The sequence below is a fragment of the Sphingomonas arenae genome (assembly GCF_016924655.1).
Classification (GTDB): domain Bacteria; phylum Pseudomonadota; class Alphaproteobacteria; order Sphingomonadales; family Sphingomonadaceae; genus Sphingomicrobium; species Sphingomicrobium arenae.
This window is the reverse complement of sequence record NZ_JAFFJU010000001.1, coordinates 613,124-723,451: the sequence shown is the minus strand read 5'-3', so window position 1 is coordinate 723,451 and position 110,328 is coordinate 613,124. Positions and strand designations below refer to the sequence as shown.

Below are 110,328 nucleotides of genomic sequence, written 5' to 3'. Positions count from 1 at the left end.
GCATTGCGCGGTTCGCAAGGCGCCGTGGAGATTGCTGTTCCTGCCCTTGGTGGTCGGGTCCATGCTGGCCTACCTCGCCAGGCTGATCGATCGCGCGCGGCTCAAGGAGATCAACCACCGCCTGCTGCTGGGCCGCGCCATCCACGCCACCGACCTGAAGCCCCTGGTGGAAAGTTTCGCGGACCGCCAGGTCGCCACCAACATCCGTCCCGGCGCCCGTGCCGCCATCGCCCGCGACAAGTTGGAAGGCCGGCGCGTGGTCATGGCGACGGCCTCCTACCGCTTCTACGCGGAGGCGATCGCGCGCCGGCTGGGGTTCGACGACGTGATCGGGACGGGCTCCATCATCGGGCTCGACGAGCGGCTGCACTGCTTCATCGACGGCGAGAACTGCTACGGCGAGGCCAAGATGCGGATGGTCGCGGATTGGGTCGAAAGGTCCGGCCTCCTCGGCCGCCACGGTCACGTCCGCTTCTACTCCGACCACGCCAGCGACGCGCCCGTATTCGAGTGGTCGAACGAGCCCGTCGCCGTGAACCCCCACGTCCGGCTGGCGAGGCTCGCAGCCGAGCGGGGGTGGCGTGTGGAGGACTGGGGCTAGACTGCCCTCAACGCATTCTCGAAGTCGGCGATCAGATCGTCCGGATTCTCGACGCCGATCGAAATCCGCACCAGATTGTCCGTGATCCCCAAGGCCTGCTTCCGCTCGTCCGGTACCGACAGGTGGGTCATCGCCGCCGGCGCGCTGGCCAGGGTCTCGGTTCCGCCCAGGCTGACCGCAAGATGGGCGATCTTCAGGCTGTCGAGGAAGGCAAACGCCTCCCGCTCCCCACCCTTCAGGTAGAGCGAAAAGGTCGATCCCGCGCCGGTGCAATGGCGGCGGTAGATGTCCGCCTGGCGCGATCCTTCCTCCAGGAAGCCGAGGTAGCCGACCTGCTCGACCTTCTCGTGCCCGCGCAGGAACTCGCACACCTTGGCCGCATTCTCGCCCGCCCGGCTCATCCGCAATTCCAGCGTCTCGAGCGAACGCAGCAGCATCCAGGCCGTGTTCGGGTCGCAGATGGTGCCGATGGTGTTGCGCATCATGCGAATGGGATCGAGGTACTTCTTCGAGCCGACGAGCCCGCCGGCGACCAGGTCGCTGTGACCACCCGCGTACTTAGTCAGCGAGTAGACGGTGATGTCCGCGCCCTGGTCGAGCGGCTTGGCCCACAGCGGGCCGAGAAACGTATTGTCGATCGCGATTGGCGGGCGCTGGTCCCCCGGGAAGGCGGCGTCGCGGGCGGCGGCTACCGCTTCGACGTCGACCAGCTGGTTGGTCGGGTTCGCCGGGCTCTCCAGGTAGATCAGCGCAACGCGGCCTTGCTCTTTTCCGCGCGCAATCGCCGCATCGATCTCATTTCGAGTGGCTCCGCTGGGAAAATCGAGCCACTTCACGCCAAATTTGCCGAGGATTTTGGCAATCAATGTCTCAGTCGCGGCGTAGAGCGGGCCCGAATGGACGACCACGTCGCCCGGCTGGACGTAGGTCATCAGCAGTGTCGCAATCGCCGACATACCGCTTGAGAAGGCCAGCGCCTCCTCCGCATCTTCCCAGAGGGTTAGCCGGTCTTCCAGGATCTCCTGGTTGGGTCCGTTGAAGCGCGAATAGACGAGTCCCTCGGCACCACCCGGCCGCTTGCCGGTAATTCCCTCGAAGAAGCGCTTCCCGTCCGCTGCCGTCTGGAACACGAAGGTGGAGGTCAGGAAGATCGGCGGCTTCAGCGAGCCTTCGGACAGGGACGGATCGAACCCGTAGCCCATCATCAGCGTCTCAGGCGCGAGCTTGTGATTGCCGATGGTGGTCGGCGACGGCTTCGGCGCGCGCTTGGAAGGCGCGCCGCTCATTTCGGACTCGTCTGTCATGGGCGGCGCTCTAGCCCAGAAGCGGGCGCAATAGCCACACCATGCCGACCAGCAGCGGCACGCCGATCAGGTCCAGCAAGAGGCCGGCCTTCAGCATTCGCGAAAGCGCGATGTGCCCCGTCGCCCAGGCGATCGCATTGGGTCCGGTTCCCGACGGAAGCATGAAGCCCCAGCTGGCCGCCCAAGCCGCAGGCAGCGCCAAGAGGATTGGATCCACTCCGGTAGCAGCGATGATCCCGGCGACTACAGGGATGATCCCGCTTGCCGCGGCAACATTGCTTGCGAATTCGGTGATCAGCACCACCAGCGCGACGAGCACCAGCGCGACCACCAGCGGAGGCACGGCACGAAGCGGCTGAAGCGCCACGCCCAGCCACTCGTCGAGGCCCGACGCTCCGATTCCGGCGGCGAGCGCGAGCCCGCCTCCGAACAGCATGATTACGTCCCACGGAGCCCGGTTGGCCTCTTCCCACCGGAGGATCGGACGGCCCGTGCCATCGGGGATCACGAACAAGGCCAGAGCGCCGAGGATTGCGACCGTGCCGTCCACCAGCACGTCCTTGGGCAGGAGGTGCGCGACCAGCGGCAATGCAATCCACCCCGCGACTACGGCAGCGATGACAGGGACGAGCCGCTTCTCCGCGACGGTCCACGCTCCGGCCTCGCCAATGCCGGCAAGGGCGGCCGCGGAATCGAAGTCGGTTGATTGGACCCTCTGGACTTTCATTAGCACGAGCCAGCAGGCCGGGATGGCGACCAGCACCAGGGGAACGCCGTAGGACGCCCAGGTGAGGAAATCGATGCGAAGCCCGGTCGTTCGGTCGATGATGCCCGCCGCGATGGCGTTAGTCGGTGACCCCACCAAGGTGCCGAGACCACCGATGCTGGCCGCAAATGCGATCCCCATCGGCAATGCACCCGCGAACCCGTTCGTGTGGCGCGACGGAATCTGAGCCGCCGCGAGCACGGCCATGCCGATCGGGATCATGATCAGCGTGGTCGCCGTGTTCGAAACGATGAAACTCAGCAGTCCCGTCGCGATCATGAAGGCAAACAGCATCGCACCCGGGGTGCTGCCGCCTCGCCGAACGATGCCGAGAGCCAGTCGCCGATGCAGTCCCGTCCGCTCGATGGCGAGTGCGATGATCGCGCCTCCGAGTACCAGGAACAGGATGGGCGAATAGTAGGCCGCGGCAGCGTCGCTTGAGGTCATCACGCCGAACAGCGGCAGGAGAAGAAAGGGCAGCAGAGCGGTGGCCGTAAGGGGCAGGGCCTGCGTCATCCACCAGATCGCCATGAGCGCGACCAGAGCCGTCACTCTCCAGGCCGTTTCCGGCATTCCCGCCGGCGCTGGCAGGACAAGCAACAGAAGGAAGACGGCGAGCCCGCCCCAGAAACCCAGCCTCGCGGTCATCGACACCCCTCCCCCCGTGGAGCGTCATGGCAGAGGGCGGCGGGCGCTGTCACGTGCCGCCGCGACAATCAGAATCGGGCGAGTTCCTCCGCCTTCTCCAGGATGTCCAGCTCTCGGATCAGCCCGTCGACGCTCTTCGTCAGCTCAGGCAGGAAGGTGATCTGGTGCCGCGCGCCGCGATAGGACTCGACCAGCAAGATCGCGTCGACGAGGATGCGATAGACCTCCTCTTCGGGATCCTCGAGTTCCCCCAGGCGCTTCAGCTTTGCCATCACCTTGAGCCGCGCCGCCAGCGGGTCCGCCAGGGCTTCGGAGCGCGCAATGTTCCAGACCAATGAACCCTCCGTCGTAGATCGCCAGAATAGCTCAAGGGTTAACGCGGGATAGCTCAGGTCATCGCGCGGATGAGTCGCCGTGGCGCAGGGGAGCGGTCAAGCGCTCGCCTCCAGCTGGGTGAAGCGGACTGCCATGAGCGCTCGGGTAGTGAGTATTCCATCATCCGCTTTTGCTACGACCGACAATTGCTGCACATCCTTGCCGCCCAGTGGGATGACCATCTGCCCGCCTGGCGCAAGCTGCTCCACGAGGGCGGCCGGAGGTGCTGGCGATGCGGCGGTGACCAGGATCCGGTCGAACGGCGCATGATCGGGCCACCCGCGGGAGCCGTCTCCGACCCGCACCTGAACGTCATGGCCGAGTGCGGTGAAGCGGAGGCTTGCAGCTTCGGCGAACTCCTCCACGATTTCCACGCTGAACACGCGCGCGCCCATCTCGGCGAGGACCGATGCCTGATAGCCGAGCCCCGTGCCGACTTCGAGCACCCTGGATTCGGGCTGGACGTCGAGCAGGTCGATCATCAGAGCGCCGATGAATGGTTGCGACAGCGTCTTGTCGAAGCCGATCGGCAGGGGCGTGTCCTGGTAAGCAGCGGCTGCGATCTGCTCCGGGACGAACAAGTGTCGTGGGACGTCCATCAGCGCGCGCCTGACCGCCGGGTCGAGCGCGTCCTTGCCGATCTCGTCGGACGCGAGATCGAAATGCATGTCGATAATCTCGACCATGTGCCGGCGGAGCACGGCGAGATGCTGCTCGGTCATCGGCTTCATGGTTCGGCACTCCTTGTCCGGCGAACGGGTGGCCGAGGGAGGCGTTCCGTCAGGGAAGTCCGATCAGGCTGATCTGGCGACCGTAGCCGGGCTCATGGCGGTGGGTGGCGCGACGATAGCTGTAGAAGCGGTCCGGCTGAGAATAAGTATCCTCATGCAGCGCGCCAACCGTCGCGATCCCAGCGGCAGCCAGGCGAGCGAGGAGATATCCTTCCAGATCGAAGTGAGGCTTGCCCGCGGGCCCTTCGGCGAAGAAGCGCTCGTTCTCCGGTGATTGCTCGCAGACTTCCTGCAGAAAGCCGTGATCGACCTCATAGCTGCGCTGAGCGATGCAGGGCCCGATGGCGGCAGCGATCCGGGAGCGGTCTGCACCCAGCCGCTCCATCGCCTCAATCGTGCGGTCCGTCACGCCTGCCAATGCACCTTTCCAGCCGGCGTGGGCCGCCCCGACCACCCCGGCGTTGCCGTCCGCGAAGAGCACCGGCGCGCAGTCTGCCGTGAGGATACCGAGCAGGATGCCGGACCGGTTCGTCACCACCGCGTCGGCGGGCGGACGACTGTCGTCGGGCCAGTCGCCCGCCTCGACCACGTTTGCGCTATGGATCTGGTGCGGTGACACGATGCGCGCGCCAGGAGCAACCGCTTCCGCAGCGCGTCGCCGATTCTCGACGATAATGGCCAGGTCCTCGCCGCTTCCCCATCCGCAGTTCAGGCCCGCGAAGTCTCCTTGGCTCACGCCGCCGCGGCGGCCCAGAAAGCCGTGGGGGACCGAGGCCAGTGCACCGGCACGCAGAGCCTCCACGCTCATAACGCTACCTCCCAGACGCGGTCATGGTCCGCCTGTGTGCCGACCATGAAGTCGTAGGGTCCCCTGTCCTCGAACCCATAACGGCGATAGAAGGCCTGCGCACGGTGGTTGTTCTCCCAGACCGAAAGTGCCAGCCGCTGGGCCCCGCGCCGCCGCGCCTCGTTCAGCACCCACTCCATCAAGTGCCGCGCGAGGCCGGTGCCGTGCGCTCGCCTGAGAAGATACAGCTGCTTGAGTTCCGCCACTCCCTGCGCCGACACGTGCGGGAGCTTGTTGGGACCTACCTTGGCGTAGCCGAGGATCTCGCCATCCTGCTCACCCACCGCAAAGGCGTAGGCGGGATCGGCCATTTCCCGCTGCCAGGCGTCGCAAGTGAACTGCCCGAGGAAGGCGTCCAGGTCTTCGCTCGCATAGAGATTGGCAAAGGTGTCGCAGAAGCTGGTCCGGAACACATGGTCAATCGCATTCAGGTCGGCAGTGGTGGCGGGACGGATGATCATAGTCCGGCCGGGCTTGGCCATTTCGGCGCGTGGATGGCAAGCACCTTGAACAGCGATCCCATCTGGTCAGGCCGACACAGTCGCGCCCGCGCCGCCTCGATCTCGCCCGCGCGCTCCGGCGTCGCATTGGCGAGAACCCGCGAGCGCGCGGTGATCCCCAGCCGCTCGAGCCACGGCCCCTGCTCGCTTGGTCCGGCGACTTCCGCGCCTGCTTGGGCGGCAATCTCCGCCACGCGCTGGAAGTCCACGTGACTGGTCAGGTCCTGCTCGCCCGGGCTTTCGAGCACAGACACGAAGCGATGCGCTCGCACCGCCTGGAGCGTGTCACCCGGCGCGCTCCGCCCGTGTCCATAGTCGATCAGGAGCGCGACGCCGCCCTGCTCGGCGATCCGCCGGCAGAGGGCCGTCACGGCCGCATCGCGGGCGGGGGAGGTCTCGACGATCTCCCCGTCTCGGTCGAAGGCCAGGTGTCCGCCGATCAGCTCCACCCGCCGCTCGACTCCTCCGACATGCTGGCGAATGGGCAAGGCGTCGAGGAACTCGTTGGCGACGACCAGCAGGGGTCCGCTTGCTGGCAGGTCGCAGATGCTCTCGTGCCAGTGCGCCTGCGGCACCGCCAGCTCCTGGGCCTGGCGGAGAACGGGACTGGACTCAACGAAGTGGACCGGCGGTCGAAGGCCGGCGCGCGTGATTACCCGGAGCGCGTCCCGGGCCAACGTGCCGCGACCAGGACCCAGCTCGACGTACATTGCATCTTCGGGTTTGCCGGCACGTTGCCAGCAGTCGGCCAGCGCTGCCCCGACAATCTCGCCGAACATCTGACTGATCTCAGGGGCCGTGGTGAAGTCGCCGGCGGCCCCCAGTGGGTCGCGGGTCGCGTAATAGTAGCTGTTGCAGGTCTCCATGTAGGCCTCGACCGTGATCGGACCTTCGGCACGGATGCGGTCGTGCAGGGCGCGCTCAAGCGGTGTCATCTGTCCGACGCTCACCTTTAGCCTTTCGAAAGGTGGATCCACGTTTCGACAAGCTCAACGTGAGCGCCACGATCAGGCCACGCTCTCACTGCCCGCGATCGGCTCCACCCGCTGGCGGCGGCGCTTGGCGGTGGCCATGAGGTAAGCGCCGCCAAGGATCATCGGTACGCAGAGCCACTGCCCCATGTGCAAGCCGGTGCGCTGGGCGAACTCGACGAGGTGCGCATCGGGCTCGCGGACGAACTCTACCGCGAACCGGAAGAGGCCGTAGAAGAGCAGGAATGCCCCGACCAGCTTGCCGGGTTCGTAGCGCGCGCGAGTCTTCCAGAACATCCAGGCAAGGACCGCGAACAGGACGAGCCCCTCGAGTAGCGCTTCGTAAAGCTGACTCGGGTGGCGCGGCGGGCCGACCACGGCGAGACCGTCCACCACTTCAGGGAAGCGCACCGCCCAAGGCACGGTCGTCGGTGCGCCCCAGAGTTCTGCGTTCACGAAGTTCGCCAGTCGCCCGGTGAACAGGCCGATAGGCACCACGCACGCGACATAGTCGTGGAGGCGAAGCCACTGCAGCTTCTCCTTCCAGGCGAGATAAATGATTCCGAGGCTGGTCCCGATGACGCCGCCATGGAAGCTCATGCCTCCATCCCACATCTTGACGATCTCGAGCGGGTTCTGCGCGTAGAATTCGGGTCGGTAGAAGAGAACATAGCCGAGCCGACCACCGAGGATCACGCCTAAAGCAGCATAGAATACGAGGTCGTCCGCATGCCGGCGCGCCATGGGAGCGCCAGGCTGCTTGATGAGCTTCAGAAGGTAGACATAGCCAAGGAAAATGCCCGCCAGATAAGCGAGGCTGTACCACCGAAGGTCCAGCGGTCCGATCGACAACGCGACCGGGTCCAGCCCGAGGTCCGACCACAAAATTCCGGTCGATGGTGTTGGAGTCATGGAAACATCTTCCCCCTTTGGGCTGGCCGTCTCATAAGGACGCCCGCGTAAAAGGCCAAGGAGACGTGCATGCCGAGTGAGCTCGACCAACGCTTTGATGCGGTGTTGGCCGCGGTCACTGGACCGGGAGGGCGCGTGGTGGTTGACCAGGATGCGGAGGGTCGCGCGATCGTCGCGAACTTCCCCGCCACCCTGCCGATGTTCTTCAAGACCTTCTGTCATCTGAACGGCCAGGTCGAGGCGGTCATCGCCGGTGACGAGCGGCTGACCTTCGCCGATCTCGACGCCATCTCCGACGAGCTGGCCCGCGCACTGGTGGCGCACCATGGCGTTCAGAAAGGCGACCGCATCGGCATTGCGATGCGCAACTGCCCGACCTGGATCGTGACCTACATGGCGATCCTCAAGGCGGGTGGCATCGCGACCCTGCTCAATGGCTGGTGGCAGGCGCACGAGATGACCCATGCGCTCGAGCTGACGGAGCCCAAGCTGACCCTGGCCGACCCGCCGCGTGCCCAGCGCATCGCCGCCGCCTGCGGTCCCTGGCCGATCGTCACCTTGCCGATTGAACATCCGATCCGAACCGCGCTGCAGCCGCTGATGGAGGAAGGCGCCCCGCTTGAGACGCACCTCCCCGACATCGTGCCGGAAGACGACGCGACCATCTTGTTCACGTCCGGCTCCACTGGCGAAGCCAAGGGCGCGTTGTCGACCCATCGTGCGGTGACCACGGGCGTCTACGCTTATGCGACCTCGCTGATGGTGCTGCTCGGAATCATGCAGAGCCAAGGCGAGGAGCCGAAGAACCCGCCCCGCACCCTGCTCAACGTTCCGCTGTTCCATGTCACCGGCGAGGTCCCCGTCCTGTTGAACAGCTTCGTCATCGGCCGTGGCATGGTGCTGATGCCCAAATGGGATGCCGGCGAGGCGCTGCGCCTGATCGAAAAGGAGAAGGTCACCTACTTCGTTGGCGTGCCGACGATGAGCCTGGAGCTCATGAATCATCCCGACCGGGAGCGCTACGACATTTCCTCGCTGACCGACATCGCCGCTGGCGGTGCGCCGCGCCCGATCAGTCATGTCGAACGGCTTCAGGACAGCTTCAAGACAGCGCAGCCTGCCTTGGGCTATGGTCTGACCGAGACCAATGCCGTGGGCTGCGGCAACTTCTGGGGCAACTATGCTGCCAAGCCGGCGTCCACCGGCCGGGCGCAGCCGTTCGTCCAGCTCGCCATCCTCGGGGCGCATGACACCCACCTGGGGCGGAACGAACGCGGAGAAATCGCCATCCGGTCGGCCGCCAATATCAAGGGCTACTGGCGCAATCCGGACGCGACCGCCGCCGCCTTTACGCCCGACGGCTACATCAAGACCGGCGACATCGGGTACATCGACGACGATGGCTATCTGTTCATCGTGGATCGCAAGAAGGACATCATCATCCGCGGTGGCGAGAACATCTCCTCCGCGGAAGTCGAGGCCGCCTGCTATGCGTGCGAGAGCGTCGCGGAAGCCGCCGTCTTCGGTGCCCCCGACGAGCGCCTGGGCGAAGTGCCCGTTGCAGTGATCCTGCCCGCATCCGGAACCGATCTGACGGAAGAGGACCTGCGAACCTTCCTCCAGGCGCGGCTGGCCGCCTTCAAGATCCCGGCCCGCTTCATTTTTGCGTCTGACGCTTTGCCGCGCCTGGGAACTGGCAAGATCGATCGGGTGGCGCTGAAAACGCGCTACGCCGCTTGAAGCTCAAGACCCCGGACATTGATCGTCGCACCCTGCTGATCGGCGGCGGAGCGGGCGTCGGTCTGCTGGTCGCCTGGGCCGTGTGGCCGCGGGACTATGGCAGTGCTCTGGCGGTTCGACCCGGCGAGGGCGCCTTCGGTCATTACGTCAAGATCGGAACGGACGGTCGGGTTACGGTCGCGGTTTCGCAGGTCGAGACCGGCCAGGGCATCTGGACGGCGCTACCGCAGATCGTAGCGGACGAGCTTGGCGCGGCCTGGGAGTCGGTGGCGGTGGAGCCTGCGCCATCCTCCCCCGTCTACAGCAATCCGCTGGCTCAGGCGGCAGGCTGGCTTGAGGTTGTCGGTCCAGCACGGGCAAAGCAGCTGATCGACAGCGGCGAACTGCGCATCACGGCGGGCTCCACCTCGGTGCGCGCCTTCGAGCGACCGCTCCGAGAAGCCGCCGCGACCGCCCGCGCCATGCTCTGCGAAGCCGCCGCGGCCCAATGGCGGGTCGCCGCAGCCGAGTGCGATACGGAAGGGGGCTTCGTCGTCCATGAAGGCAAGCGCCTTCCATTCGGCCAGGTTGCTGCCGCGGCCGCCGACGTGAGCCCGCCGGAGACGCCCATCCTCCGGGCTGGTCCCGGCAGGCTGATTGGCCAGCCACTGGCTCGGCTCGATCTTCCGGCCAAGAGCGATGGCTCCTTTCGCCTGGGCGCCGATGTCCGCGTCCCCGGCCTGATGTATGCGTCTTTGCGCCGCGCTCCCCCGGGTGGAAGACTGACTGGGCATGATGCCGGTGCCGCTCGGCGCTTTACGGGAGCTCGGCTGGTTTCCGGTGACGACTGGCTGGCGGCAATCGCGCCCAGCTGGTGGCTCGCCGAGCAGGCGGTGGAGGCGGCCAATGCCCGCTTCGAGGGACCGGAAGGTGCCGATGGAAATGGGGCCGTGCAGGGAATTCTGACCCGCGCGCTCGACACCGGCGACGCTCAGGTCTTGTTTGAGCAGGGAGACTACCAAACGGCGGCCGGCAGGGTGAACCCGCTGTCGGCGGACTACGGAGCGGCGCCGGGTCTCCATCAAGGCTTGGAAACTCTGACGGCGACCGCACGCTTCACCGGTGACCGGTTGGAGGTCTGGGCTCCGACCCAGGCACCCGAGCTGTCGCGGCGGGTGGCGGCGGCGGCGGGTGGGGTGCAATTATCTGAGACGACGCTTTACCCCTTGCCGGTCGGTGATCAGAGCGGGCGGGCGCTGGAGCCCGACGCCGTGCCGATCGCGGTGGCGTTAGCGCGTGAGGCGCAACGGCCCGTCCAGCTGATCTTTTCCCGGGCACAGAATGTGCGCCAGGACCGGCCGCGCGCTCCCATGCTGGCCCGGCTCTCTGCGCTGCCAAGCCCTACGGGCGGGATCGCGGCTTGGAAGATGCGGCTGGTCGGCAGCGACGGGACACGGGCGACGATGGGCCGGTTGCTCGGTGGGAGTCCGGACGGATACGGGCCCACCAGTCTTCAGGGTGCGCTGCCGCCCTATGCCGTTCCCCACGTGCTGGTGGAGGGAGTTCCGGTCGATCTTCCCGTCCCGACCGCATATCTGCGGGGGGAGGAGCATGCGGCGACCTGCTTCTTCACCGAGAGCTTCGTCGACGAGATGGCGCGGGCGGCAGGTGCTGAACCGCTGGCCTTCCGCATGGGGATGCTCGGCGGAAACACCCGCCTCGCCCGCGCCATCTCAACGGCCGCGGCGATCGGCGGGTGGGATGGCGGAGGCCAGGGCAGCAGCATGGGCCTCGCCTGCTTGTCCGCCTACGGATCGCACATCGGCCTGCTCGCGGTGGCTACCGCATCCCCGACCCAGCAGGTCGAGGTCAGCCGGCTTGTCGCCGCAGTGGATTGCGGTCGGGTGGTGAATGCCGGCCTGGTTCGCCAGCAGATCGAGGGCGGCCTGATCGCGGGCTTGGCGCAGGCCACCGGCCGGGCTCCTGAGTTTCACTTCGGCATGGCGGTGCCAAGCAACCTGCAATTGCCGCGCCTTGACCGCACGCCAGCCATCGAGATCGAATTGTTGCCGAGCCGAGAGCCCGCTGGTGGGGTTAGCGGACTGGGTTTTGCCGTCGTCGCGGCAGCCGTGGGCAATGCTTTGGCCGCAGCGCTTGGGAAGCGCTTGCGTAGATTGCCGTTCAACCCGATGTCCGCAGCATGAATCCGCCCGATGACCATCCAACGATCCCGCCGCGCAAGGTCGGCGTGCTGCTCATCAATCTCGGCACGCCTGACGCACCGGAAACCGCGTCCGTTCGCAAGTACCTCGCCGAATTCCTGTCAGACCGGCGCGTGGTCGAACTTTCGCCTTTCCTGTGGAAGCCGATTTTGCACGGCATCGTCCTGCGCACCCGTCCAAGCAAGTCCGCGCATGCTTATGGACAGGTATGGACGGACGAGGGATCTCCGCTGGCCGTGATCACCCGAAACCAGGCGCGCGCGTTGCAGCAGCGCTGGGGGGATCGGGTGATGGTGGACTGGGCCATGCGTTATGGCTCGCCGGGGATTGGACCCGCGGTTCACAAGCTCAAGGATGCGGGTTGCGAGCGGATTCTCGTGGCTCCTCTCTACCCGCAATATTGCGCCGCGACGACGGCGACAGCGAATGATCTGGTCTTCGCCACGCTGGCCGGCATGCGTTGGCAGCCCGCATTGCGCACGCTCCCGCCCTACCACGACGCGCCGGAGTATATCGACGCGCTGCAGGCTACGATCGAAGCCCAGCTTGCGTCGCTCGATTTCGTGCCCGAACGGCTATTGCTGAGCTTCCATGGCATGCCGGTGCGGACGCTGCGCAAGGGTGACCCCTACCATTGCCATTGCCGCAAGACGTCCCGCCTGCTGGCGGAGCGGCTGAGCATTCCAACGGATACCGCCTTTCAGTCGAGGTTCGGGCGAGACAAGTGGCTGGAGCCCGCGACGGAGGACGTCCTTGCAGCCTATCCGAAACAGGGCGTGACGAAGATCGCCATCGCAGCACCCGGCTTTTCCGCGGACTGCATCGAGACCATCGAGGAGCTCGGCATCCGTGGCAAGGAGACCTTCGTGGAGGCCGGCGGAACCCATTTTGCGCGCCTCGACTGCCTGAACGAAAGCGAGGCTGGGATCACCATGCTCGACGGGCTGCTCAGCCGCGAACTTGCGGGCTGGGTGGAGGCCGCATAGGCTCCCGTCCGAGGACAGGGAGAGAGCCATGGCACGAGTTGCGATCGTTACGGGAGGAACGCGTGGGATCGGTGAGGCCATCAGCCTCGCCCTGCGCGACCTTGGGATGACTGTTGCGGCCAACTACGCGGGTAATGACGAGCGCGCGCGCGCTTTCTCCGACCGCACGGGCATCCGGGCCTTCAAGTGGGACGTGTCCGATTACAACGCCTGCATGGAGGGCGTGCGGCAGGTGGAAGCCGAAGTGGGACCCGTCGATGTCCTGGTCAACAATGCTGGCATCACGCGCGACACGACCATGAAGCGAATGGATCACCAGAAGTGGCAGGAGGTGATCGACACCAACCTCGGCGGCTGCTTCAACATGGCGAAAGCCCTCTGGGAAGGCATGACGAGCCGCGGCTACGGGCGCATCGTGAACATCGGGTCGATCAACGGCCAGGCCGGGCAATATGGCCAGGTCAACTATGCCGCAGCGAAGTCGGGTATCCACGGCTTCACCAAGGCCCTGGCGCAGGAAGGCGCGCGCAGCGGCATCACCGTCAACGCGATCGCGCCTGGCTACATCGACACGGACATGGTCGCGGCGGTTCCGGAGGATGTGCTCGGCAAGATCGTCGCACGCATCCCCGTGGGCCGGCTCGGACGCGCTGACGAGATCGCCCGCGGGGTGGCGTTCCTGGTCGACGAGAATGCCGGCTTCGTTACGGGATCGACCTTGTCCATCAACGGCGGCCAGCACATGTACTGAGGCGTGGAGACAGTTGGATACTCACCACCGGTGAAGCGTAGCGTGCTGATCGCGGGTCATCCCACATCGATCAGCCTCGAGCCGATCTTCTGGCAGGCGCTGGAAATCGCCGCCCGCGATGCGGCCATGCCGATCAACGCGCTGGTGGCGCAGATCGACGAGGCGCGGATGACTGTGCCGGAGCCGCCGAACCTGACCTCAGCGATCCGCCAGTGGCTGTTCGGACGCGCGCTTGGCGGTTGATAGCACCGCTTCCGCAAACCTGGGTTTCGCGTGCGGAGCACAGTGAAGGAATAGCGCAGGCTCGATCAGTTCGAGCTCGATGATCTGCAAATCCCCGTCGTTCCCGACCAGCAGGTCCACCCGCGCGTACGTCGCCTTACCCGGTGCTTCGGCCAGCGCTGCGTTCGCGATCTCCAGCGCTCCGGCCGGAGCCTCGACGGCGCCATTCGTGCCGCCCCATTCCGGCTGGACTCGAAAGTCTCCATTCTTGGGCAGCTTGGCCACCGTATGGCTGAGCTCGCCGCCGAACAGGATCAGCGAATACTCGCCGCTGGTCGTCACGGACTCGACGTAGGGCTGGATCAGCATACGGCGGCCATGCACCTCCATCGGTACGCTGTCCTGCCCGTGAAGGCGAAACGTGCCCCAGGCGCTGGCAGAGACGGGTGGCTTCACCACCAGCTCATCGGCGCCGAGCACCCCGGCGGCTGCCGCAAGAGCTGCCTCGTTCAGGTGGTCGACTTCGAGCGTTGGGACGACGGGCACGCCCTTTCGCCCAAGCTCCGCCAGATAAGCTTTGTCGCTGTTCCAGCGCAGCATGGCTGGTGGGTTGGCGACCGGTAGCCGCTCCGTCTCAAGGCGATCGAGGAAGGCGAGCCATTGCTCATGCTTCAGGTGGTAGCCCCAGGTGACCAGTGGAAGGATGAGGTCGAAGCTGTCGAGGTTCTCCGCGTTCGTCCAAGGCACGGCAGTTACGTCCGCACCCGCGTCCCGCAAGGCATCGGCCTGAACATCGAAAGCCCAATCATGTGGCACACCATAATCGGGCGCCGGGGTCAGCATTGCGAGACGCATCAGCGGGACAGCAGGATGCGGGCCTGATTGGCGATCTGTGCCAGCATCGGCACAGTGGCATTGCCGCTCACACGCGCCCGGGCGATCAGCTTGCGGAACTGGTCGATTCGGTCGTGGTGCCGTTCGGTCCAGCGTTCCACCGCATGTTCGGGATCGTCCGCCCGGATCCGTGACATCCAGTCGATGCGCAGCTGTTCGAAGTCGCGGTTCAATCCGGCCACGAGCAGTCGCTCCCACTGATCCGTCGGGCGGAACCGGGCAACTTGCCCCTGCGCCCAGTCGAGTCCAAGGACTTCGCCCAGCCGCACGTAGGCGCGCGTGACCGCAAGCTCGTCCAGCTGCTTCCGGTTCGCCAGCGAGGTGATGCCGAAGACCCCGTCCAGCTCGTAGAGCTTCACCAGGCCGCGAACGATCTCCTCGCTTGCACCCAGCGCTTCGAGGCGGCCCCGGCGAGCCGCTGCCTCGATCTTCACTTCTTCGCGGATGATGGTCTTGGCCGCGACATTCACCTTGCTCAGTCCCGGCTCCAGCAGCGCGATCAGCTTGGAAAGGTTGGTCTCTCCACCGCCTGCGCGGAGGATGTCGCCGATGTGCGATCGGACACTCCGTCCAGCAGCCGCGTAGAGCTCGAGGCGCGCGGCCTCGCTCCCTTCGAAGCGATCGATTCGCTGCCACAGCACGTCGAGCTGCAGAAGGCGCTCGGCAGCCAGGAAGGCGACCACAACCTGCCCGAGCGACGAGCCTTCCTCCTCCGTCATGTCCATGGCCAGGCTTGGACCAAGGCGATTCACGAAGCGGTTGGCGATCTTGGTCGCGAGGATCTCGTCACGCAGGCGGTGCGCCAAGATCGCCTCGCGGTGGGCCTCCTGCATAGGCTTGGGGAAGGCGTTCAGCAGCTGCTCGTGGAGCAGCGGCTCGTCCGCGAGGTGCAGCTTCTCCGCCGCGTCCTGCAGCGCCAACTTGGACATGCTGAGTAGCACCGAAAGCTCAGGGCGGGTCAGGCCCCGGTTGTCTGATACCCGCCGCAGCAGGATATCACTGGTCTCTAATCCCTCGACCTTCCGATCCAGCCGGCCGGTCGCCTCTAGCAGCTCCAGCGTCCGAACTTGTGCGGGAACGGCCGCGGCGCCACCATGCTCGGCAATGGACAACGCGAGGGTCTGGAGTCGGTTGTCGTCCAGCACCAGTTCGCTGACCTCGTCCGTCATCCGCACGAGCAGGTCGTTACGATCCTCCAGCGTCAGCCGACCTTCGCGCATCTCCCGGTTGAGCGGGATCTTGATGTTGACCTCGTTATCGGAGCAATCCACGCCCGCGCTGTTGTCGATGAAATCGGTGTTGCAGCGCCCGCCGAGGGTGCTGAATTCAATTCTGGCCGCCTGGGTGATGGCGAGGTTCGCACCTTCGCCGAGGACCTTGGCGCGCAGGTCCTTGGCGTCAACGCGCAGCATGTCGTTGGTCGGGTCACCGACCGCGCTGTTGGCCTGCGTCGAGGCCTTCACATAGGTCCCGATGCCGCCGAACCAGATGAGATCCACCGGCGCCTTCAGAATGGCGCTGATGAGGCTCGTCGGATCGATCGCGGCCTCGCTAAGGCCGAGCGCCGCCTGCGCCTCCGGAGTGAGCTCGATCTCCTTCTGGGTGCGGGGAACGATCATCCCGCCGCGGCTCAACAGCTTACGGTCGTAGTCGTCCCACGACGAGCGCGGCAGGTCGAACAACCGCTTGCGCTCGGACCAGCTGGCCGACGGTTCTGGGTCTGGATCGATGAAGATGTGGCGGTGATCGAAAGCGGCAACCAGCTTGATCGCCTGGCTGAGCAGCATGCCGTTTCCAAACACGTCGCCCGACATGTCGCCGCAACCCACCACCCGAATGGGCTGGGTCTGGACGTCGGTACCCATTTCCTTGAAGTGACGCTGGACCGAGATCCAGGCGCCCTTGGCGGTGATGCCCATCGCCTTGTGGTCGTAGCCATTGGACCCGCCGCTCGCGAATGCGTCGCCCAGCCAGAACCCGCGTTCCAGCGCAATCGCGTTGGCCACGTCGGAGAAGGTCGCGGTGCCCTTGTCGGCCGCGACCACGAAATAGGGGTCCTGCCCGTCATGGATGACCACGCGCTCAGGATGGACGACCTGGTCCTCGACAATGTTGTCGGTCACGGACAGGAGCGAGCGGATGAACACCCGATAGCTTTCGGTGCCCTCCGCCAACCAGGCCTCACGATCGGAAGGGGGCGGCAGCTGCTTGGGATAGAAGCCGCCCTTGGCGCCGGTTGGGACGATGACCGCGTTCTTGACCAGCTGCGCCTTCATCAGTCCGAGGATTTCGGTCCGGAAGTCGTCTCGCCGGTCGGACCAGCGGAGCCCACCACGCGCAACCGGCCCGCCGCGCAGATGGATGCCTTCCACCTGCGGCGAATAGACCCAGATCTCGCGGTAAGGGATGGGGGCAGGTAGGCCCGGGATCTTCGATGGGTCGAGCTTGAAGGCGAGCGCCTCGTCATCCTTGCGGGCGAAAGCGTTCGTTCGCAGCGTTGCCTCGACGACCGACCGGAACAGCCGCAGGATACGGTCGTCATCGATCGCCTTCACGCTGGACAGGGCTTCGTCGAAAGAGCGGCGAATCTGACCGACCGCTTGCTGGCGGTCGCCGGTGATCGACGGATCATGCGCGGCCTGGAACAGGGTGACCAACGCGCGCGTGGCGTCGGGCGAACGGCGAAGCGCTTCCACGATCGTTAGGAGGCCGTAGGCAACGCCGGTCTGGCGCAGGTAGCGGAACCAGGCGCGGAGCCAAACCACCGGCTGCGGATCGAGCCCGGCCAGCAGCACCAGCATGTTGAACTCGTCGTTTTCGGCCACGCCATCGAGGACGTCGCTGATCGCTCGCTCGACGGTCTCGGCGCGGTCAAGGATTGCGCCCACGTCCGTGCCCGTCGGGAGCTCCAGCCGGAAGTCGTGGATATAGCCCAACTCCCCGTGACCAAGCTCCGTGGGAATTTCCTCGAGCACGCGGAAACCGAAGTTCTCCAGCACGGGCACCGCTTCGGAGAGGGGGATGAGGCTACCGCTCGCATAGACGCGCAAGTGCAGTTCGCAGCTCGTTCCGGTCACACGCTGGCAGAGACGCACGTCACGATCGCTGTCGGGAGCTAGGCGGCTCAGACGAAGGATGTCTTCAGCCGCATCGGCGGGCGGCGTGCTGGCCTGGAAGCCCTGGGGGAACGCTTCCTCCGGATAGGTGAAGCCAAGCCGGGTCGCGCGAGGAACGCCGATCTTCTCGGCGAGCGCCTCGACTACACTGGGCTGCCAACCCCGCACCATCAGGTGCAGGCGCTCGTTCAGTTCGGCGATGTTGGGCAAAGGCGCTTCGGGATCGCTGTAGAGCGTGTACCGGATCAGGGCGAGGTCCCCTTCACCCAGTTCGATGGCGTAGCTTGTGATGTCCCGCCCGATCGCTCCCTGGAGCATCGCGCCGATCTGGAGCCTCCGGCGGGTCGACAGGTCGTCGCGCGGAAGCCAGACAAAGGCGAACAGGTGACCCTTGAGGATGCTCCGGACGAGCGCGATCGCCGGTCGTGGACGATCCGCGAGGGACATGGCCGTGACCACCAGTTCTCGCACCGACTCCGACGACAGGTTGATCAGCAGGTCGCGGGGAAGAGACGAAACCGCGTGGCGCAAAGCCTTGCCGGAATGACCGCGCGGATCGAAATCGAATTCGGCGTCGAGTTCCGCGAGCCTACGACGGAGTACGGGAACCTGCTCGGCAGGGTGGACCATGGCCTCACTGGTCCACAGGCCGGCATAGACTCCAATTCCGACGACGGCGTCGCCCTCGCGCTCCGGCACCACGATCAGGTCCATGGGAACGCGGCGATGGACGGTGCTCTTGCGCTCCGCCTTGGCGAGCAGCGGGACCGAGCCCCCCTGCTCGAAGTAGCGCATGGCACCCCGGCAACCGCCGGAATCGGTAGGCGGCCCGGGAATGCGGAAGATGCCCAATCCATCGGACGCGACTTCGCCCGGCCGCTCCACATGGTAGCCGAGCAACGTCAGTGCACCGTCCGCGAACCAATGGAGAAGGGCGCGCCCTTCCTCGTCGGTGACGGCCCCCGCGTCCTTCCGCAGGCGCGCCTGCAGGTCGCGCCAGTCCGCCACGGCAAAGCGAACGTCCTGCAGCACCGCGTGCAGCTCCTGCACCAATTCCTGCCGGGTGCGGGCGTCGGCGCGGTCCAGCTCGATGTACATCATGGACTCACGCCGGTTCGCGTCCTCGCACAGCTCCTCAACGTTCTGGAGTCGGCCCTGCTGGTCGCGGGTCACGCATACGACCGGGTGGAGAAGGCGATGAATGGCAAGGTGACGCCCGGCGATGGCATTTGCCACGCTGTCGACCAGAAACGGCATGTCGTCGTTGACGATCGCCAGCCGCATGCGCCGGTTCATCGCGTCGGCTCCGCCCCGCGATTCTAGCCGGATGACCTCGTTCCCGGGCCGACGCTCCAAAGCAGCTTCGGCGAGGAACGCCGCAGCGGATTGCTGCTCTTCGGCGGTAAAGCCTTCCGTTTCGCCTGGCAGTGCGCCGCGGGTCAGTTCCTGCCGCAAATTCTGCACCAGGGTTCCGGTTACCCGTTCACCATCCGCCATCACTGAACTCGCCTCACCGCATCTGAAAGGATGGGCGGGCGTCTAGACCTCTGGGCGGAGGGGGACAACCCGTCAGGCGGCGAGCTTGCGGATCGCTTTCTCTAGCATCGTGAGATCACTCACGGCGGAAACCGGCTCGACCTTGCCGTCGGAGCCCCGACGCACCAGCACGAGGCTGAACTCGTCATTACCGGCCAGCGCGGAGAGTGGCTTGGGAGCGGCATTGCGCAGGCGCAGGCGGCCCTGCTCGAGCCGAGTATCGGGCCGGGGCTCCGGCCGCCGCGCCAGGCGCTCGGCGGCGACCAAGCCTTTCAGGCCGCCGGGCTGCGCGTTCACGAACTCCTCAAACTCGCCAATGTCTACGCCCTGCCGCTCTGCATGGGACAGAGCCGAGGCGAATTCCGTCAGGCGAGTCTTGTCGTAATCGATCCCGAACACGAGCTTGACGATCGCCGTCATCGGCGCGCGGGCCTGCGCCTTCACGCCGGCATCGTCGAGGATCTCGGCGAACTCATCCGGCACCCGCCGCGACGCGACGGCGAAGTCGTAGGCGAGCGCCAGGGCGCGGTAGAGGGCGGCCCGGCTCCGGCCATCCGCTGCCTTACAGAGCTCCGCGCTTTCCCGGGCAGCCCACAAGCGGTCAGCGAGGCCCGCGTCCTCGTCGACCTCGATGAGCAACAATTCATCTCCTTCGACTGCCTCCTCGAGCAGAAGCGGCTCTTCGGCTTCGTTGCGGGGCGCAGCCGGCATCGGGGCCAGTTCGCGCGGGACGACGCTGGTGTCCTTCCAGTTGATCACCCCGTAGATGAAGTCGATCGTCTCCCCATCCGACGAGAAGGGCATCAGGATGCCGCGATAGCAGATCTCGTGACCCCGCTGGTTCTGGAACTCGGCTTCGAAGCCGATGGGAGCGCGGTTGGCGATGATCTGCAGGTAATGATCGGTCAGTCGCGACAGGAGCGAGCGGCTGGGTACTTGCGCGATCGTCTGGACCTCGGGTCCGATGTCGCATTCGGCCCGGATCGCGACACCGATGTAGGCGGTCGTAGGGTTTTCCGAGTTCTCCGTGAAGTCGAGCAGCACGCTGTTGCTGGCGAAGTCTTCGATGTTGACGGGGTCCAGGTCCTCAATGGACGGGTAGTCACGACCCTTCAGCAGCGATGCCCAGTAATTGTAGGCGCGCACGTGCATTCGGCGCTCATCGGTGCCGATCTCGATGGGCGGTGCAGGCGGGGCTTCCTCCACCGGATCTTCGTAGCGGGCCTGGTAACCGTCCATCAGGGTGTTCCAAAATGCTCCATTTCCGCGCGAAACTGCGGGAAAGTGCTTACGATAACGTTAAGCATGTCGCGGTGAACGGACTGTCTTCACGATGTCACGGGCCCGTCGCGGTTAGAGGGGTACGCAGCGCTGGCGTTACGTTTAGGAGCCTTGCCAGTGCTGACGACCATGTTGCTGATCCTCGTACCAGCCGCGGCTGGGCTGCTCGTTGCGCGGAGAGCGAAGACCATCCCGCTCGTGCGATGCTTAGGCGTCACCTTCGACATGTGGGCCGACAGCGCTCGCAACGGACCGAAACTGACCGGGAGGTAAACACTTCGACTCGCGGGGGAATCGCTCTGTCGCATCCGGCGACGCGAGACGAATCCATCTTCCGCCAGGATCGGTTTGATGAGGACCATGATTTCGTCCTTGATCCGCGGAGCCCGATACTGGCCAGAGACTCAGGCGCTCGAACTCTGCCTCGTGGGTGGCCGCCGCTACCTTTATCTGGGAGTGCCGCAGCGCCTCGCCGACGAGTTCCAGCGGGCACGTTCGAAAGGCAACTTCTTCAACCTCAGGATCAAGGGTCGGTTCGACTGCCACCCGCTCCGCGACGAGGGAAACCGTCGTTGCCAGCTGCAAGCCGCCAACGAATGAATGGGAACTGCTACAAGCCGACCGCGTTCGTTACGCCTGCATAACAGGAGTGACGCTCATGGTGGACAACAACGAACCTCGGGAAACGGTGGAGCGTACCACCATTGTCGAAACCGACCGGGGCGGCGGCAGCGGGCTGATCGCCGTCGTGCTGCTGATCATCGCCGTTCTCGCGCTGCTCTTCCTCTTCCGCAACGAGCTCGGCTTCGGTGGCGACAAGACGGAGATCAGCGTTCCCGACAAGATCGACGTCAACATCAACTAGGCTTGAGTGGGAGACCCGCACCGCGGCCGTTTGCCCCGGCCGGGTGCGGGTTTTCTCTTGAGCGCGGGAGCGGTAGAGCGGGGCCATGCTTAGCACCTCCTCCCCCGCTTACCTGAGTGGCTTCGGCGGGCATTTCGCCACAGAGGCCGTGCCCGGCGCGCTGCCGCACGGTCGAAACAGTCCGCAGCGGCCGGCATTCGGCCTGTACACGGAACAGCTCAGCGGCACGGCTTTCACCATGCCCCGCCACGAGAACCGGAGAAGCTGGCTGTACCGCATGAGGCCGAGCGCGGATCATCGGCCGTTCACCCGCTATGAAGGCGCAGAACGCTTTCGCTGCGACGCTGGCGATCAGCCGCTCGCTCCGAACCGCTTGCGCTGGGATCCGGCCGCCGAGCCGGCGCCGGGAACAGACTTCGTGGATGGTCTCACCACCATGGTCTTCAACCGCTCGCCCGCCGACCTGGAGGGTGTGGCGGTGTCGGTATATGCCGCGAGTGCAAGCATGGACGGACGCGTGTTCGTCTCGGCCGACGGCGAGCTGCTGATCTTGCCGCAGCAGGGCCGGCTGGAGCTGCTGACGGAGCTTGGCCGGCTGGAGGTCGAACCGGGGCAGATTGCCCTCCTCCCGCGCGGCATCCGCTTCCGGGTCATGCTGCCCGACGGAACGGCTCGCGGCTACGTTTGCGAAAACTACGGTGCGCCGTTTCGCCTGCCCGATCTCGGGCCGATCGGCGCCAACGGCCTCGCCAACCCGCGCGACTTCGAGACGCCGGTCGCGTGGTTCGAGGACCGCGACGAGCCGACGGAGGTTGTGCAGAAATACGGCGGGCAGCTGTGGACCACGACCCTCGATCACTCGCCGCTGGACGTGGTCGCCTGGCACGGCAACCTCGCGCCGTGGCGCTACGACCTGTCGACATTCAATGCCATCGGCACGGTCAGCTTCGACCACCCCGATCCCAGCATCTTTACCGTGCTCACCTCACCGTCGAGCGTCGTGGGCCGTGCCAATGCCGACTTCGTCATCTTCCCGCCGCGCTGGATGGTGGGCGAGGACACGTTCCGCCCGCCCTGGTTCCACCGCAACGTGATGAGCGAGTGCATGGGCCTGCTGACCGGCGAGTATGACGCCAAGGCGGAGGGCTTCAGCCCCGGGGGCATGAGCCTGCACAATATCATGACCGGCCATGGTCCCGATGTGGACACCTGGCGCCGTGCATCCGAAGCGGAACTCAAGCCCGTCAAGATCGGCGGCACCATGGCATTCATGGTTGAAAGCTGCTGGCCCTACCAGGTGTGCGCCGAGGCGCTCGGCCGGGCGCAGCCGGACTACGACCTCGCCTGGGCCGACTTCCCCAAGGCGCGCCTGCCGTGAGCGGTCTGGACGAGACCCACGATCCCTCCCGGACCAGTTGGGTTGGGAGCGCCAACGGCCACCCGCATTTCCCGGTGCAGAACCTTCCGCTCGGCATCTTCTCGGCGCAAGGGACCGGCCGGCGTGTCGGGGCGGCCATCGGCGACTTCATCCTCGACCTGCTCACGGTCGGCAGCCTGCTGGACGAGGACTGGCTAGACGACCTGTCGCACCCGGTGCTGAATGCCTGGCTGGCGCGCGGGCCCCAGGACCAGCGGGCGCTCCGCCGCCGCCTGTCCGACCTGCTCAGCGACGAGCAGCACCGCGATGATGTCGAGGCCGCGCTGCTGGGCCAGAGCGAGGCCACCATGCATCTGCCGTGCATCGTGGGCGACTACACCGACTTCTATGTCGGCATCCATCACGCGACCAACGTGGGCCGGCAGTTCCGCCCCGACCAGCCGCTGCTGCCCAACTACAAGCACGTCCCCATCGGCTATCATGGCCGCGCCAGCAGTGTCCGCGCGTCGGGCGAGCCGGTCATTCGCCCCAACGGCCAGCGCAAGCCCCCCGAGGCCGAGGAGCCGGTATTCGGTGCGTCCCGCCGCCTGGACTATGAGCTGGAGCTCGGCCTGTGGATCGGACGCGGCAACCGGCTCGGCGAACCGATCCCGATCGACCAGGCTGACGAGGCGATCGCCGGCTACTGCCTGCTCAACGACTGGTCCGCGCGCGACCTGCAGGCGTGGGAATACCAGCCGCTCGGACCCTTCCTCGCCAAAAACTTCCTGACCAGCGTGTCCCCCTGGGTGGTCACCGCAGAGGCGCTGCGCCCGTTCCGGAAAGCTCAGCCGCCGCGTCCCGCGGGCGACCCGCAGCCACTGCCGTATCTGCAGGGCGGTAGCGCGGAGCCGGCGCTGGACCTCACCATAGAGGCGCTGATCTCGACGGAGCAGATGAGAGCCAGGGGCTTACCCCCTCACCGCCTCAGCCACGGCAACGCCAGCGCCGCCATGTACTGGACCGCCGCCCAGATCGTCGCACACCACACGGTGAACGGCTGCAACCTCCAGCCGGGCGACCTGATCGGAACTGGCACGCTGTCCACGGACAGCAACGACGGCCTCGGCTCCCTCCTGGAGATCAGCCGGGGCGGCAAGCAACCGGTGACGCTTCCCACCGGCGAGACCCGCAGCTTCCTCGAAGACGGCGACGAACTGACGCTCACCGCGCGCGCCGAACGTAAGGGGTTCGTCACCATCGGCTTTGGAGAGTGCACCGGTGAGGTGGTCGGCTTAGCCTGAGACCCGTCCCACGCTGCACGATCAGAAGGCGTACCGTCTCAGTCCACGAGCGACCGCGCGAATGTTCACAATGTTCACGGTCGTGCGGGTTTGCGCCGGAGCAATCTCGTGATGTGAAAGAGCCGGCGGGCGAGCCGCTTGCCAGCTTGGAGCAGGCGCAATCCTACTGTTCAAGGGTCGTGTGGATGTCTGCTCGGCGTAGGAAGCGAACATAAGATTGAGGGTCGTACGTCGAAGCTGACTAGGATAGGTACGGCCCGCGGCTATCCTGCCGCACTGTCTTGCAAGACGCCGGAGCACGGTACGTGCTCCAACTAGCCTATCTCCTCGTCGAGAAATCTTCGATGCGAAAGCTCTCGGGTACTGCTGAGGTTCATTTCTCTCACTGAAAACCTGATGATAATCGCCAGCACCGTTTTCGGCGGCGTCGGCCGCCATGCCCCGGCATGTAAGGAAGTGACTGTGTTTGTTCGTTATCTCGGTTTCGCTTTGGCTTCCGTCGCTGCGCCCGCGCTCGCGCAGTCCGTGGATCATGGCAACATGGATCATGGAGCAATGGAACACGGCGCCCCGCAGCCTGCCGAGCCGCAGCAGCGGCAAGCTGCGCCCGCAACTGCCACGTCCGCGCATCAAGGGCATGAAATGCACCAGCAAGCACCAGCGAAGAGCAAGAGCCCTCGGTCCGTTGACCATGGCGCGCACAACGCCAAGCCCCTGCCGGAACACACCGCTACGCAACGCAATCATGCAACCCATGGTGAAGGTCATAGCGCGATGAGCGGGGCGCTCGGCCCCTATGGAATGCAGCGCGAGGCGTCGGGCACGGCCTGGCAGCCGGACAATTCCGAGCACATGGGCGTGATGGTTCATAGAGGCGACTGGATGCTGATGGGCCACGCCGTCCTCAACCTCGTTTACGATCATCAAGGTGGCGACCGGGGGGATGATAAGGCGTTTGCGTCCGGCATGTTGATGGGCATGGCTCAGCGGTCGCTCGGGGAGGGCAAACTCCAGTTCAAGGCGACGGTTAGCCCAGACCCGTTGATGGGCAAGCGTGGCTACCCGCTCCTGCTCGCAACCGGCGAGACCGCGGACGGGGTCGAGCATCTGGTTGACCGCCAGCATCCGCACGACTTCTTCATGGAGTTGTCGGCGTCAGTGTCTCAGAACATCAGTCCAGAAAGCAGCATCTTCATTTACGGTGGCCTGCCAGGCGAACCGGCGTTCGGCCCACCCGCGTTCATGCACCGCGAAGCAATCATGGACTCGCCTGAAGCACCGATCAGTCACCATTGGCTCGACTCGACGCACATCAGCTTTGGTGTGCTCACGGCGGGCGTGATTGCCGACCGGTTGAAGCTGGAAGTCAGCCGCTTCAATGCTCGTGAACCAGATCAGTATCGTTGGAACATCGAAAGCGGGCCACTCGACTCCACTGCCGCTCGTCTCTCGTGGAACCCAACGGCCAAGCTCTCGCTCCAGGGCAGCTGGGGCAAGTTCAAGGAGCCGGAACAGCTTGAGCCCGACGTCGACCAGCGCCGCTGGTCCGCTAGTGCGCTTTATGCCACCGACATCGGTCGCGACTGGAAACTCGCGGCCACCCTTGCCTGGGGCCGGAAAACCACGTCAGAGCATGGCCACACCTATCGCGACGATGCGTTCGTTGCCGAGGCTTCGCTCAAGAAAGACGGATGGACCGTCTTCAGCCGCGGCGAAGTGACGGAGAACCGCGAGCTAGTCGAGGGTGAAGACGATCACGGCCCGGCCTACCGCGTCGGCAAAGTGTCGGTCGGCGCAGTCCGGGATTTTCAGATTGCCAATAATCTGTCCATCGGTGCTGGTGGATTGGTCGCGTTGAACCTCGTGCCGGACGCACTCGAGCAGCTGTATGGCAGCCGTAATCCGGTCGGCGCCATGGCGTTCGTTCGGTTGCGGGTAAACTAGATCTCATAACCTAAGCGTTCCGCCGTGAGGCTCCGCAGCGGGTCCTAAGCGGACATAAGTTTACCCCAGCCCACGACTCTCGGCCATCAGCTTGGTCATGGCGTAGAGCGCATCCATCGCCGGCGTCTGCGAACCGATCCTCCCCGCAATCTCGCGGGGAGCGCCGACCAGGGCTTCGAGTTCCAGCGGGCGGCCCGCCTCTGCGTCTTGCAGCATGCTGGTCTTGAACGCGCCCAGACGCGCCGTGACCGCCATGCGCTCTTCGCCGCTCTGCTCGATGGGGCAGCCGATGGCGGCTCCGACGGCGGCGGCTTCGGCCATGGCCTGGAGGATGAAGGGTTTCAGCTCCGCGCTGCCGATCAGCCGGTCCGCAGTCGCGCCGGTGAGGGCGGACAGGGGATTGATCGTCATGTTGCCCCACAGCTTGTACCAGATGGCTCGGCGGACGTCCGGGCTGCGCTCGGCGCGGATTCCTGCCTGTTCGAACAGGGTGGCGAGGCGCTCGACGCGGTCGCTCGGCCCGCCTGCGGGCTCGCCGAGGATCAGCTTGTCGGCGTGCACCACCTGCACCTCGGCGGGGGCGACGCGGCGGCAGGCGGCGTGGACGACCGCGCCGATCACCTGAACGGCCGGCAAGGCGGCGGCGACGCGCCCGTCCGGGTCGACCGAGCGCAGCGGCTCCCCGGGCAGGAACCACCAGGGCACACCGTTCTGCAGCGGCAGGATCACTGTGTCCGGCCCGATCAGCGGTCCGGCCGCGCCGGCGGCATCGGCCAGCGCGGTTGCCTTGGTGGCCACGACGACAAGGTCCTGCTCTCCGGCTTCCGCCGCATCACTCACCGCCCGCACAGGCGCGCGCTCCTCGCGGCCCTGCTCCCGCAGCAAGATCCCGTCCCGCAGCGCCGCCAGCGTCTCGCCCCGCGCCACGCACGTCACCTGGTGCCCCGCCAGCGCCAGCCGTCCCGCCAGCCACCCGCCGATCGCGCCCACTCCCACCACGCCGATGTTCATCTTCCCGCTATGCGCGCCAAGCGATAGGGAGGGAAGCGGGAGAGCCCTCATGATTCACCTGACCAAGCGCCAGTTCCTCGCCGGTGGCATCACCGTCGCCGGCACCGCAGCCCCCGTTCCGGCGCTCGCGAGGATGCCGGCTCGGCCGAAGATCGTCACCTACCGCGACCCGAACTGCGGCTGCTGCCACAAGTGGGTCGAGCGGGCACAGTCCGCCGGCTTCGCGGTGGAGGTCCGCCAGGTGCCGGACATCATGGCGGTCAAGGCGAAGCTTGGCGTGCCGGAATCTGTCGCCAGCTGCCATACCAGCGTGGTCGGCGGCTATCTGGTCGAGGGTCACGTTCCGCTCACCGCCGTGAAGAAGCTGCTTGCGACCAAGCCCAAGGGGATCAGCGGCATCGCTGTCCCTGGCATGCCGCGCGGCTCGCCCGGCATGGAGATGCCGGACGGCTCCAGGGATACGTTCGAAGTGATCGCGTTCACTCGCCAGGGTTCCAAGGGCCGCTTCTCGGCCTGACCCGGCCCGCCTCACGCCGCTGCCGACTGCCCGTGGTGCATTCGGGTAGGCCAGTGGTCCCGTAGCCGGCCCTCGTGCTAGGCAAGCCAGCACTATTCGCCGCGGAACGGGGGCGAGTCGCATGGCCACGGAGATCCTGTACCGTGCGTTCCTGAGCTACAGCCACCGCGACAAGCGGGCGGCGGAGCGGCTTCACCACGCGCTCGAGACCTATCGGGTCCCGAGGAGCCTGGTCGGTACGGACTCGCCGAACGGCCCCGTGCCGGAACGGTTGACGCCCATCTTCAAGGACAGGGAAGAGCTGTCCGCCGCTGGTTGCCTGGGCGACGCGATCAATGCGGCGCTTGAGCGGTCGGCGGCGCTGATCGTCGTCTGCTCGCCCGCGGCGGCCGCGTCGCGATGGGTCAACGAGGAGATCCGCGCCTTCAAGCGATTGCACGGGGACAGTCGGGTGTTCGCGGCGATCGTCGAGGGACAGCCGTTCGCGTCCGACCCGGCCGAGGAATGCTTTCCGCCCGCGCTACGCTTCTCGGTCGATGCGGCCGGGCAGCTGACCGATCGTCCTGCCGAGCCGATCGCCGCCGACCTGCGCAAGGAGGGCGATGGCGAGCGGCTCGGCCGGCTGAAGCTCATCGCCGGGCTGCTCGGCGTACGGCTGGATGCGCTGGTCCAGCGCGAGACCCAGCGCCGCAACAAGCGCCTGCGCTATGCCACTGCTGCTTCGGTCGCCGGCATGGCGTTGACCAGCGGTCTTGCCGTCGCGGCCATCGATGCCCGCGACGAAGCCCGCGACCAGCGCAACGAGGCTCAGCGCCAGCGCGCCGAAGCCGACGGCCTGGTCGAATTCATGCTGACCGACCTGCGCGGCAAGCTGGAGCCGGTCGGCCGGCTGGACGTGCTGAAAAGCGTCGGCGACCGTGCGCTGGTCTACTACTCCCGCCAGAACCTCGCCCAGCTTGACGGCGACTCCCTCGGTCGCCGGGCGCGCGCCATGCTGCTGGTGGCGGAGGTGGGCGACCTCCAGGGCGACGAGGAAGCGGCGCGGCGCGGCTTCCGCGAGGCTGCGCGCTCCACGGGCGAGCTGCTGCAGCGGGAGCCGAACAACTGGCAGCGGCTCTACGATCATGCCCAAAGCGAGTTCTGGCTTGCCTACGCCGCTCACAGTCGCGGCGACAACCGCTCCGCCCTGCCGCGCTTCCTGGCCTACCGGAACCTCGGCCGCCGCATGATGGCGATCGCTCCGCAGAGACCAGAATCGCGTGTCGAACTCGCGTCGGCTGAGGTGAACCTCGGGATCGCGCTGGTGGCCGAGGACCGGTTCCAGGAAGCGCTCGCCTCCTTCGAAGTGGCAGCCAGAACCCTGAACGCCATCCGCCCCCGCACCCGCGACATTGCGCTGACTCTTAATCAGGCTTTGGGGCACAAGGCCACGACTCTGTACACTCTCGGCAACAACCAAGGCGCGCTGACGACACGGCGCGAGCAGCTGGCTGTGCTGGGCGAACCCCCGCTCTCAGCGAACGACCGTGAGGTCCAAGAGGCTCGCGCGACCGCGTTGGCGCAGATGGGAACAGCCCTGCTTGCCGAGGGGGAGGTGCGGAACGCGGAGCGTGTGCTGGACGACGCCGTGCGGCGATTCGACGAGCTGGTTGCACTCGACTCAGCCAACAGCGTGTGGGCAGGAGATCGGAATGCATCCCGGATGTGGAGGGCAGTAGCGCGGTCTGCTTACGCCCGCGACAAGGCGAGGGAGGAGATTGCGTCATTGATCCTGACGCAACGAAAGCTCATCGCCCAAACACCCGAATGGGGCCACAAAATGAACCTGCTCCGGATGATCGCCATCGAGCGGGCGCTGACGGGTACGTCGGCGAAGGCTTCCGACCCGGTGATCCTCGAAGCATGGGCACGGCGGCAGTTGCTGAAGCCGGATGAGCGCGCCGTTCTGGCGGCGGTGCTTATCAGTGAAGGTGACGGGATCGCCGAGCGCCAGTCTGCAGAGGCCGAGCGACTTTGGCGCGAGGCCCTGGTGCTGGTCCCGACCCAGCAAAGGGCCACTTGGGCGACGATCCAGCGTTTGCGCGCCGTTCAACGTCTTGGGCAGCCCTATCGAGATGCGAACGACGTCCCTGCGAGTGCTTTCGCAAGCATATTTGCGCGGTCGCCGCGCGGGTGAAGGCGTGAACTCAAGCCAGGAGAGCGGACATGCCGCAGGACACGATGGAAGACGTGGGAATCGGTAGCGTCACCGTATCGATCAACGATCAGCGGAATATCAGCTACAGTGCGGATCCGGTCGAGCCTGATGTGAACGGCAATATTTCCTTCAACCTCGTCTCGACTGGGTCGAAGGTGTGGACGTTCAACTCCAACGACCCGATCAACATCGCCAATCCGCACGACTTTTCGTACACTCTAGTGAGTCCGACCCAGCTGAACGTGACCGACACCTCTGCCGACGAGGCGACGATCCCGCAGCATAACTACACCTTGAAGATCCAGAGCCAGAACGGTGAGAACTTCGAGTTCGATCCTGTCATACGGGACCGTGTCTGACAGCGTGCACCCGGCGGAGCACTGGCGGCGACGGCTCAATCCCTCGCAGCCAGTGCTTCCACATACACACGCGGGCGCTGCGTCGACCCAGTCCTGTTGCCGTCGGTGCCGCCCACGCTCACCCCCATCCGTTCCAGCATGGATTGAAGGGACGCCTGCGTGAAGGGCGAGTTGCGCAGCCGGTCACCGGTGCCCGGGAGCCCGACCACCAGCCCATAGCCAACCAGTTGGTTCGCCCGCACGTTCTCGACCTAGACAATGTCCTTGATTCGCGGGGCGGCGAGTGCCGGCATCGCTCCAAGCCCGGCCGGGGCGATCAGAAACAATCTCGATCTCACCCAAACCCTCCAAACCCGTTTTATCCCTTCATTATAGAGGCAGAACCGCTCAGCGGCGCTCAGTCGGGCCTGTCATCTGGTCAGACACACCAATGTGGATCCCCGTGCGCACGCGACTGAACATGACCTTCGGCAAGCAGCAGGCTGGCGAGGTCGCGGCCGTCCACGGCCACTTGGTGCACGGGCGGGCTCTCTGCTTCTGTGGGCCGGGGCAGCGCGGTCAGGCTGACGGCACTGCTGCTCAGCAATGTGCGCAGGCGTTCGGCGGCAAGTCTGCCTAGCTGGCGCTCAGCTGCGCAACCGGCTTGGGTTGCACGTGGAGCCGTGATACCGGCCAAGTGGTACTCGCGATGATCGTAGCGGAAGCTCGCCGCATCATGGACGCAGTTCCGGTCGCCGGCTGCCTGACAGATCCCGAAGGCAGCTCGAATATCGGTCATTGCGGGCGCGGGCCGCGAATGGTTGCGGACGGCCTGCGCGGGCAATACGCCAGCTTTCCCCATCGAGATCCACATGAGAGCCATCAGGAACAGGGCTAGCATGGGCGGAACGAGCTTTGTCGGGCGCCACACTGTGGGCAGGCCGGCCTGCTCTACCGGAGGCGAAGCGAGCGCGACCGGGGGGTCGAAACGAGGACGCGGAGCTTGGCGCAGCGGCTCGTCCACGCCCGAGGGACCGAAGAATAGAGCCTTTCGCTCAAGGTAGCTCTCGGGCCGTATCCAGTAATGACCCGAGCGCCGGTTAGGCGGGGTCGGAGCGGGCATGCGACCGCCGGTCATGACTGCCCACCTCCGCGTACTTCGGCCAAGGCTCGATAGGCTTTGGGCATTGCGAGCATGGCCGTTGTTGCGCTGATTGCGGTCGCCAACTGACACCAGCTGCACAAGGCACGGTTCTCCGCCCATTCCTCGCGCGCAAGGACCAGGCAGGTGACGAGGTCCGACCAGGCCTTGGCAGCGGCGGCAATTGGCAAGATGGGCTGGCGCTTGGCGCGATACTGCCCGCCGGCAGCAGCGAGTGCGGCCGTTGCCGCATAGGTCAGAACCATGAGGAAACCGTCGGGAGTCTGCAGCCGTTTGTACGCGTAATCGGACGCGTCAACTTGCTCCGCGTCGAAGATCTTGCCTGGGAGGATGTCGGGGAGCTTCTTCAGCAGCCCGGATTGATAGGCGCTGACAACCATTCCGATCACCGCTCCGCCGAAGCTCAAGCCGACTGTCCAGCGGCGCCGCTGGAGGTCGGGCAAATGGCCGAGGCGCAACTCGCGGCTCAGCTGGTGCGGCGGCAGGATCTCATGGCGCATGTGGCTCCACTCCGAGGAGGCCATCACACAACGGTCGAAGCCGCTGCTCGCTCCCGCCATTTGACGGGCGGCGCAAACCATTCGCGGCGCAGGCTTGTTTGGCGTGGGCGAGGCTGTTAGGGGGCGAGCCGCCCACCGGGTACGCCGCTTTAGCTCAGCTGGTAGAGCACATCATTCGTAATGATGGGGTCACGTGTTCGAGTCACGTAAGCGGCACCACGATCTCGGTTAACCTGCAAGAAGCCTGGTCAGGCGTTCGCGCCTGCAAGTCCGTCCCGGACCGATCTGTTCACATCCAGCAGCGGTTCGATTGGTTCGCGGCCGGCGATCACCTCCCTCGTGAAGCGGTCCACCCAAAGCCCGCCGTGGTCGGCGAAACGAGCAAAGCCAACAGAACCGCGCCTGACACAAGCGCTCCCAGCAGCGGCAGCCTGTCCCGCTTTTTCCACCCGGATCGAGAGCTCATCGCCAGAGCAACGCCTACGACCACAATGCCCGCGAGTAGTGAGTCACTTCAGCATGGTGTTCCAGGGATCTCTGGAATAGGAGCCGAGCCGCTTGGCAGGCCCAACCATCCCATATCCAGCGCAAGTTGGACCCTGCGCTGAACCTTGCCAGTTGTGGCGAGTATGCCGGCACTTGGTGACTCCCTTCAGGAACTCACCATAGACAAATGTGGAACATACGCCGAACTTCAACAATCTCCGGAATGGAGGAAGGGCTCGGCACCGGAGGAGCGCAAGCGTCATGATCGAAGCGGAATGGTGGGAATATGACGACATGTCGGAGCTAGCTTCGGCGGTCGCGGGGGATGTCGCCTTCATTGTGGAGAGTGCACTTGAAGCGCGGAATGCCGCTCTCCTCGCGCTGCCGGGCGGTAGCACGCCAGGTCCAATCCTGTCCGAACTGGCGAAGGCGAAGCTCGGCTGGAAGCGCGTCACCATCATTCCGACGGACGAACGGTTGGTTCCGCTCCAGAGCGAACTCAGCAACGTGCGTGCGCTCGCCAAGACGTTCCTTCCCGGCGGAGCACGGGTCCTGCCAATCACAACCGAGAATGCCGACTACCGCCTCGCCGGCAACTCCGCGGATGCGGTGCTGCAGGACCTGCCCTGGCCGCCGGACCTTGTATGGCTGGGGATGGGAGAGGATGGTCACACTGCGTCCATTTTTCCCGGTCCCGATCTGCAGACCGCTCTGGATGCGCCGAAGGCGCGGCGGGCAGTTGGGGTCATGCCGGACCCGCTTCCGGAGAATGCGCCGGTCGCGCGCGTGACCCTCACGCGGGCGTCGATCCTATCCGCGCGAACACTGCTGATCACGGTAACCGGCGATCGCAAGCGGCAACTACTCGAGCAGGCTATTGCGGACGGGCACAGCAGCAAGCTGCCGATCGGTCGCGTACTCGCGGAAGCGGAGCAGCCGATCGACATCCACTGGTGCCCCTGAGTGCTAGCGGAGCCGCTCAGCGTGCCAGTGGAGGTGGGCACTGATGAAGGTGGATATGAAGTAGTAGCTGTGGTCATATCCGGGCTGCCGGCGCAGAGTCAGTGCGATCTGCGCATCCGCGCAGGCGCGTTCCAGGAGTTCGGGTCGCAGTTCGCGATCCAGGAACGGGTCGGAGTCTCCGACGTCAACCAACAACTCGGGTACGCGAGCACCATCCTCGATCAAGGCGACTGCGTCGTGCACCCGCCAGTGCAGACGGTCATTGCCAAGGTAGCGACCTAGCGCTTTCTGACCCCAGGGCACCTGACTGGGCGCAACAATGGGAGCGAAGGCCGAAACGCTGCGGAAGCGATCCGGATGGCGCAAGCCCATCGTCAGTGCACCATGCCCGCCCATCGAATGACCGGTCAGACCTTGCCGGGACAGGTCGACCGGGAACTCCGCGGCCACTAACGCGGGCAGTTCCTCGGTAATGTAGCTCCACATCCGGTAGTGCCGTGCCCATGGCTCCTGACTGGCATCGACGTAGAAGCCTGCCCCGAGCCCGAAGTCCCACGCACCCTCCGGGTCGTCCGGCACCTCCTCACCACGGGGACTCGTATCGGGCGCGACGAACACCAGGCCCAGCTCCGCGCAAACCGCGCGATACTCGCCTTTTTCAGTCACGTTGGCATGGGTGCAGGTCAGGCCCGACAGGTACCAGACCACAGGCAGCCTGCCCCCGCCTTCCGCTTGTGGGGGCAGGAAGATGGAGAAGGTCATGTCCGTTCCCGTCGCCGTCGACGGGTGCCTGACGACAAGCTGACGGCCGCCATGCGACCTGGCTTCGCTCAAGGTTTCCATGGCCCCTTCTTAGCGCTCACGCGGAGCTTGTGGAACGTCACGGACCCTTTGACAGGCCCAGGGCGAGCGGCTGAGGGAAGCTAGGCCGGTACCCTGTGCAGCGCGCACAGCTTGTTTCCGTCCGGGTCTCGCAGGTAGGCAAGGTAGAGCTTGCCGAAGCCGCCCTGTCGCACACCCGGCGGATCTTCGATGGCGGTTCCACCCGCTTCCAGGCCGGCCTGGTGCCAGGCCTTCGCCTGCTCAGGGCCATCGACTGCGAAGCCTATTGTGCATCCATTCCCGTGCGTCGCCGGCTGCCCGTCGATAGGCTTGGTCACGATGAAAATTCCACCATTGTTGAGGTAGACGATCCGACCCTTCTCATCCATTCGTCCGGGCTTGCCGCCCATTGCGGTGAAGAGGGCGTCGTAGAAGCGCTTTGAACGATCAAGATCGTTCGACCCCACCATCATGTGGCTGAACATTCACCCTCCTGTTGTCTGAGCGACGAGCGAGTAGCGCCGTTTCCGCAAAGCTCAAGCAGGCTGGGTCGCCGTTAGCGCCGAGTACAGAGCACGTCCGAGAGGTACCACTCACGGCCGAGGCGCACTCGATCGAAAGCAATGGCCCGGTTGTATCCCGTGTAGTTGCACAGCCGGTTCGCCGTTTGCTGTTCGCATCCGCCCCAGTTTGCACCCTGACATGCGCTTACTCGCTGTCCGCGGATGGACGGACTTGCGAAGAAGATGGTGTTCTCCCCCCTCAGCTGCGGGCCGCCGACCGGGCCGGACCAGTTGCCCCAGTTCCCGCCCGGATAGCCACCTCCCGGTGGGTACCAGCCGCCGCCCAACGGCTGAACGGAGCGGACCGTGGGGAGGCCGAGTGGGCGCGCGTCACGATAGTCGCGATCAACCATGATGCAGCGACCGCTGAAGTTCACGCCTGAACAGACCCGCCAACGTCCCTCAACCCGGATAGAGCCCGCGTTCGTGAACGGGAGGCGGACGCTGTTTTCGTTGCTGCGAAAAGTCGCCGCCGAGCCGCGGTAGTCTCGGGCGTCAAAGAAGGTGATGGTCCCCTGGCCCTGCCCCGGGATCACGACGCGCGCCGCCTCTTGGGCCCCGGCGTGCCCAGAGGCACCGAGCACTCCCGCGACGATGATCAGAGACTTCTTCATGGCTGATCTCCTCGGTTAAGTACCGGCGGCGCCTAGATCCAACACGCAGCCACTTCCGCGCCAAGCCGATCGTTACGGTGCCAGCCTAAACCCGAGGTGATACCGGTGCCAATCCCGTCAATAGATCACCACGCTCCGGATGCTTTCGCCAGCGTGCATCAGGTCAAAGCCCCGGTTGATCTCCTCAAGGCTCAGGACGTGGGTGATCATGGGGTCGATCGCGATTTTTCCATCCATGTACCAATCGACAATCTTCGGAACGTCCGTGCGACCCTTGGCTCCACCGAACGCCGTCCCCCGCCAATTGCGCCCGGTCACGAGCTGGAACGGCCGGGTTGCGATCTCCTTGCCTGCCTCCGCGACGCCGATGATGATCGAGGTTCCCCAGCCGCGGTGGCAGCATTCGAGCGCGGTGCGCATCACTTCCGTGTTGCCCGTTGCATCGAAGCTGTAGTCGGCCCCACCATCGGTGAGTTCGACAACCTTCGCGACGATGTCTTCGCGGCTCATGCCCTTGGTGTTGAGGAAGTCCGTCATGCCGAACCTGCGGCCCCATTCCTCACGATCAGGGTTGATGTCGATCCCGACGATCTTGGTCGCTCCGGCGAGCCGCGCACCCTGGATCACGTTAAGGCCGATGCCGCCCAGCCCGAATACGACGACAGTGTCGCCGACCTGAACCTTCGCCGTGTTGACCACCGCGCCGACGCCGGTGGTGACGCCGCAGCCGATGTAGCAGCTGGTCTTGAATGGTGCGTCCTCGCGGATCTTGGCGACCGCAATCTCCGGCAGGACCGTGAAGTTCGAGAAGGTAGAACAGCCCATGTAGTGGAAGATCGGCTGCCCCCTGTGACTGAAGCGGGTGGTGCCGTCCGGCATCAATCCCTTGCCCTGCGTGGCGCGAATAGCCGTGCACAGGTTCGTCTTGCCGCTCAGGCACGACTTACACTGACGGCATTCGGGCGTGTAGAGCGGGATCACGTGGTCGCCGGGCTTCACGGACGTGACGCCCGCCCCGACCTCACGGATGATGCCTGCACCTTCGTGGCCTAGCACCGAAGGAAAGATGCCTTCGCTGTCGAACCCGTCCAGCGTGTAGGCATCGGTATGGCAGATGCCCGTCGCCATGATCTCAAGGAGCACCTCGCCCGCCTTTGGTCCTTCGAGATCCAGTTCGACGATTTCGAGCGGCTTCTTGGCTTCGAATGCGACGGCTGCGCGGGTCTTCATGGGCGTGTCGTCCTCCTTGTTGGTCCCCGATGCCACGCCGGAGCGCCGGGGCCAAGGGTCCTGACAACTCCCTGTGTTCACGCGACAAATCGAGCCGTGAGGCCGACGAAACGCAATTGCATTCGCGCACCTTGGTCCTAAGCTGGGCTCTGTTTCCAGTGGCCCCCCGGGCCGTGTGGGGGTTCGAAACACTGTTCCGTTGCGTTCGCGCCTCCGCGCGCCTGTTCCTTCTTGCGGTTCCCGCGCTGGTCATTCTGCCGCTGTCCACGCTGGCCGATGCTCAGGTTCCGTCGGTCGTGGAAGAGGTCAAGGTGGTCACTCAAGATGAGGACCGCGCGGCATTCCTGATCCGGTTTTCACCCGCTGTTCCGCAATTTGCACCTGTGAACGCCAACCCGACGCGCCCTGAGCTGCTGCTGCGATCAACCGTGCGCGCGCCGCAGGTCCCCCAGCGCAGTAGCCATCGTAGTATCGTTCGGTCGAGCAGCCTGGAGGCATCCGAAAGCGGGCTCGCCTGGCGCTTCGATACCGTGGCGCCAGCCCAGGTCACCGCGGAGCCGGCCGGCGATAATCGGCTCCAGGTGGTCGTGACCCGGCTGAGCGAGGGCGAGGCCACCGGCATCCGGCCGATCGGCACCACCCCGGATCAGGTCGTTCCCGCATCCGAGCTGCCCGCCTACAATCCAGCCTTCGCCGAAGGTGTGGCCGGAGACTCCTACGAACTCGTGCCGCTCAAGTATGCCGACGTCAGCGAGGTCATCGGCCTGCTGCTCGAAGGCGAGACGGTGCAGCCAAACAACGTGTTCATCCGCCGCGAGCCCGGCTTTGGCTCGATCGCCTCGTCCAGCACGCAGCCGAGCTATGTCAGCGCTCAGAACCAGGCGCAGGGTAACAGTGTGCCGCTCGGTCAATCGTTCGCCGGCCGGGGCCTCGCCATTGACCGACGCCTGAACGCCATTTGGATCACTGGCACGCTCGAGCGGATCGAGCGCATCAAGCAGCAGATCGCATTGATCGACATCCCTGTGGATTCCGTTATCCTGGAAACGCAGTTTGTCGAGTTGACCGAAACTGGCGCGCGAAACCTCGGCATCGACCTTGCAAACTCATCGGGCCAGATCGCCACGGGCACGGTCACGACCGGTGCCAACCTTCCCTTCGGCCTCGATCCGACGACCATCCTCAAGTCGGGCGGGCTTCAGGCCGCGATCTACGCGCAGGTCCAGAAAGGGGAGGGCCGGATCGTTTCGCGTCCGCGGATTGCGGCACAGAGCGGTTCAACTGCCAAGATCATCACGGGTGATGCGCTGCCGATCCTGACCTCCATCACCCTGTCGGGCGTGAACGGCGTCAGTCAGCAGGTGCAATACGTCAATGTGGGAGTGACCCTGCAGATTGCGCCGCGCGTGAGCTCCGATGGCTTCGTTACGTCGCAGATCTACGGCGTCGTCTCGTCCGTGACGGGCTACAGCCAGGGCTATCCCACGATCAGCCAGCGCGAGGCGGAGACCTCCGCATCGGTACGCGACGGAGAGACGTTCGTAATCGGGGGCCTGACCCAGGAGAATAACCTTACAACCAAGGGACGGCTGCCGATCCTGGGAGACATTCCGCTGGTCGGGACCTTGTTCCGGAACGAGCGGTCCACCCGAGCCAAGACCGAACTCTACATCGTGATCACGCCGCATATCGTCCGTCACCGGCGGTTCGAGAGCCCGGACGCCGCCACTGGGGCCGCACCGGAGCAGGCTTCCGTACCGGGAGTGCCGCGCTAGCCGAATAGCTTCCTGCGACCGCCAGTTCCGATCCCTCCCAAGCGAATCCCCTGCGATCCGCCGGCCTGGCGAAGCTCAAGTATGTCTATTCTAAGCGCCTGAGTTAAAAGCATTTTTTCCTCGACAGTGCCGCGAATCGCGTTAGCTTCAACTCTGCTTCCAGTGCCCCTGGTTGCGTCAAACGAGTTGTTCGAGAGGAAAACATGGGGATGAAGAAAGCACTTCTGGCGACCGCGATTGTCCTGCCCATCGCGGCCTTGGCTACCCCTGCGCAAGCGCAGCGTGCGGGTGACAAGATCGACGGCAGCTACATCTGCGTGTTCAACAAGAATGCCGTATCGCGAGGTGCTGCACAGGCCGAAGCCAACCGCGCGGCGGCCTCGGTGGGGGCTCGAGTAAACCACGTGTACAGCGTCGCCATCCGTGGCTTTGCGGCAAACATGGCTCCGCAGGCGGTCGAGCGGATCAAGGCCGCCAACCGCAACATCGAGTATTGCGAGCAGGATCAGGTGGTCACCGTGGTTCCGGTGCAGGCTCAAGGAGGCGGCGTACAGGCGTCCGCGGTCCAGCCCGCGCAGGAGACCCCATGGGGCATTGCCCGAGTGAACGGCGGTGCTTCAGGCACCTTCGCCACGGCGTGGGTCATCGACACCGGGATCGACTTCACGCATCCGGATCTCAACGTCGACACTGCGCGCAGCAAGAGCTTCATTCGGGACATCTCTCCGGTCGACCAGAACGGCCACGGCACGCACGTCGCGGGAACCATTGCGGCCATCAACAACACCATTGGGGTGATCGGCGTCGCGCCAGGAGCCAAGGTGGTTGCGGTCCGAGTGCTCGACCGTCGTGGTAGCGGATCCAACTCCGGCGTGATTGCGGGCGTCGACTATGTCGCCCAGAACGGGCGCGCCGGTGACGTCGCCAACATGAGCCTTGGCGGTGGCGTCAGCACCGCGCTCGACACAGCGGTCGTGAACGCTTCTGCTGGCGGCGTTCGTTTCGCCCTGGCAGCAGGCAACGAGAGCGATAATGCCAACAACCACTCCCCGGCCCGCGCGAATGGCCAGAACATCTACACGGTCTCGGCCTTCTCCGTTGGCGACAAGTGGGCGAGCTTTTCCAACTACGGGAACCCGCCGGTGGACTTCTCCGAACCCGGCGTATCGATCAAGTCGACCTGGCTGAGCGGCGGATACAACACCATCAGCGGGACCTCCATGGCCACTCCGCACCTTGCCGGATTGCTCTTGACTGGAGCCATTCGCGCAGGCGGCAACGTCGCGGGCGATCCGGACGGCAAGCCGGACGTAATCGGCGTCAAGTAAGGGTCAGACGTTACGGAAGGGGCGGCTTGCCATGTGCAGGCCGCCCCTTTTCTTGTCTGCGCCCGATGCCTAGGCTCCCGTGCCGAAAAGGGGAGCATCGATGGGCTGGGCCGACGGGAGACACGCACTCATCACCGGTGGGGGCACCGGCATTGGCGCCGCCGCGGCACGCGCCTTGGCAGCAGAGGGCGCTCGCCTTTCGCTTCTCGGCCGCCGACGCGAGCCATTGGAAGCCGTGGCTGCGGAGGTGAAAGGGACCGCGATACCGTGCGACGTTTCAGATCGGGCTTCGCAGGAAGAAGCTTTCGCCGAGGCGCGGGAGGTGAACGGCCCGCTTGATCTCGTCATCCTCAATGCAGGGGTTGGCGACAGCGCCCCCTTTCAGCGTACGCCGCGTGAGACCTGGGATCGGATCATCGCGACGAACCTGACGGGGCTGTTCGACGGGGCACAGCTGGCGCTCCCGGACCTGCTCCAAGGCGAGGACAAGCGGCTGGTGATCGTGGCGTCCGTGGCGGGCCTCCGGGGAGCAGCATACGCAGCACCTTATGTCGCATCCAAGCACGGGGCGGTCGGCCTGACAAAGAGCCTCGCGCTGGAGTTTGCGAAGACGAACCTCACTGTCAACGCGGTTTGCCCCGCCTTCGTGGACACGCCAATGGTGGACGAAAGCGCCGCCCGGATCGCGCGGGTGACGCGCCGGAGCCAGGACGAGGCCCGGGCGAGTCTCGCCGCGCTGAACGCGAATGGCCGGCTGGTCACGGCCGAGCAAGTGGCGCACGCCATCCTCTATCTGTGCCACCCTGACGCACGATCCGTCACGGGAGCCTGCGTAACAGTAGATGGGGGGACCACCGCATGACCCTCGATCCGCGTTCGCTGGAGCCGTCGCACTTCCTCTGGTCGTTCGCGGACGAGGTCGGCACCATCACTTTGAACCGGCCAGAGCGGAAGAACCCTCTGACATTCGATAGCTACGCCGAGCTGCGCGACCTCTTCCGCCAGCTGGAGTTTACCAGGACGGTGAAGGCGCTGGTCCTCACGGGCGCGGGAGGCAACTTTTGCTCAGGCGGTGACGTCCATGAGATCATCGGCCCCCTGACCCATATGGACCGAAGCGGCCTGCTCGAGTTCACCCGTATGACCGGCGACGTGGTCAAGGCGGTCCGAGCCTGTCCGCAGCCTGTCGTGGCCGCCGTCGAAGGTGTGTGTGCCGGAGCCGGTGCAATTCTGGCCATGGCCAGCGACCTGCGAATCGCCGCACCGAACGCAAAGGCCGCTTTCCTGTTCACTCGCGTCGGCCTGTCCGGCGCCGACATGGGCGCTTGTGCGATCCTGCCCCGGATCATTGGTCACGGCCGAGCGGCGGAGTTGCTGTTCACCGGGCGGTCGATGAGCGCGGAGGAAGGGGAGCGCTGGGGATTCTGGAACCGTGTCACTGACGATCCGCTGGCGCACGCGCAGACGCTCGCTCGCAGCCTCGCTGCCGGCCCGAGCCTGGCGCACGAGATCACCAAGCGGCAGCTCGATGCGGAGTGGCACCTGTCGATCGACGAAGCCATCGATGCGGAGGCGGAGGTCCAGGCCGAGTGCATGGAAACCAACGACTTCCGCCGGGCGTACGAGGCTTTCTCCGCCAAACGCCCCCCGGAGTTCCAAGGTGACTGACTGGCTGTCCTGGCCGTTCTTCGAACCTCGCCATCGTGCGCTGGCGGAGCGGCTGGGAGGCTGGTGCGGGCAGCAGGACTTCGCTCATCGTGAGGACGTCGACAGCGCCTGTCGGGGTCTGGTCCGCTCACTAGGCGCGGCAGGACATCTGCAGCCTTGCGTCGAACCCGACGTGCGGAGTCTGGCAGTCGCCCGTGCGACGCTTGCATGGCACTCAGGCCTCGCGGATTTCGCCTTTGCGATGCAGGGTCTCGGGTCGGGCGCGATCGCGATTGCAGGTTCACCCGAGCAGAGGGCCTTGTGGCTGCCCAAGGTGGCAGCAGGTGACGCGATAGCGGCCTTCGCATTGACGGAACCGGACACGGGCTCCGACGCGGCCAACATCGCCATGCGCGCGGAGGAAGATGCTGACGGTTGGCTGCTGAGCGGAGAGAAGAGCTACATCTCAAACGGAACCATCGCCGACCTCCTCACCGTTTTCGCCCGTAGCGGCGGCGAGGGTCATGGCGGCATTTCGGCCTTCATCGTCCGCGGAGACGACCCCGGCCTTTCCGTATCGGAGCGCATCGAGGTCATTGCGCCGCACCCGCTTGCCCGAATGCGGTTTGAACGCGTGCGCGCGCAACTCATCGGAGCGCCGGGTCAAGGCTTTCGCGTCGCAATGCAGACGCTGACGCGCTTCCGAGTCAGCGTCGCTGCGGCTGCACTGGGGCTGGGACGGCGGGCACTGGACGAAGCTTTGCGCTTCAGTGCGACGCGAAAGCTGGGTGCGGGTGTGCTCGCGGACAATGCCGTTACGCAGGCCAACCTAGCAGAGATGGCGACCTTGAACGATGCGGCCGCGTTGCTGATCGCCCGCGCGGCATGGGCTCAGGACAGCGGCGCTTCCGACCGCCGGACCGCCGCGATGGCCAAGCTCAATGCCACGGAATCCGCTCAGAAAGTCATCGATATGGCGGTTCAATTGCACGGCGGTTTGGGCGTGACGGTGGGTGCGAAAGTGGAAGAACTCTACCGGGAGATCCGAGCGCTACGGATATACGAAGGCGCGAGCGAAGTTCAGCGGCAGATCATCGCCTGCGATCTGCTGAAGTGCGCACACGCATGAAGACGCTGCTCCCGTCCGGGTGGCCGCGGCCGAAGGGCTACAGCAATGGCATGGCTGCGCGCGGACGCGTGATCTTCACGTCCGGAGTGGTTGGCTGGGACGAGCAGGAGCGCTTCACGAGCGAAACCCTTGCAGGTCAGTTCGCCCAAACGCTGCGTAATGTTCTGGCGATCCTGGCTTGCGATGGTGCAGGTCCACAGAACATCGCGCGGCTGACCTGCTACGTCACCAGTATCGCGGAATACCAAGAGAGCCTGGCGGAAATCGGGGCTGCATGGAAAGCGGTCATGGGGCCGCATTATCCCGCAATGGCCCTGGTCGAAGTGGTGCGGCTGGTGGAGGCCCATGCCAAGGTCGAGATCGAAGCGACCGCGGTGGTGCCGGAATGAGGGACCGCTTCGTCGAACAGCGCCTGCCTCCTCCGGAGCTTCTACCCGAGTTCCGCTTCGACTTGCCGGAATTGCACTATCCTGATTGCCTGAACGCGGCGGCGGAGCTGCTGAAGGGCGGTGCGCCCGAAGCGCTGGCCGTCGTGAATGATTTGGGGCGTTGGACCTATGCGGACCTCGACGAGTTCTCGGGTCGGATTGCTCGGCTACTGGTCGTGGAACACGGTCTGATACCCGGTAATCGGGTGCTACTGCGCGGGCCCAACACGTACACGCTTTTCGCGGCCTGGCTGGCCGTGCTCAAGGCCGGTGGAGTGGTGGTCGCAACCATGCCGCTCCTTCGGCCGGGAGAGATCGCGACTGTCATCGACAAGGCCGAGGTCAGCCACGTTCTATGCGATAGCCGCTTCATCGGAGATCTCCGCGAGGCCGTGGAGCAGACGCGCTTCGTCAAGCACGTCATCAAGTATGACGGCGACCATGGCCGAGGCGAGCTTGAGACGCGTACGGGGCCGCTTGCGCCCCTTCCGCCTATGGAGACCGGCCGTGACGATCCTGCGCTGATCGCGTTCACCAGCGGCACGACAGGCGCGCCGAAGGGCTGCGTGCATTTCCACCGCGATGTCCTTGCGCCCTGCGACACCTTTGCGAAGCACGTCGTGGGCATGGCGCCGGGGGACGTAATCCTCACGTCGGCGCCGATCGCGTTCACGTTCGGTCTTGGGGCGACCCTGCTGTTCCCTCTCCGGGCCGGCGCGGCCGCCGCGACGCTCGAACAAGCCAATCCACCCGCTATGCTTGAAGCCATCGCTCGGCACGGTGTCACGCACCTCGCGACTGCACCGACGGCCTACAAGGCGATGCTCTCGAGCCCGGCGCTCGGCGAGGCACTGAAGACCCTCAACACCTGCATCTCGGCCGGTGAGCACCTGCCCAAAGCCACGTTTGGCGCATGGGAGCAACGTACCGGCATCCGCATCATAGACGGCATCGGCTCGACCGAGATGATGCACATCTTCATCTCGGCGAGCGGCGAGGACATCCGCCCAGGCGCGACCGGCCGCGCCGTTCCGGGCTACATCGCGGCGCTGCTCGACACGACAGGCTGCGAGATCGCCGGCGAAGGTCCGGGATGCCTTGCGATCAAGGGTCCGACCGGCTGCCGCTACCTCGCCGACGATCGCCAGCGGGATTACGTCAAGAACGGCTGGAACGTCACGGGCGACACCTACTGCCGGGATGGCAATGGCTACTTCTGGTACATGGCTCGAAGCGACGACATGATCGTCAGCTCAGGTTACAACATCGGTGCACCCGAGGTTGAGAATGCCCTGCTCGGACATCCCGCGGTCGCCGAGTGTGCGGTGGTCGGAGTTCTCTGCGAGGAACGCGGACAGAAAGTGAAGGCGTTCGTGGTGCTGGGCGCCGGCGCGGAGCCCTCCGACGCGCTGATCGAGGAGCTGCAGGCCTTCGTAAAACAGGCCATCGCGCCCTACAAATACCCCCGCCTCATCGAATTCGTTGCCGAACTGCCGAAGACTGCAACGGGAAAGCTCAGGCGAAGCGAGCTTCGGCGAGGCTGATCACTCGAACTCCACGATGACCTGATCGACGCTCAGGCTCTCGCCGGCGCTGACGGGTGTCGACTTCACGGTCGCGCTTTTTTCCGCGCGGAGAATGTTTTCCATCTTCATGGCCTCCACGACAGCTACGGGTTGGCCCGCTTCGACCTTGTCACCGACATTCACGTCCAGCCGAGTGAGCAGGCCCGGCATCGGCGCGATCAGGAACTTCGAAAGATCGGGCGGCACCTTCTCAATCATGTGCCGCGCGAGTTCGGCGACCAGCGGGGTCATGACCGTCACCCGGTGCGTCGCGCCGCGCGTGGTCATCTTCCACGACCGGCCGTCCTTCGCCACCAGCACCGTGCGCTGACGATTGCCGATGCGGGCGCGGACGAGGCGCTGGCCCGGCTCGTAGTCGGCGTCCAGCACCTGCGGCTCCGCGCCGTCCACCACGACCTTGTCGAGTTCGAAGTGCACGCGATGCTCGGCACCGCCGTCGAGCCGAACGATATGGTCCTCGTTGACGGAAACCGGGCCGTTCAGCAGTCCGTCGATCAGGGACGCACGGCGCTCATGCACCGATGCAATTAGCGCGGCGATGGCGCTGAGGTCTGCGGTGAGGGCCTCGTCCGTTGGGGCGCCGGTGAAGCCTTCCGGATACTCCTCCGCGATGAAGCCGGTCGTGATGTTGCCCGAGCGGAAGCGGGGGTGTTGCATCAGCGCCGAGAGGAAATCGACGTTGTGGCCAATACCTTGAATGTCGAACCCGTCCAGCGCCTCGACCTGCGCGTCGATCGCTGCCTCGCGCGTCAGCCCCCAGGTGATCAGCTTGGCAATCATGGGGTCGTAGAACATGGAGACTTCGCCGCCTTCGAAGACGCCGTCGTCGACGCGGGTGCGGACCTCGTCATTCTCTCTCGCACTTGCGTCATTCCCGCGAAGGCGGGGATCCAACTCCTTGCCTCCGTGCGCGAATGATGCTTCAGAAGATGGACCCCCGCCTTCGCGGGGGTGACGACAGGTGGGCGGCGGCTGGTAGCGAACAAGTCGTCCGGTCGAAGGCAAAAACCCCCGATAGGGGTCCTCCGCATAGACCCGCGTCTCCACGCTCCACCCGTCGAGCCGCACTTCGTCCTGAGTGAAGCCAAGCTTCTCACCCGCCGCAACCCGGATCATCTGCTCGACGAGGTCCAAGCCCGTGACCTCCTCGGTCACGGGATGCTCCACCTGCAGCCGGGTGTTCATCTCCAGGAAGTAGAAGCTCTTGCCGGTCGGGTCCGCGCCCGACACGATCAGCTCCACCGTGCCGGCGGAGAAGTAGCCGACGGCACGAGCGAGCGCGACCGCCTGCTCGCCCATGGCCTTGCGCATTTCGGGCGTGACGAAGGGCGACGGCGCTTCCTCGACCACCTTCTGGTGCCGGCGCTGGATCGAGCATTCGCGCTCGCCAAGGTAGACGATGTTGCCATGCTGGTCGCCCAGCACCTGGATCTCGATGTGGCGCGGGCTCTCGATGAACTTTTCGATGAACACGCGGTCGTCGCCGAAGCTGGCGAGCCCTTCGCGCTTGGTCGCCTCGAAGCCCTCGCGCACGTCCTGCTCGCTGTACGCCAGCCGCATGCCCTTGCCGCCACCGCCGGCCGAGGCCTTCATCATCACCGGAAAGCCGATGTCGGCCGCGATCCTGACCGGCTCGTCGGTCGTGGCGATGTCGCCAAGGTAGCCGGGCACGACGTTCACCCCCGCGTCGCGCGCCAGCTTCTTGGACTCGATCTTGTCGCCCATCGCGGCGATGGCGTTCGGCGGCGGGCCGATGAAGGCGATGCCGGCCGCCTTGAGCGCCTCGGCGAAGCTGGTCCGCTCCGACAGGAAGCCGTAGCCCGGATGCACCGCCTCCGCACCCGTCGCCTTGCAAGCGTCGATGATCAGCTCGGCCTTGAGATAGCTCTCGCTTGCCGGCGCCGGCCCCAGCCGAACGCTCTCGTCCGCCATCCGCACATGCGGCGCGCGGGCGTCGGCGTCGGAATAGACGGCGACGGTCTTGATGCCCATGCGCTTCGCCGTGCCGATCACGCGGCAGGCGATTTCCCCGCGATTGGCGATGAGGATTTTGGAGAACATCAGAAGGCTTCCATGAGCGACTTTAGCTCTCGCGTTCTGCTCACACTAAGCTGCTCCAAGCATCCACTCACGTTCATTGGCTCTGCGGTACCTCCACGCGTCCGATAACCTTCCAGGCGACATTGTTCGTCCCGGTACCTCAACCAAGCGCGCTGAGACGCCAGAAGTGCAGCGAAGTACCCGGGCTGCTCGCGATCCATTTGCTTCAGTCTGCCTGCAAGTTGACCGTAGTGCTGAGACATCGCTGCATCAGCCACTCTTGCAGCTTGCGCGGAGCAGACGTTCATATCGGTCTGCGTCTGAGGTTCCTTGCAGTTCGGCTGTGCCTGAGTAGCGGCTAGCATCATCAGCAAACCCAGCATAATTCCCCCTTACTCCGCCGCCTCATCTATCGGCGGCTTGTTGTGCCCGAGCAGCCGCAGCACCTCGTCCGCGGCGTCGGCGAGGTTGGTGCCGGGGCCGAAGATCGCCTGCACCCCCGCGGCGCGGAGAGCGGCGTAGTCCTGCGGTGGGATGACCCCGCCGGCGACAACCTTGATGTCGGCCCGGCCGAGGTCCTTCAGATGGTCGATCAGCTCGGGGATCAACGTCTTGTGCCCGGCCGCGAGGCTGGAGGCGCCGACCACGTCGACGTCGCTGCCGACGGCCAGTTCGGCCGCCTCGCGCGGGGTCTGGAACAGCGGGCCGGCGATGACCTCGAAGCCGAGGTCGCCGAACGCGCTCGACACCAGGTTGGCGCCGCGGTCGTGGCCGTCCTGCCCCATCTTGGCGACGAGGATGCGGGGCTTGCGGCCGAGGCGGGTGGTCACGGCTTGCGTGCCCTGGAGTGCGCCTTGCCAGCGCACGTCTGAGCGCTTGCCGTAAATGCCGGTGACGGGCTCGGGCTTGGTGGCGTAGCGGCCGAAGGCGCGTTCGAGCGCATCGGAAATTTCGCCCAGCGTCGCGCGGACGCGTGCCGCTTCCACGGCGAGGGCCAGCAAGTTGCGCTCACCCTGAGCCTGTCGAAGGGTGGTGAGAGACGCTTCGACAGGCTCAGCGTGGGCGCGGGGGGAGCTTCGCGCTCCAGCCTCGAGCGCCTCCAGCGCCGCCCGCACCTTCGCCTCGTCCCGGCTCGCCCGAACCTGGGCCAGCCGCTCGATCTGCCCGGCGCGCACCTTGGCGTTGTCCACCTCCAGGATGTCGATTTCCGGCTCATTCTCCAGTCGGTAGCGGTTCACGCCGACGATCACCGTCTCGCCCGTGTCGACCTTTGCCTGGCGCTCGGCAGCGGCCTCCTCGATCCGCTTCTTGGGCAGTCCCTCGGCAACAGCCTTGGTCATGCCGCCATGCGCCTCGACCTCCTCGATCAAGGCCCAGGCTCGCTCCTCCAGCTCGCGGGTGAGCGCCTCGACATACCAAGACCCGCCGAGCGGATCGGCGACGGCAGTGACCCAGCTCTCCTCCGCCAGGATCAGCTGCGTATTCCGCGCGATGCGGGCGGAGAAGTCGGTCGGCAGCGCGATCGCCTCGTCGAAGCTGTTGGTGTGCAGCGACTGAGTGCCGCCCAGCACCGCCGCCAGCGCCTCGATCGTGGTGCGAACGATGTTGTTGTACGGGTCCTGCTCGGTCAGGGAGACGCCGCTGGTCTGGCAGTGGGTGCGGAGCAGCTTGGACTTTTCGGACTTGGCGCCGAGGTCGGTCATGATCCGCGCCCACAGCGTGCGCGCCGCGCGCATCTTGGCGACTTCCATGAAGAGGTTCATGCCGATGCCCCAGAAGAAGCTGAGGCGCGGCGCGAAGGCGTCGATGTCGAGCCCGCTCTTCACCGCGGCGCGGACATATTCAATGCCGTCGGCCAGCGTGTAGGCCATCTCCTGCACCGCCGTCGCCCCGGCCTCGTGCATGTGGTAGCCGGAGATGGAGATGCTGTTGAACTTCGGCATCTCGCGGCTCGTGTAGGCGATGATGTCGCTAACGATCCGCATCGAGGGTTCGGGCGGGTAGATGTAGGTGTTGCGGACCGCGAACTCTTTCAGGATGTCGTTCTGAATTGTGCCGGAAAGCTTCGCGCGGTCGACCCCCTGCTCCTCGCCCGCAACGATGTAGAAGGCCATGATCGGCAGCACCGCGCCGTTCATGGTCATGGAGACTGACATTTCGTCCAGTGGGATGCCGTCGAAGAGGAGCTTCATGTCCTCAACGCTATCGATCGCCACGCCGGCCTTGCCGACATCGCCGGAGACGCGCGGATGGTCGCTGTCGTAGCCGCGATGGGTGGCGAGATCGAAGGCGACGGACAGGCCCTTCTGCCCGGCGGCGAGGTTGCGGCGGTAGAAGGCGTTGGATTCTTCGGCGGTGGAGAAGCCCGCATACTGCCGGATGGTCCATGGCCGCCCCGCGTACATGGTCGCATACGGGCCGCGCGTGTAGGGCGCGGCGCCGGGGTAGCCGCTGTCGATCCCGGCTGCGTCTTGCGGACCGTAGACCGTCTTCAGAGTGATGCCCTCCGGCGTGGTGCGGGTCAGATCCTGGCCGCGGGCCTCCTTCGTGGCGAGGTTCTTCCAGGCTTCAAGCTTGTCGTTGGACATGATTCAACCCTCTAGCCAGTCGCGACGAACGGTCCAGCATAAAGGTCCTGTCGAGCCCACGGCGCTGCCCCGGAGGCACTTCCCTCCAAGCTGGACGAGAAGGCAGTTCCTGTTTCGTTCCGAGCGGGTTAGAACGGGACCGAAAGGATTGTTCATGCCGGCTTGGTCAACTGAAGTGGCCGACAAGTTCATCGCTTTGGCCAAGCAGGACGGCCGAACGCTGGACCAGCTGCAATTGCAGAAGCTGGTCTACATTGCTCATGGTTGGTGTCTGGCCGCGACTGGTCAGCCCCTAACGGGAGATCGACCCGAAGCGTGGGACCATGGGCCGATCTACCGCCGGCTTGCGGACGCTCTGGCAGGTCGAGGCCTTGATCCCGTTTTTGGAACCACAAGCTGCCAAGCGGACGCGGAAACTTCCTCCGGTCTGGACGCAGTTGAAGTGGCGATGATTGTCCGAACCTATAAGGAGTATGGGAGCTTCCCGGCGTCGCAGCTGTCGAACCTCACGCGTCGCGCGAACGCGCCGTGGGAGCAGGTGTATCAGCGCGGCGCAGGCAGGTTCAAAGACATATCCCACCTGCTTGTGCGTGAGCAATTTGTTGAACTTGCCTCCTCATCCTCCCGGTCACGGCGTTGACACGGACATCTGCACAGCCGGCCTTGCCGAGGTCGGACGCGGCTGTGTAGCGGACGATATCGAAACAGCCGAACCCCATCGCATTTCTGATGCGGCAAATAGAACTTGAAGAGGCTCGGGCTCGGACCACTCGCGAACTACGTCGCGACCGGAGGCGTGCACTGGTCGTGAAGCACCGACTCTGGCAGCAGCATGTCAGCATCGCCATCGTGGTCGCACTCATGACGGGCGTGGCCCTCCGCCCGAATGGACACTCGTCGGAGGGTCTGATCGCGCTTGTGGTGCTTGCCCATGCGATCATTCGGGCGGCTTTCGGCCTTGGGCTGCCGCCCGACCGTTGCTTCGGCGTGATGTCAGCGAAGACTTCCTGACGAGCCCGGCACAAGCTGGGTGCCGGTCGACAAGCCGAAGGATCAACGCCCGCTAAGCACCAGCACTGGCCACTCGCCCTCACTCTTCTCCAGAACCTCTAGGCCATGCTGTCTGTAGGCGACAGCGACGGCGTGCGCCTGCGTGTCCAGTAGCCCAGCGAGGATGAGCGTCGCCTCGGGTGCGAGTGCCTGCACGAAGTCTGGCGCGAGCTCGATCAGGGGGCCGGCAAGAATGTTCGCGATGAGCAGGTCGAACGGAGCACGGGCGCTGAGAAGGGGCGAGTCCATGCCATCGGCAACCGCCAGCAGCAGCTCGCCGGGAGCGTGTCCCATCGCGATGCCATTAATCAGCGCATTGTCGCGGGCCACATCGACTGCAATCGGGTCGATGTCGGTCGCAATGGCGCGCGCTTCGGGCCAGAGCTTGAGTGCGGCAAAGGCGAGAAGGCCAGTGCCGGTGCCGATGTCGGCGACATTGACGAAATGCTTGCCCTGGCGCTGCAGCCGGTCCAGCGCAGCCAGGCAGCCCGCGGTCGTGGCATGCTGGCCCGTGCCGAAGGCGAGCCCGGCGTCGATCTCGAAAGCAATGGCTCCTGCCGGAATGGCATCGCGATGCGTGGGCGTATGGACGTAGAAACGGCCGGCCTGGATCGGCTGAAGCCCGGCCTGGCTCTGCGTGACCCAGTCTTCCTCACCGAGCTGCTCGATGCGGGGCGGTCCGCTGGAAAGGCGGCAGAGGAGCGCGAGATCGTCGCCGGTGGGCTCATGCTCGAAGTAGGCGTGGATCAGCCAGTCATCCGGCCTGGACGGATCGGGCTCATCAGCGACCAGAACCGGCGGGACGTCAGTTTCGGTGAACAGGTCATCGGCCTCGGGGAGGGCCTCCGCCTGGGCACGGTTGCAGGGGAGGGTGACGCGCCAGCTCACTTGGGCGCCGCTTCCGCTGCCAAGCGCACGTCGAGGCGCTTGCCCGCTGCCGCCGCATAGTCGCGGCAAGCCTGAGGGTTGGTGAGCGAGGCGGTGCCCGAGATACGCTCAGGCAGGTTGCTGGCGGCCGGGTGCGGGGTAAGGAGGATGTCGCAGTCCGTCGCGGCGAGCCTCGCCAGACCGGAGCGGAACGCGGCGAGATAGGCCGGATGATCGCTGAAGCGGTATGTGTCGCTGCTGATGGCAGACAGGCTATCCGCATAAACCATGCGCCGGCACACGCCTCCGTCACAGCTGCCCCAGGTCCAGCTGAGAGCGCCAGGCGTGTGGCCGGGGGTTGCGATTGCCGTCAGCAGGAGTTCGCCCAGCCGCACCGTTCCGTTGTCCTCTATCAACCGGTCTACGCGAGCGGCGGGGAAGGGCTTGTGCATGCCAGCCTGTGGGTCGTTGCCGCCGTTGGTGCCCGTGGCGAACACCTTGGCGGCGGCTGGCGACGCAATGAGCTGCGCCCCCGTCAGCTGCTGCAAGCGAGCCATGCCGCCGACATGGTCGAGATGCTCATGGCTATGGAGAAGATACTTCACGTCCGAGAGCTTGAAGCCGAGCTGACGAATGTTGCGCGCCACGACGTCCGCGCCCTTTTCCGTGCCGCTGTCGATCAGGATGTGCCCGTCTCGACCGGTGATCAGGATGGCCGCAATGCCGCAGGTTCCGACCAGATAGGTGTTGCCGTGGATGCGGACGGGCGGCGCGGGCTGATCCCACTCGGTCGAGCCACCGCAGGCTTGAACCCACTCGGGGCCAGCCTGCTCGATCGGAGCACGAGCGCGCTCGACCTGCGCCGGAGGCGGGCCGAGCGGGATGACGATCTGTTGCGTCGCAAGTGCCAGCACGATGAGGTTAGCGGACATAGCTCGCACCGTTGGCATCGATGACGGAGCCAGTGGCGGATGCCGGGGCTTCCGTCGCCAGCCAGCGGATGATCTCACCGATCTCGGCGGCACTGGCCACTCGGCCGAGCGGGATCTCGGCGAGGATCTTCTCGCCACCTCGGCTGGCGAGATATTCTTCAGTCATCTCGGTCACGGTGAAGCCAGGGCAGACGGCGAACGCCACGATGTTCTCGGCGGCATAGCCGCGGGCGATCGTCTTGGTGACGCCAACCATGGCCGCTTTCGACGCAGCGTAATGCCAGTGCTGGGGCGAGTCGCCCCGATAGGCGGCACGGCTGGCGACGTTGACGATCCGGCCGCCACCGAACGTGCGAAAGTGCGCGATAGCCAAACGGCTGAGGTCGCTCGAGGCTTGCAGGTTGATGGTCATGGTCCGCGCCCAAGCCGCATGCCAACCCTCGTCGGGCGCGTCGTCGGGAACACCTTCGTAGATGCCGGCATTGTTGATCAGTACATCAATCCGTCCGCCGAGCGCGTGAACGGCCTGGTCCCATAATCGGCGGGGCGCGTCGGGAAGGGCCAGGTCGGCATCGATCAGCCCCGAGCCTCCCCGGGTGGAGTGGCCGGCGACACGGTGACCGGCCTGTTCGAGTGCGGTGCGAGCGGCCGCGCCGATCCCTCGGCTGGCTCCGGTGAGGAGGATGTTCATGGGGGCTCCGAGTATCGCAAGACACTCGTGCCGTCACTCCCGCTGAGGCGGGAAACGGAGTGGCTGTCAGGTCAGTCCATCTCGGCAACGTCGGTTGGGCGAGGAGGCTGGGAGATGGATCCCCGCCTGCGCGGAATTGACGGTTGAACCTACGCGGCGAACCTTGACACGAATTCGTTCGTCGCATTGCGGAAATCGGCGATCTGCTCGCTGAAGCGACCGAAGCCCTGTTCCACCTGGTCGATTTCCTGCGCGACCTTTTCCGTGTCCGCGCGAATGGCGGCGATCGTGGAGCTCATCGAATCTGCCGCAAGCGCTGTTTCGTCGACCGCCGCAGTGATCATGGTGACCGTCTGGGCCTGAAGCTCCATCGCCTGCCGGATGCGATCGGCCGAGGTTTGTACTTCCTCCACGGTGCTCTGGATCGAGCCGTTCGCATCGACCGTCTGGCGAGTGGCCTGCTGGATCGCAGTGATCTTGGCGGTGATGTCGTCGGTTGCGCGCGCGGTCTGACTGGCGAGGCTCTTCACCTCCTGCGCCACGACGGCGAAGCCGCGGCCCGCATCGCCTGCGCGGGCGGCCTCGATTGTTGCGTTGAGTGCGAGCAGGTTGGTCTGGCCGGCGATATCGCGAATGAGCCCGAGGATCGACTCGATCGCCTCCACGTGGCTGGACAGCATCTGGCTGACCTTCACCGCTTGCGAAGCCTGGTCTCCGGCGCGGGTCGCGACATCCGCCGCAACTTCGACCTCGGAGCGGGCATCCTCGATCGCGCGGATCAATCCGGCGGCCGTCTGCGCAGCCTCGCGCATGGCGACCGCCGATTGTTCGGCAGCGGCGGCAACTTCACTGGTCTTGCCGAGCATGCCCCGCGCGCTCTGCGAGGTTGCGACCGCCTGCGTGCGCAGTTGGTCGCTTTCACCGGTGCAGCGGGTTACCACACCCATCACCTTGCGGTTGAACTCACTGGCCTGCCCGGCTTGTCGAGAATCCACTTCGGTACGGGTGATATCGATCGCGTGGTGAACGAAGACGTCGATCTCGAGCGCCTCGATTTCAGAAAGGGTCCGGCAAAAGAGGATGATCTCATCGGGATCGCTGACTGCGGAGCGGATCGCCTTGAATGCTGCCTCGGTCTCCGACGCAAGGCCTGCAAGCAGAGTGGAGAGGCTCACACCGTTCGAAAGGGCCTTTTCCACATAGGAGCGGGCAGTCGAGACCCAGGCAGGATTGTCGATGCGAGCGAATTTGTCCCGCAGGTAAGGCAGGATTCGCTCGGCGAGCTGCTCGACGTGTTCGTCACTGATTGGCGTCTTGATCTCCGGAGAGCGGCGATAACGGCGCCAGAATTCACGGGCGAGATCCGACTGCGCACTGTCAATCCGCTGCCACAGCGCTGCAGCACGCTCCGGAAGGCCGCCGCTGGCGTCGTACAGGGAGAGTCCCTTCGCCAGATCGTAGCCGTGATCCTTACTCTGCCGCCCTGCCATGAACGTCCTCTTCGATTGCGTGCCGTCTGAAGCTGGGCTCGTATTGGAACGGCAATGGTTAAGAGCGGGTTAGGCCGACTGCCCTTCGGTCCAGCTTGCCCTGAACGCGGCGCGGCCTTAAGCGCCGCCCACGCCTGTTTTCGTTGAGGAACCCGATCCGGCTCATGGCTAGAAACATCAACCGGCCGCTGTCGCCGCACCTGACTATCTGGAAGTGGGGGCCACACATGCTGGTCTCCATCCTCCACCGTGGGACCGGCATGGCGCTGTCCATTGCCGGTCTCGTCCTGCTTACCTGGTGGCTGCTGGCCATCGCTGGCGGGGCGGCGAGCTACAAGACGTTCACGGAGGCTGCAACGCATCCGCTTGGCCTCTTCGTTCTGATCGGTCTGACCTGGGCCTTCTTGCAGCATACCGCTTCGGGCATTCGCCACCTGATCATGGACGTGGGCGCGGGATTCGAACTCAATACCAACAAGACCATGGCTTACGCCACCATGGCGGCTTCGCTCCTCCTCACCCTTGCCCTTTGGGCCTACATCCTTCTGGTGCGCGCATGACCGGTCCGAAGCAGATGGGTCGTTTCGACCGTAACTCGGCCCCTGAGGGAAAGACTGCCCTCGGGAAGGTTCGTGGGCTCGGCTCTGCGCGTCATGGTGGTGAGCATTGGGTCCGCGAGCGCGTGTCATCGGCCGCACTCCTCCTGCTTGGCGTGTGGTTCATCATATCGCTGCTTCTGCTGCCGGACCTCCGCATGGACACGCTCGCCGAGTGGCTGCGCTCTCCGCTCGGGTTCGTTCCGATGGCGCTGTTCGTCTACCTCTGCTTCGAGCACAGCCTCGAGGGCGTGAAGGTGATTATCGACGATTACCAGGGTGACGATGGCGGCCGCCTGTTCTGGACCATCGTCAGCCTCTTCCTACATGTGGGCGTAGGGGCACTTGCCCTCTTTGCCCTGGCGCGCATCGCCTTCGGAGCTTCAGCATAATGAGTTCGACTGCCTACAAGATCATCGACCATGTCTATGACGTGGTGGTTGTCGGTGCCGGTGGCGCCGGCCTGCGCGCGACGATGGGGGCAGCAGAACAGGGGCTGAAGACGGCGTGCGTGACCAAGGTCTTCCCGACCCGCAGCCACACTGTGGCGGCGCAAGGCGGGATTGCCGCCAGTCTCGGCAATATGGGCCCGGATCACTGGACCTGGCACATGTACGATACGGTCAAGGGCTCTGACTGGCTGGGCGACCAGGACGCGATTGAATATCTCTGCCGGGAAGCGCCGGCGGCCGTCTACGAGCTGGAGCACGCCGGCCTCCCATTCAGCCGGACGGACGATGGGCGCATCTATCAGCGCGCCTTCGGCGGCATGACCCAGAACATGGGCGAAGGCCCGGCGGCCCAGCGAACCTGCGCGGCCGCCGATCGCACCGGTCATGCCATGCTTCACACGCTCTACCAGCAGAGCCTGAAGTATGACGCGGACTTCTTCATCGAGTATTTCGCACTCGACCTGATCATGGTCGACGGCGAGTGCCGCGGCCTCGTCGCCATGTGTATGGACGATGGCTCCATTCATCGCTTCCGGAGCCAGGCCGTTGTGCTGGCGACAGGCGGCTACGGGCGCTGCTATTTCTCGGCCACCTCGGCGCACACCTGCACCGGCGACGGCAACGCCATGGTGCTGCGGGCTGGTCTGCCGCTGCAGGATATGGAGTTCGTGCAGTTCCACCCGACCGGGATCTATGGCGCCGGCGTGCTGATCACCGAGGGCGCGCGCGGCGAGGGTGGCTACCTCACAAATTCTGAAGGCGAGCGCTTCATGGAGCGCTATGCGCCGAGCGCGAAGGACCTCGCCAGCCGCGACGTGGTGTCCCGTTCCATGGCGATGGAGATCCGCGAAGGCCGGGGCGTCGGCAAGGAGAAGGACCATATCTTCCTTCACCTCGATCACATCGACCCGAAGATCCTGGGCGAGCGCCTGCCCGGCATTACTGAGACCGCGAAGATCTTCGCCGGCGTGGACCTCACCCGCCAGCCGATCCCGGTGGTGCCGACCGTGCACTACAATATGGGTGGCATCCCGACCAACTATCATGGCGAGGTCGTCACGCTGAAGGACGGCAACCCGGATGCGGTGGTGCCGGGCCTGTTCGCGGTCGGCGAGGCCGCGTGCGTGTCCGTGCACGGCGCCAATCGCCTGGGCTCGAACAGCCTGATTGACCTGGTGGTGTTCGGTCGCGCTGCCGGCCACCGTCTTGGCGAGGTGATCAAGGGCGGGGCGGCACAGAAGCTGCTGCCGGCCGACAGCGCCGACCTGGCACTCGCCCGCCTCGACAGGTTCCGCCATGCCGAGGGCAGCAGCCCGACCTCTCAGATCCGGCTGGAGATGCAGAAGACGATGCAGCGGGACTGTGCCGTCTTCCGCACGGAGCGGACACTGGAGGAAGGGAAGGCGAGCATCAATGCTATCTTCAGCCGCATGGCCGACGTACGCGTCACGGACCGCAGCCTGATCTGGAACACCGACCTCATCGAGACGCTCGAGCTCGACAACATGCTCGGCCAGGCCGTTGTCACCATGCACTGCGCCGCCAACCGCAAGGAGAGCCGCGGCGCACACATGCATGAGGACTATCCGCAGCGTGATGACGCGAACTGGATGAAGCACACAGTCGCGTGGCTCGATGGGTGGGGCGGCGATTTCGGCCGCGGTGTCGCCATCGACTACCGCCCGGTACACGAATACACGCTCACTGAGGAAGTCGGCTACATCAAGCCAAAGGCGCGGGTTTACTAAGCGGCCCCGCGCCGCTCCCGCGCGAGCTTCATCACGGTGCTGATGATTTCGGCCACAGCGGCGTAGAACTCGACGGGTATGGGTCGGTCCACATCCGCCCCGGCGTAGAGCGCCCGGGCAAGGGGCGGGCTCTCGATGATCGGGACCCTGTGCTCGGCAGCAAGCTCGCGGATGCGCAGGGCGACCAGGTCGGTGCCCTTGGCGACCACGACCGGCGCGCGCATGGCGCCATGGTCGTACTTGAGCGCTATCGCGTAGTGAGTCGGGTTCGTGACGATCACACTGGCCGTCGGGATCGCGGACATCATGCGAGCGCGTGAGCGAGCGGCGGCGATCTGGCGCTGTCGGGCCTTCACCTCAGGGTTGCCGTCGCTTTCCTTGTGCTCGTCCTTCAGTTCCTGAAGCGACATGCGCATGCGCTTCAGGAAAGCGCGGTGCTGGTAGAGGAAGTCAAATATGGCGATCGCGCCAACCAGCAGCAGCACGGCCTTGATCAGCGTGAGCGACAGGGTGCCGGCGGTGCGCAGGATGTCGGCCGGGTGCATACCGACAAGCTGGTCGAGCGCGGTTAGGTGCGGGCGCAGGACCCAGATGCAGATGAGCAGCACTGCGATGCACTTCGCGAGGGTCTTGGCGAATTCGACGAGTCCCTGCGGGCCGAAGAGGCGCTTCAAGCCGGCAAAGGGGTTGAGCTTCTTCCACTGCAGCTTCAGCCGCGCCCGGCTGAGGGTCGGCCGGCCTTGGATGAAGGGTATCGCAACGCCCGCCACCAAGAATAGCCCCAGCATGGGGAGAAGCGCGCGCGCGAGTTCCAGGAGCAGGGTGGAAGCCAGGAGTTGAGCGCCAGCAGGATCGAGGCGGAAATCCTCGGCGCGGCCCCATAGCCCTTCCGACAGTCGGTTAACGGAGGTCACAGTGATGGTGGCGAACCAAGCGCACGCCGCCAGCAAGGCCAGCAGCATGACGGCATGGCGCATCTCGGGCGCGGTCGCGACTTCGCCCTTGCGGCGAGCGTCCTCCAGCCGCTTGGGCGTGGGCGCGTGAGTCTTGCTGTCCTGGTCCTCAGACACGAGTCCAGCCGTCCTGCAGCCACAGCGCAAACTGGTCGCCGAACAGGCTTAGCATGCCGCCGACTGTTCCGGCGAACAGGGCCAGGCCGAGCAGCAAGTTCAGAGGCTGCGCGATGAAGAACACCTGGATGGCCGGGGCCAGGCGGGAGGAGAAGCCCAGCGCCAGGTTGAACAGGAAACCATAGACGAGGAAGGGTCCGGCGAGGCTGACCGCCAGCGCGAAAGACTTGCCGACGGTTGCGATCGCAAGCTGGGCAAGGTCGCCGAGGGTCGGCATGGCGCCCACTGGGAACACGCTGTAGCTGCGGACGATGGCCGCGATCCAAAGGTGGTGGATGCCGAGCCCGAGGCAGACCAGGGCGGCAGCAAGCGCGCACAGCTTGGCCAGCACCGGCACTTGGCCGCCCAGGCCCGGGTCGAACAGCAGTGCGGAACTCAAACCCACCTGCATGCTGACCAGAGAACCGGCCATGCCGATTGCCTGAAAGAACAGTTTCACCAGCATTCCAAGCGAAAGGCCGACGAGCAGCTCAATGAGCAGCAGGCCGAGTAGCGCGCGCTCATCGCGAGCATGGGGGAGCACGTTGCTGCCAAGCAGACCGCAAAGCGCCAGCGTCAATCCGAGCGCCAGCAGCAGTCGCACGTACCCGGGTACCGCTTCTTCCGAAAAGACCGGAAGCAGCATCAGCACCGATCCGACCCGCGCGAAAAGCAACAGGAAGGTGGTGGCGTAGAGCGGGAATTCGGCGAAAAGCGCGGCGGTCATCCGCCGATGATCCGCTCGCTAACAAGGGTCATGAACTGCCCCAACGCCTGTCCGATCATCGGCAGGCACATGAGGAAGACAACGCCCATCACCAGCAGCTTGGGTACGAAGGTCAGAGTCATCTCCTGCACCTGGGTGAGCGCCTGCAGCAGCCCAATCACGACACCCGTGATCAGTGAGGCGATCAGCAGCGGACCCGCGACTGTCAGGATCAGCAGCAGCGCGGCGCGGGTGAGTTCCATGACATCGGCGGGCGCCATGGTCAGATCTGCATCCGCATGATGTCCTGGTAGGCGGAGACTACGCGGTCCCGCACCGCCACCATGGTATCGAGCGCCGTTTCTGCCGCGCCCATGGCGGTGACTACGTCGATCAGATCGCCTTTGCCCGCGACCTGTGCGGCGGTCGCCTGCTCCGCGGTGCGCATGGTGGCAGCGGTGGAGGAGACGAGGTCTTCGACCATGACGCCGAAGGCGCCGCCGCCCTCGCTCGAGCTGGTGGTGGGGGCAGCCGGCTTGCCTGCGCCCGTTCCGAGCACGCGCGCATAGGCCGACGCCGCATCGAGTGCGCCGATGGACATGAATGGCTTCCTTTCGGTTACTTCAGGAGGTCGATGGTGCGCAGGGTCATCCCGCGCGCGGCTTCGATCGCGTTGAGGTTGGCCTCGTAGCTGCGCTGTGCGGACTTCATGTCGGCGGTCTCGATCAGGCTGTTGACGTTCGCGTGCCTGACATAGCCCTGCGCGTCCGCTGCGGGGTTGCCGGGCTCGTACACGCGCTCAAAGTCGGACCGGTCGCGAGCAATGCCCTGCACCTTCACTCCTTCCCCGGCACTTGTCGAATGCGGGCGAAAGACGGCGAGCTTGCGTCGGTACGGGTCCCCGCCCGGCGTGACTGCCACGCTGTCTGCATTTGCGAGGTTTTCCGCAATGACCCGCATGCGCAACGATTGCGCCTTAAGCCCCGAGGCGGAGATCTGGGTGACCGACTTCAGGTCCATCCATTGCTTCCTTGCGGCCCGATGCCGCTAGTCCCCTTCTAGGCAGATTTTGCCTACTCCAGTCGGGCTGACCCGATTCTCCTTTCTATGGAGCGAGAAGAAGGAGTGTTCGCCGATGACCGCGCTAGCAGGAGTTCAGGTGCAATTGTCGGTGGTGCTGGGTTCCACCCAGCTGACCATTCGCCAGGTGCTCAAGATGGGACGCGGCACCATGATCCCCCTCGATTGCGGTTGTGATGATCCGAGCGAGTTGCATGTCAACGGCGTTGCCGTGGCGCGGGGTCGGGTTCAGGTGAAAGGAGACCGGATGACCTTCGAGCTTGGCGAGATGCTGAGTCGGAACGGCTGAGATGGATGCGCTATCCCTGCTGAGAACCCTTGGGTCGTTGGCCGTGGTCCTAGGGGTACTGGTCGGCGGCCTCTGGTTTGCCCGGCGGTTCAACCTCGGCCCAGGCATGACAGGATCCGGTACAGGGCCAAGGCGGGTCGAGGTGGTTGAGCGCACCCCCATCGACAGCCGCCGTTCGGTACTGCTGATCCGGAGGGACGGCCGCGAGCACTTGCTGGTGATCGGACCGGAAGGAACCGCTGTCGTCGAAAGCGCGATCGTGCGGGACGCATGCGACCGCCAAGCGGAGGAGGCGCGGAAGTCCGAGATTGAAGCTCAGCGAGCCATGGCAGCCAAACGGATCGAGCAGGCACAGGCCCGCACCGCCGCGGCGATGAACGGGGCGCGAACACTCGTGCAGGCGGCGTGGCGAAGCTTACGGGTGACGGGCAAGCGATGCGCGCGGCTTCTGAGACATCAGATCCGAAGACGGCGACTCATGCTGTCAAATGAGAGCTTCGGCATGGCACTCGCTCGAATCTCGGCGGTTTCCGCCGACCAAAAAGAGTCACACATGTAAATGTTGCCGACACATTCGGAAGGCATACGACTCGGGCAGCAACCTGGGGTGGGACCGGTGAGCGAAGATATCGAATTTCACGCGCTTCGCGCGCGCAATGAACTTGATGCCAGCCGAAAGGCGAAGTCCGCCACGGCGGCGATGCTCCATCTGCGACTGTCGTCCCTGCACGTCGAGCAGGCTCGCGCGCTTCGTCAACAAGGCCTGAGCGAACCGCAGGGTTCCGGTATCTAGATCCGCAACCTGGTAGTGACCTCTACGGGAGGGGTTTGCCGTCGCGGTGACGACCTGAAGTCAATAACTTACAATCCGGTCCGACGGCGTTTCGTACAACTTCGTACTACCGACACGTACGTCCTGCAGGCTTCAATCGGGCGCCATCAAGCCTACGTCAAGTCTGCACCCACCGTGCGTCGGACCGAGTAACTGATGCCTGATCATCCAACCGCGCTTGGTTGGGCACGTCCGCCCATGGTGGGAAGCGGAACGGCGGCTTACGGGTAAGCACCGGCGGACAGCAGACGTTTGTTCATGCAAATTGGATTGTCCGCACAGCGCCCTCTCCAGTCATCAATGACCTGGTTGCCGGCACCCACAAGCGGACTCTTGTCCGCTGCGGGTTAGGTGTGACAGGCGTCTGAGTTACGCGGGTGAGCAAACTGTCGCGAGATCACGATACTAACGCCGTTTCCGACTAGTCCAATCCACTCCGTCCCCGAAGCGGAAACCAAAGATCACTCCTGCTGTGGCGATCCCCTACAATCCTCAGATCATTAGGCACCAGGTCTTCCGCTATCGCTGATCCTTTTCAATCTGGAACTATCATCACCGTGAATGTCTGCACGATGGCGTCACGCTCCCTCTTGGAAGCTCTTGGCAGGCTGATCGTCAACAGCCCGGCAGTTGTCACCGGAAGATTGTAGCGAAAGCTGACAGTCTCTTCCGTTCTCATCGACGGCTGTTTCCCGTTGTAATTCACGCTCGTTCGGGTGAGGTCCGCACCAGCCCCCTTCGTCACCCGCAGCAAGAGCGTGTGAGCCGCATTGCAGCTATGCGCGATCTGCAAAGTTAGCTTGAGGTCCTCACCTGGCGTCACTTGCAAGTCATGGACCTTCGCATTGCAGCGAGGTTGCAATGTTCCGGACAGCCGCATCTGGACAGAAGTCTGCCCCGCCGCTCCCTCGAACGGCATAGTCGCCAGCGCGACCAAACCCAGGATCTTCAGCGGATTCGCCATAGCGCGGCCCTTCATTTCGGTTCGACCGTGATGGTGATCACGTCCTCATAAGTGCCTGCCTGGCGGTTGTCGGCGTCTGTGATCCGTACGGCCATCCGATAGTTTTCGGCCTGCAGACCGCGCGCCGGGTTGCGGTCCAGCCTCTTCGGCCCGCCACGAAGGTCCAGTGCCTGCCCATCGACAGAAAAAGCGTAGGGGATCGCCGTCGCGGCAGGCTCCGACCTGTGGCGCATGGCGCCCTTGTTTGCCGAAGAAATCGTCAGCAGAACCGGAGCGGTCGCACGGACCTGGATGTAGGCATCCCGCTCCGCGCCCGTGACCAACTGGCCGAAAGACAGGCCGGCCGCGTTGACCGACCCGAACACCGACGAGCTCGTCCCCGCCAGGTTGATCTGGGCGCGCGCCGGGACGTCACCTCCGATGATCAGCGGAACATCGCTGCCGACCTGCTGCGGTACACCATCGGTCACATCGTACAGTCGCAGGGTCAGCTGGTCCTCGTACAAACCTGCGGGAGCGAACTGACCCGCGGGAATCATCGCCTTCAGCCGGATTGTTCTCGTCTTCCGCTCTTCCCCGCTTCCGCGCGAAACCTGCCGACCGTTCCCGTTGATCGCTGCCGGAGCATTCAGGTCGTTGCTGACCAGCACCCCATTGATCTGGAGCTCGTAAGTTAGCTGCCCGCGCGCATCGCGCATCATTCTCTGGCGGCTCGATCCCGCGCCTGCGATCGCCAGGGCGTAACGGCACGGTTTCGCGCTTTGCTGCTCGAGAAGGAGTTCGATCTCCAGCGTTTCCTGCACCGCGTTCAGCGGATCGTAGATCAGGCGGGCGACGCCCGCCGACGGGCGCATCGAGGCCGCACATGCCGGGTCCGCCGCTGCAGGGGACGCAGCCATGAGGAGCAACGCGCCCGCGGCCAAACTCAACATCCGCAGCATCAGCGTTCCTCCTGCCGGGCGGAAACGCGACCGACTTCTATAATTCCATCCTGGTCCTCGCCAACGACCAACTCGGCGATGAGCTTGTCTGCGCCGATCTCCAGGCGATACTTGCCCGGCGCAAGACCCGTGGCAACAAACCTCCCGGCGCGATTGGTGAAGATCTGAACCTTCTTGCCGCCTGCCTTGTCGATCCGCACCAGGTCGCCGACAGCGAGGCCGATCGGGGCTCCGCTGCCGTCGATCAGATTGCCTTGCACCGTGCGTGAGGCGTCGGACCCGACCTGCGCCAGATAGCCGGTGGCCGGCCCGGGCAGCAGTTCGTAATAAGACTTGCCAGGATCGTACCCGTCAGGAAGCGTCTCGGCACGAACCGTGACCCGCCGAGGCGCATGGGCTCCGCCGGCCGGCGCAAGCGCAGGGCCGAAGATCCCGGACCGCGCGATGATCTTCTCGTCCTCGATTCCACGGGTCACGAGGACGCTGCTGCGAAGCGTCCGGTGCGGATAGGCCAGCAGGAAGTTCGTTCCGACAGGCCTGCCGAATCCGACCCGGTCACCGGCGAACGCGACCTGGGTCGCCAGCGAATAGGAAGAGCGCTGCCGCATGTTCTTGCCGGCGAGGTCGGTCGTGAGGTCGTGCCGAAGGGCGATGAAGGCGCGGTTGGCATTGTAGCTCAGCTCCCCCGACCCGGCGAAACCGCTGCGGTCGCGGGATATGAGCGCGCGATATCCGTAGTCGCCCAGCTCGTCCCCGCGATATCGGGAATATTCCAGCTGCGTGGAGCGGGACCGGCTGTCGAAGCTCGAGCGGCCGCTGGTCCGGAAGCCCAGTGAACGGCTCGCCGAAAGCAGGAACCGCGTCCCCGCCCCGCGTTCCGTACGAGTCCTCTCGGCGCTCGCATTGAAGGTCATCGACATCAGCGACGTGGACAGATTCAAGCCGAGAGATCGGTCGCTCGGCCGATTCCCGTACTTCGTCGTCATCAGCCCGGACAGGCCAACTCCGAACCGGTCGAACACCGTGGCGGAGAAGCGCGCGCGAAGGTCGAACCTGGTCGGGTCGTCGCCTGCGGCATCCCCTAGCGCGACGAAGTTCCTAGACCGATGCCGGACCTCCACGTTCAGCGCTGGGCTGTCGAGGAACGCTGCCGGCTTGCCACCAAGCTCGTAGTTGAGCAGCAGCTGGTGCCCCGCGCCCGCCAAGGCATCGCGCGAGACGGCCCCCGCCACGCCGAAGGTTCCGATCCCGGTCGCAAGCCCGGCCGAAACGCCGCCGACCGCCTGTCCCCCACCGGCCTGAAAGTCGAAGCCCGCGGTCAGGGACTGCGTCAGTCCTCGGCGGTAGAAGAGCGTGAGTGTCGGATCGCCGCCATAAGCGATCGAACCGCCACCTGAGCGCAACTGCGGAAAGCCGGCATAGGCGCCGAACTCCGAGATGCCGGGGTCGAGCAGGTTGAAGTTGAAGAATTGCGAAAAGGACGTGAGCAACCGCCGCCCGTAATCGTCGACGACGTAGATATCGATCCGGTTGAGCCCCGACGCGAAGTTGAAGTCGCGAACGTCATACTGGCCTCGCTCGAGCCGGAAGGCCCGTGCCACCACGCCGTTGACGAGCACCTCCACGACCGCCGGTTCGTCCAGCGCGAACTTGAACAGCCCGCTCGGCCTGACGTTGCGGTATGGCTGCAGCTGCGAATAATTCTTCTCGATTCCGATGCCGCCAATCGGCAGGCTGGACTGGAATCCGGCAGCGGTCGGCGAAATGTCGCCGGCCATCAGCCGGAGCGCGCGGTCCCGGTCGTCACGCGTCAGGGTTACGGCGCCGCGGCGCAAGCCGCCCTCCCCACCGCCGTAGAACATCTCGGCGAACAGGTTCAGCCCCTTGGCTCCGCCCAGGTTAAAGGCCGTCTGCGCGGCAACGTTCACCGGCTGGAAGTCCCCGAACCAGCCCTGCTCGTGGGAGACATTCTGGCTGACGTTGAAGATGCCGGTGCCCGAAAAACCCGTCGGCGGGTCATAGTCGCTGTCGAAGACCGATGCTTCCTGGACGAGCGCGAGGCTTCGGCGCCCCTGCTGGTCGAGCGGGATGCTGACCGACACCTCCAGCGTCGCCGGATCGTAGGCCACCTCGACACCCGCCGCCTTGAACTCCTCGGCGGTGACCAGGCCCGACGAGCCGCGCGCTCCCTGGATCCGCGCCTTCATGGTCGGGGTCAGCCGGTCGCCGGCAAGGCGAACGAAGTCGGCTGGATCGAGCGCCAGGCCTGATCCGTCAGGCGCGATCTGCGCGCCGATATCGCCGAGGAATGTGCCCGAGAAAACCAGCGGCAGGTTGATCCGCGCTGGCGCGGGCATCGGCCGGTCGGCGGTGGCGGCCGGCGTTGCGCTCGCCGCAAGCGCCGGAGTGGCGCCCAGCACCAGCAGGCCCGCAGTCCCCAGGCAAGTGCCCAGCTGAAGGGCCGTGACGCTCCTGCGCATCGCTACCGATCCAGCGCCGTGACGCTCTCCACGGCCGCCGCGAGCGAGATCCGGCTGCTGCCGATCGGGACCACGGCGACCCGCGTCTCGCCCGGAAGGATCCAGCGCAGGTCGTAAGCGTCGCGCAGCTGGGCGGGGTCGAGACTGAGGTCCACACCGCCCTGGCGGATGCGCAGGGGTGCGGCGTCCAGCCGGGCGTAACGGCTCCCGCGGTTGGTGAAGGTCAGCGTGGCGGTGCTGCCGGCCACCTGCGCGGCGAGCTCGACATTCTCCTTCGCGCCGGCGGGAACGACGTGAGCGAGCGTGGTGAACTCGAACAGGACACGGACCTTCGGGTCCGCCTGACCGGCGGAGATCGGCACCTGCCGGAAGGTCAGGGCGTAGGTCGCCGAGCGGTCCAGGGCGGCGGGTCCGTTATAGACCAGGCGGACCTTCTTGCGCTCGCCGGCGGCGGCGATGAACTGTTGCGGGACGATGGTGAAGTCGGCGGGCGCCGGTACATCCAAGGCGACGCCATGTTCGTCATAGGACCGGCGCGAGGAGGTGAGTTCGATGGCGACGGGGCGGTTCTGGCTGTTCCAGAACTCAAGCTCACGGCTGCTGTCCTTGCCTGCGGGCGCAAGGTCATAGACCATCGGGGTGATCGTCTGCGCGGAAGCAGGGACAATCACCCCCGACGCCATGACGATCGCCGCAATCCCCAGGAGCACGCCCCTCACCGCGATCACTCCTTAGAGCGCCGACGATAGAAGCTTGAGGGTGGGCTGCCCGGAGACGCCCTTGACCGTGAACTCGCGTTTGGCTCCCGGCGGAATCAGCGTCCGCCCGGCCATGTTGCCGAGCTCGGTACCGGCGACCGTCTTGTCGCCGAAGGCGAGCGAGAGCGCGTCGATGTAGACGAAGCGATTGCCGTCGTTGCGGATGACGACCTTCATGCCGTCCCCATCAGGTGCAGCGGCTTCGAGCACCGGCTTCGGAGCAGTACCTGCGGGCACGATGTGGACGGACGCGCCCACGCGCAGGATGCGCTGGACGCCGGACTGACCGCTGTTGGTCAGGTCGACGGGGACCTCGGCCGAATACAGGGTAAAGGAACGGGACTGGTCCACGTTGCCGCCGGCCCACTGGACCCGCACCGCCTGGCTCTTGCCTGCGGGAATCACCGCTTGGGCCGGGAAGACCGTGAAGAGGTCGTCTGCGGGAATCTGATCTTCGGTTCCGTCCGGCTTTACCTTGCGTTCGACCACTTCGAACGTGACCGGGAAGCCGACGTTACGAGGGTTGCGCACCATGATCGTGATGCCCCGGCTGTCGCGCGGAATTTGCATCACATTCACGATCGGCTGCACGTCCTGGGCTGCGGCTGCCGGGGCGAGCGCAAGAAGGCTCAGGGCGGCAAGAGCGAGACGAAGACGCGGTAAGCGCATTTGGAGACCCCCGGAAGAAAGGAGGCCCCGGTCGCCGAAGCGACCGAGGCCAGGAATATTAGTTCGGCTGAATCGAAATCGTCAGCGTGTCCTGATACGTACCAGCAACGGTCGCGACGTTCGCGAGCTTGACGGACATGGACCGGGTGAAGTCCGTGTTCACGTTCGCCGGATTGTGGAAGTTGGTGATCACAAGGTCACTGGAGAGGTTGGCGTCGGTGGCGAAGCCGCCCGAGAGGCTGAAGGTATAGCCCAGCTCGTTGCTGCCGCTCTTCAGCTTACCACCGTTGGCCGACTTGATTGTCAGCGTGGCGTAACCCGGGTAGTTGCACTTGCTGCTGAGGCTTTCCGAACCCTGCACACCGGGGTTCTCGAGGTTCAGTTCCGAGAACGGACCATTCAGGAAAGCGGAAACGGTGCAACGCTTGTCGAGGGTGCCCGAGAGACCGACGCTGATGACCGGCGAGTGAGCGGCGGTGATCGGGTTGGCAGCGGTCTGGGCAGCAGCCGGCGTCGCGAAAATGCCAGCGGCAACCGCGGCGAGAAGAAGCTTCTTCATAGGAAATGTCCTCATCGGAAAGTGGAGTAGGAAACCGAGAGATCGGCACCCACCAGGATGATGAGCGCGCCCCCCACCGAAGCTTGGAGAAGTGGGCCGGCATGTCGTCCGACTCGCTTCGACTTCGGTAAACAGGTTGTTAATCGGCTTGGTTTTTCGTTCGTCCCCAACTTTGGTGATGCTCGCAGAAATGTTCCGAAATCGGACAGTCAGAACATCATCATGAACGGGCGCACCTGGGTCAGCAGGGCCTCGCGGCTGTTAACGCCCAGCTTCTGGTAAAGCCGGCGGATGTGGGTGCGCACCGTCTCCACCGAGATCTTGAGGCGCTCGGCCGCTTCCTGCGCCGTTGCTCCGTGGAACAGCAGCTGCGCGATGCCTTCCTCGCAGGCGGTCAGGCCATAGGCCTTGCCCAGTCCGACGGCGCGCCCGCTGCACTGCTCGTCGGTGCGGCGAAGCGAAAGGCCGTAGACGCAGCCTTGTCCCGCGTCGGACACGCGCCGGGCGCAGACGATCAGGTGGGACGCGCCGTCCTGCAAAGGGATGCACGTGCCTTCGGGCCGGAATCGCGCCCGAGCGAGCAGTGCCCCCAATTCGGCATCCGACCGGCCCACGCACAGACGGCCTTCGACGCTTGCGACAACGGCGCGCGAATCGAGCCAGGATGAAGCGACGGCGTTGGTCCAGCGGATCAGCAGCTGATCATCGACCAGCAATCGCGCGACCTCGTCCGACGCAAGCCAGGAAAGGGCCAGTTGCGGAAGATCGACGACCTCCGCAACCGGCTTGAACAACACGCTCAAACACAGCCCCCGTTACAACTGCCGCCCGCCGATCACGCGCCGGACTGCGAAGAGTGCCCCCGCGGGAGGAAAGCCCCGCTTCATGCCGCTCCGTCCCGACCTCCGGCTGGAGGGAATCGGGACGCGCCGCCGGGCCGGAACAAGCCTCAGCCGGGGCATTCCGCGATATCCGGGAAGACTACGGGGATACCAAAGTGGAACAATGACCGGTATCGGGGCGACGGGGGTCTGCGTATCGATGCCTAGCCGTTTCGAACGGGCAGCGGGGTTGCTGCCCGCGTCCAGTCAGTCGCGTGCAGTGCATCGCTTCATGGGTCTCGCCCGAAGCGAGCGCCTGCCCACGCGCGCGTTGTTCTGGATCCCCGTCCTGATTGCTTACGGCGTGACCTTCACGCTCCTGCGCGTGCTGGCGTCTCACTGGCAAACGCAGGGGCTGTTCAGCCTCTGGTTTCCGGCCGCGGGGCTGCGCTTCGCGTTCATCTGGACGGCCGGCGCGCGGATCACCCCCGCCGCGGCCCTCGCCGAGCTGATGGTGAGTGCGGCCAGCGGGACGGTGGCGATTGCCCCGGGCTCCCTCCTCGCGCTGATCGGAGTACTTGGTCCGTGCCTGGTGTATGGCGGCGTCATCCACTTGGTCCGCGACCGCTTGTTCGCCCGTGCGGAGGCCTCCGATCCTCTGCCCTTCGCCCTCGCCGCGGCGCTCGCGCCCATCGTTGCCAGCCTGGCGGCGCTGCTCTGGGCAGTTCCGCAGCTCGGTCCGAACGACACGCTCGTGGGACCGGAGCTGTTTTCCGCCATGCTGGTCTTCGCGCTCGGCGATATGCTGGGGGTGCTTCTGCTCGCGCCGCCAATCTTGTGGCTGGTCCAGAGGCTGAACCCGTACGCCTCGCGGCCATCTCCGAAAGTGCTAGTCTCCCGCTGGCCCGAAGTCGCCCTGGTGTTGGCGCTGGCCTGGCTGCTGGTCTTCTTCATCCAGGAAGTCGACCTGGGAGTTGTCCTCGCGCCGGTGCTCCTGGGCACATGCTGGGCCGGACTTCGCGGCGGGCGACCGGCCGCCTGGCTCGCCATTCTCCTGAGCGCGCTGATCGTTCTCCCGCTCAGCACGGGCGCGGCGGGAGATGTTCAGCGCCTGCATGCTCACATGCTTCTCGCCTGCATCGCCGCCGGCGGTTATATCGCGGGCAGCTACGCCGACGCTCAGGCCATTGCCCGCGCGGAGATCCGCCGTCGTGACCGGCTGCTGCTTCACGCGGAGCGACTTAAGACCTTAAGAGCGATGTCGCTCGGTGTCATCCACGAGGTCAGCCAACCGCTGTCCACCATCGCGCTGGAAGCCAACAGCCTGCTCAGCGCCACCGCTGCAAGGCAACCCGATCTTGCGGAAGTCCGGGACATGTCTGAGCGGATCGCGCGGAAAGCGCAGGACCTCTCCGAGCTCATTCGACGGCTTCGCAGCTTCGGGGAAGGCGCCGGCGAAGGCCGCACGACCGTGAGCGCCTTCCACCTGCTCGACGAGCTGTTGCGGATGACCGCCACGCAGGCAGAGCATGAGGGCGTGCGGCTGGAACTGCGTGGCGGGAGTGATGCGATCCTGTCCGTCAACGAGGTCGAGATCCGGCAAGCCCTGCTCAACCTCGTCCGCAATGCCATCAACGCCTCACCGCGTCCGGGTGGAACCATCTGGCTGGGCGTATCGCACGTCGGAGAACATGCGCTGTTCTCCGTGGAGAACCGGGTCGATCCCGCTGCCGGGCGGCGAAGCGGAATGGGGATTGGCCTCTCCATCGTCCAGATCGTCGCGCAAAGCCACGGGGGAGAACTCCGAGTCGATCGTCCGGGCACCGGCAGGGTCCGGTGCATCCTTCAACTGCCACTTGCTGGAGAATGACGGTGAACAGTATCCAGGACTCCTTGGTCTATGTGGTCGACGACGACCAGGACCTGGCCGCCTCTGTGACACGGCTCTTGCGCCGGTCCGGCTATCAAGCCGAACCCTTCAACGATCCCGATGCGCTGCTCGACGCCTACGAGCACGCACCCGCCGCCTGCGTCATCACCGACGTCATGATGGGCGCAACGGATGGTTTCCAGTTTGCTGAGCGACTGAGGACAATCGACACCGCAACGGCAATCGTCTTCATGACGGCATGGCCGTCCACGTCGAGCGCCGTGGATGCGGTTCGCCGGTTCGGCGGGCTCGATTACCTAGAAAAACCCGTGGACGAGCCGCGCCTTCTGGCGGCCGTCGCGGAGGGGCTGGAGTGGAGCTCGAAGCGGCGCCGCGTCCAGGAACTGACCGCCGCTCTGACCCCCCGGGAACTCGACGTCTTCCATTTGCTGGTGCGAGGATACTCCACCAAGGCAGTCGCCCGGGAATTGAACATAAGCCCGCGCACGGTCGAGGACCACCGTTCGCAGATCATCTCGAAGACAGGAGCCCGCAGCCTGCCGGAGCTGATCGATCTCAGATCCTCGCTCATGTCGTTCGAGAGCTAGGAATACGGACCGAGGGCTCCTTCTTAAGCTCCCCGGTCGATTTGCTGAATAATTCGAGGCAGCGGCGTGGTGCCTGGTGGGTAGACGTCAGTTCTAGCTTTCTGACTGCTTCTGACGGCTACCAGCCCGACAGCCGCCATTCGACTTCCGGCCAAATGCGGGCATCTGGAGGGAGGTGATGATGGGCTGGCAAAATTAGCCCACCTTCCTGTTCAGATCTCGGTCGCTTCGGCCAGCGCCAGAGATCTTCCACTTCGACGTCGAGGTATCGGGACGGTGGTCTCGATCTTACTGTGCCCGAGGGGGATCCGCACTGCGCACAGATCGCCTGTCTGCTTGTAGATCAGGGCTGCCTTGGTGCGCCTCACTTCGTACCACCCTTTCGTACGGGCGGTGAAGGAAGCATTGATTTGCCCGCATTTCCCTGTTCTACTTGAAGAACTTCGGGAAGTGGTGACCCCTACGGGAATCGAACCCGTGTTTCAGCCGTGAAAGGGCCGCGTCCTAACCGCTAGACGAAGGGGCCATGCTTGCGCCGAGGGGCGATTAGGCGAGGCGGCGTCGGGGGTCAAGGCGAACAGGCCCACTCTTCGAAGCGCCGCTCCAACAAGCGAAAGCGGCTCACGACGGACACGAAGAAGGCGGTCGACCAGCCGAGCAGAATGATCCCGTTCGCGCCTTCGGTCGCGCCGAGGATGCGCCAGTTCTTCGGCAGGGTCAGGTCTCCATAGCCGATCGTCGTGTAGGTCGCGGTCGAGAGATACAGGGCCGATTCGATGTCGGGAACCGCGCGCACAAGATCGAAGGCGCCTGCATAAGCCCAGATTCCTGCCGAATGGACGGCGAATAATCCGAGGGCAGCGATCAGGATAGCGCCCGCTGCTCGGACGAAGCGCCGTGCAGGCGGGCGGCTTGCCGGTGCGCTCCCATCGCCTAGAGCAGGGACCACAGACCCACCAGGGGCATGACGATCGTGAGCGTCACCATCCCACTGGCGATCAGCAATTGAGTGACCACGGGGCTCATCACTCAAGTTGCGAAGGCTGCGTCGTCGACGTGCATCTCCGCCTTGTTGCCGCCGTTCCATTCGTCCCGCTTGATCGATCCTGCGAGCCAGAAACGCTGGTCGGCGGAAGCCGAGAGAAGTGCCTGACCGAACGCGGTTTCGCCCGATCGGAATGCAATCCACTTGAACGTCGAGCCATCGTCCCCGCAGGCGAGCCCGCGCACGTGACCGTTGCCGACGATGCCGGTCTTCAGCAGCCGCGCCGGCCCGGAGGCGACGCGCGGACTCGGCCAGCCGGCTCCATACGGCCCCCCCGCGTCCAACGCATCGCAGAGGTTGGCCGCGACCCCGCGCGGTGCGCACAGCGTGTCCAGCAGCAAGGAGCGGTTCTCCCGGGAGCGCTCGACATCTGCTGCGAGGCGCTGATCCAGAAAAGCGCGTAGCGCGTCGATGCCGCCGGGTCGCACGGTCAGCCCGGCGGCCATGGCATGGCCGCCCCCGGCGAGAAGCAGGCCGCTGTCTTTCGCCGCGAGCACGGCCGCGCCAAGGTCCACCCCATTGATCGAACGGCCGGAGCCCTTGCCCCTTCCGTCTTCTTCAATCGCGATGACGATCGCCGGACGACCAAACCGCTCCTTCAAACGGCCCGCCACGATGCCGATCACGCCGGGGTGCCAGCCCGAAGCGGCCACCAGGATCACGGGGGCGTCCGCTTGCTGTTCGCCTTGCCGCTCGGCGGCCTCGAGGACCATCTGCTCGATCGCTCGACGCTCTTCATTGAGGCGGTCCAGTTCCGCTGCGAGTGTTCGCGCTTCTTCCGGGCAGCTTGTCGTGAGAAGGCGGACACCAAGGTCCGACTTGCCGACGCGTCCACCGGCATTGATCCGTGGCCCCAGTGCGAATCCCAGGTCCCGACAGGACGGCGCCTTCACCAGACGCGCGGCTTGGGCGAGCGCGGCAAGCCCGATGTTGTTGCCTTGCGCCATGACTTTCAGGCCCTGCGTGACGAAGGCGCGGTTGAGCGACTGGAGCTTAGCCACGTCTGCTACTGTTCCGAGCGCAACGAGGTCGAGCAGGTCCAGGATTTTGGGCTCGGCCGTGCCATCGCTGAAGCGACCGCGCCGCCGCAGCTCCCGGAGCAAGGCGACCCCGAGCAGGAAGGCCATGCCGACCGCGGCGACATGGCCGTGGGCAGCGCCAATTTCCGCTTCGTCGAGCCGGTTCGGATTCACGAGCGCGTGGCACAGCGGCAACGCGGCGGCGCATTGGTGATGGTCGATCACCACCACGTCCAGCCCGGCCGTGTGCGCAGCTTCAAGCGCCTCGAACGCCTGAGCACCGCAATCCACCGTCACGACCAGGGTCGCGCCGCGTTCCTTCAGCGAGACGAGGGCCGGACCGGAGGGACCGTAGCCTTCCATTAGCCGGTCGGGAATGTAGGTTATCGGATCGAGCCCCAGCCGGCGAAGCAGGAGTACAAGCACGGCCGAGCTCGTTGCGCCGTCGACGTCATAGTCACCGAAGATCGCAATCTGCTCCCCTGCCTCGACAGCGTCGGCAAGGCGAAGGGCCGCCTTGTCCATGTCCCGGAATGCCGAAGGATCGGGCAGGAAGTCGCGGATGGTCGGGGAGCGGTGGCGCGCCAGATCCTCGCGACCGATCCCGCGGGCAAGCAGAAGCTCGTCCACCAGCGCGTCAGGGGTCGGTTCCCCCTCGCACTGCCGCCGCCAACGCCACGGCTGACCACCGAGCGACCTTTCCACCCCCAGAGCGAAATTCATGCGAAGCGGGATAGCAAAGCTTCGCGGATTTGACTCGCTCTTTTGCGCGGCAAGCCGGGGATGGAGTGACCGGTAAAGCCGCTTCCGCCTGCGACCCCAAACGTCAATGCGGCAATGCCGAACCGGCGGGCGACCGCGTTCTGGGTCAGGTCGATGCTCTGGATGGAGCGAAGCGGCAGGATCAGGGTGCTGCGCTTCCACCAGCCTGTGCGGATCAGCAGGCGTTCGCCGGCAAGAGCAAACCGGGTCCGTCGCCAGGCGAGCCAGCGCGTGCCCAGCACAAGTGCCAGCGCACCGATGCCGATGAGCGCCATGGGCGAGAAGGCGAGGCCGATCAGCGCCAGGACCAGAGGTCCTAGGAGCCAGACCGCGAGGCTGCTGACGTAGGCGAGCGAGATGTGCTCCCACGGCTGTGCGGCAAGCGCATCCTCCCAGCCGAGCTCCGCGAGTATCGGCCTCAGCTCATCGGTTTGCGCCAGGGGTGCGATGACGTGATCGCCGCTCTTGGCTTCTTCGTCCCTAGCGAGGCTCTGAAACTTCAGCTCGCGCCAGCCGAACCGCTCCCGAACCGGTCCGGTAAGGATGAGCGCGGCCTGTACCCGGCGCAGCGGTAGAGTGACGTCCGTCAGCGTGAACAAACCCCTGCGACGCCGAAGTCCGGTCCCCGTCCGGTCGAGGCGGAAGCGGAAATCCCGCAGGAGAGTCCGGATGATCCCAGTCAGGAGCCCAGCTGCGATCAGCAAGAACAGACCCGCCACAAAGGCTGCATTCTTATGGTTCGCAGCATAGCTGGCGAAGGCATTGTCGCTGAGAGTCACCTCCCAGAACTCCCGCTCGAAGGGATCGAAACCGAGAAGGTCTCCGAAGGTCTGGGTTGCGCCGAACAGGCCCGCGAAGATCGCCAGGCTGAAGTTGAACATCCCTGCGGTGAGGACGCGCTTGAGGGACATCGCGAAGAGCGGTCGGGGTTCGTCGTCTGAGACAACCGAAGGGGTCGGCCCACCGCGCCGCGCACGAATGTGCTCGCGCAGTGACTGCGCCCGCGCGAGGGCAATCGCGGGAAGAACGGCTTCGTCGCTCCCTGCCGATCCGCCAGTTTCGAATTTCACCTTGGCTAACCCGAGCAGCCGGGCAATCGGGCCTTGGCTGATATCGACGTCTTGAACGCGGTCGAACGGGATGGAACGATGGGTGCGGCTGATGATGCCGCTGTCGATCCGGATCTCATGAGCGCCGACGCGATACTCGAAGCGGCGCCAGTACAGAAACAGGCTGAGGGCGAGGAATAGCAGCAGCGCTCCGCCCGCGATCAGTGCCGTCTCCAGTCGGCCCGTCGCCGCAAGATAGCCGATACCGGCATAGCCGCCGGCCACACCGCGCAGACTGCCGCCGAGCCCCGTGATGAGAATGAGCGGATGCAGCCGCTCGGGACGCGCAAGGTCGGCGCTCTCCGCAAGAGGGCTCATTCGAGGTCCGAGCGGATCTGCCCCCGGATCAGGTCGCGGATCTCGGATGCGCGTTCCGGGGCAAGACCAGGCAGCGTGACGATGCTGTTGTGGGTTCCGGCTGTGTGCACCACCAAGGTGGCCGTTCCGAACATCTTGTCGAGCGGACCGCGCGTAACATCGATGTGCTGCACTCGGATGAACGGCACGATCGTATCGGTATGGAACAACCATCCGCGGACCACCTGGAGGAGGCTTGGCGTGAGCTGATATCCGAGGCGCTTCCAGATGCGAGGCGGGGCCGTGACCGCCGTGATCAGCGCCAGGATCGGCAAGCCTATACTGAGCGCCCCCTGAAACGCACTGCTCTCGATGACGGTTTGATCCAGCACCACACCGCCGATCAGCACCGGCACCCAGCTGAGAAGGGTGCGGATCCTCACGACGTTGATGTAGCCGCGCTCCACCGGAAGGAGCGCGGCCGCCGAGTCCTGTTCCGCGACCTCAACTGTCATAGCTGTACAATACAGCTACAACGGTCAGGTTCAAGTCAGAGCCTTGCGGTGCTCGCCAATGACGCGGCGCACAGTGCCAGAGCTCGCTCGCATGACGATGCTCTCCGTCGTGATGCAGCTCTTGCCGCGGTGAACGCCGCGAAGGAGCGATCCGTCTGTCACCCCCGTCGCGGCGAAGATGCAGTCTCCAGCCGCCATGTCTTCGAGGCTGTAGATGCGATCGAGGTCCTCGATGCCCCACCGCCGGGCCCGCCCACGCTCATCGTCGTTGCGGAAGAGAAGCCGACCCTGGATCTGGCCACCGACGCAGCGCAGGGCGGCTGCCGCGAGTACCCCCTCGGGAGCGCCGCCCGAGCCCATGTAGACGTCGACTCCGGTGTCCGGGTCCGTCGTTGCAATCACGCCCGCCACATCTCCATCCGGGATCAGCTTCACACCGCAGCCGAGCGAGCGCAATTCAGCGATTAGTTCGGCGTGACGGGGACGATCGAGTACGCAGGCGATGATCTCGTCCGGTTGGACCCCCTTGGCCGCCGCGAGGGAGCGGACGTTCTCCGATGCGCTGCGGGCGAGATCAATCGTGCCTTCGGGGTAGCCCGGCCCGATCGCCAGCTTGTCCATGTAGACGTCAGGCGCATTGAGCAGACCGCCCTTCTCCGCAATCGCTAGGACCGCGAGTGCATTCGGACCGGCTTTCGCCGTAATGGTGGTGCCTTCAAGCGGGTCCAGCGCGATGTCGATCCCAGGGCCGCTGCCCTGTGCGCTTCCGACCTTTTCACCGATGAAGAGCATCGGCGCCTCGTCCCGCTCGCCTTCGCCGATGACCACCGTTCCGTCCATCGGCAACTCGTTCAGAGCGGCACGCATCGCCTCCACAGCAGCAGCATCGGCCGCCTTCTCGTCCCCTCGCCCGATGAGCTTGGAGGCGGCGATGGCGGCGGCTTCGGTGACGCGCACCATTTCCAATACGAGGACACGGTCGAGGACGCTGCTGGCGTGGATCATGATTGCTCCCTGTCTGCTTTGGCCTTCGCACTAGGAAAGCCAATGGCTCCTGTCGAGGCGGCGTGCGTTCAGTCGGTCATGTCGAGATGGGTCATGCTTGCCGCGGCTGTTGTTCTGAGCGGCTGCGGGAACGATGAGAAATGGGCCGAAGGCGCGGTGCCGCCGTCCGTCAACGAGATGGCGGAGACACCGGGCGATTGGTCACGGCTTGCGGGTTCGATCAACAGGACGCCGGGCGACAGCGGGCTGCTGACGAACAGTCCGATCACGGTCGACCTGAATGCCATGCTGGGGCCAGACGTTGACGCGTATCGCGGCGCGATGGCGGACAGCGGCCCCCTGCACTGGGAAAGTGGCCTGCTGGTGTCTCGCAGTCATGCGGGGCGAGGATATCTGGTTATCGACCCACGCGATCACGCCATGGAGGCGGGGCTGCAGTCCGCGGGCAAGTGGCGGTCGTATCGGACTTCTGGATCGGACCTTGCCCGCCCGCCGACCGTCGTCGCCATGGTTGGTGACTAGTCGCCGGCGGCCTCGTCCGCCTCATGCTCGAGGATGTGGCGATCGATACGGACGTTGCGCAGGGCGAAGCGGGTCTCGACCAGGAAGAGTGCGAAGCCGACCGCGAGGCTCACCATCGATCCGATGAACAACAAGCCGATGGCGGTGCCGACATGCGCGCCTGTCAGCCCGCTTGCGAACAGCAACACAACCACTGTGCAGACCAGCACCGCTGACAGCACGGTCAGAAAGATCGCCCAGCTGACCAGCGCCATGCGCCGATCGAGGACACGAATCTCCCGCACGGATCGGTCGTGGTCCCTGCCGCGGCTTTCCAGCACCAGCCGCTCTACGGTGCGAGCCCGATCAACAATGCGCGCCAGCCGTAGCGCGCACACGTTCAGGAACGCGCCAACCCCTGCAAGCAGAAAGACGGGCGCCACCGCCGACTGGATGACCTGCGCGACCTGGAACGGAGAACCTTCAGCAGGAAGCATGTGCAGGGCTATGCCCGAGGGAAGAACGTAACGCGAGCCTGTCCCGCGCGAAAAGTAGCCCCAAAGCGTCAGAGAAAAACTTAGTTAAGGACACGACTATGGTTTAGAATGTGGGTATTCGACTCGTGCATGGGGGCTGATCATGCGTTTGCGTCGGTTTATGTTCGCGTCGGCGGGTGCCTTAATCGCGGCGTCCCTTGCACTTCCGGCTCCTGTTGACGCTCGGCGACGAGTTATAGACGCAGGCCTCAATATTTCTGCTGGCGGGGCTTGTAGCCCACTGGAGGCCACCGCAGGAACGTGCGCCGCGTCAGCCCTTCCGTTCTCTGTTCAGATCGGCAGCCAGACCTACAACGACTTTTATGTGAATTCGAACGGGGTCCTCTCGTTTGGATCGATCGAAACCTATCTGGCTGCGCAGAACAGCTTTGGTGATCCTGACAATCCCATCTACTCAGGACCTCCGCCAGCAACGAGTCTGGCTGCATTCGATGTTCCGGTGTTCAGTCCCTTCTTCGCGGACGGACCTGGCTTTTTCAACAGTTTCAGCGACCCGCGCGGCTTTGACGGAGCGTTTGTTGCAACCTCGTCGATCGGCGGAAACAGCATCACCGTGAATTGGTTCTCGTGCGCCAACACCCTTGAGTGCGGGTCGTTCACCGAAGCACTGGTTTCCGATTACGCGTTCAACCTGGACGACAACGGACTGACGCAGATCCTGATCGATTTCTCCTCCGGCACCGGATCGCTGGAAGAGCAGTTCGAAGAAGGCCGGCTGAACTTCCTCGCCAATCTCGCCGCCACGAGTGATGTTTACTCCATGACGCTGACGGACCTGCTCGACGGCTTCATCGTGGAGTACAACTATAGTCCCGGTGCGCTGGGCGACACGGGCACATACGGATTCAACCTGCCAGGCGGCCTCGTCGAAACCACCGGCCCGCTCGCGCCGCGGCGCTATGTGTTCGATGGTCTCGGTCAGCTGGTCGGAGCGCCAGTGCCTGAACCTGGCACCTGGGCGACCATGCTGCTGGGCTTCGCCATGGTCGGCTTGACCTTGAGACGCCGTCGCCGTGTGGCATGGGCGGGCTGATCAGCGAAGTCGCTGACGAGGTTGCCCGAGAGCGCGACACGCTCCGCTACTCTGCGTTCATCAGCTACAATCACAAAGATCGCGCTTGGGCCGCCTGGCTACATGGCAAGCTTGAGCGATACCGTTTGCCGGATACGGTTGTCGGCCGTGCCGTGGCTTGGGGCGTTCTCGAAACGCGCCTGGCGCCTGTCTTCCAGGACCGCGAGGAGCTTGCCGCCTCGACGGACCTGGCATCTTCCGTTCGACAGGCGCTCAAAGAAGCCGCCAACCTGATCGTCATCTGCTCGACCAACGGCGCCCAGTCGCGCTGGGTGAACGAGGAGGTGCGCGAGTTCGTTGCCCTGGGTCGGCGCAGCCAGATCCAATGCTTGATTGTTCCCGAGGCGGAGCATCCCGCAGCCCCGCTCCTCCCGGAGGCGCAGCTATTCCCGCCGGCCTTGCTGGAGCTTGGGATAGAGCCCCTGGCGGCAGATGCACGTCCGTCGGGCGACGGTCGCCAGGCGGCCTTCCTGAAGCTCGTCGCAGGGCTGATCGGAGTCCGCTACGACGAACTGCGCCAGCGGGAGCAGGCACGTCGGCAAAAACGGTTGGTCCTGCTCGCGAGCGCAGCGCTTGCCGGCTTCCTCCTCATGAGTGCACTTGCGGCATTCGCCTTCATCTCGCGGGCGGAGGCGGTCAGAGAGCGCGATCTTGCCCGGCAGAAGACGATCACCGCTCAGCGCACGACGGACTTCGTCAAGAACCTCTTTCGGTTGGCCGACCCGTCCGAGGCGAAGGGCAACAGCATCACGGTTCGAGAGGTGCTCGATCGGGGCGCCCGTCAGATCGAGGGGGAGCTGTCGGGAGAGCCCGACACAAAGGCGGAACTGGTTAGCACCTTAAGCGAGGTCTACATGGGCCTGGGAGCTTACCGGCAGGCCGACGGGCTCATCCGCCGTTCGCTATCCCTGCCGGTTCGCAGCGGCGAGACTCGTGCTCGGCAGCTGGCGGCTCTAGGCGCTTCCCTCGCGCTTCAGGGCAATTACCAGGAGGCTATTGCTACATATCGCAGGGCGGCAGTTTACATGCCGGATGGCGAGAAGGTCCGCGATCCGGTGCTGCTGTCTCAGATCCAGATCGGGCAGGCAGAGTCTCTCGCCGCTCTGGAACAATATGGGCAAGCGTGGCCGCTCATTCGGCAGGCATTCGGACGAGACCTGGCAAGGGAGGGTCCAACGGGGCAGTCGGTGGCTCGCGCGCTGGAGGCCGGTGGCTTCACCGCCCAAATGGAAGGGGATTTTTCAAGATCGCGAGCGCTTTACACCCGCGCGCTTGCAATACGCAGGCAGCAAGGAAACCTTCACCCCAAGGTGTCCGAGAACCTCGGCGAACTCGGCACCATTGCTTACCTAGCCGGCGATGCCGCCAGTGCCGAACAATATTGGAGACAGGCGCTCGCCCGCGATCAACAGGTTCTCGGCCCCGATCACCCGGACTCCGCTGCCACTCTCAACAACCTGGGTCGGGTTCTGCTGGAGCAGAGGAAGTTGCCCGGCGCGCTGCAGCTTTTGAACCGAAGTGCGAACATCTACCTGGCCCAACGCAACGAGGAGCACGACGATCTGGCCTTCATTTTTGCTAATGTCGGCTTGGCCAGGGCAGCACTCGGGGACCGGAGCAGCGGCGAGCGCTACCTTCGCCGCGCGTTGGATATCGCCGAGCTGCACGAGCACCCGGCTCTTGCGCCGATCATGACTGACCTTGCCGATCTGCGGTGCAAGGCGGGAGGGTATGCCGAAGGGCTGGCGCTGCTGGAACGAGCAGCACCGATCATGGCAGAGACGTACCCCCACGATCCATGGCGCTCTGCATGGGTGGTCAATACGCGCGGAGCTTGCCTTGTGGCGCGTGGCGACGTGTCAGCGGGCTCGCGATTGTTGCAGGCGAGCGCGCCTGCAGTGCTGAAGCGCTGGCCGGATGCGACGCTCTATGGCTCTGAGGTCAAGCAACGCCTTGCAGCGAGCAGGCGGGCTCAACGGCGATAGGGTGGAAGCGACCAGCCACGGGCAATGGCGAAGCCGCGAAGGGCAAAGCCGGCTGATGCCGCTGCGAACGCTCCCGCCGGGCCGCCGAACCCTAACACCGTGAACCCCACGAAGAGCCCAGCGCTTAGCGCCGCGGGAGTGACATAAAGTTCCGGCCTCATGACGATCGAAGGATCGCCCGCCAAAACGTCGCGGATGATCCCGCCGGCACAAGCCGTGAGCACGCCCATGGCGAAGGCGGGGACGGGTGCTACGCCATAGGCGAGGGCTTTGGCCGAGCCGTAGGTCGCGTAAGCAGCGAGCCCCAACGCATCGAACCACAGCAGCGCCTGGCCCGAGAAGGTGCGGCTGCTGCCCGCCCAGACCGCCAGGGCCGCTCCGATGCAGATCAGCAGCACCATATTGCTGTGGACCCAGAAAACCGGTGCTCCGATCAGCAGGTCGCGCAGTGTCCCCCCACCCACACCCGTCACGACCGCGAAGAAGATGAACGTGACGAGCGTCTGTTTTTTCTCCGCCGCGAGCAGCGCCCCCGAGACAGCGAAGACGGCGATGCCGAAGTAGTCGAGCAGGACCAGTGCCTGGGGCAGGGAAGGGGTGGGCAATTCCGGGGTCACGCGCATCCCATACTGCGCTCACCCTGGGCCTGTCGAAGGCTCTTGCTCGGCAGCCGCAGCTTCTCGAGCACCTTCCGACATGTCGCGGGTGAGCGGGATTGGGTTGGCGCCTCGGACGGAGTAAGCTTCCAGCCATGAGTACCGACACTACAACTCCGCAGTTCCCCACGCTTGAGGACTGGCAGCACTGGACCCTTGTCATGGGACGGGCGCAGCAGATGCTGATGGAGGCCTGGGCCGACAGCCTGAAAGCTGGCGAGCCGGTGCCGGGATTCAAGCCTGGCGCGGCCGCTCCGGACCCGATGGCTTTTCTCACGGCGGGTGCGGAGGCGTGGAGCAAGGGGCTTCAGGCCTGGGGCAACCTGCTTGCCCAGACGCAGCAGGCTGCCGAAACGAAGGATCGCCGGTTCGCGGCGGCGGAATGGCGGGACAATCCGGTCTTTGACACCATTCGCCAGAGTTACCTGGCCATTTCGGATCAGCTATTGAAGGGTGTCGACACCATTGAAGGGCTCGATGAGGAAGCGCGCCAGCGGCTGCGGTTCGCGACCAAGGCCTTCGTCGACGCAATGAGCCCGTCCAACTTCGCGCTTACCAACCCGGAAGTTCTGAAGAAGACCCTGGAGACCCGCGGCGAGAACCTGCTCAATGGCCTGCGGCACATGCTGGACGATATTCGAGCGGGACAGCTGACCCAGACCGCCAAGGGCGCGTTCGAGGTGGGCCGGAACCTGGCGACGACGCCGGGTAAGGTGATCAAGGAGACACCCCTTTACCAGCTGATTCAGTACACGCCCGTGACCGATACGGTGCTGAAGACGCCCCTGATCATCTTCCCGCCGTGGATCAATCGCTTCTACATCCTCGACCTGACGCCGGAGAAGAGCTTTGTCCGCTGGTGTGTCGAGCAGGGCATCAGCCTGTTCATGGTCAGCTGGAAGTCGGCGGATGAGAGCCTGAAGGACGTGACCCTCGACGACTATGTCCTGGGCGGCCAAGTCGATGCCATCGATACGGTCCGGGACCTGCTCGGCGTCGAGGCAGCGCATGTCGTCGGCTATTGCGTGGCGGGCACCACTCTCGCCGCGACACTCGCCTACCTTCAAGCCAAGGGGGAGGCCAGCAAGGTGAAGAGCGCGACCTTCTTCACCGCGCAAGTCGACTTCAGCGAGGCCGGCGACCTCAAGCTTTTTCTCGGCGACGAGACCATGGCCCTCCTGGAGAAGCTGACCGCAGAAAGCGGAACCTTGGACGGCCGCTACATGGCGGCGACGTTCAATCTGCTGCGCGGGCGCGACCTAGTGTGGAACTACGTCGTGAATAATTACCTGCTCGGCAACGAGCCCGCGCCCTTCGACCTGCTCCACTGGAACAGCGATGTCACGAACCTGCCAGCCGGATGGCATCGCAACTACCTGGAGACCCTCTACAAGGGGAACAAGCTGGTGGAGTGCGGCGGTATCCACGTGGACGACACGCCGATCGACCTCACGCAGGTGCAGACACCCGTCTACATCCAGGCGGGGCGCGAGGACCATATCGCGCCGCCCCAGAGCGTGTGGAAGATCATGCACCATTTCCAGGGACCGAAGCGCTTCGTGCTCGCGGGGTCCGGCCACATCGCGGGTGTCGTCAACCCGCCGAGCTCCGGCAAGTACCAGTATTGGGTCAACGAGGCGGACCCGGCGGACCTCCACGAGTTCATCGAAGGGGCGACCGAGCACAAGGGCAGCTGGTGGCCAGATTGGCTTGGCTGGCTGAAGGACCAAGATCCGGCTGAGGTGCCGGCAAAAGGAGCGAGGCAACCCGGCGAGGGCAAGCTCAAGGCGATCGAGGATGCGCCGGGAAGCTATGTGAAGTCGCGCTGAAGCTGCGCTTCGACAAGCTCAGCGCGAGCGACAAGAGCGCTTAGCCGGATGCGCTCACCTTGGGCTCGTCGAGGGGTGGGGCTCTGGAACTTACAGGATTCCGCCGCCCAGGCTCAGCCGGACGATCCCCACCAGGATTACGAACAGGTTGAGGTTGCGACCTGCCCGGCCGCTGCTGCTGAGCTGACCTATTCCGGCGCCAACGACCGCGAGGGGAAGAATCAGCCAATTTGCCCAACCGAGGAATGGGAGAAAGGCGATGGCTGCGCAGACGAGCGCCACCACTCCGATGATCAGGGACGCGACGTTCAACATCGACGGGCTTCTCCTATTCAGGAAGCGGCGGCCGAGCCTGCTTCAGGGAAGAAATGAGGTATAGCGTCGCCGCCGTCCAGATGGCCCCGAACGCAATCGCATGGGCGCCGCTGAATTCTTCGCCGTAAAGGAAGACCGCGACCAGGAACTGGAGTGTCGGCGCCAGAAACTGCAGGATGCCGAGTGTCGAGTAGCGAAGTCGCCGAGCCGCGGCCGTGAAAAGCAACAGTGGCACCGTCGAGGCTACGCCGGCAAGTAACAGCAGGCCTAGCTCCAGTGTGTTGCGACCCCAGATTGGCTCAGAGCCGCCGCTGGTCCAAAGCAGCCATCCAGCGGCAGGCAAAAGGAGAAAGCCGGTCTCGATGGTGAGACCCGCCGTCGCCTCCACCTTCGCGATCTTCCGAAGCAGTCCGTACAGCGCGAAGCTGATGCACAGGGTCAGGCTGATCCACAGATGGCTGAGCGCCCCGGCAGCAAGGACCGAGACTCCGATCGCGGCAATCGCAACAGCCAGCCACTGAAGCCTGCTGAGCGGCTCTTTCAAGACGAAGCGGCCAAGCAGGATATTGGCCAGCGGGTTCAAGTAGTAACCGAGGCTACCGGCTAGGATGTGCCCGCTGTTCACGGCGTAGACGTAGATCAGCCAGTTGGTGGCGATCAGCATCGAAGTGAGGAGCAGGAGCCTCGCGGTCGCACCATGGCTCACCGCCTGGCGCACTTGCCGCCACCCGCGAGTGACTGCCACCAGCAAGCCTAGCGCCACCATGGACCAGACGATCCGGTGGGCCACGATGGCCACCGCTGGGACTGCGGCGATCAGCTTGAAGTAGATCGGCAACAGGCCCCACAGGCCATAGGCGCCAATGCCCAGCATGAGGCCCGTTCGGGCGTGAGCATCAGCCTGCTTGGCCGTTGTGGAGGGGCGTGCATCCATTCGCCGCCGCCTAGAGCCGAGGCGCCGCAAGTGAAAGGATTTGTTAACCCTTACGGCTCTTCACCATGGAATGAGCCAAGCGTGCTGTTACGCTGCACGCCAATGAAAGGATCCGCCCCCTTGCGCCTCACGCCCCTCCTGATCCTGGTGGCTCTTGCCCTGTCGGGCTGCACCACGACCAACAAGGAGCCAGAGCGGCGCCCCGTTGTCGTCGTGGAGCCGCCGCGCAAGGCTGATGCCTGGCTGCGGGTGGCCAGCGCCGATGATGCGGACCGCATCAGCCGACTGAGCAGCGCATGGGCGGCGGCCCTCTCCGAGGCGAGACGCGCTGGCTTTGCGGATGCGATCGCAAAGGAAGGTAACCTCTTGAAGGCCGACGCGGCCCTCGCGCGACCGGCCCCCACTCCGGGCAGCTACAATTGCCGGCTCGTCCGCCTGGGGCGATACACGCCGAAGACCAAGGCCTTTGAAAGCTTCAAGCCCTTCTTCTGCTATGTCGAAGTCGAGGGCGAGCTCCTGACGATCGTCAAGCAGACCGGAAGTGAGCGCCCGGCGGGGCGGTTGTGGGAAGATGACGTTCAAACGCGGATGATTTTCCTGGGCAGCGTTGCACTGGGGAATGAAGAGCAGCCCCTTGCGTACGGCGACAACAAGGCCCGGGACATGGCCGGCGTGTTGGAACGGATTGCTCCATTTCGTTGGCGGCTGGTCGTTCCTTGGCCGCGTGCCCAGTCGAAACTGGACGTCTTCGAGCTGACCCCCGTCGCCGCGCAGCCAGCTGCAGAATGAGCCTGGCGGACCCCCAGGAGGTCCGTGCTTATCTCATTGCCGCGGCGGCGGCAGGACATGCACTCACCTATGCGGAGCTGCTGGAGCGGCTCGGCTATGTTTTCTCCCGTCCGAAGATGCGCGCCTTGTGCAAAGTTCTCGCCTCTGTCGACGAGCAGGCAGAAGCTGCCGGGGAACCGGAATTGGCCGTTCTGGTCGTTCGGCAGTCCGATGGACTGCCTGGTCAGGGTTGGTGGGTCGGCAGCTGGGAGAAGCATCGCCATAAAGGCGACTGGGTCGGTCCTGACGCGCAGCGGCTGGTGCAGCGCCTGCAGGAACAGGCGTTCACCTATTGGCAGGCGCGCGGCGAGCGCTAAGCTCCCCCTCAACAAGGGAGGATCCATGACACCTGCTCGCCTTCTCGTGGCGGTGGCCGCCGTCGCTCTCACCACGCCTGCGCTCGCCCAGACGCCTGCTGCCACCGCGGCGGCCGCTCAGCCGACCACGGTTATTCATGCCGGAACATTGATCGACGTGCCGGGTCGCGCCCCGAAGCGGAACGCCACAGTGATCGTGCAGGGACGCAAGATCGTTGAGGTGCGCGACGGGTTCGCTGAGGTGCCTGGAGCGCGCGTGGTGGATCTGCGGAACGCGACCGTCATGCCGGGCTTCATTGACATGCACGTTCATCTCGGCGGTCTGGACGACCGGCTCCAGGCCCGCCTGACGCAGAGCCAGCGGAACGCCGAGGACGAGGCCTATACGGCGATGGCGAATGCCAAGAAGACGTTGATGGCGGGCTTCACCACGGTTCGGGACTTGGGCGGCGATCCGCCGGGAATCCGTGCCCTGCGCAATGCGATTGCGGCGGGTCAGTTTGTCGGGCCAACCGTCGTGATGGCCGCAGAGATGATCTCCGTGAGCGGCGGTCATGGCGACCCGCGCAACGGCCTCAACCGCGACCTGGTGGATGTCGCTCACAAGTCGATGGGCAACGTGTGCAACGGGCCGGACGATTGTCGGCGCGCCACGCGGGAGCAGATCGGGGCGGGTGCGGACGTGATCAAGTTCGCGGCCACAGGGGGCGTGCTGAGCAACGTGGCGGGTGGGCTCAACCAGCAGATGATGGAAGACGAGATGCGGGCGATTGTGCAGACCGCGCACAGCTTCGGCCGGAAGGTGGCCTCGCACGCTCACGGGGTGGACGGTATCAACGGTGCGCTGCGTGCCGGGGTGGACTCCATTGAGCATGGCACGTTCACCAACGACGAGACCTTCCGGCTCTACAAGCAGTCGGGCGCTTACTATGTGCCGACGCTGCTCGCCCCCGCCGCGGCGCTGAAGGACGGGCAACGGGGTGCGCTGACGCCCGCTCAATATGAAAAAGCGCGGCAGGCTGCCGGGAATGCGGAGAAGAGCTTCGCCAGGGCGGTCCGCGAAGGCGTCAAGATCGCGTTCGGCACCGACTCGGCAGTCAGTCCGCACGGGCAGAATGCCCAGGAGTTCGCGCTGATGGTGAAGAATGGAATGCAGCCGATGGCAGCGATCAAGACCGCAACCGTCAACGCTGCCGATTTGCTTGGACGCTCCGACCAGATCGGCACGATCGAAGCGGGCAAGGATGCCGACATCGTCGCGGTGGACGGCGATCCGCTCGCCAACATCCAGCTCCTGGAGAGCGTCGGATTCGTCATGAAGTCGGGACGCGTGGCGAAGCTGGCAGGCCAGCGGCAGCTGACCGAGATCGATTAACCGGCCGACCGCCGCTCGATCGTGGCGCCGACGGCGGAAAGCTTCTCCTCCAGCCGCTCGTAGCCACGGTCGAGGTGGTAGACCCTAAGCACCTCGGTCTCGCCCTCGGCCGCAAGGCCGGCGAGGATGAGGCTCATGGACGCGCGCAGATCGGTGGCCATCACCGAGGCGCCGGTGAGCCCGTTCACCCCGTGGACGATCGCCGAGCGGCCGCGGACGTCGATGTTCGCGCCCATCCGGCGAAGCTCGGGAACATGCATGTAACGGTTCTCGAAGATGGTCTCCTCAAGAAAGCTCTCGCCGTCGGCCATGCACAGCATCGCCATGAACTGCGCCTGCATATCTGTCGCGAAGCCGGGGAACGGTGCGGTGGAAAGAGCGAGAGGGCGGAGCTTCCCGTCAGCGCTGACCTTGATGCCGTTGTCGTGGAACTCCACGATCAGGCCGCATTGGGCGAGCGCGTTGGTCGTCGCCAGCATGTCTTCCGGCCGCGCACCAACCAGGTCGATCGAACCTCCGGTGATGCCCGCCGCGCAGGCATAACTGCCCGCTTCGATCCGGTCCGGCATCACGGCGTAGGTGCAGCCGTGCAATTTCTCGACACCATCGATGATCAGGTGGGAGGAGCCGATGCCTTGGATCTGCGCTCCCATCGCAACCAGCAGATTGCACAGGTCGACGATCTCCGGCTCGCGGGCGGCGTTGAACAGCTGGGTACGGCCGGTCGCAAGCACAGCGGCCATCAGCGCGTTCTCCGTGGCGCCCACGGATACGACGGGAAAACTGAAGTCGCCTCCTGAGATGCGGCCTCCGTTCGGAGCGCTGGCCTTCACATAGCCAGCGGCCAACTCGATCTCGGCACCCATGGCTTCGAGTGCCCGGAGGTGCAGGTCGATTGGGCGGTCGCCAATGGCGCACCCACCGGGCAAGGAGACCGTGGACTCGCCGGCTCGCGCAAGCATCGGGCCGAGTACCAGGATCGACGCGCGCATCCGGCGGACCATGTCGTAGGGCGCAACGGTGGAGTGCAGGTCATCCGCCTGCAGCGTCATGCGGCGGCCGAACTCGCCTTTTTTGACACCTTCCACCTTGGTGGAAACGCCGAGCATATTGAGCAGGTGACCGAAACTGTCCACGTCCGCCAGGCGCGGCAGATTGGTGAGCGTCAGCTTCTCGTCAGTCAGCAGGGCGCATGGCAGCAGGGTCAGCGCGGCGTTCTTGGCGCCCGAGATTGGAATGGCGCCCTCCAGGCGCTTGCCACCGACGATGTGAATGGAGTCCATCTCGGCGCTTTAAGGCCTCGTTCCGGAGGTGCAATCCCTTCTGAATCGATACTGTTACGCCTTCTCCAGCGTGCACTGCAGCGGATGCTGGTTCTCCCTGGCGAAGTCGATCACCTGGGACACCTTCGTCTCGGCAACTTCGTAGGTGAAGACGCCGCAGACCGCGACCCCTTGCTGGTGAACCTGCAGCATCACCCGCGTGGCATCCTCGATGCCCATGTTGAAGAAGCGCTGCAGGCACAACACGACGAACTCCATCGGAGTGTAGTCGTCGTTGAGCATCAAGACCTTGTAGTTGCTCGGCTTGCGCGTGCGCGGACGGGTGCGGGTAACGACACCCTTTTCGATTTCCTCGACGCCATCGCCCTGCCCTGGGCGGTCTTCGTCGGGACCCATGCGGTACGGATCAATCATGATTCGCTGATAGATATGGCACGCCGCAAACGCCGGGCAAGGAGCCAAGCGCCCACTCCGCCGACATGGGCACAAAAAGAGACGGCCGCCTCCTCGAAGGAGACGGCCGCCCTTTTGCCTGAACAGGAGGAGGAGAGGTCAGGCAGAAAGCTCGTTCAGCTTCTCGGCATTCAGCGCCGCACGGGTGGAGATCGGCTGCATCGCCTCACCGGCCAGCTTCACCAGCGACTCGGCAAAACGCGAGCTGTCGGCAACGATGCGGTCGAACTGCACGCGGGCGAAATCGCCCTGCAGCTGAAAGAATTCGGTCGGCGACTGCGCGTCCGAGAGGCTCTTCACCTGGGTCGCGGCCTGCTCCAGGCCCTCACGGGTGCGGGCAACGGCTTCCTGACCCAGCGTCTGGGCGCCGGCGGCGGCAACCCGGCCGCTCTCGACCAGAGCCTCGACGTTAGCCTTGGTCATCTCGACCAGGTTCTCGGCAACGGCGCGCGAACGCTCCACCGCCTGCTGACCATGGCTGCCGACCTCGGCGAAAAGGTTCTGAAGCTTGTCAGCACCCGGGAGGGTGTTGAGCGAAGCAAAGTTGTTCATCCAGTTGGCGGAATCGAAGTTCATCACGGTTTCCTTCTCGATCTTCGGGGCGGCAGCCTTCGGCGCGGCGCCGGCAGTGGCGGCACGACGGCCGCGAGGCTTCTTCTCCGTCCGCACGCGGCGGGCGTTGACCTTCTTGACCGCTTCGACGACCTTCGGCGCCGCCTTCGTCCGGCGCGCCCGCTTCGGAGCGGACTTGTTCTCAACGCCTGCTTCGACCGCGACATCGGTCGGCTGAGCGTCGGCGATCGGGGTGATTGCGTCGATGTTGTCCATGATTCGTCCTATCTGTTGCACTGCACAATATAGTGCACTGCGGTAGGTTTCAAGCGCTTTTTGTGCAGTGCAGCATTGACGCCCAGTGGGCGGCTTTGCCAAGGACCCGCATGGACCTCGACAGCGATCCCATCGAAGCTCCCGTAGACCCCATCACTGGCCGCCGCCGACGGGGGCTCCTGATCGTTCTTTCCTCCCCCTCGGGGGCCGGCAAATCAACGATCAGCCGGATGCTGCTTGCTGCGGATAACGAGGTAACGATGTCGATCTCGGCTACGACCCGTCCAAAGCGGCCCGGCGAGGTCGATGACGTGGACTACCATTTTGTCGGACCCGAACATTTCGACCGCATGATCGCGGATGGAGAATTCGTCGAGTGGGCGCCGGTGTTCGATTATCGATACGGGACTCCCAAGGCTCCGGTAAAGGCGGCGCTGAAAGCCGGGCGCGACATCCTGTTCGACATCGATTGGCAGGGCACCCAGCAGCTGCACGCTGCCATGGGCGAGGACCTGGTCCGCATCTTCATCCTTCCGCCATCGATGGAAGAACTCGAACGCCGACTGCGGTCACGCGGTACGGACAGCGAGGAGGTGATCGCTTTCCGCATGCAGCGTGCCGCGAGCGAAATCAGCCACTGGGCCGAATATGACTATGTCCTCATCAATCACCAAACGGAGCATTGCCTGGCTCAGGTGCGTGCCATCGTCGCCGCGGAGCGACTGAAGCGCCAGCGGCAGGTCGGTCTGGTAGCCTTCACCCGCGACCTGGTCGCCGGCCAGCGCTAGCTGCGCAGAAGTTCCAAGAATCGAGCACCGGCCAGGAAGTCCAGGCGGCGGTTCTCCAGCGCGATTTCCGCCTCGGCATCGGAACCCCACTTTTCGAGCTGCCACGCCTCGTCCACGCTGACAGCAGTCCATGCCTCCTCAGGGGAGATCGCCTGCTCCGCCACGGCGAGTGCCGCGACCAGTGAGCCGCCCACGGTAACCAAGGGCGAGAGCCCCGCAAGCGAGAAGGGCTCGAGGCTTCGCACGGCATGAGCGAGTCGGCTCACGGTGGCGTCCGGCTGCGAAACGAAGGTCACTCCCGTCGTGACGACAAAATCGATATCGAAACTCCGCCGGGCCCAGGTCAGCAGCGGATCCCACAGCTCCGCCTGACGGTCGACAAGCACCTGAGGTCCGTCAGCCCGATAGGTCAGCAGGTCTCCCTCGCCGTACTTCGCCAGCCCTGCCGCGAAGCTCTCGATATCGGGGGCGATGCGATCGATGGCGGCGTTGGCAAGGCCCGTCATCGGCATGGCTCGAGCGTCGACCGTGTCGCCGGCACCCTGCCACTCCGCCGCGATCGCATCTGCGATGGCGCGCTGCCGGACCACGAGTAGCGCACGCGCGGGAGTGCGGACCGGGCGGCCATCCAGTTCGATACGCCACTCGCCACTGCTCTCGACCGCAGCGGCCTGCTTCCAGAAACGCTTCACCGGGCTTCCTTGTCCCATACGCGCTTCAGCAGGACCGGTCCGAGCAAAGCGTCGGCAAGGCCCAAGCCGGTGACGACGAGCCCGAGTTCGACGAACCCGCCGGGGCGGATCAAGTCCGAAAAGGTGATGGCCATGCCTAAAAGGAAGAGGAGCAGGCCACTGATCCTCAGCAAGGCGAAGATCGCGAAGCGCTTGCGCCAGAGCGCTTCCTCGTTGCTCACGCTGCCTTCCTTACCAGCCGGTCGGCGATGCCGAGCACCTCGAGCGGGCTCGCTGCGATCGCGTGGGCACCCCCGGACCAGAGTTCAGCCTCGTCATGGTAGCCCCAAGCCACCCCAATTGCGCCGCAGCCGCTGGCTCGAGCCATGCCCATGTCCCAGGCCGTGTCGCCGATGACGACGCTCATGGCAGGATCTGCGCCCACCTCCGCCAGTGCCGCGAGCACCATCCCAGGATGCGGCTTGGACGGGTTCCGGTCCGCTGTCTGGAGGGACACGAAGCGGTCCAGCAATCCATGCACCTCGAGACAGTGCTTGAGCCCGCGATCGGACTTGCCGGTGGCCACCGCCAGCAGCCAGCCGTCAGCTTCGAGCGCATCGAGCAGTGGCGCGATACCTTCGAACAGCGGCTCTTGAACACAGCCCCGCGCACGCATTTCGGAGAAGACGTCCTTGTAGGTCTGCGTCATGCGCGCGTGTTCCGTGTCATCCGCATCCGGCGCTAACATCGCCATAGCTTCATGCAGACTAAGGCCGACGACCCGCTTGGACTGGGTCTGCGGCGGTGTCTCCCTGCCATGAGTCTCGAAGGTTCGGTGAAGCGCTGTGTGGATGGTGTGCCCGCTGTCCACGAGCGTTCCGTCACAGTCGAAGATGGCCAGCCGGTTCATTTACGCCGGCCCTTCGGCTGCGGCGTAGAGCCGCGCGACCGACGCTCTCCCTTGCGCTCGCGACGACGCTGCTTTGCCGCTGCGGCGACCCGCTGCTTCTTGACCTCAGGATCACGGGCTGGGTCTGGATTGTCGAGCGGAAGGTGGTCGCCCGCCATGGGATCGAAGCCCAAGGTGGCAAGGCTTTCCGCGAAGTGAATCGGCAGCTCGGCGGTGACGTCGATCACGCCGGACGGGGAGTCGATCTTCAACCGCCGCGCATGGAGATGAAGCTTGCGGCTGATCCCACCCGTGAGGAACGCGTCCGCGCCGCCATACTTCGCGTCCCCCACAATCGGGTGGCCCAGCGCGGCCATGTGGGCGCGCAACTGGTGGGTGCGGCCGGTGAGCGGCTGAAGCTCGATCCACGCAGCCCGGTTTCCAGCCCGATCGACCATCCGCCAGCGCGTGCGGGCGGGAAGGCCATTCTCCTCGTCGACATGCATCTTCTCGCCACCGGTACCCGGCTGCTTGGCGAGCGGCAGGTCGATCAGCCCCTCCTCTGCCGACGGCACACCGATGACCAGCGCCCAATAGACCTTGCGCGCGGTCCGGCCCGAGAAGCTCTTAGAAAAGAAGGCAGCCGAGCGAGCGGAGCGGGCCACCAGCAGCACACCGCTGGTGTCCTTGTCGAGTCGATGCACCAGCTTCGGACGATTGCCTTCCCGATCCGCCAGCCCGTCGAGCAAACGGTCGAGATGCTGGTTCGTCTTGGTGCCGCCCTGTGTCGCCAGGCCAGGCGGCTTGTTGAGCACGAACGCGTCGGGTGCCGTTTCGATGACCATCTCTTGCACGAACGCCTGCTCGTCCTGGGTTAGCGGAACAATGCGCTTCTCCGGGCGCGCAGGCTTGGCGGGAGGGGCTTCGGGAGGTGGCACGCGAATGGTCTGACCCGTCTCGACCCGATCACCGGGGGTCGCTCGCTTGCCATCGACGCGCAACTGCCCGGTTCGGGCCCAGCGCGATACGGTGTTGAAGCTCGTGTCGGGGAGGTGGCGCTTGAACCAGCGGTCCAGGCGGATGCCATCGTCGTCCTCGCGGACGGTAAAGGTGCGCACATCGCTGGTCATGCGCGCGCCCTAGCCTCTGGCAAGCGGCTTCGCAAAGCGGATGGACGTACGCTCGTAGCCCAGGTGCTTGTAAAAGGCGTGAGCCTCGCCCCTGCGGTCTGCGCTGGTGACCTCGACCATGCCGCACCCCATCGCCGTCATGCGGCGTTCGGCCTCTTCTACCAGCAGACGACCGGTCCCTCGGCCGCGCCATGCCTCTGTCACTGCAAGGACCGTGATCCGCCCGATGTTGAAGGTTCGATGAGGATTGGTCGTGCGATGGATGCCGATCACCCCAATGACTTCCTTCCCCTTGGCCATGACCAGAACCGGCTCTCCAGCCTTTTCCAGCACCTTCAGGTTCGCCGCCACGGCCTTGGCGTCGATCGGGTGGTCCAGCGTTGCGAACAGGGCGGCGAGTTGCTCCGCGTCCCCCTTCCGGGCTTCCCGGATCTCGGGTGTCGGATCTGGCTTTGACTTCTTCTTGGCAGGCGGACTGGCGGGCTCAGAAGCTCCGGAACGGGGCACCACAGCTCCGACCTCCTTCAGCGAAGCTCTCCAGTCCTGCACCTCTGCGCCACGCAAGTAATCGGCGATCTCCTGAAGATCGGCCGCGGGCTTGTCCCGCCTGAAACCGAACACCGCCTCGCCTGCCGCATTCACAAGACCGAACCTGTTGAAGCCCCGCTTTTCCGGATTGCGGATGCGCGAGCGGCGCAGCTTGAGGCCGCGGTTCGCGGCCATCTCTTTCAGCGCTTCAGGATCCAGGCTCATAGCGTGTCGATCACGTGGAGGATGAGGCCGACGAGCCCGCCGACGAGCGTGCCGTTGATTCGGATATATTGAAGGTCGCGGCCAACGGCGGACTCCAGGCGAGCGGTAATCGTCCGCGCGTCCCAGCCCCGGATGGTGTCGCTGACCAGCTTCACGATGGAATCGCCATAACTCGCGGCCATTCCTGCGATGGCACGGCGGGCGAACTGGTTGACTGCGCTTCGGATGCGAGGATCGCTCTCCAGCGTCGTGCCCATCGACCGTAGCACTTCCCCTAGCTTGCCGGCGAACGCCGCATCGGGGTCCCGCGCGGCCGAGATCATCGCCGCTCGCCCACGCTGCCACAGGGCATCGATCCACATCGCCACGGAGCGGTTCTCCAGCAGTTCTTCCTTCCACCGCTCGACTCGGGCCTGGGTCTCCGGGTTCTTCTGGAGATCGTTGGCGAGGTCGGCGAGCGCCTGCTCCATCTTCTGACGAACGGGATGGGACGGATCGGTGCTCATCTCCACCGTCAGCTTGCGGAGCCCTTCGAGGATGGCGTCGCCGAGCTTCTCGTCGAGCCCGGCGAGCCGCAGCACCCAACTGCTGCGCTTCTTCACGAGGTCGCGAATCAGGCTTTCGTTGGCATCGAGCGTTCGGGCGAGGGCGCGGATGCCAGCCTCCAACATCGGGACGTGGCGGTCATCGTTGATCGTCGACGCAAGCGCATGGCCGAGCAGTGGAGCGACCTCCGACTGCTTCAGCCGCGCGGAGAGCGCCGCCTTGACGATCCCACCGAGACGTTCGTCGTCCAATGCTTCGAAGATGTCGGCAATCAGGCGTGACGCGCCCTTCCGAATCCGCGTGCCTTGTCCGCTCGGCGCCTGGAGGAAGCGGCCCGCGGCTCCGGCAAGGTCGATCGTCCGCATCCGCCGAGCGACGACAGAGGCGACAAGGAAGTTGTCCCGCAGAAAGGTCGCGAGAGCATCGCCGATCCGATCCTTGTTGCGCGGGATGATGGCGGTGTGCGGGATGGGCAGGCCGAGCGGATGGCGGAACAGCGCCGTGACGGCGAACCAGTCTGCCAGGCCGCCGACCATCGCGGCCTCGGCGAATGCCTTCAGATAGGCGAGCCACGGATAGACGGGCTCCAGCGCGCGCGTGGTGAAGAAGATCACCGCCATCAGGATCAGCAGACCCGTGGCTGCCGCCTTCATCCCCGACGCACCGGGCTGGGCCGGATTGAAGCGGGCGAGGGGGCTCCTCGGCGACGGGTCTGCGCGGCTCATCCGCTCATCAATAGACGAGCCGCGCTCCTGTTTCACTCCGCCGGTTGCGGCAAGGCCCCCGGAGTGTCACCGCGGGACCCGGGAGCGCGCTGCTCCGGCACGGCCTCCGGTACCTCATGGGCGCTCGCGTGGAGGAACCTGCCGACCTTGCGGGCGATCCACTGCTCGATATCAATCGCGATGCTGAAGTAGGCCGGGACCAGGATCAATGTCAGCGCCGTCGAGAAGATCAGGCCGCCGATCACCGTCACGCCCATTGGCGCCCGCCAGCTGCTGTCCCCCGTCAGAGAGAGGGCAACCGGGATCATGCCTGCCACCATCGCCACGGTGGTCATCACGATCGGCTGAGCACGCTTGTGGCCGGCTTCGATGATCGCCTCGTCCTTGGGCATTCCGTGGTCCATCATCTCGACCGCGAAATCCACCAGCAGGATGGAGTTCTTGGCCACGATGCCAAGCAGCATCAGCAGGCCGATGAAGACCGGTAGCGAGACCGGTTGGCCGGCGATGTGCAGCGCAATGGCAGCACCCAGCGGGGCAAGGATCAGCGACCCCATGTTCACGAACGGCGCCAGGAATCGGCGGTAGAGCAGGACCAGCACCGCGAACACCAGGGCGATGCCGGCGAACACGGCGATGACGAAGTTCTGGATGAGCTCGCCCTGCCACTTCTGGTCACCAAGGGTCAGCCGCTGAACTCCCTCCGGCATGTTCTTCAGCGTCGGCAATTCGTCGATCTTCTTCCAGGCATCACCGCTGACGAGGCCCGGCGCGAGGTCCGCACCCACCGCAATCCGGCGCATCTGTTGCGTCCGCTGCACCGTGACCGGACCAGAGCCGAAGCTGATGTCGGCCACAGACTTCAGCGGCACGGAACCACCACTGGACGTCGGCACCGGGAGGTTCTGCAGCGTTGCGATGTCCTTGCGCTGCTCTTCCGAGATGCCGACGATGATCGGCACCTGCCGGTCGGATAGCGAGAACTTCGCGCTGTTCTGCGCGATGTCACCGATGGTCGCGATCCGGATCGTCTGTCCGAGCGCGGCGGTGGTGACGCCAAGGTCCGCGGCCAGGTCAAAGCGGGGCTTGATGATGATCTCCGGACGGACGTCGTCGCCCTGGACTCGCGGCGCGACCAGTTCAGGGACCGTCGCCATCTCGTCGGCGATCTTGTTCGCCACCGCGTTGAGCTTCACCGGATCGTCGCTGCCCAAATACAGCGTGATCGCGCGCCCACCACTGCCCGGACCTCCGCCGCCCTGGCTCATGAAGTTGACCCGGGCATCGGGGATCTGCGCCAGCTTGGGTGTGATCTCCCGCTCGATCTCGAAGCTCTTCTTGGAGCGGTCTTCATTGTAGATGACGTTGATGAAGCCGGTCGACGTGAACACGCGCTGGAACACGTCCTTCACGTCGGGGTGCTCCTCGACGATGTCGGCAACCCGCTGAACGACGTCCTGCGTCTGCTCCAGCGTAGCACCTGGGGGAAGGCCGATCCGCACCGTGCTGTTGGGAACGTCCTGCTCCGGCTGGAAGGTCATGGACAGCTGCGAGAACAGCAAGCCGGTGAGACCGAGGATCGCGAACCCGGCCACCACCGTCGTCCAGCGGTGCTTGAGGGTCCAGCGCAGCCCGTTCAGGTACCGCTCCATCCACTTGCCCGAGGCATGCGGCTGCACGCCGTGCGACTTGAGGAAGTAGGCCGCGAGCAAGGGCGTGATCATTCGCGCGACAAGCAAGCTCATCAGCACCGCGAGCACGACCGTGTAGCCGAAGTTCTTGAAGAACTGGCCAGAAATGCCCGGCATCAAGGCCACCGGCAGGAACACTGCGACGATCGCCATGGTGGTCGCCAAAACCGCCAGGCCGATCTCGTCCGCCGCATCGATGGAGGCCTGGTAGGCGCTCTTGCCCATGCGCATGTGGCGGACGATGTTTTCAATCTCCACGATCGCGTCATCGACCAGCACGCCGGCCACGAGGGCGAGAGCGAGCAGCGAGAGGAAGTTCAGGTTGATCCCCATCAAGTCCATGAACCAGAAGGCCGGGATCGCGGACAACGGGATGGCGAGCGCGGAAATCAGAGTCGCCCGAATGTCGCGAAGGAACAGAAACACGACCAGAACGGCGAGGACGGCGCCCTCGACCAAGGCGTGCATGGAGCTGTTGTACTGGTTTTTGGTGTAGTCGACAGAGTTGTTGATCTCCACGAACTTGACCCGCGGATCCTCCTTCTCGATCCGCCGCAGCTCCGCCCAGGTCGCATCATAGGCGGTGACGTCCGAAGCGCCCTTGGCCCGGGCCACGTTGAAGCTCACGACTTGGCGCCCACCAAGCTTGGCGGCGGTGCGGACTTCGGCCGACGCGTCCCGGACATCGCCAAGGTCCGCCAGCCGGACAAAGCGACCGCCGGGGAGCGCAATCTGGGTGTCTGCCAGCTGGGCGGCAGTTTGTGCATTGCCCAGCACGCGGACGGTCTGCTCCGACCCGCCAATTTCGGCGCGACCGCCGGCCGCGTTGAGGTTGGTCTGCCGCAGCTGCTGGTTGACCTGGGCTGCCGTGATGCCCTGCGCCTGGAGCGCCGCAGGATCGAGCACGACGCGAATCTGCCGATCGACGCCGCCTTCGCGGGTGACCTGGGCCACACCCTCCTGGCCGAGGAGCCGTCGCGAGACCTTGTTGTCCACGTACCAGGACAGCTCTTCCAGGCTCATGTCCGTGGTCTCGGCGGCGATGAACACGAATCCGTCCCCGCCGATGTTCACCCGCTGGACCTGGGGTTCGAGGATGCCGTCCGGCAGGTCGCCTCGGATCTGCGCAATCGCATCGCGCACGTCAGTGACCGCACGATCGGTGGGGGTGCCGATCTTGAACTGGACAAAGGTGTTGCTGTTGCCTTCGCGGACAGAGCTGTTGATCTCGTCCACACCTTCCACGCCGCGGATGGCCGCTTCCACTCGTTGCGTGATCTGGTTCTCCATCTCCGCCGGCGCGGCGCCAGGCTGCGAGATGTTTACCTGGGCGGCTGGAAAGTCGATGTCGGGACTGTCCGTCACCTCCATGGTGGCAAAGGCGTAGATGCCCGCCAGGAACAGAGCGATGAACAGGACAATGGGCGGAACCGGGTTCCGGATGCACCAGGCCGAGATGTTACGAAAATTCATGATCTTGAACTCGCCTGGTTAGCGCGCGGCCGCCTGCCGCCGTGGATTGACCTTCTGCCCCGGGTTCAGGAACGGCCCCGCGGTCAGCACGACCCGCTCCTGGCCGCTCAGGCCCTCGACGATGGTCACCCCGCTGTCGTCAACGCTGCCGGTCTTAACTGCGCGCCGCTCGACCTCGTTCTTCGCGTTGACGACATAGACGTAATTCCCGTCGTCATCGCTCAGCACCGCACTCTGCGGGAGCAAGGGAGCGTTGGTGGTGCCAGAGGCAATCCGCGCTTCCGCGAAGCCGCCCGGCCGGACGGACGCGTCATAAGGGATCGCGATCCGGACCTCACCCTGCCGGCTGGTCGGATCGATCACCGGCGAGACCTGCCAGACCGCGCCACGGAACGACCGGTCGGACCCGAGCGGCGTCACGGTAGCGGGCATGCCGACCCGAACGCCGGCAAGATCCTGCTGTGACAGGGTGGCCCGCATCTCCATTTCGCCGCCCCGAGCGAGGCGGAACAGCCCCTGGCTGCCCGGCCCGATCACCTGACCAACCTCCAGATTGCGCTGAAGGATGAGGCCGCTGGTCGGCGCCTTGATGTCGAGGAGGCCGATGCCCGCACGGGTGGACGCCAACTGCGCCTGAGCGACACGGACCTGGGCGTTCGCCTGGTCGCGCGCAGAGGCCTTGCGATCAAGCTCCGCCCGCGAGATGAAGCCGCGGTTCACGAGCGAAGCCGCGCGTTCATATTCGTTCTGCGCAAGCGCCGCACTGGCGCGAGCAGCTTCGACGGCGGCGGCAAGCTGGGAGGCTTGCTGGACCTGTACCGATCGGTCAACCGTCGCCAGCGTCTGGCCCGCGTTGACCCAGGTCCCCGCGTCGACGAGGACGGCATTGACCCGGCCACCGGCGCCCGCGGCCCCGATGGGCTGGTCACGCCGGGCCGCAAGGGCTCCGCTCGCGGTAATCACCCGGGCAACCTGGCTCTGGCCTGGTACAACCACGCTTACGGTCGGGATCTGGCCGCCGCCGGCCTGCGCCGTGGCTGGACCCTTTGCCTGGCCGGCGGCCGGTTCATCCCCGCCGGACGCGAACATGAAGTACGCCAGCACCAGCGCGGCCAAGGCAATCACAACGCCGATGATCACGTTGCGGCGTCGGCTCGAGCGATCCACGACGATCAGCGTTTCATCGCGTTCGAGGCGCGTTTCCCGGTTCATGCGCAACATCTTCCTTGCCTTGCCGCGTCCCTCCCTACGGGACTCATCGGCTGTATTAGTGAAATAAGTCACTAGTTGCAATGGGCCCTAGAGCCTGCTGTCACTCAATGGCTTTTCGACCAATGACGCCCCTTGCGCCGCGAATGGTGGGCACGCCATTGTGCGGGTTAGATGGCTATGGGGCACATGTCCCGCAACAGGAGGGTTCACGCACATGCTGGAAGACGGCAATCCACTGACATGGGTGATCATCGGCTTCATCGCCGGCGGGATCGCCAAGCTCCTGATGCCAGGGCGTGATCCGGGTGGGTGCATCATCACAATCCTGCTCGGGATCGCAGGTGCGATGCTTGCAGGGTTCCTTGGACAGCAACTCGGGCTGGAAAGCGCGATGGACGGCGCCGGGATTATCGGTGCGATCGTCGGCGCGTTCCTGATCCTGCTGGCCTACCGGATCATCATTCGCAGACGCCGCTGATCCCCGTTCATCTTGGGGCCAGCGCCTGCGGACCAGTCTCGGCGCCGGTTCAAGGGAGAAGCACATGACCATCTTGAAGATCGCTGGCGCATTGCTTGCCGCGGCGGCTGTTCCCGCCGCTGCGGCCGCTCAGCCGGTCCAGGCGCAGGTTGCCGGGACGCGGCTCGACATCGTGGCTACGGGCGAGGTGAGCCGGGTTCCCGACATCGCGGTCATCTCGGCAGGGGTGGTGACGCGCAGCAGCACGGCCAGCGCGGCCATCGACGAGAATGCCCGGCGCATGGAGCGGGTTCGGAGCGCTCTCAAGCGCGCGGGGGTGGCCGATCGCGACATTCAGACGAGCAGCCTCAGCCTGAACCCCGACTACCGTTACGTCGAGAACCAGTCGCCACAGCTCGTTGGCTATCAGGCGACCAACATGGTCTCGGTGAACTTCCGCGATATCCGCAACACCGGCCGAATTCTCGATGCGCTGGTCGCCGAGGGGGCCAATCAGATCAACGGCCCGACCCTGACGATCGACAAGCCCGAGGCGGCGCTCGACGAAGCCCGCACGAAGGCCATCGCGAATGGCCGCGCGCGGGCGGACCTCTATGCACGTACGCTGGGCATGCGGGTGACCCGCCTTTTGTCCGTCAGCGAGGCGGGGGGCTTTGCGGTTCCGCCGCCGATGCCGGTCGCGATGCAAGCGGCGCGGGACGCCAGCAGCAAGATCGACCCGGGTGAGCAGCAGCTCCAGGTCAGCGTCACCATGAGTTTCGAGCTTCAGTAGTGGAATAGCAACGGGCCGCCCGGTCTCCCGAGCGGCCCGCCATTGTTGGTGTCCTGCGCTGTTTAGCGGACTCGACCGCGGCGCAGCAGGTTGACGATCGCGAGCAGGATGATCGCACCCAGCAGCGAGATCAACAGGTTCGGCAGCGAGAAGTCACCGCTGGTAATCGATCCACCGCCAAGCAGCGGAGCAAGCAGCAGTCCGCCGAGGATCGCACCGACGATGCCAACGACGATGTTCAGCAGGATGCCTTGCTGTGCATCGGTACGCATCACGATGCTGGCCAGCCAGCCAAGGATGCCGCCGACAATGATGATCAGAATCCAGGTAAGCATGCGTTCCCTCCTGTCAGTGCCGCCGCCTACTTGAGATGCAGCGGCCTTGCCGGACCAAGACGCGCAATGCGCGCAACTTGTTCCGCCAAGGGAACAGCTTCTTAACCGATAACGTGCCCGTAACGAAATTTGTCTGTTCGCAGACCCTTGCGGAGCCTGATCAGTAGCGCTGCTGACGCTCGTAGACCTGCCGGTAGTGCTGGATGCGGGTGACCCGCAGGCCCGGCATGCCGCTGCGGTCCACCGCGCGCTGCCAGCCGGCAAACTCCTCGAGGCTGAGGCTGTAGCGCTGGCACGCCTCATCCACCGTCAGAAGACCGCCCTGCACTGCCGCCACGACCTCGGCCTTGCGCCGGACCACCCAACGGGTGGTCGAGGGCGGAGGAAGCGAGTCCAGCGTCAACGGCTCGCCGAGGGGGCCGATGACTTGATGAGGCCTGAACTTCTGATTCTCGAGCATTGCTTCCTCAAACCCGGTTAATGGTGTGGTCGTGGACGCTGTTTACCGTTCGCCCGTTGAAAGAAAGCTGAAGCGCGCTGGTAAACAAAGGCGTCATCCCTCCTTCACACTCTTTAACCCTGTCTCATCCTCATCATCGCCGGCGAAGGCTCCGCCGGCCCGGCTGTATGCGTCGCGCCAGCCTTCGGAGGCGCTGAGCAGGCAGACGAGGGCGCTGTGCCGCTCGCTCGCGGTGACCGCGCAGCTCGGGTGGCTGGCCAGAATCAGGCGGATTTCCGCGGCCGAAGCCTCCCCATTCGCCTGCAGTTTCCCCTCGTATCGAGCCAATCCGTGCGTCCTTCGGCAGCATGCCGTGTGCATGGTCTAGCGGGGATGAGTGAATGTGGGGTAAAGAGCGGCCGAATGCCCATCAATTTCGACCTTGATCGCCCTCTCGCGGAGGCACGGATTGTCGTTGCCATGTCTGGTGGCGTGGACAGTTCTGTCGTGGCCGTGCTGGCGGCCCAGACCGGGGCGGAAGTTATCGGCGTGACGCTGCAGCTGTACGACCATGGCGAGGCGGTGAAGCGGTCTGGGTCGTGCTGCGCGGGGCAGGACATCTACGACGCGCGGACGGTCTGCGACCGGCTCGGAATCCCGCACTATGTGCTTGATTACGAAAGCCGTTTCCGTAGCGGAGTGATCGACCGGTTCGCCGACGATTATGCCCGGGGTCGCACTCCGGTGCCGTGCAGCCTGTGCAACCAGGGGGTGAAGTTCACTGACCTCATCGGCTTTGCCCGGGAGCTGGGCGCGGACTGCCTGGCGACGGGTCATTATGTGCGCCGGGTCGTCGCCGAGCGACACGTTAAGTTACAAAAAGGCGCCGATCCGGCACGCGATCAGAGCTATTTTTTGTACGGAACGACGCAAGATCAGCTCGAATTTCTCCGTTTTCCACTCGGAAACCTGCCGAAGTCCGAAGTCCGGCGGCTCGCGCTGGAATCCGGCCTGACGGTTGCGTCAAAACCGGACAGCCAGGACATATGCTTCGTCCCGGACGGCGACTATGCCGGGCTGGTCAAGCGCCTGCGGCCGGAGACCGCCGCGCCGGGCGAGATCGTCGATCTAGGCGGCCGGGTCATCGGCGAGCATCCGGGCGTGGTGCACTTCACCGTCGGGCAGCGGCGCGGGATCACGATCGGCGGGCAGAAGGAGCCGCTGTACGTGGTCCGGATCGAACCCGAGACGCGGCGGCTGGTCGTGGGGCCGCGACGGGCGCTGGCGGTGGCGGAAGCGCGGGTGGAGGAGCTGAACTGGCTTGGCGAGGACCAGCGGGAGGTGACCGTAAAGGTCCGGTCGCTGAGCGCTCCGGTGCCCGCCCGGATAGAGGGTGACCGCATCATCTTCGAGCGGCCCGAATATGGCGTGGCTCCGGGGCAGGCGGCGGTGGTCTATGACGGCGACCGGCTGCTCGGCGGGGGGTGGATCGCGGAGACCGTTGCGGCGGACCTGGTCGAGGCGGCCTGAAGGTGCCGCCACCGGTCAGTGCCGGCATCCTGCTGTTCAGGCAGCGCGACGGAAGGACGGAAGTCCTGCTAGGCCATCCAGGCGGCCCCTACTGGCGGAGCAAGGATGCCGGGGCCTGGATGATCCCCAAGGGCGCGGTGGAGGACGGCGAAGCGCTGGCGGAAGCGGCCATGCGCGAGTTTGAGGAAGAAGTGGGCATGGCGCTTGAGCAAGTGCCGTTCCCGCTGTGCACGGTGAAGCAGAAGGGCGGCAAGGTGGTGGAAGTGTTCGCGGTCGAAGGCGACCTCGACGCCGAGGCGATGACCAGCGCCGAGTTCACGATGGAATGGCCGCCCCGCAGCGGCGAGATGCAGCGCTTCCCGGAATTGGACCGGGCCCGGTGGATGGGTCTGGAGGAGGCGCGCAGGATGATCCTGCCGAGCCAGCGCCCGATCCTCGATGCGCTGGAGGCGAAGCTCTAGCTAGCGGCGGCGCGCCAGCACGAAGAGCAGCAGACCGACAGCGACCGAAGCGCCGAGCATGACCCAGGAGTCGCTCTTTGCCTGCGCCGCTGCCCAGAGGCAGAGCAGCAGGCCCGCGCCGGTGACGGTGAGCATGGCGAGGCCGAGCGGGCGGGCGAGGCGCCGGCTGGCGACCGGCAGTGCGACCAGACTGGCGCCGTAGATGAACAAACGGGCGAGGGTGCTGATCACGGCCAACCAGACGAAGCTGCCGCTGAGTGCGAGAACGAGGCCGACCGCGCCCATGAACAGGATGGCGTTGGCCGGCGTGTGCCAAGCCGGGTGCACGCGGCCGAACCAGCGAGGCAGCAAGTTCTCGTCCGTAAGGCCGAGCAGCACCCGCGGAGTAGAGGTGAGGGAGCCGAGGAGGTTGCCTGCGACCGAGGCCATGGCCGTGAGGCTCAGGATCAGGATGCCCGCGGGGCCGATCAGCGCTTCGGCCATGGCGGCGAGCGGCGCGTCCGGCTGGGGGCCGGGTGGCATGACCGCAGCATAGGCGAGCTGGACCAGGGTGTAGAGCGCTGCGGTGGCGATCACCGTGGCGATTAGCGCGCGCGGGATGGTGCGTTCCGGGCTGCGGGTTTCGGCGGCTGGGACGACGCTGTTTTCGAACCCGACGAACGCATAGAGGGTGGCGAGCGCGGCGGCTTCGAAGGCGCCGAACTCGGGCGGCGGACCGGACGGCACAGCGCCGGACGAAGCGAGCGCCCAGAGTGCCAGCGCCACCAGCGGCAGGGCCTTGAGCAGGCTCAGCGCGTCGAGGGCGCGAACGGCCCGGCGCAGGCCGATGAGGTTGATCCAGGTGAGCAGCGCCACGAGGGTCACGAGCACGACGGCTCGGCCGAGGGTGGTGCCAAGCGGCGGCCAGAGCGCTCCGGCATAGGTGGCGAACACGGTGGCGTTGGCGGCGAGCGCCGTCACCCGGGCCAGGAAGTAAAGCCAGCCGACCTGGAAGGAGATCGGCCGGCCAAGCACGGCGGTGTAGGCGACGGGGCCGCCGGAGACGGGGAACAGGGCCGCGAGCCGGGCGAAGGGGATGACGATCAGCAGGAACAGGCTGCCGAACAAGGGAAAGAGCCAGGGGCTGAAGCTGCCGAACTGGGCGTGCAGGGTGCCGGGGAGGGCGAAGATGCCCGCGCCGACGATCCCGTTGAAGCAGAGCAGGGCCGAGCCGAGCGGACCGATGTCGCGGCGGAGGCTCGGTTGGTCGGCGGCGGGGCCGCTCAAAGCTGGAAGCTGCCCTCGATGGTGGTGAAGCAACTGCCGCCGAGCAGCACCCGGTCGCCGGCGAGGCGGCAATCGAGAACGCCGCCGCGCTTGCTGGCCTGCAACGCGGTGAAGTGACTGCGGCCGAGTCGCTCTTCCCAGAAGGGCACGAGGGCGGCGTGGGCGGAGCCGGTGACCGGATCCTCGTCGATACCGAGATAGGGCACGAACACCCGGCTGGCGATGTCGTGCCGGTCGCCGGGGGCGGTCGGGATGGCCATGCGCGGGAGCGACTTCAGGCGCACGAAATCGGGCCTGAGCGCACGCACCTCATCCTCGCTGTCGAGCAGCAGGATGGCGCTGTCGTTGCACTCGCTGGCGAGCCAGACCGGGCGGTTCGAAAGACCCAGCGCAGCGCACAGCTCGGGCTCCTCGACCTCACGCAGCTCGGCGGCCGGCAGGCTTAGTTCGAGGAGGTCATCGGCCGAGCGTCGGACAGTGAGGATGCCCGAGCGGGTGGCAAATCGGACCTGCTCGCCCGTCAGCAGGATGTGGCCGGCAGCGAGGCTGGCATGGCCACACATGTCGACCTCGGCGAGCGGCGTGAACCAGCGCAGGTCGTAGTCGGCGTCGGCTCGGTCGGACGGGATGGTGAAGGCCGTCTCGCTGAGGTTGTTCTCGGCCGCGATCGCCTGGAGCGTGTCGTCGGGCAGCCACTGCTCGAGCGGCATGACGGCGGCGGGGTTGCCGGTCAGCGGGCGCTCGGCAAAGGCGTCGACCTGGAAGAATGGCAGGATCATCGTGTCTCCGTGATCTCGTGCGGGAGCATGCCCTCCCGGTCGGTGTGGCCCTCGGGATCGAGATGGAGGAAGATCTCCGTGCCCGGGAAGCGGCGTTGCAGGTCTTCCTCCACGCGGTCCATCCTGTCGTGGGCTTCCTTGACCGTCCACTCCTCCGGCACCCAGCAGTGGAACTGGATGAAGTCGTGGGCTCCGCTGGAGCGGGTGCGGACGTCGTGGATGCCCTTGAGCTCGGGATAGTCGGCACAGGCGGCAAGGAAGGCCTCGCGCTTATCGATCGGCCATTCCCGGTCCATCAGCTGGTCGACCGAATGCTGGGCCGCGTTCCACGCTCCCCACAAGAGCCAGGCCGCGATGACGATCCCGAAGGCCGCATCGGCGCCGCGGACGTGCAGCCACTGGTCGAGCACCAGGGCGAGGATGACGGCCGAGTTCAGGAACAGGTCGGACTTGTAGTGGAGATTGTCGGTCTGGATCGCGATGGAGCTGGTCCGGGCGATGACCCGCTTCTGATAGGCGAGCAGGAGGAAGGTGCCGAGGATGGCCGCGAAGCTGACGCCGATGCCGAGCTCCGCATTCTCGGTCGGTGCGCCTTCCACCAGGCGATGAATGGCACGCCAGGCAATGCCGATGGCCGATCCGGCGATGAGCACGGTCTGGCCTAGTGCGACCAACGCTTCCGCCTTGCCGTGACCGAAGCGATGGTCGTGGTCGGCCGGCAGCGCGGCGATGCGCACGCCGGCCAGGGTGACGAGGCTGGCAACAAGGTCGAGCGCCGTATCGGCAAGGCTGCCGAGCATGGCGGTGGAGTCGGTGGCGATGGACGCCCAGACCTTGGCGCCGAGCAGGACCAGCGCCATGGCGACGCTGGCCAGTGCCGCCCGCTGGGTTAGGCGGGCGCGGGCGTCGCCGGTGACCCTCATGGGAAGAGCAGGCCCTCGGTCCAGCCGTCGGGCGCGCGGGTGAAGAGTCGGCGCTCGTGCAGACGGAACGCACGGTCGGCCCAGAATTCGATCTCTTGGGGAACGAGGCGGAAGCCGGACCAGCGCGGCGGCCGCGGCACGTCGCTGCCTTCGAACCGGGACTTCATGGCAGCGAAGCGCTGCTCGAAGGTCTCGCGCCGGTCGAGGGGGCGGGACTGGTCGGAGGCCCAGGCGCCGAGCTGGCTGTCGCGGGCGCGGGTGGCGAAATAGGCGTCGGCCTCCGTGTCGGCGACGCGCTCGATCGGACCGGTGGCGCGGACCTGCTTGCGAAGCGATTTCCAGTGAAGGCAGATGCCCGCATGGGGGTTGGCGGCGAGCTCGCCGCCCTTTCGGCTGTCGAGGTTGGTGTAGAAGGTGAAGCCCTCGGGGCCATGGCCCTTGAGCAGCACCATGCGCACCGAGGGACGGCCGTCCGGATTCGCCGTGGCGAGGGCCATGGCTTCGGGGTCGTTCGGTTCGGATGCCTGCGCCTCCGCGAACCACTCGGCGAACAGGGCAAAGGGATCGGTCATGGCGCGCTGATTTAGACTCCTCTGCGCTGGAGTCGAGGTCAGGCGGGCATGACGGAGAAGTACCAGGCGTAGAAGGCGGTCCAGACGGCGAGCAGGATAGCGAGGCGGGCGCGGACGCCGATGTGGCGGGAGAGGAGCCCGCTGATCGCGCCGGTGAGGACGGCTACGAGCAGGAAGCGGGGGAGGCGAGCAAAGAAGGTGGCGAGGAGAAAGAGGAAGAGGGCGCTGCCCTGCTCCCCGGCTGCGGCGGCGAAGAGCTTGTAAGGCGTGCCGCCGAAGCTGCCGGCGAGCATGCCGAGGAAGCCGTCTGCCGCCCAGATGTCGTCGACTTGCGCCATCAGGGTGGGCGAGATGGCCGGAAGGGCGTTCATCAGGTGGGCGAGCGCGGCGGGCTCGTGGGCGGCCCAGGCGTAGGTGACGGCCCCTCCCAGCGTGGCGCTGCCGGCGGCGACGAGGGCGGCGAGCAGGCCGGCGCGGGTGCCGCTGCGGACCGCGATCCAGCTGATCGGCACGTCGGCGACGATGAACCAGAGGATCGCCTCGGCCGTGCTCCAGCCGGCGACGAGCCACAGCGGCAGGGTGAGGCCGAGTGCCCGGATGAAGGCGAGCAGGGCGATGAGGCTCATTGGGCGAAGAAGTAGTTCACCAGGTGGAAAAACAGCGGCGCGGCGAAGGTAACCGAGTCCATCCGGTCGAGCGCTCCGCCATGGCCCTCGATCATCACGCCCCAGTCCTTGGCGCCGAGCGAGCGCTTGACGGCAGAGAGGACCAGGCCGCCGAGGAAGCCGGCGAGGACGATGGCGGCGGCCATGGCTGCGGCCTCCAGCGGGGTGAAGGGCGTGATCCACCACAGGGCCGCGCCGACGCCAGTGGCGGCGAGGCTTCCGCCGACGAAGCCCTCGACCGTCTTGGACGGGCTGACGTTGGGAGCGATCTTGCGGCGGCCGAACAGCTTGCCGGCGACATACTGGAGGACGTCGCTGAGCTGCACGACCGTGATCAGGAAGAAGAGCAGGAAGATGGGCTGGTGGTCGCCGGGCAGCTCGAGCAGCAGGAGGGCGGGAGCGTGGCTGATGCAGAAGACGGTCAGCATCAGCGCCCACTGGATGCGCGCGGTGCGGGCGAGGAAGTCGTCGGTTTCGCCCTTCAGGACGGCCAGCACGGGGAGCAGCAGGAAAGCATAAACCGGGATGAGGATGGTGAGCATCGACTGCCAGTCGATCCAGACGAGCCAGTATTGCAGCGGCAGGAACAGGTAGAAGGCCGCGGCGACCGGGCGGTGATCGGTCGGGTGCGTCGGCGTGAGGGTCAGGAACTCGCGCAGGCAGTAGAAGCTGATCAGCGCGAACAGGACGATGGTGACGCCCTTGCCGAAGATGAAGGCGAGGGCGAACACGCCGACCATTACCCACCAGGCCTTGATCCGGGCGTTGAGGTTGCGGACAGTTTCGCGCCCGTTCTCGGTCGTGACCCGTCGGGCGAGGGCGAAGCCGACGGCGGAGGCGAGCAGCAGCAGGGCGAGTACGCCGCCGAACAGCAGCTGCATGGTGGGATCGATCGTCGGAAGGGTCATGCCATCTGCACCACGGCCGCGCGGGCCCGTTCGAGGAAGGCCGGCTTGGTCTCGCTGGCCTCGAGCTGAAGGGGGCAGCCGAAGCGCGCGACGCAGCTGATCGGCACGGGGAGGAAGCTGCCCTTGGGAAGGGCGCGGCGGAGGTTGTCGAGATAGACGGGGACGAGCTCCGCCTCCGGGAAGGCCTTGGCGAGGTGGTAGAGGCCGGGCTTGAACGCGCCGGGGAGCCGCTCGAAGGCTCGGGTGCCTTCGGGGAAGATGATCAGGCTGTCGCCGGCGGCCAGGGCGTCGCGCAGGGGCTCGAGCGGGTCGCTGCCGCGGGCGTTGCGCTCGATCAGGACGGCGTTGAGGATGTTGACGGCGATGTAGCGGTTGACGGCGCCCTTGCCCCAATAGTCGGCGGCGGCGACCGGACGCGTGCGGCGGCGTAGGTCGGGGGGCATGGCAGCCCACAGGATGATGGTGTCGAGATGGCTCGAATGGTTGGCGAAGTAGATGCGCTGGCGGGAGGAGGGCGCGCAACCGACCCACTGGCCGGTGCCGCCGACCAGGAACCGTGTGAGACCGATCAGCAGGGCGGAGATCATGGCTGGAGCGCTCGGCTCAGGCGGGTGAGGCGCAGCGCGATGGTGAGGGCGGTGCCGGCGGCGATGACTCCGAGGGCGATCTGGATGGCGGGGAGCCAGAAGGCGGCGACGAGGCAGCCGACCGTCAGCGCGGCCATGCGATGCGGCTTGGCCATCGGGCCGCGGAAGTCCTGCGGGAAGCCGAGCGCGCCGCCGAGCAGCCGGACGTAGGCGCAGACCGCCGCAAGCAAAGCGGCGAGCCAGCCGAGCCAGCCGAAACCCGACGCATAGCCGGCGGCGACGAGGAACAGGCTGTCTTCGAGCCGGTCGGGAAATTCGTTGAAGATGGCGCCGGTCGGCGAGCCACGGCCGCCCTCGACCGCGATCAGGCCGTCGAGCATGTTGGCGAGCAGGCGCAACTGGACGCACACGGCGGCGACGAGGAACAGCCACGGCATGTCCTGTGCGTAGACCAGCGCCGCGGCCCCGAGCCCCGCGATCAGCACGCCCAACACCGACATGCCGTTGGCGCTGATGCCGCTGGCGAGCGCGGCGCGCGTGACCAGCCCGGCCCACCAGGTGGTGCGCGACTTCAGCGGCCGCCGGTTGGCGGTGGAGCCACTCGTTTCCATATTTCCCCCGAAACAAAGGTGGCAGAGCACCGCGTCGATGACCAGAGTCATTGACGGTTCTGCCACGCGCCCACAAACAACCGGTTAAGCGGACATTTGGAACAGGCATGGATCTTTACGCACGACTGGGGATCAAGCGCGGCGCGAGCGAGGAGGAGATCAAGAAGGCGTATCGCAGCCTCGCCAAGCAGCTTCATCCCGACCGCAACAAGGACAATCCCAAGGCGGCCGAGCGCTTCGCGCAGGTGACGAGCGCCTACGACCTCTTGTCCGACAAGGACAAGCGCGCCCGCTACGACCGGGGCGAGATCGACGAGGAGGGCAATCCCAAGATGCCGTTCGGCGGCGGCTTCGGTGGCGGCGGGGCTTACGGTGGAGCGCGTCCCGGTGGCGGCAATGGTGGGTTCGAAGGCTTCGGCGCGGGCGACACCGCCGACCTGTCGGACCTGTTCGAAGGACTGTTCGGCGGCGGTGGCAAGCGTGGGGGCGGCGGGCCGTTCGGTGGGTTCGGCGGCAGGCGGCAGGCTCCTCCCCAGAAAGGGGCGGATATCGCGTACCGGCTGAAGGTGCCGTTCGTGGATGCGGCGACGCTCGCCCCTCAACGGGTGACGCTGGGCGACGGCAAGACCATCGACCTCAAGCTGCCGGCCGGTGTCGAGGATGGCACCAAGATCCGGCTCGCCGGCAAGGGCGAGCAGGGTCCGGGCGGGACGGGCGACGCGATCGTGACCGTCGCGATCGAGCCGCACCGCTTCTTCACGCGGGACGGCAAGGACATTCGCCTGAGCCTGCCCGTGACCCTGAAGGAAGCGGTGCTGGGGGGTAAGATCAAGGTGCCCACGCCGGACGGACCTGTGATGCTGACGGTCCCCAAGGGGAGCTCGTCCGGCAAGGTGCTGCGGATCAAGGGGCGCGGCTTTTCCGACCGCAACGGAACGCGCGGCGACCAGCTGGTGACGCTGGCGGTGGACCTGCCCGCATCCGACGCCGAGCTGGAGCGCTTCGTCAGCGAATGGAGCGGTGGCGGCAACCCGCGGGCGGCCTTGGGCGTCTAGTCGCCTGATCCATGCTGGAAACCTCTCCTCAATCCCCCGAAGAACGGCGCAAGCACCTCGCCCACATGAAGGCCCGCTTCGGCGAGCAGGTGGTTC

At 65.3% G+C, this 110,328-nt stretch carries 113 protein-coding genes, 2 tRNA genes and 2 pseudogenes (2 of these 117 only partly in view); 47 read left to right on the top strand and 70 right to left on the bottom strand.

The features are described 5' to 3' along the window. Positions 1-601, top strand: the 3' portion of a protein-coding gene (locus JT720_RS03655) for an HAD family hydrolase (RefSeq protein ID WP_205479430.1). 71 nt of this gene lie to the left of the window's left edge; the window shows 601 of its 672 coding nt (coding positions 72-672); the start codon falls outside the window, past its left edge; the stop codon is at positions 599-601. Here the strand turns inward: JT720_RS03655 and JT720_RS03650 are convergent. The 8 genes from JT720_RS03650 to lgt all read right to left on the bottom strand — a co-directional run bounded on the left by JT720_RS03650 (position 598) and on the right by lgt (position 7,655). Then, complete coding sequence (locus JT720_RS03650; RefSeq protein WP_205479429.1) at positions 598-1,905, bottom strand: cystathionine gamma-synthase family protein; 1,308 nt, start codon at positions 1,903-1,905, stop codon at positions 598-600. The genes JT720_RS03655 and JT720_RS03650 overlap by 4 nt on opposite strands. A gap of 10 nt (positions 1,906-1,915) precedes the next feature. Then, positions 1,916-3,319: an SLC13 family permease gene (locus JT720_RS03645; RefSeq protein WP_205479428.1), complete on the bottom strand. Its 1,404-nt coding sequence runs from the start codon at positions 3,317-3,319 to the stop codon at positions 1,916-1,918. A 68-nt stretch (positions 3,320-3,387) separates the two neighbouring features. Beyond that, positions 3,388-3,654: a hypothetical protein gene (locus JT720_RS03640; RefSeq protein ID WP_205479427.1), complete on the bottom strand. Its 267-nt coding sequence runs from the start codon at positions 3,652-3,654 to the stop codon at positions 3,388-3,390. 96 nt (positions 3,655-3,750) lie between these two features. After that, positions 3,751-4,425, bottom strand: a complete 675-nt coding sequence (locus JT720_RS03635) for a protein-L-isoaspartate(D-aspartate) O-methyltransferase (RefSeq protein WP_205479425.1) — start codon at positions 4,423-4,425, stop codon at positions 3,751-3,753. Between the two features lie 49 nt (positions 4,426-4,474). Continuing rightward, a complete protein-coding gene (gene pgeF / locus JT720_RS03630) occupies positions 4,475-5,233 on the bottom strand; it encodes a peptidoglycan editing factor PgeF (protein ID WP_205479423.1) in 759 nt (252 codons plus the stop codon). Beyond that, complete coding sequence (locus JT720_RS03625) at positions 5,230-5,754, bottom strand: GNAT family N-acetyltransferase (RefSeq protein WP_237219633.1); 525 nt, start codon at positions 5,752-5,754, stop codon at positions 5,230-5,232. Before JT720_RS03625 ends, pgeF begins: the two co-directional genes overlap by 4 nt. Beyond that, complete coding sequence (locus tag JT720_RS03620; RefSeq protein ID WP_205479421.1) at positions 5,730-6,707, bottom strand: class I SAM-dependent methyltransferase; 978 nt, start codon at positions 6,705-6,707, stop codon at positions 5,730-5,732. The genes JT720_RS03625 and JT720_RS03620 overlap by 25 nt, the downstream gene beginning before the upstream one ends. Positions 6,708-6,779: 72 nt before the next feature. Further along, positions 6,780-7,655, bottom strand: coding sequence for a prolipoprotein diacylglyceryl transferase (gene lgt, locus JT720_RS03615; RefSeq protein ID WP_205479419.1), 876 nt, complete (start codon positions 7,653-7,655; stop codon positions 6,780-6,782). A 69-nt stretch (positions 7,656-7,724) separates the two neighbouring features. On the opposite strand from lgt, the gene JT720_RS03610 reads away from it, so the two are divergent. The 5 genes from JT720_RS03610 to JT720_RS03590 are packed head-to-tail and all read left to right on the top strand — an operon-like array spanning position 7,725 to position 13,576. Next, positions 7,725-9,395, top strand: a complete 1,671-nt coding sequence (locus JT720_RS03610) for a class I adenylate-forming enzyme family protein (protein WP_205479417.1) — start codon at positions 7,725-7,727, stop codon at positions 9,393-9,395. Then, positions 9,392-11,578 (top strand): molybdopterin cofactor-binding domain-containing protein, encoded by a 2,187-nt coding sequence (locus tag JT720_RS03605; protein WP_205479415.1) that lies wholly within the window; start codon positions 9,392-9,394, stop codon positions 11,576-11,578. Before JT720_RS03610 ends, JT720_RS03605 begins: the two co-directional genes overlap by 4 nt. Next, positions 11,575-12,582 carry a ferrochelatase gene (hemH, locus tag JT720_RS03600; RefSeq protein ID WP_205479413.1) on the top strand — a complete coding sequence of 336 codons (1,008 nt, stop codon included), beginning with the start codon at positions 11,575-11,577 and terminating at the stop codon, positions 12,580-12,582. The genes JT720_RS03605 and hemH overlap by 4 nt, the downstream gene beginning before the upstream one ends. A gap of 28 nt (positions 12,583-12,610) precedes the next feature. Further along, positions 12,611-13,333, top strand: coding sequence for an acetoacetyl-CoA reductase (gene phbB / locus JT720_RS03595; protein ID WP_205479411.1), 723 nt, complete (start codon positions 12,611-12,613; stop codon positions 13,331-13,333). 3 nt (positions 13,334-13,336) lie between these two features. Beyond that, positions 13,337-13,576 carry a ribbon-helix-helix domain-containing protein gene (locus JT720_RS03590; protein ID WP_205479409.1) on the top strand — a complete coding sequence of 80 codons (240 nt, stop codon included), beginning with the start codon at positions 13,337-13,339 and terminating at the stop codon, positions 13,574-13,576. Here JT720_RS03590 and JT720_RS03585 read toward each other — a convergent pair. From JT720_RS03585 to JT720_RS03575, 3 genes are all read right to left on the bottom strand, one after another. After that, positions 13,532-14,410: an ATP-grasp domain-containing protein gene (locus JT720_RS03585; RefSeq protein ID WP_205479407.1), complete on the bottom strand. Its 879-nt coding sequence runs from the start codon at positions 14,408-14,410 to the stop codon at positions 13,532-13,534. The two genes, JT720_RS03590 and JT720_RS03585, sit on opposite strands and share 45 nt — an antisense overlap. Next, positions 14,410-19,062: an NAD-glutamate dehydrogenase gene (locus JT720_RS03580; RefSeq protein ID WP_205479406.1), complete on the bottom strand. Its 4,653-nt coding sequence runs from the start codon at positions 19,060-19,062 to the stop codon at positions 14,410-14,412. Before JT720_RS03580 ends, JT720_RS03585 begins: the two co-directional genes overlap by 1 nt. Before the next feature lie 72 nt (positions 19,063-19,134). Further along, positions 19,135-20,340, bottom strand: a complete 1,206-nt coding sequence (locus JT720_RS03575) for a PAS domain-containing protein (protein ID WP_205479404.1) — start codon at positions 20,338-20,340, stop codon at positions 19,135-19,137. 393 nt (positions 20,341-20,733) lie between these two features. On the opposite strand from JT720_RS03575, the gene JT720_RS03570 reads away from it, so the two are divergent. The 5 genes from JT720_RS03570 (at position 20,734) to JT720_RS03550 (ending at position 25,852) form a co-directional block, all read left to right on the top strand. Further along, the gene (locus JT720_RS03570; protein WP_205479402.1) at positions 20,734-20,982 is read left to right on the top strand and encodes a KTSC domain-containing protein; all 249 of its coding nucleotides are present in this window, start codon (positions 20,734-20,736) and stop codon (positions 20,980-20,982) included. Positions 20,983-21,040: 58 nt separating this feature from the next. After that, on the top strand, positions 21,041-21,247 hold the full coding sequence (locus JT720_RS03565; RefSeq protein ID WP_205479400.1) for a hypothetical protein: 207 nt from the start codon (positions 21,041-21,043) through the stop codon (positions 21,245-21,247). 85 nt (positions 21,248-21,332) lie between these two features. Beyond that, positions 21,333-22,625, top strand: a complete 1,293-nt coding sequence (hmgA, locus tag JT720_RS03560; RefSeq protein WP_205479398.1) for a homogentisate 1,2-dioxygenase — start codon at positions 21,333-21,335, stop codon at positions 22,623-22,625. Then, on the top strand, positions 22,622-23,908 hold the full coding sequence (gene fahA / locus JT720_RS03555) for a fumarylacetoacetase (protein ID WP_205479397.1): 1,287 nt from the start codon (positions 22,622-22,624) through the stop codon (positions 23,906-23,908). The genes hmgA and fahA overlap by 4 nt, the downstream gene beginning before the upstream one ends. Before the next feature lie 774 nt (positions 23,909-24,682). Next, a complete protein-coding gene (locus tag JT720_RS03550; RefSeq protein ID WP_205479396.1) occupies positions 24,683-25,852 on the top strand; it encodes a hypothetical protein in 1,170 nt (389 codons plus the stop codon). A gap of 60 nt (positions 25,853-25,912) precedes the next feature. On the opposite strand, the gene JT720_RS03545 is transcribed toward JT720_RS03550, so the two are convergent. Beyond that, a complete protein-coding gene (locus tag JT720_RS03545) occupies positions 25,913-26,863 on the bottom strand; it encodes a ketopantoate reductase family protein (RefSeq protein ID WP_205479395.1) in 951 nt (316 codons plus the stop codon). A gap of 49 nt (positions 26,864-26,912) precedes the next feature. Here JT720_RS03545 and JT720_RS03540 point away from each other — a divergent pair, with 49 nt between their 5' ends. From JT720_RS03540 to JT720_RS03530, 3 genes are all read left to right on the top strand, one after another. Further along, positions 26,913-27,380 carry a DUF411 domain-containing protein gene (locus tag JT720_RS03540; RefSeq protein ID WP_205479394.1) on the top strand — a complete coding sequence of 156 codons (468 nt, stop codon included), beginning with the start codon at positions 26,913-26,915 and terminating at the stop codon, positions 27,378-27,380. A gap of 121 nt (positions 27,381-27,501) precedes the next feature. After that, entirely contained in the window at positions 27,502-29,556 is a 2,055-nt protein-coding gene (locus JT720_RS03535; protein ID WP_205479393.1) for a toll/interleukin-1 receptor domain-containing protein, read from the top strand. Positions 29,557-29,585: 29 nt separating this feature from the next. Beyond that, on the top strand, positions 29,586-29,936 hold the full coding sequence (locus tag JT720_RS03530; RefSeq protein WP_205479392.1) for a hypothetical protein: 351 nt from the start codon (positions 29,586-29,588) through the stop codon (positions 29,934-29,936). A gap of 104 nt (positions 29,937-30,040) precedes the next feature. Here the strand turns inward: JT720_RS03530 and JT720_RS03525 are convergent. The 3 genes and pseudogenes from JT720_RS03525 to JT720_RS03515 all read right to left on the bottom strand — a co-directional run. Beyond that, positions 30,041-30,229 (bottom strand): annotated as a pseudogene (locus JT720_RS03525) (flagellar basal body P-ring protein FlgI); the annotation flags it as partial. 125 nt (positions 30,230-30,354) lie between these two features. Beyond that, entirely contained in the window at positions 30,355-30,714 is a 360-nt protein-coding gene (locus JT720_RS03520; RefSeq protein ID WP_205479391.1) for a hypothetical protein, read from the bottom strand. A gap of 335 nt (positions 30,715-31,049) precedes the next feature. Beyond that, positions 31,050-31,601: a vitamin K epoxide reductase family protein gene (locus JT720_RS03515; RefSeq protein ID WP_205479390.1), complete on the bottom strand. Its 552-nt coding sequence runs from the start codon at positions 31,599-31,601 to the stop codon at positions 31,050-31,052. 119 nt (positions 31,602-31,720) lie between these two features. On the opposite strand from JT720_RS03515, the gene JT720_RS03510 reads away from it, so the two are divergent. Further along, positions 31,721-31,796, top strand: a tRNA-Thr gene (locus JT720_RS03510). A 528-nt stretch (positions 31,797-32,324) separates the two neighbouring features. Beyond that, entirely contained in the window at positions 32,325-33,026 is a 702-nt protein-coding gene (pgl, locus tag JT720_RS03505) for a 6-phosphogluconolactonase (RefSeq protein ID WP_205479388.1), read from the top strand. Positions 33,027-33,029: 3 nt separating this feature from the next. Here the strand turns inward: pgl and fghA are convergent, their stop codons facing one another. From fghA to JT720_RS03485, 4 genes are all read right to left on the bottom strand, one after another. Next, positions 33,030-33,869, bottom strand: coding sequence for an S-formylglutathione hydrolase (fghA, locus tag JT720_RS03500; RefSeq protein WP_205479387.1), 840 nt, complete (start codon positions 33,867-33,869; stop codon positions 33,030-33,032). An 80-nt stretch (positions 33,870-33,949) separates the two neighbouring features. Then, on the bottom strand, positions 33,950-34,333 hold the full coding sequence (locus tag JT720_RS03495) for a VOC family protein (RefSeq protein WP_205479385.1): 384 nt from the start codon (positions 34,331-34,333) through the stop codon (positions 33,950-33,952). 71 nt (positions 34,334-34,404) lie between these two features. Next, a complete protein-coding gene (locus tag JT720_RS03490) occupies positions 34,405-35,025 on the bottom strand; it encodes a beta/gamma crystallin-related protein (protein WP_205479384.1) in 621 nt (206 codons plus the stop codon). 117 nt (positions 35,026-35,142) lie between these two features. After that, positions 35,143-36,255: an S-(hydroxymethyl)glutathione dehydrogenase/class III alcohol dehydrogenase gene (locus JT720_RS03485; RefSeq protein WP_205479382.1), complete on the bottom strand. Its 1,113-nt coding sequence runs from the start codon at positions 36,253-36,255 to the stop codon at positions 35,143-35,145. 158 nt (positions 36,256-36,413) lie between these two features. Between JT720_RS03485 and JT720_RS03480 the strand changes: the two genes are divergently transcribed. The 7 genes from JT720_RS03480 to JT720_RS03450 all read left to right on the top strand — a co-directional run bounded on the left by JT720_RS03480 (position 36,414) and on the right by JT720_RS03450 (position 44,106). Continuing rightward, complete coding sequence (locus JT720_RS03480) at positions 36,414-38,030, top strand: hypothetical protein (RefSeq protein WP_205479380.1); 1,617 nt, start codon at positions 36,414-36,416, stop codon at positions 38,028-38,030. A 209-nt stretch (positions 38,031-38,239) separates the two neighbouring features. After that, a complete protein-coding gene (locus JT720_RS03475; RefSeq protein ID WP_237219631.1) occupies positions 38,240-39,358 on the top strand; it encodes a S8 family peptidase in 1,119 nt (372 codons plus the stop codon). Between the two features lie 100 nt (positions 39,359-39,458). After that, positions 39,459-40,220, top strand: coding sequence for an SDR family NAD(P)-dependent oxidoreductase (locus JT720_RS03470; protein WP_205479378.1), 762 nt, complete (start codon positions 39,459-39,461; stop codon positions 40,218-40,220). After that, the gene (locus JT720_RS03465; protein ID WP_205479377.1) at positions 40,217-41,026 is read left to right on the top strand and encodes an enoyl-CoA hydratase family protein; all 810 of its coding nucleotides are present in this window, start codon (positions 40,217-40,219) and stop codon (positions 41,024-41,026) included. The genes JT720_RS03470 and JT720_RS03465 overlap by 4 nt, the downstream gene beginning before the upstream one ends. Then, the gene (locus JT720_RS03460; protein WP_336511931.1) at positions 41,019-42,134 is read left to right on the top strand and encodes an acyl-CoA dehydrogenase family protein; all 1,116 of its coding nucleotides are present in this window, start codon (positions 41,019-41,021) and stop codon (positions 42,132-42,134) included. Before JT720_RS03465 ends, JT720_RS03460 begins: the two co-directional genes overlap by 8 nt. Continuing rightward, on the top strand, positions 42,131-42,523 hold the full coding sequence (locus JT720_RS03455) for a RidA family protein (protein WP_205479375.1): 393 nt from the start codon (positions 42,131-42,133) through the stop codon (positions 42,521-42,523). Before JT720_RS03460 ends, JT720_RS03455 begins: the two co-directional genes overlap by 4 nt. Beyond that, positions 42,520-44,106 (top strand): AMP-binding protein, encoded by a 1,587-nt coding sequence (locus JT720_RS03450; protein ID WP_205479374.1) that lies wholly within the window; start codon positions 42,520-42,522, stop codon positions 44,104-44,106. Before JT720_RS03455 ends, JT720_RS03450 begins: the two co-directional genes overlap by 4 nt. On the opposite strand, the gene JT720_RS03445 is transcribed toward JT720_RS03450, so the two are convergent. Genes JT720_RS03445 through scpA form a run of 3 tightly spaced genes read right to left on the bottom strand, consistent with a single transcriptional unit; the run spans position 44,107 to position 48,776 of the window. Then, positions 44,107-46,209, bottom strand: coding sequence for an ATP-binding protein (locus tag JT720_RS03445; protein WP_205479373.1), 2,103 nt, complete (start codon positions 46,207-46,209; stop codon positions 44,107-44,109). Next, a complete protein-coding gene (locus tag JT720_RS14210; RefSeq protein WP_419555390.1) occupies positions 46,209-46,553 on the bottom strand; it encodes a lysozyme inhibitor LprI family protein in 345 nt (114 codons plus the stop codon). The genes JT720_RS03445 and JT720_RS14210 overlap by 1 nt, the downstream gene beginning before the upstream one ends. A 27-nt stretch (positions 46,554-46,580) precedes the next feature. Further along, positions 46,581-48,776 carry a methylmalonyl-CoA mutase gene (scpA, locus tag JT720_RS03435; protein ID WP_205479370.1) on the bottom strand — a complete coding sequence of 732 codons (2,196 nt, stop codon included), beginning with the start codon at positions 48,774-48,776 and terminating at the stop codon, positions 46,581-46,583. A gap of 175 nt (positions 48,777-48,951) precedes the next feature. On the opposite strand from scpA, the gene JT720_RS03430 reads away from it, so the two are divergent. Both JT720_RS03430 and JT720_RS03425 read left to right on the top strand, forming a co-directional pair. Further along, positions 48,952-49,416, top strand: coding sequence for a type II toxin-antitoxin system antitoxin SocA domain-containing protein (locus tag JT720_RS03430; RefSeq protein WP_205479368.1), 465 nt, complete (start codon positions 48,952-48,954; stop codon positions 49,414-49,416). A 167-nt stretch (positions 49,417-49,583) separates the two neighbouring features. After that, positions 49,584-49,787 carry a hypothetical protein gene (locus tag JT720_RS03425; RefSeq protein ID WP_205479366.1) on the top strand — a complete coding sequence of 68 codons (204 nt, stop codon included), beginning with the start codon at positions 49,584-49,586 and terminating at the stop codon, positions 49,785-49,787. A 42-nt stretch (positions 49,788-49,829) separates the two neighbouring features. Here the strand turns inward: JT720_RS03425 and JT720_RS03420 are convergent, their stop codons facing one another. The 4 genes from JT720_RS03420 to JT720_RS13755 all read right to left on the bottom strand — a co-directional run bounded on the left by JT720_RS03420 (position 49,830) and on the right by JT720_RS13755 (position 53,806). Then, on the bottom strand, positions 49,830-50,714 hold the full coding sequence (locus JT720_RS03420; protein WP_205479365.1) for a 50S ribosomal protein L11 methyltransferase: 885 nt from the start codon (positions 50,712-50,714) through the stop codon (positions 49,830-49,832). Next, the gene (gene bla / locus JT720_RS03415; RefSeq protein WP_205479364.1) at positions 50,711-51,625 is read right to left on the bottom strand and encodes a subclass B3 metallo-beta-lactamase; all 915 of its coding nucleotides are present in this window, start codon (positions 51,623-51,625) and stop codon (positions 50,711-50,713) included. Before bla ends, JT720_RS03420 begins: the two co-directional genes overlap by 4 nt. Then, entirely contained in the window at positions 51,615-52,316 is a 702-nt protein-coding gene (locus JT720_RS03410; protein ID WP_205479363.1) for an SDR family NAD(P)-dependent oxidoreductase, read from the bottom strand. Before JT720_RS03410 ends, bla begins: the two co-directional genes overlap by 11 nt. Positions 52,317-52,465: 149 nt before the next feature. Then, the gene (locus JT720_RS13755) at positions 52,466-53,806 is read right to left on the bottom strand and encodes a methyl-accepting chemotaxis protein (RefSeq protein WP_237219628.1); all 1,341 of its coding nucleotides are present in this window, start codon (positions 53,804-53,806) and stop codon (positions 52,466-52,468) included. A gap of 164 nt (positions 53,807-53,970) precedes the next feature. Here JT720_RS13755 and sdhC point away from each other — a divergent pair, with 164 nt between their 5' ends. The 3 genes from sdhC to sdhA are packed head-to-tail and all read left to right on the top strand — an operon-like array spanning position 53,971 to position 56,602. Next, entirely contained in the window at positions 53,971-54,366 is a 396-nt protein-coding gene (sdhC, locus tag JT720_RS03400) for a succinate dehydrogenase, cytochrome b556 subunit (RefSeq protein WP_205479362.1), read from the top strand. Next, a complete protein-coding gene (sdhD, locus tag JT720_RS03395; protein WP_205479361.1) occupies positions 54,363-54,794 on the top strand; it encodes a succinate dehydrogenase, hydrophobic membrane anchor protein in 432 nt (143 codons plus the stop codon). The genes sdhC and sdhD overlap by 4 nt, the downstream gene beginning before the upstream one ends. Next, complete coding sequence (gene sdhA, locus JT720_RS03390; protein ID WP_205479360.1) at positions 54,794-56,602, top strand: succinate dehydrogenase flavoprotein subunit; 1,809 nt, start codon at positions 54,794-54,796, stop codon at positions 56,600-56,602. Before sdhD ends, sdhA begins: the two co-directional genes overlap by 1 nt. Here the strand turns inward: sdhA and flhB are convergent. Genes flhB through flgC form a run of 5 tightly spaced genes read right to left on the bottom strand, consistent with a single transcriptional unit; the run spans position 56,599 to position 59,437 of the window. Further along, positions 56,599-57,672 (bottom strand): flagellar biosynthesis protein FlhB, encoded by a 1,074-nt coding sequence (gene flhB, locus JT720_RS03385; RefSeq protein WP_205479358.1) that lies wholly within the window; start codon positions 57,670-57,672, stop codon positions 56,599-56,601. The two genes, sdhA and flhB, sit on opposite strands and share 4 nt — an antisense overlap. Beyond that, entirely contained in the window at positions 57,665-58,438 is a 774-nt protein-coding gene (gene fliR / locus JT720_RS03380) for a flagellar biosynthetic protein FliR (RefSeq protein ID WP_205479356.1), read from the bottom strand. The genes flhB and fliR overlap by 8 nt, the downstream gene beginning before the upstream one ends. After that, positions 58,435-58,698 (bottom strand): flagellar biosynthetic protein FliQ, encoded by a 264-nt coding sequence (locus JT720_RS03375; protein ID WP_205479354.1) that lies wholly within the window; start codon positions 58,696-58,698, stop codon positions 58,435-58,437. The genes fliR and JT720_RS03375 overlap by 4 nt, the downstream gene beginning before the upstream one ends. Before the next feature lie 2 nt (positions 58,699-58,700). Beyond that, positions 58,701-59,018, bottom strand: coding sequence for a flagellar hook-basal body complex protein FliE (fliE, locus tag JT720_RS03370; protein ID WP_205479352.1), 318 nt, complete (start codon positions 59,016-59,018; stop codon positions 58,701-58,703). Positions 59,019-59,035: 17 nt separating this feature from the next. Beyond that, positions 59,036-59,437: a flagellar basal body rod protein FlgC gene (gene flgC, locus JT720_RS03365; RefSeq protein WP_205479350.1), complete on the bottom strand. Its 402-nt coding sequence runs from the start codon at positions 59,435-59,437 to the stop codon at positions 59,036-59,038. Between the two features lie 115 nt (positions 59,438-59,552). Between flgC and JT720_RS03360 the strand changes: the two genes are divergently transcribed. The 3 genes from JT720_RS03360 to JT720_RS03350 are packed head-to-tail and all read left to right on the top strand — an operon-like array spanning position 59,553 to position 60,579. Continuing rightward, positions 59,553-59,786, top strand: coding sequence for a FliM/FliN family flagellar motor switch protein (locus tag JT720_RS03360; protein WP_205479348.1), 234 nt, complete (start codon positions 59,553-59,555; stop codon positions 59,784-59,786). Position 59,787: 1 nt separating this feature from the next. Next, a complete protein-coding gene (locus JT720_RS03355; protein ID WP_205479347.1) occupies positions 59,788-60,345 on the top strand; it encodes a flagellar biosynthetic protein FliO in 558 nt (185 codons plus the stop codon). 57 nt (positions 60,346-60,402) lie between these two features. Then, a complete protein-coding gene (locus tag JT720_RS03350) occupies positions 60,403-60,579 on the top strand; it encodes a hypothetical protein (RefSeq protein WP_205479346.1) in 177 nt (58 codons plus the stop codon). Between the two features lie 574 nt (positions 60,580-61,153). Here JT720_RS03350 and JT720_RS03345 read toward each other — a convergent pair. The 7 genes from JT720_RS03345 to JT720_RS03315 form a co-directional block, all read right to left on the bottom strand. Continuing rightward, the gene (locus tag JT720_RS03345; RefSeq protein ID WP_205479345.1) at positions 61,154-61,582 is read right to left on the bottom strand and encodes a hypothetical protein; all 429 of its coding nucleotides are present in this window, start codon (positions 61,580-61,582) and stop codon (positions 61,154-61,156) included. A gap of 11 nt (positions 61,583-61,593) precedes the next feature. Beyond that, the gene (locus JT720_RS03340) at positions 61,594-62,523 is read right to left on the bottom strand and encodes a hypothetical protein (RefSeq protein ID WP_205479344.1); all 930 of its coding nucleotides are present in this window, start codon (positions 62,521-62,523) and stop codon (positions 61,594-61,596) included. Beyond that, a complete protein-coding gene (locus tag JT720_RS03335) occupies positions 62,523-65,003 on the bottom strand; it encodes a fimbria/pilus outer membrane usher protein (RefSeq protein WP_205479343.1) in 2,481 nt (826 codons plus the stop codon). Before JT720_RS03335 ends, JT720_RS03340 begins: the two co-directional genes overlap by 1 nt. A 2-nt stretch (positions 65,004-65,005) precedes the next feature. Continuing rightward, entirely contained in the window at positions 65,006-65,722 is a 717-nt protein-coding gene (locus tag JT720_RS03330; RefSeq protein WP_205479342.1) for a fimbrial biogenesis chaperone, read from the bottom strand. A 12-nt stretch (positions 65,723-65,734) separates the two neighbouring features. After that, the gene (locus tag JT720_RS03325) at positions 65,735-66,352 is read right to left on the bottom strand and encodes a fimbrial biogenesis chaperone (protein WP_205479341.1); all 618 of its coding nucleotides are present in this window, start codon (positions 66,350-66,352) and stop codon (positions 65,735-65,737) included. A gap of 136 nt (positions 66,353-66,488) precedes the next feature. Next, a complete protein-coding gene (locus tag JT720_RS03320; protein ID WP_205479339.1) occupies positions 66,489-66,989 on the bottom strand; it encodes a hypothetical protein in 501 nt (166 codons plus the stop codon). A 209-nt stretch (positions 66,990-67,198) separates the two neighbouring features. Further along, positions 67,199-67,786 carry a LuxR C-terminal-related transcriptional regulator gene (locus JT720_RS03315; RefSeq protein ID WP_205479337.1) on the bottom strand — a complete coding sequence of 196 codons (588 nt, stop codon included), beginning with the start codon at positions 67,784-67,786 and terminating at the stop codon, positions 67,199-67,201. A 208-nt stretch (positions 67,787-67,994) separates the two neighbouring features. On the opposite strand from JT720_RS03315, the gene JT720_RS03310 reads away from it, so the two are divergent. After that, entirely contained in the window at positions 67,995-69,680 is a 1,686-nt protein-coding gene (locus tag JT720_RS03310) for an ATP-binding protein (RefSeq protein ID WP_205479335.1), read from the top strand. Positions 69,681-69,691: 11 nt separating this feature from the next. Further along, positions 69,692-70,288 (top strand): response regulator transcription factor, encoded by a 597-nt coding sequence (locus JT720_RS03305; protein WP_419555389.1) that lies wholly within the window; start codon positions 69,692-69,694, stop codon positions 70,286-70,288. A gap of 451 nt (positions 70,289-70,739) precedes the next feature. Here the strand turns inward: JT720_RS03305 and JT720_RS03300 are convergent. The 6 genes from JT720_RS03300 to glpX all read right to left on the bottom strand — a co-directional run bounded on the left by JT720_RS03300 (position 70,740) and on the right by glpX (position 76,040). Next, positions 70,740-70,814: transfer RNA gene (locus JT720_RS03300), tRNA-Glu, on the bottom strand. Positions 70,815-70,856: 42 nt separating this feature from the next. Next, a complete protein-coding gene (locus tag JT720_RS14105; RefSeq protein ID WP_336511930.1) occupies positions 70,857-71,237 on the bottom strand; it encodes a potassium channel family protein in 381 nt (126 codons plus the stop codon). An 80-nt stretch (positions 71,238-71,317) separates the two neighbouring features. After that, complete coding sequence (gene recJ, locus JT720_RS03290; RefSeq protein ID WP_205479331.1) at positions 71,318-73,075, bottom strand: single-stranded-DNA-specific exonuclease RecJ; 1,758 nt, start codon at positions 73,073-73,075, stop codon at positions 71,318-71,320. Continuing rightward, positions 73,072-74,541, bottom strand: a complete 1,470-nt coding sequence (locus JT720_RS03285) for a PH domain-containing protein (RefSeq protein WP_205479329.1) — start codon at positions 74,539-74,541, stop codon at positions 73,072-73,074. Before JT720_RS03285 ends, recJ begins: the two co-directional genes overlap by 4 nt. After that, on the bottom strand, positions 74,538-75,035 hold the full coding sequence (locus JT720_RS03280; protein ID WP_205479327.1) for a PH domain-containing protein: 498 nt from the start codon (positions 75,033-75,035) through the stop codon (positions 74,538-74,540). Before JT720_RS03280 ends, JT720_RS03285 begins: the two co-directional genes overlap by 4 nt. A 30-nt stretch (positions 75,036-75,065) precedes the next feature. Beyond that, complete coding sequence (gene glpX / locus JT720_RS03275) at positions 75,066-76,040, bottom strand: class II fructose-bisphosphatase (RefSeq protein WP_205479325.1); 975 nt, start codon at positions 76,038-76,040, stop codon at positions 75,066-75,068. A 42-nt stretch (positions 76,041-76,082) separates the two neighbouring features. Here glpX and JT720_RS03270 point away from each other — a divergent pair, with 42 nt between their 5' ends. Further along, positions 76,083-76,562 (top strand): hypothetical protein, encoded by a 480-nt coding sequence (locus JT720_RS03270; protein WP_205479324.1) that lies wholly within the window; start codon positions 76,083-76,085, stop codon positions 76,560-76,562. Here JT720_RS03270 and JT720_RS03265 read toward each other — a convergent pair. Continuing rightward, positions 76,559-77,038 (bottom strand): DUF2721 domain-containing protein, encoded by a 480-nt coding sequence (locus tag JT720_RS03265; protein WP_205479323.1) that lies wholly within the window; start codon positions 77,036-77,038, stop codon positions 76,559-76,561. The two genes, JT720_RS03270 and JT720_RS03265, sit on opposite strands and share 4 nt — an antisense overlap. A 994-nt stretch (positions 77,039-78,032) precedes the next feature. On the opposite strand from JT720_RS03265, the pseudogene JT720_RS14285 reads away from it, so the two are divergent. Beyond that, positions 78,033-78,131 (top strand): annotated as a pseudogene (locus JT720_RS14285) (PEPxxWA-CTERM sorting domain-containing protein); the annotation flags it as partial. After that, the gene (locus JT720_RS03255) at positions 78,119-80,155 is read left to right on the top strand and encodes a tetratricopeptide repeat protein (RefSeq protein ID WP_205479322.1); all 2,037 of its coding nucleotides are present in this window, start codon (positions 78,119-78,121) and stop codon (positions 80,153-80,155) included. The pseudogene JT720_RS14285 and the gene JT720_RS03255, both read left to right, overlap by 13 nt. On the opposite strand, the gene JT720_RS03250 is transcribed toward JT720_RS03255, so the two are convergent. Next, entirely contained in the window at positions 80,143-80,772 is a 630-nt protein-coding gene (locus tag JT720_RS03250) for a trimeric intracellular cation channel family protein (protein WP_419555382.1), read from the bottom strand. The two genes, JT720_RS03255 and JT720_RS03250, sit on opposite strands and share 13 nt — an antisense overlap. Before the next feature lie 134 nt (positions 80,773-80,906). Between JT720_RS03250 and JT720_RS03245 the strand changes: the two genes are divergently transcribed. Beyond that, complete coding sequence (locus JT720_RS03245) at positions 80,907-82,640, top strand: PHA/PHB synthase family protein (protein WP_205479320.1); 1,734 nt, start codon at positions 80,907-80,909, stop codon at positions 82,638-82,640. Between the two features lie 90 nt (positions 82,641-82,730). Here JT720_RS03245 and JT720_RS03240 read toward each other — a convergent pair whose 3' ends face one another. Both JT720_RS03240 and rarD read right to left on the bottom strand, forming a co-directional pair. Next, positions 82,731-82,955, bottom strand: coding sequence for a hypothetical protein (locus JT720_RS03240; protein WP_205479319.1), 225 nt, complete (start codon positions 82,953-82,955; stop codon positions 82,731-82,733). A 13-nt stretch (positions 82,956-82,968) separates the two neighbouring features. Then, entirely contained in the window at positions 82,969-83,889 is a 921-nt protein-coding gene (gene rarD, locus JT720_RS03235; RefSeq protein ID WP_205479318.1) for an EamA family transporter RarD, read from the bottom strand. Between the two features lie 120 nt (positions 83,890-84,009). Between rarD and JT720_RS03230 the strand changes: the two genes are divergently transcribed. The 3 genes from JT720_RS03230 to JT720_RS03220 are packed head-to-tail and all read left to right on the top strand — an operon-like array spanning position 84,010 to position 86,409. Further along, entirely contained in the window at positions 84,010-84,678 is a 669-nt protein-coding gene (locus tag JT720_RS03230) for a DUF4893 domain-containing protein (RefSeq protein WP_205479317.1), read from the top strand. Then, on the top strand, positions 84,675-85,034 hold the full coding sequence (locus JT720_RS03225) for a ribose-phosphate pyrophosphokinase (RefSeq protein WP_237219626.1): 360 nt from the start codon (positions 84,675-84,677) through the stop codon (positions 85,032-85,034). Before JT720_RS03230 ends, JT720_RS03225 begins: the two co-directional genes overlap by 4 nt. Positions 85,035-85,059: 25 nt before the next feature. Further along, entirely contained in the window at positions 85,060-86,409 is a 1,350-nt protein-coding gene (locus JT720_RS03220) for a metal-dependent hydrolase family protein (RefSeq protein WP_205479315.1), read from the top strand. On the opposite strand, the gene murA is transcribed toward JT720_RS03220, so the two are convergent. The 3 genes from murA to JT720_RS03205 all read right to left on the bottom strand — a co-directional run bounded on the left by murA (position 86,406) and on the right by JT720_RS03205 (position 88,973). After that, entirely contained in the window at positions 86,406-87,692 is a 1,287-nt protein-coding gene (murA, locus tag JT720_RS03215; protein WP_205479313.1) for a UDP-N-acetylglucosamine 1-carboxyvinyltransferase, read from the bottom strand. The genes JT720_RS03220 and murA overlap by 4 nt on opposite strands. Positions 87,693-87,746: 54 nt before the next feature. Further along, positions 87,747-88,088 carry an ATP-dependent Clp protease adapter ClpS gene (gene clpS, locus JT720_RS03210; RefSeq protein ID WP_192586042.1) on the bottom strand — a complete coding sequence of 114 codons (342 nt, stop codon included), beginning with the start codon at positions 88,086-88,088 and terminating at the stop codon, positions 87,747-87,749. Positions 88,089-88,244: 156 nt separating this feature from the next. Then, the gene (locus JT720_RS03205; RefSeq protein ID WP_205479311.1) at positions 88,245-88,973 is read right to left on the bottom strand and encodes a phasin family protein; all 729 of its coding nucleotides are present in this window, start codon (positions 88,971-88,973) and stop codon (positions 88,245-88,247) included. A 110-nt stretch (positions 88,974-89,083) separates the two neighbouring features. On the opposite strand from JT720_RS03205, the gene gmk reads away from it, so the two are divergent. Next, positions 89,084-89,761 carry a guanylate kinase gene (gene gmk / locus JT720_RS03200; RefSeq protein WP_205479309.1) on the top strand — a complete coding sequence of 226 codons (678 nt, stop codon included), beginning with the start codon at positions 89,084-89,086 and terminating at the stop codon, positions 89,759-89,761. Here gmk and JT720_RS03195 read toward each other — a convergent pair. The 8 genes from JT720_RS03195 to JT720_RS03160 are packed head-to-tail and all read right to left on the bottom strand — an operon-like array spanning position 89,758 to position 98,851. Continuing rightward, positions 89,758-90,453: an ATP12 family protein gene (locus JT720_RS03195; RefSeq protein WP_205479307.1), complete on the bottom strand. Its 696-nt coding sequence runs from the start codon at positions 90,451-90,453 to the stop codon at positions 89,758-89,760. The genes gmk and JT720_RS03195 overlap by 4 nt on opposite strands. Beyond that, positions 90,450-90,674, bottom strand: coding sequence for a hypothetical protein (locus JT720_RS03190; protein WP_205479305.1), 225 nt, complete (start codon positions 90,672-90,674; stop codon positions 90,450-90,452). Before JT720_RS03190 ends, JT720_RS03195 begins: the two co-directional genes overlap by 4 nt. Beyond that, complete coding sequence (locus JT720_RS03185) at positions 90,671-91,342, bottom strand: HAD-IA family hydrolase (RefSeq protein ID WP_205479303.1); 672 nt, start codon at positions 91,340-91,342, stop codon at positions 90,671-90,673. Before JT720_RS03185 ends, JT720_RS03190 begins: the two co-directional genes overlap by 4 nt. After that, complete coding sequence (locus JT720_RS03180) at positions 91,339-92,451, bottom strand: RluA family pseudouridine synthase (RefSeq protein WP_205479302.1); 1,113 nt, start codon at positions 92,449-92,451, stop codon at positions 91,339-91,341. Before JT720_RS03180 ends, JT720_RS03185 begins: the two co-directional genes overlap by 4 nt. 9 nt (positions 92,452-92,460) lie before the next feature. Beyond that, positions 92,461-93,204, bottom strand: coding sequence for a GNAT family N-acetyltransferase (locus JT720_RS03175; RefSeq protein ID WP_205479301.1), 744 nt, complete (start codon positions 93,202-93,204; stop codon positions 92,461-92,463). Continuing rightward, complete coding sequence (locus JT720_RS03170) at positions 93,201-94,475, bottom strand: DUF445 domain-containing protein (RefSeq protein WP_419555381.1); 1,275 nt, start codon at positions 94,473-94,475, stop codon at positions 93,201-93,203. The genes JT720_RS03175 and JT720_RS03170 overlap by 4 nt, the downstream gene beginning before the upstream one ends. Before the next feature lie 32 nt (positions 94,476-94,507). Further along, positions 94,508-97,639, bottom strand: coding sequence for an efflux RND transporter permease subunit (locus JT720_RS03165; RefSeq protein WP_205479300.1), 3,132 nt, complete (start codon positions 97,637-97,639; stop codon positions 94,508-94,510). An 18-nt stretch (positions 97,640-97,657) separates the two neighbouring features. Continuing rightward, positions 97,658-98,851: an efflux RND transporter periplasmic adaptor subunit gene (locus JT720_RS03160; RefSeq protein ID WP_205479299.1), complete on the bottom strand. Its 1,194-nt coding sequence runs from the start codon at positions 98,849-98,851 to the stop codon at positions 97,658-97,660. Positions 98,852-99,065: 214 nt separating this feature from the next. Here JT720_RS03160 and JT720_RS03155 point away from each other — a divergent pair, with 214 nt between their 5' ends. Both JT720_RS03155 and JT720_RS03150 read left to right on the top strand, forming a co-directional pair. Next, the gene (locus tag JT720_RS03155) at positions 99,066-99,329 is read left to right on the top strand and encodes a GlsB/YeaQ/YmgE family stress response membrane protein (RefSeq protein WP_205479298.1); all 264 of its coding nucleotides are present in this window, start codon (positions 99,066-99,068) and stop codon (positions 99,327-99,329) included. A 64-nt stretch (positions 99,330-99,393) separates the two neighbouring features. Beyond that, on the top strand, positions 99,394-100,101 hold the full coding sequence (locus JT720_RS03150) for an SIMPL domain-containing protein (RefSeq protein WP_205479297.1): 708 nt from the start codon (positions 99,394-99,396) through the stop codon (positions 100,099-100,101). Positions 100,102-100,163: 62 nt separating this feature from the next. On the opposite strand, the gene JT720_RS03145 is transcribed toward JT720_RS03150, so the two are convergent. From JT720_RS03145 to JT720_RS03135, 3 genes are all read right to left on the bottom strand, one after another. Then, on the bottom strand, positions 100,164-100,436 hold the full coding sequence (locus JT720_RS03145; RefSeq protein WP_192584919.1) for a GlsB/YeaQ/YmgE family stress response membrane protein: 273 nt from the start codon (positions 100,434-100,436) through the stop codon (positions 100,164-100,166). Between the two features lie 160 nt (positions 100,437-100,596). Beyond that, positions 100,597-100,896 carry a CtrA inhibitor SciP gene (gene sciP, locus JT720_RS03140; RefSeq protein ID WP_192584918.1) on the bottom strand — a complete coding sequence of 100 codons (300 nt, stop codon included), beginning with the start codon at positions 100,894-100,896 and terminating at the stop codon, positions 100,597-100,599. A 93-nt stretch (positions 100,897-100,989) separates the two neighbouring features. Then, entirely contained in the window at positions 100,990-101,223 is a 234-nt protein-coding gene (locus JT720_RS03135; protein ID WP_205479295.1) for a hypothetical protein, read from the bottom strand. Between the two features lie 75 nt (positions 101,224-101,298). On the opposite strand from JT720_RS03135, the gene mnmA reads away from it, so the two are divergent. Both mnmA and JT720_RS03125 read left to right on the top strand, forming a co-directional pair. Continuing rightward, positions 101,299-102,405 carry a tRNA 2-thiouridine(34) synthase MnmA gene (mnmA, locus tag JT720_RS03130; RefSeq protein ID WP_205479293.1) on the top strand — a complete coding sequence of 369 codons (1,107 nt, stop codon included), beginning with the start codon at positions 101,299-101,301 and terminating at the stop codon, positions 102,403-102,405. A 2-nt stretch (positions 102,406-102,407) separates the two neighbouring features. Further along, a complete protein-coding gene (locus tag JT720_RS03125; protein ID WP_205479291.1) occupies positions 102,408-102,866 on the top strand; it encodes an NUDIX domain-containing protein in 459 nt (152 codons plus the stop codon). On the opposite strand, the gene JT720_RS03120 is transcribed toward JT720_RS03125, so the two are convergent. Genes JT720_RS03120 through JT720_RS03085 form a run of 8 tightly spaced genes read right to left on the bottom strand, consistent with a single transcriptional unit; the run spans position 102,867 to position 109,243 of the window. Next, positions 102,867-104,132 carry an APC family permease gene (locus JT720_RS03120; protein WP_205479289.1) on the bottom strand — a complete coding sequence of 422 codons (1,266 nt, stop codon included), beginning with the start codon at positions 104,130-104,132 and terminating at the stop codon, positions 102,867-102,869. It abuts the gene before it with no gap. Continuing rightward, positions 104,129-104,911: a PhzF family phenazine biosynthesis protein gene (locus tag JT720_RS03115; protein ID WP_205479288.1), complete on the bottom strand. Its 783-nt coding sequence runs from the start codon at positions 104,909-104,911 to the stop codon at positions 104,129-104,131. The genes JT720_RS03120 and JT720_RS03115 overlap by 4 nt, the downstream gene beginning before the upstream one ends. Beyond that, a complete protein-coding gene (locus JT720_RS03110; protein ID WP_205479286.1) occupies positions 104,908-105,834 on the bottom strand; it encodes a cation diffusion facilitator family transporter in 927 nt (308 codons plus the stop codon). The genes JT720_RS03115 and JT720_RS03110 overlap by 4 nt, the downstream gene beginning before the upstream one ends. Further along, positions 105,831-106,406 (bottom strand): pyridoxamine 5'-phosphate oxidase, encoded by a 576-nt coding sequence (gene pdxH, locus JT720_RS03105; protein ID WP_205479284.1) that lies wholly within the window; start codon positions 106,404-106,406, stop codon positions 105,831-105,833. Before pdxH ends, JT720_RS03110 begins: the two co-directional genes overlap by 4 nt. A 38-nt stretch (positions 106,407-106,444) precedes the next feature. Then, entirely contained in the window at positions 106,445-107,032 is a 588-nt protein-coding gene (locus tag JT720_RS03100; protein WP_205479282.1) for a hypothetical protein, read from the bottom strand. Next, complete coding sequence (locus JT720_RS03095; RefSeq protein ID WP_205479280.1) at positions 107,029-107,979, bottom strand: phosphatidate cytidylyltransferase; 951 nt, start codon at positions 107,977-107,979, stop codon at positions 107,029-107,031. Before JT720_RS03095 ends, JT720_RS03100 begins: the two co-directional genes overlap by 4 nt. After that, on the bottom strand, positions 107,976-108,566 hold the full coding sequence (locus tag JT720_RS03090) for a lysophospholipid acyltransferase family protein (RefSeq protein ID WP_205479279.1): 591 nt from the start codon (positions 108,564-108,566) through the stop codon (positions 107,976-107,978). Before JT720_RS03090 ends, JT720_RS03095 begins: the two co-directional genes overlap by 4 nt. Continuing rightward, positions 108,563-109,243 (bottom strand): CDP-alcohol phosphatidyltransferase family protein, encoded by a 681-nt coding sequence (locus tag JT720_RS03085; protein ID WP_205479277.1) that lies wholly within the window; start codon positions 109,241-109,243, stop codon positions 108,563-108,565. Before JT720_RS03085 ends, JT720_RS03090 begins: the two co-directional genes overlap by 4 nt. 41 nt (positions 109,244-109,284) lie before the next feature. Here JT720_RS03085 and JT720_RS03080 point away from each other — a divergent pair, with 41 nt between their 5' ends. Both JT720_RS03080 and JT720_RS03075 read left to right on the top strand, forming a co-directional pair. Continuing rightward, complete coding sequence (locus tag JT720_RS03080; protein ID WP_205479276.1) at positions 109,285-110,232, top strand: DnaJ C-terminal domain-containing protein; 948 nt, start codon at positions 109,285-109,287, stop codon at positions 110,230-110,232. 11 nt (positions 110,233-110,243) lie between these two features. Continuing rightward, positions 110,244-110,328: the start of a YihY/virulence factor BrkB family protein gene (locus JT720_RS03075; protein ID WP_205479275.1), read on the top strand. 947 nt of this gene lie beyond the right edge of the window; only the first 85 of its 1,032 coding nucleotides appear in the window; its start codon is at positions 110,244-110,246; its stop codon lies off the right edge, out of view.

What these genes read in the sequence shown, in the direction of transcription:
- JT720_RS03355 (WP_205479347.1), top strand. Translation starts at nt 59,788, where the DNA reads ATGGATGCGCTATCCCTGCTGAGAACCCTTGGGTCGTTGGCCGTGGTC.
- JT720_RS03145 (WP_192584919.1), bottom strand. Translation starts at nt 100,436, where the DNA reads ATGCTTACCTGGATTCTGATCATCATTGTCGGCGGCATCCTTGGCTGG.
- murA (WP_205479313.1), bottom strand. Translation starts at nt 87,692, where the DNA reads ATGGACTCCATTCACATCGTCGGTGGCAAGCGCCTGGAGGGCGCCATT.
- fliE (WP_205479352.1), bottom strand. Translation starts at nt 59,018, where the DNA reads ATGTCCATCGGCGCACTCGATGCGGCGTCGGCCTATGCGCGCGTGCTC.
- bla (WP_205479364.1), bottom strand. Translation starts at nt 51,625, where the DNA reads ATGTCCGCTAACCTCATCGTGCTGGCACTTGCGACGCAACAGATCGTC.
- sdhD (WP_205479361.1), top strand. Translation starts at nt 54,363, where the DNA reads ATGACCGGTCCGAAGCAGATGGGTCGTTTCGACCGTAACTCGGCCCCT.
- JT720_RS03495 (WP_205479385.1), bottom strand. Translation starts at nt 34,333, where the DNA reads ATGTTCAGCCACATGATGGTGGGGTCGAACGATCTTGATCGTTCAAAG.
- JT720_RS03520 (WP_205479391.1), bottom strand. Translation starts at nt 30,714, where the DNA reads ATGACCGATATTCGAGCTGCCTTCGGGATCTGTCAGGCAGCCGGCGAC.
- JT720_RS03115 (WP_205479288.1), bottom strand. Translation starts at nt 104,911, where the DNA reads ATGATCCTGCCATTCTTCCAGGTCGACGCCTTTGCCGAGCGCCCGCTG.
- JT720_RS03410 (WP_205479363.1), bottom strand. Translation starts at nt 52,316, where the DNA reads ATGAACATCCTCCTCACCGGAGCCAGCCGAGGGATCGGCGCGGCCGCT.
- clpS (WP_192586042.1), bottom strand. Translation starts at nt 88,088, where the DNA reads ATGGGTCCCGACGAAGACCGCCCAGGGCAGGGCGATGGCGTCGAGGAA.
- JT720_RS03240 (WP_205479319.1), bottom strand. Translation starts at nt 82,955, where the DNA reads ATGTTGAACGTCGCGTCCCTGATCATCGGAGTGGTGGCGCTCGTCTGC.
- JT720_RS03490 (WP_205479384.1), bottom strand. Translation starts at nt 35,025, where the DNA reads ATGAAGAAGTCTCTGATCATCGTCGCGGGAGTGCTCGGTGCCTCTGGG.
- JT720_RS03645 (WP_205479428.1), bottom strand. Translation starts at nt 3,319, where the DNA reads ATGACCGCGAGGCTGGGTTTCTGGGGCGGGCTCGCCGTCTTCCTTCTG.
- pdxH (WP_205479284.1), bottom strand. Translation starts at nt 106,406, where the DNA reads ATGACCGATCCCTTTGCCCTGTTCGCCGAGTGGTTCGCGGAGGCGCAG.
- JT720_RS03545 (WP_205479395.1), bottom strand. Translation starts at nt 26,863, where the DNA reads ATGAACATCGGCGTGGTGGGAGTGGGCGCGATCGGCGGGTGGCTGGCG.
- JT720_RS03470 (WP_205479378.1), top strand. Translation starts at nt 39,459, where the DNA reads ATGGGCTGGGCCGACGGGAGACACGCACTCATCACCGGTGGGGGCACC.
- rarD (WP_205479318.1), bottom strand. Translation starts at nt 83,889, where the DNA reads ATGGATGCACGCCCCTCCACAACGGCCAAGCAGGCTGATGCTCACGCC.
- JT720_RS14210 (WP_419555390.1), bottom strand. Translation starts at nt 46,553, where the DNA reads ATGCTAGCCGCTACTCAGGCACAGCCGAACTGCAAGGAACCTCAGACG.
- hmgA (WP_205479398.1), top strand. Translation starts at nt 21,333, where the DNA reads ATGCTTAGCACCTCCTCCCCCGCTTACCTGAGTGGCTTCGGCGGGCAT.
- flgC (WP_205479350.1), bottom strand. Translation starts at nt 59,437, where the DNA reads ATGGACCTGAAGTCGGTCACCCAGATCTCCGCCTCGGGGCTTAAGGCG.
- JT720_RS03485 (WP_205479382.1), bottom strand. Translation starts at nt 36,255, where the DNA reads ATGAAGACCCGCGCAGCCGTCGCATTCGAAGCCAAGAAGCCGCTCGAA.
- JT720_RS03150 (WP_205479297.1), top strand. Translation starts at nt 99,394, where the DNA reads ATGACCATCTTGAAGATCGCTGGCGCATTGCTTGCCGCGGCGGCTGTT.
- JT720_RS03565 (WP_205479400.1), top strand. Translation starts at nt 21,041, where the DNA reads ATGGTGGACAACAACGAACCTCGGGAAACGGTGGAGCGTACCACCATT.
- JT720_RS03165 (WP_205479300.1), bottom strand. Translation starts at nt 97,639, where the DNA reads ATGAATTTTCGTAACATCTCGGCCTGGTGCATCCGGAACCCGGTTCCG.
- JT720_RS03245 (WP_205479320.1), top strand. Translation starts at nt 80,907, where the DNA reads ATGAGTACCGACACTACAACTCCGCAGTTCCCCACGCTTGAGGACTGG.
- JT720_RS03320 (WP_205479339.1), bottom strand. Translation starts at nt 66,989, where the DNA reads ATGAAGAAGCTTCTTCTCGCCGCGGTTGCCGCTGGCATTTTCGCGACG.
- sdhC (WP_205479362.1), top strand. Translation starts at nt 53,971, where the DNA reads ATGGCTAGAAACATCAACCGGCCGCTGTCGCCGCACCTGACTATCTGG.
- gmk (WP_205479309.1), top strand. Translation starts at nt 89,084, where the DNA reads ATGGACCTCGACAGCGATCCCATCGAAGCTCCCGTAGACCCCATCACT.
- JT720_RS03175 (WP_205479301.1), bottom strand. Translation starts at nt 93,204, where the DNA reads ATGAGCCTGGATCCTGAAGCGCTGAAAGAGATGGCCGCGAACCGCGGC.
- fghA (WP_205479387.1), bottom strand. Translation starts at nt 33,869, where the DNA reads ATGGAAACCTTGAGCGAAGCCAGGTCGCATGGCGGCCGTCAGCTTGTC.
- mnmA (WP_205479293.1), top strand. Translation starts at nt 101,299, where the DNA reads ATGCCCATCAATTTCGACCTTGATCGCCCTCTCGCGGAGGCACGGATT.
- JT720_RS03095 (WP_205479280.1), bottom strand. Translation starts at nt 107,979, where the DNA reads ATGACCCTTCCGACGATCGATCCCACCATGCAGCTGCTGTTCGGCGGC.
- JT720_RS03650 (WP_205479429.1), bottom strand. Translation starts at nt 1,905, where the DNA reads ATGACAGACGAGTCCGAAATGAGCGGCGCGCCTTCCAAGCGCGCGCCG.
- JT720_RS03530 (WP_205479392.1), top strand. Translation starts at nt 29,586, where the DNA reads ATGCCGCAGGACACGATGGAAGACGTGGGAATCGGTAGCGTCACCGTA.
- sdhA (WP_205479360.1), top strand. Translation starts at nt 54,794, where the DNA reads ATGAGTTCGACTGCCTACAAGATCATCGACCATGTCTATGACGTGGTG.
- JT720_RS03080 (WP_205479276.1), top strand. Translation starts at nt 109,285, where the DNA reads ATGGATCTTTACGCACGACTGGGGATCAAGCGCGGCGCGAGCGAGGAG.
- JT720_RS03475 (WP_237219631.1), top strand. Translation starts at nt 38,240, where the DNA reads ATGAAGAAAGCACTTCTGGCGACCGCGATTGTCCTGCCCATCGCGGCC.
- hemH (WP_205479413.1), top strand. Translation starts at nt 11,575, where the DNA reads ATGAATCCGCCCGATGACCATCCAACGATCCCGCCGCGCAAGGTCGGC.
- JT720_RS03280 (WP_205479327.1), bottom strand. Translation starts at nt 75,035, where the DNA reads ATGACAGTTGAGGTCGCGGAACAGGACTCGGCGGCCGCGCTCCTTCCG.
- JT720_RS03570 (WP_205479402.1), top strand. Translation starts at nt 20,734, where the DNA reads ATGAGGACCATGATTTCGTCCTTGATCCGCGGAGCCCGATACTGGCCA.
- JT720_RS03375 (WP_205479354.1), bottom strand. Translation starts at nt 58,698, where the DNA reads ATGGCGCCCGCCGATGTCATGGAACTCACCCGCGCCGCGCTGCTGCTG.
- phbB (WP_205479411.1), top strand. Translation starts at nt 12,611, where the DNA reads ATGGCACGAGTTGCGATCGTTACGGGAGGAACGCGTGGGATCGGTGAG.
- sciP (WP_192584918.1), bottom strand. Translation starts at nt 100,896, where the DNA reads ATGCTCGAGAATCAGAAGTTCAGGCCTCATCAAGTCATCGGCCCCCTC.
- JT720_RS03550 (WP_205479396.1), top strand. Translation starts at nt 24,683, where the DNA reads ATGAGCGGGGCGCTCGGCCCCTATGGAATGCAGCGCGAGGCGTCGGGC.
- JT720_RS03225 (WP_237219626.1), top strand. Translation starts at nt 84,675, where the DNA reads ATGAGCCTGGCGGACCCCCAGGAGGTCCGTGCTTATCTCATTGCCGCG.
- fliR (WP_205479356.1), bottom strand. Translation starts at nt 58,438, where the DNA reads ATGACCGCCGCGCTTTTCGCCGAATTCCCGCTCTACGCCACCACCTTC.
- JT720_RS03335 (WP_205479343.1), bottom strand. Translation starts at nt 65,003, where the DNA reads ATGCGCAGGAGCGTCACGGCCCTTCAGCTGGGCACTTGCCTGGGGACT.
- JT720_RS03620 (WP_205479421.1), bottom strand. Translation starts at nt 6,707, where the DNA reads ATGACACCGCTTGAGCGCGCCCTGCACGACCGCATCCGTGCCGAAGGT.
- pgl (WP_205479388.1), top strand. Translation starts at nt 32,325, where the DNA reads ATGATCGAAGCGGAATGGTGGGAATATGACGACATGTCGGAGCTAGCT.
- JT720_RS03185 (WP_205479303.1), bottom strand. Translation starts at nt 91,342, where the DNA reads ATGAACCGGCTGGCCATCTTCGACTGTGACGGAACGCTCGTGGACAGC.
- pgeF (WP_205479423.1), bottom strand. Translation starts at nt 5,233, where the DNA reads ATGAGCGTGGAGGCTCTGCGTGCCGGTGCACTGGCCTCGGTCCCCCAC.
- glpX (WP_205479325.1), bottom strand. Translation starts at nt 76,040, where the DNA reads ATGATCCACGCCAGCAGCGTCCTCGACCGTGTCCTCGTATTGGAAATG.
- JT720_RS03345 (WP_205479345.1), bottom strand. Translation starts at nt 61,582, where the DNA reads ATGGCGAATCCGCTGAAGATCCTGGGTTTGGTCGCGCTGGCGACTATG.
- lgt (WP_205479419.1), bottom strand. Translation starts at nt 7,655, where the DNA reads ATGACTCCAACACCATCGACCGGAATTTTGTGGTCGGACCTCGGGCTG.
- scpA (WP_205479370.1), bottom strand. Translation starts at nt 48,776, where the DNA reads ATGTCCAACGACAAGCTTGAAGCCTGGAAGAACCTCGCCACGAAGGAG.
- JT720_RS03360 (WP_205479348.1), top strand. Translation starts at nt 59,553, where the DNA reads ATGACCGCGCTAGCAGGAGTTCAGGTGCAATTGTCGGTGGTGCTGGGT.
- JT720_RS03205 (WP_205479311.1), bottom strand. Translation starts at nt 88,973, where the DNA reads ATGGACAACATCGACGCAATCACCCCGATCGCCGACGCTCAGCCGACC.
- JT720_RS03285 (WP_205479329.1), bottom strand. Translation starts at nt 74,541, where the DNA reads ATGAGCCCTCTTGCGGAGAGCGCCGACCTTGCGCGTCCCGAGCGGCTG.
- JT720_RS03455 (WP_205479375.1), top strand. Translation starts at nt 42,131, where the DNA reads ATGAAGACGCTGCTCCCGTCCGGGTGGCCGCGGCCGAAGGGCTACAGC.
- JT720_RS03575 (WP_205479404.1), bottom strand. Translation starts at nt 20,340, where the DNA reads ATGGACGGTTACCAGGCCCGCTACGAAGATCCGGTGGAGGAAGCCCCG.
- recJ (WP_205479331.1), bottom strand. Translation starts at nt 73,075, where the DNA reads ATGAATTTCGCTCTGGGGGTGGAAAGGTCGCTCGGTGGTCAGCCGTGG.
- JT720_RS03170 (WP_419555381.1), bottom strand. Translation starts at nt 94,475, where the DNA reads ATGAGCCGCGCAGACCCGTCGCCGAGGAGCCCCCTCGCCCGCTTCAAT.
- JT720_RS03180 (WP_205479302.1), bottom strand. Translation starts at nt 92,451, where the DNA reads ATGACCAGCGATGTGCGCACCTTTACCGTCCGCGAGGACGACGATGGC.
- JT720_RS03625 (WP_237219633.1), bottom strand. Translation starts at nt 5,754, where the DNA reads ATGGCCAAGCCCGGCCGGACTATGATCATCCGTCCCGCCACCACTGCC.
- JT720_RS03100 (WP_205479282.1), bottom strand. Translation starts at nt 107,032, where the DNA reads ATGAGCCTCATCGCCCTGCTCGCCTTCATCCGGGCACTCGGCCTCACC.
- JT720_RS03255 (WP_205479322.1), top strand. Translation starts at nt 78,119, where the DNA reads ATGGGCGGGCTGATCAGCGAAGTCGCTGACGAGGTTGCCCGAGAGCGC.
- JT720_RS03340 (WP_205479344.1), bottom strand. Translation starts at nt 62,523, where the DNA reads ATGCTGCGGATGTTGAGTTTGGCCGCGGGCGCGTTGCTCCTCATGGCT.
- JT720_RS03585 (WP_205479407.1), bottom strand. Translation starts at nt 14,410, where the DNA reads ATGCGTCTCGCAATGCTGACCCCGGCGCCCGATTATGGTGTGCCACAT.
- JT720_RS03265 (WP_205479323.1), bottom strand. Translation starts at nt 77,038, where the DNA reads ATGCTTCCTGCTGAAGGTTCTCCGTTCCAGGTCGCGCAGGTCATCCAG.
- JT720_RS03160 (WP_205479299.1), bottom strand. Translation starts at nt 98,851, where the DNA reads ATGAACCGGGAAACGCGCCTCGAACGCGATGAAACGCTGATCGTCGTG.
- JT720_RS03610 (WP_205479417.1), top strand. Translation starts at nt 7,725, where the DNA reads ATGCCGAGTGAGCTCGACCAACGCTTTGATGCGGTGTTGGCCGCGGTC.
- JT720_RS03580 (WP_205479406.1), bottom strand. Translation starts at nt 19,062, where the DNA reads ATGGCGGATGGTGAACGGGTAACCGGAACCCTGGTGCAGAATTTGCGG.
- JT720_RS03450 (WP_205479374.1), top strand. Translation starts at nt 42,520, where the DNA reads ATGAGGGACCGCTTCGTCGAACAGCGCCTGCCTCCTCCGGAGCTTCTA.
- JT720_RS03635 (WP_205479425.1), bottom strand. Translation starts at nt 4,425, where the DNA reads ATGAAGCCGATGACCGAGCAGCATCTCGCCGTGCTCCGCCGGCACATG.
- JT720_RS03110 (WP_205479286.1), bottom strand. Translation starts at nt 105,834, where the DNA reads ATGAGGGTCACCGGCGACGCCCGCGCCCGCCTAACCCAGCGGGCGGCA.
- JT720_RS03220 (WP_205479315.1), top strand. Translation starts at nt 85,060, where the DNA reads ATGACACCTGCTCGCCTTCTCGTGGCGGTGGCCGCCGTCGCTCTCACC.
- JT720_RS03310 (WP_205479335.1), top strand. Translation starts at nt 67,995, where the DNA reads ATGACCGGTATCGGGGCGACGGGGGTCTGCGTATCGATGCCTAGCCGT.
- JT720_RS03155 (WP_205479298.1), top strand. Translation starts at nt 99,066, where the DNA reads ATGCTGGAAGACGGCAATCCACTGACATGGGTGATCATCGGCTTCATC.
- JT720_RS03465 (WP_205479377.1), top strand. Translation starts at nt 40,217, where the DNA reads ATGACCCTCGATCCGCGTTCGCTGGAGCCGTCGCACTTCCTCTGGTCG.
- JT720_RS03090 (WP_205479279.1), bottom strand. Translation starts at nt 108,566, where the DNA reads ATGATCTCCGCCCTGCTGATCGGTCTCACACGGTTCCTGGTCGGCGGC.
- JT720_RS03540 (WP_205479394.1), top strand. Translation starts at nt 26,913, where the DNA reads ATGATTCACCTGACCAAGCGCCAGTTCCTCGCCGGTGGCATCACCGTC.
- JT720_RS03515 (WP_205479390.1), bottom strand. Translation starts at nt 31,601, where the DNA reads ATGGCCTCCTCGGAGTGGAGCCACATGCGCCATGAGATCCTGCCGCCG.
- JT720_RS03535 (WP_205479393.1), top strand. Translation starts at nt 27,502, where the DNA reads ATGGCCACGGAGATCCTGTACCGTGCGTTCCTGAGCTACAGCCACCGC.
- JT720_RS03445 (WP_205479373.1), bottom strand. Translation starts at nt 46,209, where the DNA reads ATGTTCTCCAAAATCCTCATCGCCAATCGCGGGGAAATCGCCTGCCGC.
- JT720_RS03270 (WP_205479324.1), top strand. Translation starts at nt 76,083, where the DNA reads ATGGCTCCTGTCGAGGCGGCGTGCGTTCAGTCGGTCATGTCGAGATGG.
- JT720_RS13755 (WP_237219628.1), bottom strand. Translation starts at nt 53,806, where the DNA reads ATGGCAGGGCGGCAGAGTAAGGATCACGGCTACGATCTGGCGAAGGGA.